The following is a 115,343-nucleotide window of genomic DNA, read 5'->3' on the forward strand; positions in this document are numbered from 1 at the left end:
ATGAAATGAAGCAGCGATTTGCTCGTGAACTCATAACGGGTTTTGCGCGAATAGATGGACGAGTTGTAGGGATCATTGCCAATCAATCAAAAGTAAAAGGTGGCGTGTTATTTGTAGATACAGCGGATAAGGCAGCTCGTTTTATTACACTTTGTGATGCTTACCATATTCCTTTATTGTTTTTGGCGGATGTCCCTGGATTTATGATAGGAACTGAGGTGGAACGTGCCGGAATCATACGTCATGGTGCTAAAATGATTTCAGCAATGTCAGAAGCAACGGTTCCTAAAATCTCTATTATTGTGCGCAAGGCTTATGGTGCTGGTTTATACGCGATGGCAGGGCCTGCTTTTGAACCAGATTGTTGCCTCGCTTTACCCACTGCACAAATTGCTGTGATGGGGCCTGAAGCTGCTGTAAATGCGGTCTACCATAATAAGATTATGGCGCTTCCTGAAAATGAACGGCCATCATTTATTGAAGAGAAGCGTGCAGAGTATCGAGATAATATTGATATATACAGGTTGGCAAGTGAGATGATTATTGATGGAATCATTGAACCGGATCAGTTGCGATTGGAACTTATAAAACGGTACAGAAGTTATGAAACAAAAGAAGTTCACTTTAGTAAACGCAAACATCCAGTATATCCAGTATGAAAGGAGACGGGACAAGGTACAATCTTGTCCCGTTTTATTATGGATCGATTCCGTGTATACTTTCAAGGAAATACCCGTAGGTTAAAGGAAGGATGTTGCATGATGAAGATTGGGGTTTTAGGCTGTGGTTCCATTGGACTCTTATGGAGTAGTAGAGTGGTGCAGATGGATCATCAAGTGATTCTCATACCTCGAACAAGCGAGCAAAAGAAAGTACTCCATGCATTCGGATTATTTTCTTATGATCTTTCGCAGCAAGTCACCCATTATCCCATATGTGCCCAATCAGTTGCAGACATAGAGCCAGGGTCAATCGATATCTTGTTTGTAACGGTAAAAAATACGCAGCTTTCATCGATCATCTCCCATATACAACAACTGACAAATCCCCAAACCCAAATTTTATTTTTCCAAAACGGACTCGGACAAGAAAAAGTCGCAGGAGCTTTACACGATCGTCCTTGGACTTACTTAGTGGTTACTTCAGAAGGAGCGTTACGTAAGGAAGTGAACCATATTTATCATACAGGGCGTGGAGAGGTATGGATTGGACTATATTCTGACAGAGAACAAGAGATACACCAAACGATGTCTCATTTTTTAAAAGATTCTTTCTGGGAAGCAGTAGAAGTCAATTGGCAATCTGATGTGAATATCATGCATAGAATATGGGAGAAACTTTTGATAAATAGTGTGATCAATCCGTTGACTGCAATCCATCACATCACAAATGGTCAGCTACTCGAATCAACATATGATGAGAAACGAGAGCAATTAATACGAGAAAGCATTGCGGTCGCACATGTAGAAGGATATGCCTTTTCCTATGAGCAAGTGAAAGAAAAAGTAGAGTCAATCTGTAGACATACCGCTGAAAATCATTCATCGATGTTACAAGATTTACAACGAGGGAATAAAACGGAGATAGAATCGATAAATGGAGCGATTATTCGGCTAGCAAATCAGCATCATATTTTTGTTCCAACGCATGAGGAAATGCGTCAGCTAGTTAAAGAAAAGGAAGCGTTAAATAGGTGTTAAGTGGCTCATGATAAGTGAAGGGAGAGATGTGTCATACATGAATCGATTTAAGGTAGATGGGTATTTGTTTTCATTTATGTTGGGAACATTGGATTTAGCTATTTTTACCCCTGTGATTCCCAATATGATGCAATCTTTTTCCTACCCGATTCATTGGTTTATATGGATCCTTGCTGTGCAACTGGTGTTTTTTCCACTCAGTCTTTCCCTTTATGAAACCTGGGTTGGGCTTTTATCGTATCAAGTGGTCATGACACTTTCTTTTTGTTCATTTGTAGTAGGTTCTTTAACCATGGCCTTATCCTCTGGTTGGATAGAATTAATTGGGGGCAGAGTTTTACAGGCGATCGGTGCTGGAGGCATTTTTCCTTTTTTGTACGAAGATATGCGCATGCTGGTCCAAAGACGAAAGCATAAAGAGAATCGTTTATTGATAGGGGCAGTGGGAGCGTGTATGGTACTTACACCGATCGTAGCAACAACCGTCACCCATTTTTTGGGATGGAGAATGCTTTTTTTACTAGGTATATCAGTAGCTTCTCTTTATTTTATAATGGCAATCCGTATCCATCGTAAAAGCGAAGAAAGTAGTCGTATAAAACGAAGTGCAACTCCCGTTTATTTATATGGTGTGATCGTCGCTTTTCTTATGTTTACGATAAGTCAGGTTGATTTTTTTCTAGATGGCATGGGGTGGTTTGCGCCCAATGTCATGCCATTTTGGATTATGGCTGTTGGGCTTACTGTACCTGTAATTATGATTGAAAGACAAGCTGAGCACCCTTTTTTTGAACCGCATTTGATTGCCAATTGGCGCCTATGGTTGTTATATGGATATGCTGGTTTAAGTGGTTTGATCTGGATTGGCTTAATTCTGTTGCCAGGGTTTGTCGTCTGGCAATTACAATTGTCGTTGCAATTACAATCGCTCTTTTTTTCGATGTTATTAATGGTTGTGTTGGTCACCTTACCTTTTGTGTACAAATTATCGAAAAGCAGAAGTTACCGCCTGATTACAGCTTTTGGATTTTTGCTGGGAGGAATCGCTTATGCGTTATTTGCCTTTGCAACTTTATCATGGCAGTATGTGCTCTTGTTCTTATTATTAGGATGTGCACTTAGTTTCACTTTGCTCGTTCCGATTCATGATGTTTTACGAAACATAACCTCATCCGATCAGATGCAGACAAGTGGTTTAACGCTCAGTTTATTGCGAGGAGGAGGAGCAGGGATCGGCTTGATTCTGTTCACACAATTACTTAGTTCATATGGCTTACATCAATGGATGCAATCACGCGTACCTAGCTACTTGTTTGTACAGGCACAACAACATGTTCTGCTCCTTGCAGCGGCCGTTTCTTTCTGTGGGGTGTTACTTAGTCTGCTTTTACCTACGGAGGACACTAGTGTAAGGTCTAACCTATCTAATTAGGCGTATCGATTACCTCAAATACAAGACGATCAGATGGAAAAATCATACGAATCGTCACACTTGATTTCTAATGCGCTTTTGATCTGATATAATTTATTTAGGGTGCCGAAATAATAAGATGGAGAGAACATGATGATAAAAAAGATAGTGATGAATCGGGCATGGAAAGACGAATGGATGGATTCATATGAGAAAGATGACGCCCCGATTCACTCGTTCTACACGTATTCTCCTTATCAAGCAGATCACTTTGTTGAACGAGCTATGCAAGTTGATAAAATGAATCGTTCGATTTCGAGAGAACAGATTGCAGATGTGATTGCAAACTATATGCGAGTGGATCTATGGAATGGCGCAGTTCAAGATAATATTGCTAAATTACAAGATGATCGTAGTCTTGTTGTCATCGCGGGTCAACAAGCAGGGCTGCTCGGAGGGCCACTTTATACAATATATAAAGCGATTACGGCTATTCAATTAGCGAAGCGAGAAGAAGAGAGATTAAATCGTCCGGTTGTTCCCGTGTTTTGGATAGCAGGTGAAGATCATGATCTAGAAGAGGTGGATCATGTCCATGTCATCTCTGATCAGAATAACGTGCAAAAAAAGCGTTTTCACCTAAAAGAAGATCGAAAGCGATACATATCGGCCTACCAGATTGAAACGAATAAGATACATAATTGGTTAGATGAGTTGGCATTCCTTTTACCAGATACAATATTTAAACAAGATTGGTTAAAACAAGTCAAATCTTGGACGACAGAACCATTGTCATGGAGTCGATTCTTTGCAAGATTGATGCATGATTTATTTGCAGAGGAAGGTCTCCTTATCATTGATGCGGCTGATCCCGGTCTCAGAAAATTAGAGGCACCATTTTTTCAATCCTTAATTCAGAAGCATGATGCGATTGATCGTGTGGTTCGGTCCACAAGTTATCAGATTGAGCAGCTTGGTTATAAGCGTCCAGTTGAATTTCAATCTGATCAAGGGCACTTATTTTTTATTCAAGAAAATGAACGACTTCCTTTAAGCGTAAAAGGCGACATGTGGGAAACGCGCAATGGTGCGTTTAGAAAAACACAAGATGAACTTGTCTTGCTTGCGGGCACAAATCCACATTTGTTTTCCAATAATGTGATTACACGACCGCTGATGCAGGAATTTTTGTTTCCTACATTAGCTTTTGTGGGAGGACCCGGTGAAGTTAAATACTGGGGTTTATTAAAAGAGGCATTTACTGAAATGAACTTAGAGATGCCCATTGTTTATCCCCGTATGCATGGGCAATTAATCGGTCGTAAAATCCAAAAGCGTTTACGCGAGTTTGGATTGACTGGTGGAGAATCGATCTTGGATTTACACAGGCAAAAAACAGCATGGTTGCAAAGGCAGGTTCCTATCGATGTAGATAAACAATTTAGCTTATTTCAATCTCAAATTGAGATGCTTTATGAACCACTTATGCACACGTTGCAAGAACATATTGGTCATGATGTGGTAGCGCTTGGTGCGAAAAACAAGCAAAAAGTAATGGCTCAAGCTTCCTATTATCGGATGCATGTGCATAAGTTGATTCAGGAAAAACATCAGACTGGTTTAAACCATTGGGTAGAAATTGAATCCCATTTATGGCCCAATGAGCAGTTGCAAGAACGCATGTTAGGGATTATTCCGATTTGGAATGGGTGTGGATTAGATTGGCTTCGTGAATTAAAGCAAGATTTATCTTTGTTGGAGCAGGACAAAGGGACACAGTTCGTCTTTTATCTTTAGGATAGGTTTATGGGGCTTTAATCAGGTGGAGTAGAGTCTCCACCTGATGCGTTCACTTATTGTGTCGGTCTTTCGCCGCTTGTTGGGACGTTGCATGAGAAATGATCAATTTAAAAGATCTGATTTGATATCGAATCAGATCTTTTAGGCTGAAAACGATTCATCCTCTTTGGATGATGCATTCGTATCTTCTTGCTTCATTACCATGTCATGAGGCAAGGCTGAAGAAGTAAATGGCATATAGTTTGTGGAATCATGGACAACATCATCATCGTTCTTACAAGGTTCACAATTCATAAGAGCAACCTCCCCTTTCCTGATTTGTCGCGTGTCACAGTCGTTTATTTTTCATCATCATCACAACAACCATATCTCTTCGCATCTAGGGATGTTTTAGAAAAGAAAACATCTGGATTATCTCGTCCCATGAGTACATCGCGATTATCTCCCCAAGAATGAAGTAGACAATTTCTTGGACCTACGATCATTTGATTGTAATCCCCCATGTAACAACTAGCAGTGTCGACACCAGGGTTTGTGACGGGGACTGGAGAAAATATCGTACTTACCATCTGCTCCTTCCCAAAACCGCTACAAAGAGAAAAGCTTTTCAGAAAAACAGCAAATGTTCCATCACCTATACCAGATAGTGTGCCTCCTCTATCATTGAAACGGTTATACTGAATATGAGCTTGATTTTTAGTAGCTGCTACTGTTGGAAAAAATGGAAAAGTCGAAAGGTTTGAGGTGATACAAACCCGATTCCAGGTGGCTCCTCGATCTGTACTATAAGCTAAGAATACATCAATAAAAGTTGTTCCTCCGGTCACTCTCCCAGCGTTCCACACGACATATATCGTACCATCAGGTCCGATCGTGGCACTTGGAAACTCATTCATTCTTATCCTTCTACTATTATCAACTCCGATAGATGGACGACTACAAATGGACGTATCTGTTGCAGCTGCTGCAAAAGGATTGGAAACAGCCACATTAATTGGGAAAGTACTGCCACCGTCAGTCGATTTCACCATCCGTATCACTCGGTTGGGTTGTCCTAGGGTATTGAATCCGGATATTTCTTCATAAAAGACGTAGATTCCTCCGAGGTCATCAACAATGACAAAAGACCCTTGTACAAAAGTCGTACCACCAGTAACAGTAACAATCACTTGGTCGGTAATGATTGGACTAAGGTTGACACCCGTCGTATATTTTGAAAAGCGGATATTAGGGGGACTAACTGTGAAATCAGTCCATGTAACATAGAGCGCTTCGTTACCTGGATTACTAGCATCGGGACCTACAGCAATCCATTCTTTATCCTGATTGACGGCTGCCGAAGGGTTTTGGCCACGTCCAACTACTTGCGGAGCATTCATGGTGATCGTTTCATTGGGTGTAATAGTTCCTGTGGAAACACTGATAACGCCTTGAGAAACACCAGATACGTTTTCAATCCCGATTTGACCATAATAGAAGACACCATTTTGATCTACAGCTATGACGGGGTCGCCAGAATTTTGTCCTGATGAATTTACAGGAATAGATCCACCATCCGTCCAGGTGTTTCCTAAATCATTGGAATAAGCAAAACCGGAAAAACTAGACGTTCCTAGCACGCCTGTACTATCATTTGAATCATTAAATCCGTAGAGGATAAAATTTTTAAAATAGGCAATGCTCGTTTCACTTTGCGTGATTCGAGGAAAATTAGCGACATCATTTGCGGGGTTATTTACTTGTCGCTCGCTTATACAGCAGTCATCTGAATGTTTTTTTTTAAGATGATCATGTTTTGCCATCTTCTTTTCATCTACACCACAATCGATACTCAGGTTAAGTGTGGTGTTACCTACATGTTCAATTGTATTTTTATCGTGTTGTTGCTGTTGTTGCTGTTGTTGCTGAGATGGATATTCTTGGGGTTTTTTATAAGTTTTTCCATCATACATGGCTTCCCAACCTTTGAAGAGATTCATCGGCTTGGTACATCTGCGTTTGGGAGGGTAGAATCTTTGAAATAGCCAATGTACTTTTATGTATATGGTAATTTTAAAGAAAGGGAGGGGCTGCTAGACATGTTCAGAAACATATTTTTAAAGCCAATCCAATGGAAAGGGTGCTTGTAGCCCTTATATTCGATGAGAAACGGCATGGTGTCAACAATGGATGCAGTACGAATAAAATACATGCCCTAAATTCAATTTAAAAAATGTACGTTGATTTTACTTTCTGGTAAAAAGATGAAAATCGACACCATTGCTAAAATCAGGTATAATGAACGTCGTGTTTGATTGTAAATGGAGATTATCAGCCAGTTACAGGCTTAGGTTTGTAATAGGGATATAAATGGATTGAATTGAGGGAGGATATTATGAGTACAGCTGAAAAAAGTATTGTAGCAGATTTGAACTTAGCGGCATCCGGTCGCTTAAAATTAGACTGGGCACGGGATCACATGCCTGTATTGAACCGCTTACGTGAAAAGTTTATTGCTGAAAAACCACTTGCAGGGCAAAAAGTAGCCATATCTTTACATTTAGAAGCTAAAACAGGCTATTTAGCAGAAGTGATCCGTGATGCGGGTGCTGAAGTTGTGATTACAGGTAGTAATCCACTTTCTACACAAGACGATATCGCGGCAGCACTTGCTGTTTCGAATATTACGGTATTTAGTAAATATAATCCAAGTCCGGAAGAGTATAAAGATCATTTAATTAAAACATTGGAAACAAAACCAGATCTCATTATTGATGATGGTGGAGATTTGGTTACCATTTTACATGCTGAGCGACCAGAATTAATGGAAAATATACGTGGTGGATGTGAAGAAACCACAACCGGTATTCTTCGTCTGCGTGCACTTGAAAAATCAGGAGAACTAAAATTCCCTATGGTAGCTGTGAATGACGCTTATTCTAAATTCTTATTTGATAATCGTTACGGTACAGGGCAATCAGTTTGGGATGGTATCAACCGTACAACAAATCTAGTAGTGGCTGGAAAAACAGTTGTGGTAATCGGATATGGCTGGTGCGGTCGTGGGGTTGCGATGCGTGCCAAAGGACTAGGCGCTAATGTCATAGTGACCGAAATCGATGCGATTAAAGCGACTGAAGCCCATATGGATGGCTTTACTGTGATGCCGATGGTAGAAGCGGCTAAACGAGGGGACTTCGTCGTGACCACCACGGGAAATAAGGGTGTGGTTGCCAAAGAACACTTTGAAGTGATGAAAGATGGTGCTATTCTTTCCAATGCAGGTCACTTCAACGTGGAAATCGATTTAGAATCGCTAGAGCGTATGACTGAAAAGAAAAGAACGGTTCGAAAAGATATTGAAGAATACACTTTTGCAGATGGTCGTAAGGTGTTTGTACTAGCAGAAGGACGCTTAGTGAACTTATCTGCTGGAGATGGTCATCCAGTCGAGATCATGGATATGACATTTGCGCTTCAGGCTTTATGCCTCTTACATGTCCATGAAAAACATGCTGATCTTGGAAATCGGGTATTAGATGTGCCGTATAGCATTGATGAGCAAGTTTCACGCTTCTTCTTAGAAGCAAACGATATTCAAATTGATGAGATTAGTGAAGCGCAAGAAGCATACTTAGCAAGCTGGGAATTGTAAGAGATTCCAGTATCTGTTTTTTTGGTTAAATCCTGCACTTAGCGTGCAGGATTTTTTATTATGCGTGTGGTATACTTAACAATGTGGTAGAGAGTGGTGGGAAGTGGAAGAGAGGGGAGTGAGAGAGGGGGAGTAGTGGAATGTTCATGGGAGAGTATCGTCATTCCATTGACGATAAAGGTCGTTTAATCGTTCCGGCTAAATTTCGGGATGGCTTAGGCGAATCATTTGTTATCACTCGTGGACTGGATCACTGCTTGTTTGTATACCCTCGCTCGGAATGGACCATACTTGAACAAAAGCTTAAAGCGCTACCCTTTACCAAAGCGGATGCTCGCAAGTTTACGCGTTTCTTTTTCTCTGGAGCGAGTGAAGCGGATATTGATAAGCAAGGTAGAGCTTTAATTCCGAATCCACTTCGAGAATTTGCCACACTCAAAAAAGAGTGCGTCATTATCGGAGTCTCTACCCGGATTGAAATATGGTGTAAGGAAAGATGGGACACTTACTATGCTAGCTCTGAAGATTCATTTAATGAGATAGCGGAAAGTATTGTTGATTTTGATTTGTAGACAAAGGATGGAAAGATGTTGTGTTTGTACATGAAACCGTACTAAAAGAAGAAGCAGTAGCGGGTCTGAACATCGATGCTGATGGGACATACGTAGACTGTACGTTAGGTGGAGCTGGCCATAGTAGGCTAATTGCTTCTAAGCTATCAACTAAAGGTCGACTAATTGGGATTGATCAAGATGATTTTGCATTAAGGCATGCAGCAGAAGCGTTGCGTGAGGTGGATTGTAAGCTCGATCTGATTAGAACCAATTTTAGAGATATAGAAAAAGCAATACATGAACTTGATATCGAGCACGTAAACGGTGTTTTATTTGATCTAGGTGTGTCTTCTCCACAACTTGATCAAGGCGAGAGAGGTTTTAGTTACCATGTGGATGCACCACTTGATATGCGTATGGATCAGACACAGACCATAAGTGCGTATCATGTGGTAAATGAGTGGACAGAACAAGAACTCATTCGTATTTTGTTTTCGTATGGAGAAGAAAAATTTTCGCGCAGGATCGCTGCTGAAATTGTAAAGCGTCGAACGCACGGTCCACTGGAAACGACATTTGAGCTAGTAGATGTGATTAAAAAGGCCATACCTGCTCCTGCTCGAAGAACAGGGCCTCATCCAGCAAGAAGGACGTTTCAAGCGATACGAATTGCGGTAAATGATGAATTATACGTATTCGAGCAAGCATTAGCTGCAACGGTTGGACTCCTAAAGCCGGGTGGAAGAATTAGTGTTATCACTTTTCATTCGCTTGAAGATCGTATTTGTAAAAAGTTTTTTCAAACGATGAGTAAAGGGTGTACCTGTCCGCCTGACTTTCCAATTTGTACTTGTAATGAAAAACCGATATTAAAAGTGATGACCAGAAAACCGGTCATACCAACAGAAAAAGAAATAGAAAAAAATCAGAGGGCAAGATCAGCAAAACTGAGGGTGGCTGAAAAGATATAAAGGAGTAAAAGAGGCTAGTGGCGTAAGGAGGATAACATAGATGAGAGAGAATCGATGGAATGAATCAGTCGCAAGGCCATTGGTTGACTCTAAGAAATATGTACAGAGAAAAAAGAAGAAAAAAGCTTTACTACTGCGGTTACCAGTAGGGGAGAAAATTTTATATTTAGCTAGTATTATAGTTTGTGTTTTCTTAGCCCTATGCGTAACTTCGTGGAAAGCAGAAGTAACAGAGCTAAAGGTAGCGATTAGTCAGACAGAAACGGCGATTCAAGAAGGAGAAAAGGTCAACCTTCAATTGAACGCTGAAAAACAAGAACTTACGAGTGTAGAGAGAATTAGGCAGTTTGCTGAGCGGAACAATCTCAAATTAAGTGCCCCCCAAATTTTGCCCTCAGTTCAGCCTTAATAGATAGAGAGGGTGAGGGCAAAAATGAGTGGGAGAGTAAGAAAGAGCAAAATGCGGTCATTAGTTGTGGGGAGTATCTGGACCTTGTGCTTAAGTATATTAACATTGCGGCTCTTCTGGATTCAGACAGTCGAATCTAATTCGTTGACCACGATGGCCATGAATAATTGGATGGAAAATGAGACCATATATCCAACGCGAGGAACCATATATGATCGTACCGGTGACCATTCAATGGCATGGGATGTAAATGCCTACTATATTGTGGCGAATAAAAAGAAGATGAAAGATATAAGCCAAGTCGCTCGTTTACTTGCTCCTTTGTTAGAATTAGAACCTACTGATCTAGAGGAGCAATTATCGAAAGAAAAAGATGATATACAATTGAGGGGAAATGGAAAAGATCGTTTTCCGGAAGAAGCGATAAAAAAAATCTATCAATTGAAGGAAAAAGGGCAACTAGAAGAAATCTATGCTTTTCCCTACAAACCTCTACGGCAGTATAACGGAACGGAAGCTGCTCATGTCCTTGGATTTGTGAATCAAGAGATGAAGCCAGTCGAAGGTGTGGAAAAAAGTTATCATTCCTTTTTACAAGGTGAAATGGGTCGTAAGAAGTACCTTAAATCGAAAAATGGGATTATGATGTCCAAAGACCCAGATGAGTATCAGCCTGCTAAAAATGGGAATGACTTATACTTAACCATTGATGCGCGCATACAAAAACAAGTCGAAATTGAGTTGGCAGAAGCAGTCAAAAATTACGATGCCAAAGGTGGAACCGCTATCGTAGCAGATCCACGTAATGGTGAAATTTTGGCAATGGCTAATCTACCTGTATATAACCCTAATCAGATTGGTACTTATAATCCACAAGAGAACAGAACAAACCAAGCGATTGAAAATCAATTTGAACCTGGTTCCACTTTTAAAATTGTTACCTTAGCAGCAGCAATTGAGGAAGGTGTTTTTAATGCCAGTGATACTTTTGAATCAGGTGCAATCCAGGTAGAAGACCGAACAATCCGAGACTGGAATGACCGCGGATGGGGAACAATCACATATCGTGAAGGTGTACAAAAATCGAGTAATGTCGCTTTTGTAAAGCTGGGTCAGAAGTTAGGTGCCACAAAACTAAATGAATATATTAAACGCTTTGGTTTCGGTGATATTACGAAGCGTCAAGGAAAGCCGACTGGTATTGACTTACCAGCAGAAGGAAAAGGATATTATTTTAATGGACCGCTATATCCGTCTGAGTTAGCAACCACTTCGTTTGGGCAAGGGATTTCCGTCACTCCAGTGCAACAAATCTCTGCCATTTCTGCTATTGCAAATGGGGGGACTTGGTATACACCGCATGTGATGAAAGAAATTCATAAAGCGAATTCGGATGAAATCGTGAAAACATATCCTGTGCAAGGTAAGCGGATCGTAAGCGAAGATACGGCTAAACAAGTCCGCCAATTATTACGAGATGTGGTTGAAGGGGGTACGGGTTCTGAGGCAGATGTCGTAGGCTATCCTGTTGGAGGGAAGACGGGAACCGCCCAGAAACCGAAGAAACAGGGTGGATATGAAGAAGACAAGTATATCGTTTCTTTTATTGGGCTTGCTCCTTATGATAATCCAGACGTGGTGGTTTATGTAGCAATCGATGAGCCGGCTTCGATAAACGGTAGTTCCTCAGGTGGGAAGATAGCAGCACCCGTAGCCAGTCAAATTATTAGAAAGACACTACAAATTAGACAGATACAGCCGAATAAAGAGTTAAAATAATAAATACAACAAAAGGCGCCCGCTTTGCGAGGTGTTTTTTTATTTGGTGAACTTGTCATGAATATTTCTTGTTAGGAATAAGCTTGTCATAAGAATTGCTAAAAAGGGAGTAGAGTAAAGTGATCCCCGTTTCAAACATTGTAAAAAAGAGGCTTTTCGCAATTTTAATGACCGCTTTGCTCGTTTTAACCGCTTTACTCGGTCGGCTTTTTTATGTTCAAATCTTACAAGGAAACTGGTTAACGGATAAAGCAGAAAATTTATGGAGCCGTAATATTACCTATGAGGCAAAGCGGGGCCAAATTTTAGATCGAAATGGAGAGCGTTTAGCTTATAATATTAGTGCCCCTACGGTGATTGCGATTCCAGCTCAGGTAAAGAATGCTGCTGAAACAGCAAAACAGTTGGCCAAAATATTGGAAGGGCAAGAAGAGGAAATTTATAAACAAATTACCAAAAAACAAATAACGGTTTATATCAGACCATGGGGACGAAAGATAACAGATGAGCAAGCAAAGCAAATTCAAGGGATGCGTTTACCTGGTATTGTGATTACTGAAGATAGTAAACGTTACTATCCGTATGAAAACTTAGCATCCCATATTCTAGGCTTTACTGGGGGCGAAAATCAAGGACTTGCCGGTCTTGAATACGTCTATGAAGAACAGTTAAAGGGAGTCAAAGGGTATGTTTCCTTTAGTTCAGATGCCCGTGGAGAAAAGCTTCCAGGTGGTACAGATAAATATACACCTCCACAAGATGGCTTAGATTTAATCACCACGATCGATTACCAAATTCAATCGATCTTGGAACGCGAATTGGATCAAGCAGTTGCACAGTATCAACCAGAAAATGTGTTAGGAATTGCTATGAATCCTAAAACGGGTGAAATCTTAGGTATGGGGAGTCGTCCTACTTTTAGGCCGGATGAATATCAAACAACAGACCCGCTTATTTACAATCGCAACCTACCGATCTGGAGAACGTATGAACCGGGTTCAACTTTTAAAATCATAACATTAGCTGCAGCGATTGAAGAGAACAAAGTGAACTTAAAAGAACCTTTTCACGACCCGGGTTATATAAATGTAAGCGGTGCGCACTTACGTTGTTGGAAAAAAGGAGGTCATGGACATCAAACTTTCCTAGAGGTGGTTCAAAATTCATGTAACCCGGGGTTTGTCACCTTGGGCCAAAGACTAGGGAAAGGAAAGTTATTTTCCTATATTAAACAATTTGGATTTGGCCAAACAACAGGCATCGATCTAAACGGTGAAGCAAAGGGAATTCTCTTTCCAGAGAGTAGAGTAGGGCCAGTAGAATTAGCAACCACTGCATTCGGACAAGGTGTTTCCGTCACACCTATTCAACAAGTAGCAGCTGTATCTGCAGCAATTAATGGTGGTAAGCTGATGGAACCACATTTAGCAAAAGGGTGGCGTGATCCTAAGTCAGGTAAAATGATTGAAACGATCGCTCCTCAAGTAAAAAGGGAAGTGATCTCGCCTCAGACTTCTAAGGCTGTACGTGAATCACTTGAGTATGTTGTGGCACAGGGTACAGGACGTAAGGCTTTTGTAGATGGATACCGAGTAGGAGGAAAAACAGGTACCGCACAAAAAGTAGGACCAGATGGACGTTATTTACAAAACAATCACATTGTTTCCTTCGTGGGATTTGCTCCGGCAGATGATCCTGAAATCGTCGTTTATATTGCGGTGGATAACCCGCAGGGAATACAATTTGGTGGTGTCGTAGCTGCGCCGATTGTTGGTAATATCATTGATGATAGTTTGAGATACTTAAATATAGATAAAAGAAAAAATCAAGTACCTGCCAAAGAGACACCACTTACAACGCCCATAATATCTGCGCCAGATTTGATCGGACAAGAAGTTTCAGATATTCGAAACCGGCTTGATGACTTTTCCATTCAAGTACATGGAAAAGGAGATCGCGTCATTAATCAAATTCCTAAGCCCGGACAACGTGTTAAAAAGGGCTCACAAATCAAAATCTATTTGGGTGACAAAATCGGTAAAGCAGATTAAAATAGGTATGTATGTCAAGTGCCAGGATCTGTTACCTGGCTTTTTGTTTGTGAATAAAAACTTGACTAAACGACGATCGGCTCGTTTTCTTGATGAGTGTAAGATTTGGATGAAGGAGGAAATCAATTGTATTTGAGCCAACTGATACAACCACTCGCTGTTTTTCGTGCAGAGGGCGATCTAAACGTAAATGTTACAGATATTGTAATCGATTCACGTCAAATCAAGCCAGGAGATCTTTTTGTAGCCATTCGTGGTCATCAATCGGATGGTCATCGTTATATTTCTAAGGCGATAGAGAATGGCGCAGTAGCTGTCGTGGCGGAGGAATCACTTCTGCTTGACGTTCCCTTGCTCATTGTACCGGATAGTCGTAGGGCGATGGCGCATTTAGCTGCTACTTTTTATGGTCATCCCTCACGTGAACTGAAACTAATCGGCGTGACGGGTACAAATGGTAAAACAACTACAACACACCTCATTGAACACTTGTTGCATACGGCGCACAAAGAAGTTGGGTTAATTGGAACCATCGGTATGCGATTTGGTGGTCAGACACAACCAGTGAGAAACACAACCCCCGACGCACAAGATTTGCAAAAAGGGTTTCGCATGATGAAAGAAGCAGGTTGTGAGTATGCGGTAATGGAAGTCTCTTCTCATGCACTTGACATGGGGCGTACACGGGGCAGTTTTTTTCAATATGCCATCTTTACGAATTTGACACAAGATCATCTCGATTATCACAAAACGATGGGCGCTTATCGAGAGGCAAAGGGTTTATTATTTAGCCAACTCAACATGAATAATGTGGCGATTTTAAACCAAGATGATGTAGCCTCAGACTATTTTGCGCATATCACTTCAGCACAAGTGATCACTTATGGAATTGAGAAAAAGGCAGATGTACGTGCAGAAAACATTCGAGTTTCCGCGTCAGGTACACATTTCACCCTGAAAACATTTCGTGGAGATATTTCAGTATCTATGAAGATGATTGGTAAATTTAATGTGTATAATGTACTAGCCGCCACTTGTGTTGCACTAGCTGAAGGGTTGTCACTCGAACAGATTCGTGATGGGTTAGCAAGCCTATCAGGCGTGCCGGGGCGGTTTGAATTGGTGGAAACAGGACAAAACTTTGCAACAATCGTAGACTATGCACATACACCAGACAGCTTAAAAAATGCGCTTGAGACGATATTAGAATTTTCCACTGGAAAGGTTTTTACCGTGGTAGGATGCGGTGGAGATCGTGACAGAGAAAAACGCCCTCTTATGGCAAAAATGGCCCTAGCGTACAGTGATCTAACCATCTTCACAACGGATAATCCGCGCTCTGAAGATCCTAAACAAATTCTTGCTGATATGACCGAGGGCTTGACCGATGAGGAATTCAAAATGATAGAGGATCGTAAACAAGCTATTCAGACGGCTATGCAAAGCGCTAGTGATGGCGATATTGTTTTCATTGCAGGAAAGGGACATGAGACGTATCAAGAGGTAAATGGTGTACGCTATCATTTTGATGATCGCGAAGTAGCTAAATTGGCACGTTCATAATGAAAAGAGGCGAATAGGTGATGATTGAACGAACAGCTAGATGGTTGGCCAGAGAGTCAAACGGAGAATTAATTGCTGATCCGGCAGATCGGTATCGGATGGTACGTGGTGTATCTACAGATACAAGAACACTTCAAATAAATAATGTATATGTGCCGTTAGTAGGTGAGCATTTTGACGGTCATGACTTTGTGGAGCAGGCGATTGAAAAGGGAGCGGCGGCTATTTTGTGGCAAGAACATTATCCACTTCCTTCTACTTGTGAATTGCCTATCATCCGTGTGCAGGATACCTTACGTGCCTTACAAATGATAGCTACCTCATATCGTCAAGAATTAGATGCTTCAATTGTCGCGATTACCGGGAGTAATGGAAAAACCACGACCAAAGATCTAACCGCATCTATTTTAGAGCGTCAGTATCGTGTACATAAAACGGCAGGAAACTTAAATAATCATATTGGTGTGCCGCTCACTCTGTTGTCCATGCCAGAGGATACTGAGATTGGCATCATTGAAATGGGAATGAATCATGCGGGTGAAATTGGATTATTATCGAAAATGGCTCATCCTAACATTGCGGTCATTACCAATATTGGTGAATCTCATATTGAATTTTTAGGGAGTAGAGAAGGAATCGCAAAAGCCAAATTGGAGATCTTAGAAGGTTTAGCAGAAGACGGGGTATTCATTTGTGACGGAGATGAACCCTTATTAACACCTGCAAAACCCCACATACGCGTAGGCTATCAAGCCGAATGTGAAGATTCACCTTTGCATATTGAAAGTAAAGGAAGTGAAGGATTTACATTTCAATCTAAGCAAACGGGTACACACTTCGTTTTACCCTTGTTAGGAAGGCATAATCTAAAAAATGCACTTCTAGCGATTGCAGTGGGACGCCAATATCAGATAACCGAAGCAGAATTGAGAGATCGTTTAATGCGGGTGCAACTGTCAGGTATGAGGCTAGAATTAAAGACAGCACGTAATGGCATGGCCATAATTAATGATGCCTATAATGCAAGTCCGACTTCCATGCGAGCAGCACTTGACCTATTGGCTGAGATACACCCGAATAAAGAGAAATGGGCTTTGCTGGGAGATATCAATGAGATTGGAGATCAATCTGAGTACTATCACCGTGAAATAGGAGAGTATGTCGTCGGTAAAGGAATTAATAAGCTTTATACGATTGGGCCAATGGGTGAGTGGATTCATGCAGGTGCAGAAGAGGCTGGGATATCGCCTTTACATTTTGCATCGAAGGAAGAAGCAATTTCAATACTGGATCGCGATGGCGATGCAAATGTGGTATTATTGGTCAAGGCTTCAAGATCACTATCTTTAGAAATCATAGTTAAAAGATTAGTAGAAGGAGAGCAGGGGAAAAACAATGGATAATATTGATATTCGCTTAATTTTGGTACCGCTAGCGGTCGCTTTTGGAATAAGCGTCCTACTTGGTCCAATTATAATACCGATGCTACGTCGCTTAAAATTTGGTCAAAGTATTCGAGAGGAAGGACCTCAAAATCACTTAAAAAAAGCTGGAACACCGACTATGGGTGGAGTGATTATATTAACGGCTTTGGTTTTAACCACTTTACCATTCATTAGTTTAACTTTATTAGATAGCCATCGTCCATCAATGAATCCGGACTTATTCTTTTTGTTATTTGCTACACTCGGCTATGGTATTTTAGGTTTTTTGGACGACTATATCAAAGTGGTTATGAAGCGAAGCTTAGGACTCACAGCTAATCAAAAACTACTCGGGCAATTATTTATTGGACTGGTTTTATTTTGGGTATTGCTAAAGGTTCGTGCCCTCAATTCAGGCATCGCTATTTTTAGTGTTAGTATCCCTGGGACTGATATTAATATTGAACTGGTATGGATGTATTTGCCGTTGCTTTTGTTGATGTTAATTGGATCTTCTAATGCTGTAAACTTAACAGATGGACTCGATGGATTATTAGCAGGAACAGCTACTTGTGCATATGGTGCGTATGCAGTTATTGGTGTTTTACAAGGAAATCAAACGGTTATTATCTTTTCTATTGCTGTTGTAGGTACCCTTCTCGGTTTTCTTGTCTTTAATGCCCATCCTGCCAAGGTGTTTATGGGGGATACCGGTTCACTGGCGTTAGGTGGTGGGATCGCTGCATTGGCGATCATTACGAGAACTGAATTGTTGCTACCGATTATTGGTGGAGTTTTCGTAATGGAAGCCTTATCCGTAATGATTCAAGTTACCTCTTTTAAAACCAGAGGGAAACGTGTATTTCGCATGAGCCCTTTACATCACCATTTTGAACTGGTTGGCTGGTCGGAGTGGCGTGTTGTTACCACTTTCTGGTTTGCAGGGTTCTTACTAGCAGCACTTGGCGTATATATTGTAACGCTTAGTTAGTATCGTCTTTCATATTTTGTACAGGAGGTGGAATAAAAATGTATCGCGATAAAAATATCATTGTAATCGGCATGGCTCGTAGCGGTGTAGCCATTGCAAAGTTATTACATCGCTTAGGCGCTCACGTTATTGTTAATGATAGAAAGCCACGAGAAGAATGTTCTGAAGCGGCTGAATTAGAAGAGTTGGGAATTGCAGTCATCTGTGGAGGGCATCCTGAAGATTTAATCCATGATCAGGTCGATTTATTAGTGAAAAATCCAGGTATTCCATATCATATAAAGCCGATAGAAGATGCTATAGCACTAGGAATATCTGTAGTGACTGAAGTGGAGATAGCAGGGGCAATTTCGCAAGCCCCCATTATAGGGATTACGGGATCGAATGGAAAGACGACAACTACGACTTTAGTTGGAGAAATATTAAAAGAAGATGAGCAAAATGTGGTGGTTGCAGGTAATATTGGACAGGCTGTGGCAGATGTGGTAGCGGATTTAACGGCTGATCAATGGCTAGTAACTGAATTAAGTAGTTTTCAATTAAAGGGAACGGAAACATTTAGACCACAGATTGGTGCACTGTTAAATATATATCCAGCTCATCTAGACTATCATCAGACAATAGCGGATTATAGAGAATCAAAGTTAAAATTATTTGCAAATCAAACCGCAGAAGACATCGCGATTTTAAATGCAGATCACGAAGTTTGTGTAGAGATCGGGCCACAAATATCTAGTCGCATCTATTGGTTTAGCCGTCAAAAAGAAGTCCCACAAGGTGTGTTTGTACACGAGGGTTGGATCATTTTTCGAAATGATGGTGTAGATAAAAAAATCGCTCCGATCGCATGCATTGCACTACAAGGAGATTGTAATTTAGAAAATGCCTTAGCGGCTGTCTTAATCGCTTTACAAGCAGGCTGTAAGACAGAAAGTATCATCCGTGTGTTAAAGCGTTTTACTGGTGTAGAACACCGTCTAGAATTTGTAAAAGAAATTAACGGCGTCAAGTATATTAATGATTCTAAAGCTACGAATGCCCAAGCCGCTCGTACGGGTCTCACTTCATTTGATGCTCGTATCGTTTGGATTGCAGGTGGTCTCGATCGTGGTGTGACATTTGATGAGTTAATTCCGGTCGTACACTCTCGTGTTCGAGCAGTGATTGCATATGGAGAAGCCAAAAAGCGGTTTTCATTCTGTGCGAAACAAGCAGAAGTTGAAGTGATTACAGAAGTAAAAGATGTAGTAGAAGCCGTTCAAAAGGCCTATGAAATTGCACATCATGGTGAAATTGTACTCCTATCACCTGCTTGTGCGAGTTGGGATATGTATCAAACCTTTGAAGAACGAGGTAGCATATTTAAACAAGCTGTGCATACGCTTGAGTAATAAGACGTGCTTTAAGTGTATGAGGTGACTTGTTTATGAAGAAGTCAAACCCGGATTTTATCATTGTGATTGCCATATTTCTACTCTTAGTGATAGGAATTGTCATGGTATATAGTTCAAGTGCTGCATTTGCCTATCATAAATATGACGATGCTTTCTTTTTTGCGAAGCGACAGCTTTTATTTGCAGCACTTGGACTGATTGCGATGTTTTTTATTGCATATGTGAATCCAGATCGATTTCGTGATTGGGCTTTACCGGCATTACTTATTTGCTTTGGTCTGCTGATTATCGTCCTCATTCCTGGTGTAGGTATTTTTCGAAATGGTGCTCGAAGTTGGCTTGGTATCGGGGCTTTTAGTATTCAACCTTCTGAGTTTATGAAATTAGCCATGATTACCTTTCTAGCTAAACTGTTCTCCAATCATCAATTTGACATCACTAATCTCAAAAAAGGTTTATTACCCGCCTTGTTGATTTTAGGAACGGCTTTTGGCCTTATCATGCTTCAACCTGATTTAGGGACAGGTACGGTAATGATGGGGACAGGAATGGCACTCATTTTTGTAGCAGGTGCTCGGATGAAACACTTGCTTACGCTAGTTGGTGTAGGAGGGATTGGCTTTATTGGATTGGTGTTGGCCGCTCCCTATCGTATTCAACGAATTACCGCTTTTCTAAACCCTTGGGAAGATCCATTAGGTGCAGGGTATCAATTGATTCAGTCTTTATATGCGATAGGGCCTGGTGGAATCCTCGGTTTAGGTCTAGGTATGAGCCGACAAAAGCATTTATATTTGCCAGAACCACATACCGATTTTATTTTTTCGATTTTAGCGGAAGAGTTAGGCTTTTTAGGTGCAGGAACGGTTCTACTCCTTTTTGCTATTATTGTTTGGCGCGGTATACGGGTTGCGATTAGTAGTCCTAATCTATTTTATGGACTACTTGCAACTGGAATTACCAGTATGCTTATGATACAAGCTGGAATTAATATCGGTGTGGTATCTGGTGCTTTTCCAGTCACTGGAATTACACTTCCCTTTCTAAGTTATGGTGGTTCATCACTGACTCTAACGCTAGCGGCCGTAGGAATATTACTTAATTTATCTCGTTTCTCAAGATGATCGACTAGGATATTTGGGTCTGCGTCACACAAATGAACCGGTCACATAGACTATAGAAAGATATTTCGAATGGATTTCACACATGAATTTGTGAGGAGGGGCGAACACCATGTTAAATATAGCAGATGCGTTACAAAAAGCTGATGTAAATCATGTAAGAATGAATGAACCTATGTCCCGTCACACTACGTGGAAAGTGGGAGGTCCAGCCGACTTATTAATTTACCCGCAAAGCAAAAAAGAATTGTCCAATGCGATGCGAGTTGTAAATCAATTTCAATTACCTTGGAGAGCAATTGGTAGAGGATCAAACTTACTTGTTCGCGATGGTGGTATTCGAGGCGTAGTATTTAAATTAGATGAGGGATTTAACCATTTTCATGTAGAGGGCTCCAAAGTCGTTGTGGGTGGAGGTTATTCTACCATTCTGTGTGCTTCAATGGTCTCTAAACAGGGCCTAACAGGACTTGAATTTGCAGGAGGTATACCGGGTAATATCGGTGGAGCAGTTTATATGAATGCAGGTGCACACGGATCAGATATATCCCGTGTGCTTACTTCGGCTGAAGTCTTATTGGAAAATGGAGAATGGAAAATTTTATCGAACGAAGCACTTTGTTTTAAGTATCGTACTTCCATTTTGCAAAATGAATTACGAGGAATCGTGACGGAAGCAACTTTTGAATTAGAGTGGGGCGATCCGGATTTAATTACGGCTTCTTTGCAAAAGTTTAAAGATCGTCGCAGACAAACTCAACCACTTCAATTTCCATGTGCTGGGAGTGTCTTTCGTAATCCTGAAGGTGATTATGCTGGACGTCTTATACAAGCTGCCGGCTTAAGTGGCTTTCGGGTGGGAGATGCAGAAGTTTCAACATTACACGCAAATTTCATTATTAATCGCGGTCAAGCTACAGCATCGGATGTCCTCAATCTGATCTCGCATGTGATTAGCGTAATTGAAACGAAATTTGGTGTGACGTTAAAACCAGAGGTTCAGGTGATAGGAGAAGAGTAATCGTTAAACGGAGGTGGCACTTTGGAGAAATTTGTCATCGAAGGTGGTAAACCTCTGTCCGGTTCTATTCGTGTTCAGGGTGCAAAAAATGCGGCATTACCCATTCTAGCTGCTACTGTATTATCTGAAGGTGTACACCGTATATATGATGTTCCAGATTTAACCGATGTCAGAGCGATGTGTCAGATATTAGTCGCACTTGGAGCGAAGGTCATTCGGTTTCCTGATCATATTGAAGTCGATACAACGTATATCGTTCATTCACATATTCCTGATGATTTAATGCGAAAAATCAGGTCATCTATCTTTTTGCTTGGCCCTATGCTTGCTCGTCTACATCAAGTCAGTGTGAGTAAGCCAGGTGGCTGTGCTATTGGGCAACGTCCAATCGATATTCATTTAAAAGGGTTAGAAGCATTAGGTGCCCAAATTGAAGAACAAAGCGAGATGATTCATTGTCATGTTGATCGATTAATTGGGACAAAAATAAAACTCGAATTCCCTAGTGTTGGCGCTACTGAAAATGTGATGATGGCTGCTGTGTTAGCCGAAGGAACAACGGTGATCCATAACAGTGCACGTGAGCCTGAAATCATGGATCTCCAAGCAGTGTTGAATAAAATGGGGGCAAGGATACACGGTGCAGGTACCTCAACCATCTATGTAGAGGGCGTAGATCAATTAAATCCAGTAGAACATTGTATCATACCGGACCGAATTGTAGCGGGAACGTTAATGGCTGCTGTGGGTGCCACACAAGGTGAGGTTACTTTAGAAAACGTTAATCGATACCATCTAGCTAGCGTGATTGATATTCTGACAGATATGGGTGTGAAATTGGATTGGGAAGAAGATCGTGTGCGGGTTTGGACGGAACAAAAGCTGAGGCCGATACACATGATTGCGACAGAGCCTTTCCCAGGATTTCCAACAGATATGCAGCCGCAAATGCTCGTATTACTTACACTTGCAGATGGAACGAGTCAATTAGCGGAGAAAATTTTTGAATCTCGATTAAAGCATGTAGATGAATTGATTAAAATGGGGGCTAAAATAAAAGTAGATGGATGTAAAGCCTGTATTGATGGGCCTTCAGAATTAACTGGAGCCCACGTAGCAGCTACCGATTTACGAGCAGGAGCAGCCCTTGTTATCGCGGGATTATGTGCGAAGGGTACCACGGTAGTGGAAGGTGTTCCGTACATTGATCGCGGTTATGATTGTTTTGATGAAGTGATCAAAAGTTTAGGTGGTCAAATTTATCGAAAACAAACTTCCCCATCGTTTATCTCCAACAGTAGCACGGTTTAGTGCTACTGTTTTTTTCGATTTTTGAGTAATCGTGGAAACGTGTTGACTCTCTTATTTTGTTTTATGATAATATAAAAGGAAGATTAATAGCTATTAAATGGAAATTGTAGTTTCACCATCAGATAGGATATGGAGAGGAGAAAAGATTTGTGGATGAACGCATACCACCTTTTCGTACTGGAATAAAAAAGAAGCGTTCCTCTTCCCCTATCATCTTTGTTTTTGTTCTACTCTTTTTCATGGGGATTTTACTCGTCTTATTTTTAAAGTCGCCCCTCAGTCAAATTGAATCGATTGAAATTCAGGGTAATAAGTTGGTTTCAGAATCAGAATTACGTCAAGTGATTCAAGTAAATGTAGGAGATTCCTACTTTTTTGTTGACGAAGATCAAATTGAAAGTGCATTGGAACAACGCAATGTCGTTCATGAGGCTGAAGTGAAGAAATCGTTTCCTCATGAATTAAAGATTCGTATAACCGAAAAGCCGGTTATTGGTGTATATCTTGATAAAGATCAACAATTTCTATTATTTTCAGATGGTACCAGAATGAGCAATTATAAAAAGATACAAGAAATGGATGAACACACAATTTTTGAAGGGTGGAAATCGAAAGATCCACTGCTAAAGCAAGTCGTCACTGAATGGGTAAAGCTACCTTCTGAAATTAAGAATCAGGTTTTACGCGTTAAACCACGGACCAATCAAGAAGATCAAGTGGAAATCAAGACCAAAAAAAATCATACGATCTATGTCAGGGCAAATGATTTAAGCCATAAGATGCGGCTGTATCCTTCTTTTTATGAACACGATGAAGGTACAGTGAACTTACTTGAAAGTATTTGGTTTACACCTGCAGAATGAAAAGGTTAAAGCAAACTTGCCGATTGGTAAGCCTATGAGATAGCGACAGGGGAAGATTCCACTAAAGAAATTAATCATTATTAAAGGGTTCATCCTTGTAGTTGTTGAATATGGAGTATAAGCAACACTCCCTTTCCCTTCTCGGGATTTTTTGATCGACTACGAAATCTATTCTCGGGCAAGGAGGTGCCCAGCAGTGAGCACCGAAGAATTAGTTATCAGTTTAGATATAGGATCTTCACAAGTAAGAGCTATCGTTGCGGAATTAAATACAGATGGAACAACTCAAGTGGTAGGCGTAGGAACTGCTGAGTCAAAAGGGATGAAAAAGGGAGCGATCATCAACATTGACGAAGCTGTACAGTCCATTCGAGAGGCAGTAGATCATGCAGAACGAATGGTAGGCATAGAAATTTCTGAAGTCTATGTAGGCGTTTCCGGCAATCATATCTCACTACAACCTAGTCATGGTGTCGTAGCTGTATCGAGCGAAGATCGTGAAATCGGGTTTCAAGATATTGACCGAGTGCTTCAAGCAGCTAAAGTCATCGCTTTACCACCTGAACGAATTATCATTGAAGTTGTTCCAAAACAGTATATTGTAGATGGATTGGATGATATTCGTGATCCACATGGGATGATGGGAGTACGGCTTGAAGTAGATGCCATTATAATTACAGGTACCAAGACCATTGTACATAATTTGCTGAGATGTGTACAAAAAGCAAATTTAAATATAGCTGGAATGGTGTTTTTGCCACTCGCTGTGAGTGAGCTCTGTTTATCGACTGATGAGAAAAATTTGGGTGTTGTGATGGTCGATATCGGTGGTGGGACAACGACGCTAACGGCTTTTAAGCAAGGACACTTAGCAAGTACGGCTAGTATTCCCATCGGTGGTGAATACATAACCAACGATATTGCAATTGGTCTACGTACCCACACACATTCTGCAGAAGAAGTGAAATGTGAGTATGGTGTTGCCAGTCACGAACATGCGGAGATTAAAGAGACTTTTCAGGTTCAGACGATTGGTACGAGTCGTGAACGAATGGTTACACAACTAGAGCTCGCACAAATCATGGAACCTAGAATCGAAGAGATCTTTTACATGATAAAAAACCAAGTCAAAGAGATGGGCTTCACAGAAGAGCCAAGTGGTGGCTATGTGCTAACGGGCGGAGTGATGACAACAAGAGAGATTATACATGTTGCGCGTAATCAACTCGGATCGTCTGTACGGGTGACAGGACCTGATAATATTGGCGTCAAAGAACCGTCATATACTGGAGGAATAGCACTTATTCATTACTTACAAAAAAGAGGCGTGCTTCAGGCTGCAAAATCAACTCGAACAGAACAAAGCACGCGCCCTAAAAAGCAGAAAGGTCCTTCTACTTTTGATCGTATAAAAAACTGGTTAGATGAGTTGATCTAATTTAAAGAACAATGGGTTTGACTTGAAACATACCAAATTATAGATGTATAGAATGAAGTGACGGAGGGACATGTATGTTGGATATTGATCTAGAAATCGAGCAAATCGCACAGATTAAGGTGATTGGTGTTGGTGGTGGCGGTAGCAATGCGGTCAATCGAATGATCGAAGGTGGAGTACAAGGCGTTGAATTTATTGCGGTTAACACAGATGCCCAGGCCCTAAACCGGTCAAAAGCCCAAAATCGGTTACAAATTGGAGAGAAACTAACAAGAGGATTAGGTGCAGGTGCAAAGCCTGAAGTAGGAAAAAAAGCAGCAGAAGAGAGTAGAGAACAGCTTGAAAATGTGCTGAAAGGTGCCGATATGGTATTTGTAACGGCAGGTATGGGAGGCGGAACGGGAACGGGAGCAGCTCCAGAAATTGCGATGATCGCACGTGAACTTGGGGCACTTACTGTTGGTGTGGTGACCAAGCCGTTTTCGTTTGAAGGGAAAAGAAGGACCAGTCAAGCAGAAGAAGGGGTCGCTGCCTTAAAGGAAAACGTAGACACATTGATTGTAATCCCAAACGATCGTCTGCTTGATTTAGTAGATAAGAGTACACCAATGCTTGAAGCATTTAAAGAGGCTGATAATGTCTTACGACAAGGTGTTCAAGGGATTTCAGACTTGATAGCTGTCCCTGGATTAATTAACCTCGATTTCGCTGATGTACGTACCATTATGACTGAACGAGGATCTGCATTAATGGGAATCGGTGCAGCTAATGGAGAAAATCGTGCGGCCATAGCTGCTCAAGAAGCCATTTGCAGTCCTCTTTTAGAAACCTCTATTGAAGGTGCCAGAGGCGTATTGATGAATATAACGGGTGGTTCTAACCTCAGTTTATATGAAGTATACGAAGCAGCTGAGATTGTGACACAAGCCTCCCATCCCGAAGTAAACATGATATTTGGATCGGTGATTAACGAAGACTTAAAAGATGAAATCATGGTAACGGTTATCGCTACTGGATTTGATCAAGACCAGACTCATCAGCAGATTAATGTTGAAAAGCACAAACCGACCGGCAATAGTAAACCGATCTTCGGTTCATCGGGTGGAAATCGTAGTGCTGAAGAAAGTGATTCTGGCTTACGTACTTTTGGTGGTCTCAGAGGATCGGAAGAAGCAAATAAAAGTAGAGTAGAAGAACCTGTAATGAATGTTGGAGAGAAGTTTGGTCATGTAGATTATTTAGAAGTTCCAGCCTTCCTTCGTAATAAACTGGGTAAAAATAAACGTTCATAAGCAGACTTATCAAAAAGATCCTGAGCATATGCTCAGGATCTTTTTATTCGACGAAACAAGTCAATTAAAAGAGACAGGAAATGACAGACTTTGAAGCATTTCTTAGGTATACTGAAGGCACTTTATACAGTTGGAGAGATTAATGTGGTTGTTTATGCAGATGTCGTATTTCTACTAAACAGTTGTATCGATTTTTTGTTACTTTGGTTGACCGCAGGAATCCGGAAACAACCGCTACATATTTGGAGAATGGGGTGCGCTGCGATAATAGGAGGGATCTATTCGATGTTGTCTCTCTGGCCACCATTTTCATTCCTTTTCTCATTACCCATTAAAATCTTGGTATCAATGGTAATGGTAGTGGTAGGGCTTGGTTATTTCTCTATATATGCTTATTTGCGTAATTTAGCTACTTTTTATTTAACTTGCTTTGTTGCAGGTGGAGCTATGATCGCTCTACATTTTGTGTTAACGGGTAATGGAAATGTAAGTGGAGGTATCCTCTTCACTTCATCATCGAATGGTTGGGGTTCTCCAGTTTCTTGGATCTTTATATGGATCGGCTTTCCACTTGTCTGGCTGTATACAAAATTTTCATTAGGCTCTTTAAAGGAGCGACAAGAAATGAATCAGTTTGTAACCGCTTTTAAAATGGTGATCATGGACCAAATTGTAACTTGTAATGGTTTGATAGACACTGGAAATCAGTTGCGAGACCCTATCTCGCGTCAACCGGTCATTTTGGTAGAGCTTAAGTTGATCGAAGCCCTATTACCCCCAGTCTTAATCGAATGGATAAGAAAGGATGATTTTCAAGCGGACTTGTCACGGTTACCTCTAGAATGGATGTCTAAAGTTCGTATCATCCCTTATCGCGCTGCCGGTCGAGGTCATAGTATGATGATCGCATTTAAACCCGATTGGATTGAAGTGAAAAAAGATCATCACTGGTATAAATTTGAGAAGATTCTCATAGGAATAGATGTCGGGAATCTTTCGACAGATAGGACATACCAAGCGATTATTCATCCTTCTTGTTATCCGTTTACAGACACGATGTACGAGAATCAAAAAAATGTTGAGGAGGCACATGTATGATCGTGAAATGGAAACTAGCGCTTCAACTTTTATGGTATCGCATGATGTTACAAGTAGGATTTAAAGGAGAAGAAATTTATTATATTGGCGGTAGTGAAGCGCTTCCTCCTCCACTAACGCGGGAAGAAGAAGAGCATTTACTAGAACGATTGCCAAGTGGTGATACAGCTGTTCGTGCGATGCTGATCGAACGTAATTTACGTTTAGTGGTTTATATTGCACGCAAATTTGAAAATACGGGCATTAATATCGAAGATTTAGTATCTATTGGTGCAATTGGTCTGATCAAAGCAGTAAACACCTTTGATCCCAGTAAGAAAATTAAACTGGCCACTTATGCCTCTCGTTGCATTGAAAACGAAATTCTCATGTTTTTGAGAAGAAATAATAAAATTCGTTCAGAGGTTTCCTTTGATGAACCGCTAAATACAGACTGGGATGGTAATGAACTTTTACTTTCGGATGTGATGGGAACGGATAACGATACAATTTATCGGGATATTGAAGATGAAGTAGATAAAGATATTTTACGTTCAGCTCTATCAAATCTATCAGATCGGGAAAGAAAAATTATGGAACTCCGATTTGGATTAGATGGGGGAGAAGAGAAGACGCAGAAAGATGTAGCGGATATGATGGGTATATCGCAATCTTATATTTCAAGACTAGAAAAGCGGATTATCAAGAGATTGCGTAAAGAATTCAATAAAATGGTTTAATTTGCTTCCGATTATAATTTTCCCTCCACAGGAGATACTTAACAATATTCCAGCCTGAGGAGGGAAAATATGGCACGAAATAAAGTGGAAATTTGCGGTGTGGACACATCTAAACTCCCTGTACTTAAAAACCAAGAAATGCGCTTACTTTTTCAGGAGTATCAGGCAGGAGATCGCTCAGCACGTGAGAAATTGGTGAATGGGAATTTACGATTGGTATTAAGTGTCATACAACGATTTAATAATCGAGGGGAATGTGTTGATGATTTATTTCAAGTAGGTTGTATTGGCTTAATGAAAGCAATCGATAACTTTGATTTAAGTCAAAATGTGAAGTTCTCCACTTATGCAGTGCCAATGATAATCGGTGAAATACGTCGCTACTTACGAGATAACAACCCGATACGTGTTTCACGGTCACTACGTGATATCGCATATAAGGCTTTACAAGTTCGAGATACGCTGACAAATAAGCATTCACGAGAACCTACTGTAAATGAAATCTCTAAGGTGCTAAATGTACCGAAAGAAGATGTGGTATTTGCACTAGATGCCATTCAAGACCCAGTCTCTTTATTTGAGCCTGTTTATCAAGATGGGGGTGATCCAATTTTTGTCATGGATCAACTAAGTGATGATAATACGAAAGATATACAGTGGGTAGAAGAAATTGCTTTAAAAGAAGCGATGGGGCATCTGAACGGACGAGAGAAGATGATATTATCAATGCGTTTTTTTGAAGGAAAGACACAAATGGAAGTAGCCGATGAGATTGGTATATCGCAGGCTCAAGTATCACGGCTTGAAAAAGCAGCGATTAATCAAATGCATAAATTTGTACATTAAGCATACAAAAACCCCCAGTAGGGGGTTTTAACGTACACGGCTTAAAAATTCTTTTGTGCGCGCTTCTTGGGGATCTTCAAATATTTGTTGTGGAGGTCCAATTTCAATAATCTTACCTTGATCCATAAAGGCGACCCAATCTGCAACTTCGCGAGCGAAGCTCATTTCGTGTGTAACGACGATCATGGTCATTCCTTCTTGTGCTAAAGTTTTCATCACAGTTAATACTTCACCTACTAATTCTGGATCAAGTGCCGAAGTGGGCTCATCAAATAACATCACTTTAGGATGCATGGCTAAAGATCTGGCAATGGCGGCTCGTTGCTTTTGACCACCTGATAAAGAATAGGGATATACGTTTGCTTTTTCAGCTAATCCCACTTTTTTTAGTAATGCTAGTGCTTCTGTTTCTGCTTGCTTTTTTGGGATTTTTTTTACTTTTACAGGTGCTTCAATGATATTTTCAAGTACAGTTTTATGAGGAAATAAATGAAAGTGTTGGAAGACCATGCCCACTTTTTCTCGAACTTTATTTAAAGGTGTACTTTTAGGTTGGATAAGTTGATCTTCAATATAGATCTCGCCTTCATCTTCAATTTCGAGGAAGTTTAAACAACGAAGGAAAGTACTTTTTCCAGAACCGCTTGCGCCGATTAAGACGACAACATCACTTTCATGAACTTCTAGATCAATACCTTTTAACACTTCATTACTTCCAAAAGATTTATGCAAGTTTTTTACGCGAATCAAGTGGCTTCACCTCGTTGTTCAACATCTAGTTTCTTTTCCAAAATTTTAAGCAGATAGGTGAAAATAATGACGAGCACCAAGTAGTATAATCCATTGATAAAAAACGTTTCAAATTGACGGAAGTTATCAGCCGCAGTCGTCATCGCGGTAGCCCATAATTCTTTTCCGCCAATGAATGCCACTAGGGAAGAATCTTTTAAACCGATAATAAATTGATTGCCTAAAGCGGGGATTGAGCGGCGAAAAGCTTGCGGTAAAATGATTCGTCGCATAGCAAGTGGATAGGTCATACCTAATGACTGCGCAGCTTCCATCTGTCCTTTATCAATTGATTGAATGGATCCACGGAATATTTCAGCAATATAAGCACCAGCATGTATGGCTAACGCGAGGACACCGGCTGTAAAATCCTCGAGTGTCACAATGTTCATTTGAGCTAAGCCAAAATAAATAATGAAGATCTGTACAATGAGAGGTGTTCCTCGAATAAACGTAATATAGATATCCGCAATGATATGCAGTACTTTATATTTGGAGATTTTAAAGAATGCAAATATAATACCAATGCCGATTCCGAGTAGTAATGACCAAAAAGTAAGTTGAATGGTTTGCCAAGCAGCTTTGGAAAAACCGACAAAGGTTGTTTGGAAAATTTCAAGTAAAACATCCATTTTTCTTTTCATCACTCCTTATAAGGTTACACTCATCTTCTCCAAGGAACAGATGAGTGTAACAAGTAGATTTATTGTTCTTCCCCTAAAATATTTCGATTGAAATACTTTTGGCTGATTTGATCATATGTGCCATCTTCTATAATCGCCTGTAATGCCACATTAATTTTTTCTTTTAACTTTTCATTTCCTTCTGGAATGGCAATCGCCATTTCATCAAGATTGAGCGGTTTACCCACTTCCTTAAGTGGGAAATTTTCTTCTTGAATCGCGTGAAAACCAACCGCTTGATCTGTAATAACTGCATCGATTCGACCGGTAGGTAGATCTTGTAGTGCCGTCACATCGCTGGTATATTCCGTTACTTCACTGGTATATTCTTTGGCGATGGTTGAAAAAGTAGATGCTTTTACGACACCAATCTTTTTTCCTTTTAAATCTTCAGGAGATTTGATGGAAGTGTTCTTATCTTGTACAAAAACTTGTGCACCTGAGCGGTAATAAGGATTAGTAAAATCGACTGCTTTATCCCGTTCAGGGGTGATGGCCATACTACCGATGATGGCGTCATATTTATTTGCTTGTAAACCTGCAATGATCGATTCCCATGGATTAGTGACAGGGTTGGGTTTCATGCCCATTTCTTTGGCTAAAGCTTCTCCAATTTCAACGTCAAAACCAGCTAAGTTTCCGCTTTTTGAATCCGTATAATTAAATGGCTTATATAGGCCGCTCATAGCGTAGCTAAACACGCCTTCTTCCAATGTGAGTTGGTTATCTGACTGACTTTGATTCGAGCATGCTACAATCCATAACAATGAACTTAAAAGTAGACTGATCAATGCAAAACGTAAGTAACGAATGGTTAAAACCTCCTGTGTGTAAGTGTAAATAAAATTGACTGAATAATGATATACCCTAAATAAATGTTCATGAAACAATTAATTTATGTTGGTTGAATATTTTAATGGTACTAATAATTACTTTATGACAAGAAAAAGGGGATAATCTATATCTATTCACTCATATAAATAGTGGAGAAAGTAAATGGTGCGGTGAGAGCAAAATATAAGAAGATTAAATAGAAAAATCATGCAAATGGGTTATCAGGAATATAAACAAGTGAAAGTCTAGGTGTTTGAAACGTAATGACAATTCTATTCAGAGGAGAAGATAAGAATGAAAATTTCTGAATTGCAGTTAAAAGAAGTGGTATCTGTTTCGGATGGTAGAAAGTTAGGAAAAATACATGACTTAGGCATCGACTTGGATAAAGGATTTATTCGAGAAATCATTATCCCAAGTGAGACGAGATTATTTGGTTTTATTTCGAGTGGGCATGAATGGGTCATCCCATGGCGTAATATTGAAAGAATTGGCTCGGATGTTATTTTAGTACGGATTGATACGCTTTCTTCCAAACACGGACAACCATCAACAGATGAATCTGATATATCCCAGTAGTGTGACTACAAATTGGAAAAATCATGCCAATCCATATCGTTTAATATGTAACTTTTTTCACATCATGAAAGTTATGGTAATATGAGTGAGGGAGGTGGGCTATACGTGGATCCATTTGTCTTTCAAGAAACTGCAGATATTCCTATTTTTATTATAAAAGAATGGGAAGAACGGTTTCCCAGCCTTCGTGTAGGTTTTAGTGCAAGAAAAAAGGGAGAAGACGCCGATTGTCGTAACTATGCACTCCATGTGGGTAATAATGGGGCGAAGGTGATTGAAAATAGAAGAAAGCTAGCCGAGTTTGTCGACTTTTCACTATCCGATTGGACTTGTGCCGAACAGGTTCACCATACCCGAATCGCATTTGCTCAAGATCATGATCGGGGTCGGGGAAAAAAAGATCGTAAAACAGCTTTTCAAAATACGGATGGGTTATTCTCCTACCGTTCAAATATGCTACTCGCTTCCTATTATGCGGATTGTGTCCCCCTGTATTTTTATGCTTCTGATATTGGGCACTATGGTGTGGCACATGCGGGTTGGAAGGGAACCGTACAACAAATCGGTCCTAAAATGATTCAGAAGTTACAAGAACGAGGGGCCAGGATTGAACATATTTTTGTCGCTGTCGGTCCTTCAATTGGCCCTTGTTGTTATGAAGTTGATCATCATGTGATCCATCCATTAAAAAGAGTGTTAAATAATCAAATGCAACTTGATCGAGTAGCCATGAGTCATACCCCAGCAAAATGGCATTTAGACTTAAAGGAAGCAAATGCGTCATTGCTAAAAAACATAGGTGTAAAAGAGCAAAACGTCTTACAGAGTAACTGGTGTACAAGCTGTGACGTGAATTACTTTTATTCACACCGTAGAGACGGTGGAAATACGGGGAGAATGGTCGCTTGGATTGGAAAGAAAGGTGATTGACATGGATAGCAAAAAACATCGTTGGGGAAGTATTCAAGAAAAAATAAAAGCGGCTTGTAAGCGAGCAAATCGCGATGTGAGCGAGGTAAATGTGCTCGCTGTGACGAAATATATTGATGAGGTTGCAACAAGGGAAGTATTAGATTTAGGCATCAATCACATTGGTGAGTCACGTATACAAGATGCGGTTAAGAAATGGGAGCAGATACAGAGGGATGCAACTTGGCATTTCATTGGACATTTGCAACGTAATAAGGTAAAAGAAGTGATTGCTAGATTTCATTATTTACACGCACTTGATCGCTTTACTTTAGCGCAAGAAATCAATCGTAGAACACAGGAAGCGGCTGTCGAACCATTAAAATGCTTTATTCAAGTGAATGTCTCCGGGGAAGAATCGAAATATGGTATTACTCCGCAAGAATTAGAAGAGTTTGCTAGAGAAGTGGCGAATTTATCTCATATAGAGATAATAGGTTTGATGACAATGGCTCCTATTGTACCAGATGCAGAGGAAGTTCGGCCCCTATTTCGAGAACTGAGGCGCTTAAAGGAACATTTGCAAAATCTGAATCAACCTCGCTTAAATGTGTCGCATCTCTCGATGGGAATGTCACAAGATTATGGAGTGGCCATTGAAGAGGGTGCTACATGGATTCGGCTAGGAACTGAGTTGGTCGGACCAGGAAGGCGAGGAAGTTAGCCTTTCAAGGAGGTTCTATGATGACAATCAAAGACCGCATCTTAAGTTTTTTTGCAATTCCTGATGAAGATGAAGATGAGGAATTTTATGAGGAGCATGAAGAGGAAGCTGCATCTGAATCATCTTCCTTAACAAAGGGAAGAAGTAATATTGTCTCATTACACACACAAAAAAATGTTAAACTAGTTTTATATGAACCGAGAACTTATGAAGAAGCTACTGAAATAGCAGATCAATTAAAAAGTCACCGACCCGTAGTTGTTAATCTACAGATGGTAAGGCGAGAAACAGCGTCGCGGATCATTGATTTTTTGAGTGGAACGGTTTACGCTTTAGGTGGTAATATACAGAAGTTGGGAACCAGCATTTTTATCTTTACCCCTGCTAATGTAGATGTTCAGGGAACAATCACAGATTTATTAAAAGATGAACGTAATTGAATTTGAGGTGAAGAAGACTACATGAATATTTTATTTTCCGTGTTAGATTGGGCTTTTATGATTTACTATGTCATGATCATTGTCTATATACTCATGTCATGGTTACCGAATGTACAAAGTTCTCCTATTGGTCAAGTGATTGGACGTCTTGTCGAACCCTATTTAGCCGTGTTTCGTCGCTTTATTCCACCGCTTGGGATGATTGACTTGTCTCCAATCGTAGCGATTATTGCGTTGCGCTTTATACAATCCGGTTTATTTACTGTGATTGCGTGGATTGTAGCGATGGTTGCATGAGTATAAATCAAACGGAAATATATATGCATTTTCGTAAGGATGAACGGGAGTTTGTGAAACGCAGCTTAGATTGGGTAAAACGTGCTTCTGAGCGACATCAAAGTATCGTTACCCCTTTTCTAGATCCGAGACAACAAAGTATTGTGCAATCCGTCTGTAGTCGTGATCCGGATGTGGTTGTTTTTAAAAATGGTGGTTATCATAATGCAGAACGTTCTCGATTGCATATTGGACCATCTTATTTAATCTATGATGAGATCGCTTTCGATATCGCCTATATGCGTCTGCTTCCAGTCAATGGAAAAAGGTTAGAACATAGAAATGTTTTGGGTACACTTCTGGGGCTGGGATTAAATCGGGATAAAATGGGGGATATTATTCCTCATGATGTAGGCTGTGACATTGTATTAGATCAAACACTACTTGAATATATCCAAATTCATATTGGACAAGTTGGTCGGGTACGTGTTAACATAGTTGAGGTTCAAAAACAAGAACTTAACATCCCTACGGTAGATATGAAAGAATTTGTCGTTACAGTTTCTTCTATGCGTATAGATGCCGTTATAGCAGCTGGATATCGTATGTCACGAACAAAAGCTGGGGATTTGATTCGATCCGAGAAGTGTAAAGTGAATTGGAAACTTATAGAAAATCCACATTATACACTTCAACCTGGTGATTTAGTTTCTCTAAAAGGATTTGGTAGACTACGTGTAGAAAACATACAAGGCGTAACAAAAAAAGAAAAGTTTATTGTAGCCTTGGCAGTTTTTGGATAGAAAAAAGCACGATTTTTGTTATAGAATTAGAGAAGGATATTTGATACTATTGTCGAATAGAAGAGAATGCAATTTTTACAGGAGGTGCGGATTATGCCGCTAAGTCCTTATGATATACATGATAAAGAATTTAAACGTTCTATACGTGGATATGATGTGGATGAAGTTAACGAGTTCCTTGATCAAATCATAGCCGAATTTAGCGAACACGCAAAGGAAAAAATGGAACTTGAGCAACGGAATTTAGAGTTAGAACAACAAGTTGAAGAGTTACAATACGAATTAGAACGAGTACTGGAAAGTCAAGAAATGCAAACCGAGCAGCAACCTGTACCTGACCCAGTACCTCAGCCTCAATCGAGATTTGGTGTGCAAACAACGGATGTGAATGCATTACAACCTACAGGGCCTTCACAAGCCTCTCTTTCATCAATGGAGCAAAGTATTCATAAGTCCATTCGAGTAGCACAAGAAGTGGCTGAAGAAGTGCGCTTAAATGCGAAGAAAGAAGCACAACTGATTGTACAAGAAGCAGAAAAAAATGCAGATCGCATTATTAATGAAGCATTACAAAAAGCACGTGCCATTCATAGTGAGTTACTTGACTTGAAGCAAAAGTCAACGGTGTACAGAGCACGCTTCCGTACTTTGGTACAGTCACATTTAGATATTCTTGAGAACTCTGATTGGGAATCTTTAGAAGAATTGGAAACAAACCTAGAAGAACAAGGCAAGCAATTAGAGCAATTTGCAGAAGAAACACCAACAATGGATATGTTACCAGAAGAACCAACTCGTGAGTACCAAGATTTTAACCCAATGGAAGAAATAGAACCCGTTGATGAAGTTGCTGCTTCGTATATCGAAGAAGAGGAAGAGCCTAGACGTGAACTAAGACGGACTACACGTAAATTAAAGAAAAAAGCGATGTTTTAACGTGGGAAACCATAACTCGTGTAGCAGCGAATTAGGGATGGTGTAAGCCTAATCCGAGTCATTATCACATACGGTCATGAACGAGAGTAAGGTAGACCGCGCCGTTCACTTAATGACTGAAAGCATAATACGTTTTTGAGCTTAAGTGTTTGAGAAATGCTTGAGAATACCGCGGGAAGCCTTCTCGTCCTTACTGGATGATGAAGGTTTTTATTTTTTACATGGGTACACCTCTTCCTACTTAAAAAGCCAGATGAGGCTATGCTGATAGCTTCACCTGGCGCATATAAAAGTTATCTCTTTCGATGCTTCATCTGATTGCGATAAGTTTTGGTTCGTTTTTTCCAAGTCTCTCGTTCGCGTGACTGGAGTTGTTTATTTTCTCTTCTGGCTAGATAGGCGAGCTCTCGCTGTAGCTTTAGATAGCTTGCTAAGCGTTCCGGTTGTAAAGTATTTTCTGCAATCGCTGTTTGAATTGCACAACCTGGCTCCTGCACGTGTCTACAATCTGTAAACTGACAATTTGAAGCGAGACGCTCAATATCTTCAAACGTTTCTTGTATACCGCTACTTCCATCCCATAACTGGAGTTCGCGCATACCAGGCGTATCAATCAAACAGGATCCTTGTGGAAGCGGAATAAGCTCACGATGTGTTGTCGTATGCTTTCCTTTCCCATCCTGCTCACGAATGGCCTGAGTTTGTTGATGATCGCGCTCTAGTAATGCGTTTGTGAGTGTAGATTTCCCTACACCAGATGATCCAAGTAACGCGACGGTGGCACCTGGTTTTAGATAAGCGCTTAGTTCCGAAAGTCCTGTATGATCTGCTGCACTTACGAAATGAATCGGTACACCTAATGCAACTGACTCCACTTCGCTCTTTTTTTGCTCGATATCTGAGCACAAGTCGCTTTTATTTAGGATGACAACTGGAGTGGCTCCGCTTTCCCAAGTGATAACTAGATACCGCTCTAAACGCTTTAGATTAAAGTCTTGGTTAAGAGCGAGGACAAGAAAAATGGTGTCCACATTTGCTGCTACCACCTGCATCTCATGTCTGGAACCTGGCGTTTTGCGTGTAAACTGACTGGTGCGTGGTAATACAAATTGGATGACACCTTTTGCCTCTGTTTCTTGTATGCTTAACGCTACCCAATCCCCCACAGCGGGATATTGCTCGCGCGCTTCGATTTCATAGCGAAATTTACCAGATAAATGTGCAAGGATTTCACCTGATTCTGTGGCTACTCGATAGGTATGTTTATGTTCAATGAGTACGCGACCCATTTCGTATCCTTGAGTTTGTAATGCTTGCAATTCGCTTGTTTTTGTTTCATCAAAACCATAATGAATTAAATTCAACTAGTATTCCTCCTGTGATAGGTCAATCGTGCCACAGGGGTCTAGTATTTACCCTAGTGGCCATTTAAGTGGCTAAGCCCTCTGCTACAATAAATACATTTTTTGTCATAAAACAACACTCCTTTCAAAAATAAGGAAAAACTTATTATTCTCATTATGATAGGTCAGGTTGATAAAAGCAAGTGAAGTTTTTCATCACATGAAATAAGTATCGCAGGAGAAAATAATGTGTGTAGTCATTTCAGGAGGTGCTTATGTGAATGCAGAAACTTTAGAACGTATATATCAGGAGCTATGGTTTCAAAAAAAGGAAATAGAAGCGAGAATAAATCAAAACGAACATTATGGGTTAGATCAAGGTATGAATAGCGCAATTGGCGAATTATCTGGGTATGACAATCACCCGGCTGACATTGGAACCGAAATGTTTGAACGAGAAAAAGATATCGCATTGCAAGGTGTCGATAAACAACATCTAAACGATATTAACCGTGCCCTAGAACGAATTGAAGCAGGAGAGTACGGGAGCTGTAAAATTTGTGAAAAATCGATTGCAACAGAGCGACTAGAAGCCTTTCCAACTGCAGTTTATTGTATGGATCACCAGCCTACGATGCATGCATCTCAAAAGAGCAGACCGATAGAAGAAGAGGTCATGGATGGCAATATGCGTAATCGAGACCAGAGCAGTTACAATGGTTATGATGGAGAAGATGCGTGGCAGGAGGTTTCACAATATGGTACATCAACACCTTTAGATCATTACGTGGAAGTGTACATTGAGCATGAGCATAGAGGTTATGTCGATATTGTCGAAGGGTTTTCCATAACGGATGCAAGCGGATCAAGTAGCGGGATCACACAGATTACCCATAATGAAGCATATCGACTAAAAGACCGTGAAGAACGGATACAAGATGGAGAAGACACATTGCTTTGACACTCACTACGGCCCCCTTAGTGTGGAGTTGCAATCCATTTCGGCTTGGTGTCACTCCCAAGCTAAGGGGTGTCTCATGTCCCCCTCCCTAAAGAAGTGAGGCTTTTCCGCTCGCAAAATCTGTAACCACGTGTCTAGCTTGTTAGAATAAAAGCGGCTGTGCTACAATCAGAGAGAAAAAGCGTGCGTTTAAAGAGGAAGAGGAGGAAGACATGGTTAGAAATGTTATGATTGCTGTAGTTGTTTTAATTTTAGATCAGTGGAGCAAATGGTGGATTGTGAAAGATATGGAGCTTAGTCAATCCATTCCTGTGATAGATGGATTTTTCTATATTACCTCTCACCGGAATCGCGGAGCGGCATTTGGGATTCTACAAAATCAACAATGGTTTTTTATATTGATTACTTGTATCGTGTTAGCGGTTATCGTGGTGTATTTGTGGAAACTAAAGAACGATCAGAAATGGCTATCCTTCGCCTTTTCTTTAGTACTTGGAGGAGCTATTGGCAATTTGATAGATCGCATTCGAACTGGGGAAGTTGTAGACTTTTTACATTTTCAATTTGGAACGTATCACTTTCCAATCTTCAATATTGCGGACTCAGCAATTGTAGTTGGCGTCTCCATTTTGATTGTGATCACCTTATTTTTTCCGGTACAAGAACAGATGGAGGACGTATAATGGAGAAGCATGAAACGTATGAATGGGAAATTGCAGAGAGTGGAGAGCGACTTGATAAAGAAATTGCACAATTTGATCCGTCATGGTCTCGCGCTCAAATACAAGATTGGATAAAAACAGACTTTGTGACGGTAAATGGAGATAGGAAAAAGGCAAACTATCGCTTAAAAGCAGGAGATCATATCTCAGTTGAAGTTCCACCGATAGTAGACTTAGAGGTGCAAGCAGAAGCGATCCCGCTTGATATTCGTTATGAAGATGATGACGTAATCGTCATTAATAAGCCCAGAGGTATGGTGGTGCATCCTGGATCGGGTAATGAAAATGGTACACTTGTCAATGCGCTTCTAGCCTATTGTAAAGAAGATTTATCTGGCATCGGTGGCGTAGCGCGACCCGGTATTGTACATAGAATTGATAAAGATACATCGGGCTTAATTATGGTTGCCAAAAATGACTTTGCGCATCAATCATTGGTTGAGCAATTACGACAACATACGGTGGAGCGCGCTTATACTGCTGTTGTAATGGGAGCGATTACGCACGAACATGGTACAATTGATGCACCAATCGGCCGTGACCCATCTCACCGTCAACGGATGACCGTCATCGAAGAAAATAGTAAGCATGCGGTGACTCACTTCACGGTTTTAGAACGCTTAGGCAATTTTACAGTAGTAGAGTGTCGCTTGGAAACAGGACGCACGCATCAAATTCGTGTCCACATGAAATATATTGGCTTTCCACTTGTAGGTGATCCTGTGTATGGAGCTAAGAAAAATAAACTCCCAATAGAGGGACAAGCGCTCCATGCGCGTATACTGGGATTTGAACATCCCCGCACAGGTGAAAAAATTCGGATTGAAGCCGAATTGCCATCAGATATGGAAGCCTTACTAACCAAACTCCGGCATAAGCATATGTAATCAACATCTCCTTGCTAGTTGCGTTCTAGTTAGGAGATGCTTTAGTTCATGATACTAAATACAAGCAAGAGGTAGAAAAAATGGAAGCATTCGAAGTTTTTACGCTTATCGTTGCGGTGATGTTTATCTTAGGTGCTGTTTTTTATCGGGATGAAGATAAGGATGAAGCGTTATGCGAAGAAGAGAAAAAAGCATTAAAAAAAACAGACTATTTCTTGTCCTTTTTCTTTCAAGAATATTCATCATTACTTCCAGCTTTTTTGGTCAAGTTTTTCTTTTTTTCAATCGGAATAAGCCTTATGATATTCGTTTTTTTCGACTTCCTATAGAGTTGGAATCTGGATGAAAAAAGCGATGACACGAACGCTTTCACGAAGTTTTTACGTATATTGCTGGAGTTTGCTAGGTATGTATTTAGGGTTAGTGAAAACTGATTTTCTAGGTGTTTGTGTGGTAACACTTGCTCTATTTATCCTCCATTTGTGTTGGGAAGCAGTAAAATATGTAAGCGACACGTTACACAAAAATAAAACTTTGACATTTAAGTCATGGTTAGGCATAATAGACATTAGTAAATGATGAACCTTTAAAAACAGTCCAGAGAGGCTGGCAAGGGAACGGTATATGTAAATTGTAGAGAAGGGATATCTTCTTGCTACAATTGTTCTCCTTGTCCACTTTGGATAAGGATTTTTTTATGTATAAAAAGAGGTGTTTGAGATGCCATCACAAAGCAAAGTACTATTGGATGAAGCTGCAATTCGTCGTGCCCTAACAAGAATTGCTCACGAAATCTTAGAGCGAAATAAAGGGGTAGAAAACTGTATATTAGTAGGCATACGTACCAGAGGTGTTTATTTAGCGGAACGCTTACGGGACAAGATTAAGCAAATCGAAGGGTTAGAAATTCCATTTGGTGAAATCGATATTACACTATATCGGGACGATTTGACAGAAAAACAAAATCAACCAGAAGTGAAAAGCTCTAGCTTACCCCCGATTGATGGAAAAAAAATCATCTTGATTGATGATGTGTTATATACAGGCAGAACGGTAAGGGCCGCGATGGATGCTTTAATCGATTTAGGAAGACCGCAGATGATTCAGTTAGCCGTATTAGTCGATCGTGGTCATCGTGAATTGCCGATACGACCTGATTTTGTTGGTAAAAATGTACCGACTTCTAAAACAGAAGTGGTTGCTGTAGCGCTCAGTGAAGTAGACCAGACAGCAGATTGTGTTCAAATTATAACGAAATAGTTCCCTTTTAAGACAAGCCCCGTGAGGCTGGCAAAGGGATGATAAGGAGTCGTGTGGCTGTGGAGGCCATATGTCTACTTACATCAAAATCTCTTTGCCAAATGCGCAAAGAGATTTTTTTGGTATAAGGAGGAGTAACCATGCGACATTTTATCCATACTGATACACTCGATATCACGACCATTCATGCTTTGCTCACAAGTGCTAAGCAACATGAAGCGCAAATGGTTCAAGCAGATCAACCCTATCGAAATCGGTTTACGGCTAATCTATTCTTTGAGCCCAGCACAAGGACTCGTTGCTCCTTTGAAGTAGCACAAAAACGATTAGGGATGGAAGTGATTCACCTAGATACAGATACATCAAGTGCGGTAAAAGGTGAATCCCTCTATGATACGATTCAGACATTATCGGCCTTGGGTGTTGAAATCGTGGTGATGCGCCATACGCATTTAAGCGTATATGAAGCGCTGATGAAACAAAATGTGAACTGTGCGCTTATCAATGCTGGAGCGGGGAAACAAGCCCATCCTACACAAGCTTTGCTCGATCTATATACCATTCAAAATCATTTTGGTGAGCTAGATGGATTAGTTGTGGCGATGATAGGAGATATTACTCATAGTCGTGTGGTACGTTCTAACTTGGATCTCATGCAACGGTTGGGTATCCAAGTCATTCTAAGTGGTCCTGAAAATATGCGTGACCCCGAGTTGGAAAGAAGAGCGCCTTATGTATCATTTTCTGAAGCGATACAGAAAGCGGATGTGGTGATGATGCTACGTGTGCAATTAGAGAGACATCAGGGGGAGATATTCTCGGATGCCTCTAAGTATTGTGAGCATTACGGGCTTACACAAGCCAGGATGGAAAACATGAAAGCGAATGCTATCATCCTACATCCAGCTCCGATGAATCGAGGAGTAGAAATTGAGGATGCCTGTGTGGAACATGAGCGGAGTCGTATTTTTGCACAGATGCGCAATGGTGTCTATGTGCGCATGGCAGTACTTGATTATGTACTAGGAGGAATAAAAACATGCTAATCATGATTAAGGGTGGGCAAGTGTATGATCGGGAAACAGGTGAATTTGTGAAGCAAGATCTATTGATAGAAGATCATCAGATTGTCCGGATCGCAAAAGATATACAAGCGACAGACATTGTAGATCAGATCATCGATGCTGAAAATCGCATTATTGTGCCCGGATTGATCGATCTTCATGTTCATTTTCGGGAGCCTGGATTTGAGCAGAAAGAAACCATCATGACAGGATCAATGGCCGCTGCAAGGGGAGGCTATACCACAGTAGCCTGTATGCCAAATACCAGACCTGTCATCGACACCGTTGAAACAGTACAAAGCATTAAAAAACGTGCGGAAGAAGCAGCTACGCGGGTGCTCATGTATGGTGCGATTACTGTCCGAGAATTGGGTGAAAACCTTACCGATATGCATGAGCTGGCGGAAGCAGGTGTCATCGGGTTTACTGATGATGGAGTAGGTGTACAAACAAGCGCGAAGATGAAAGAAGCAATGAAAAAGGCAAAATCCCTAAATTTACCGATTGTAGCCCACTGTGAAGATAATAGTTTGGCAAAAGGTGGATGTGTGCATGAAGGCGTCTTTGCGAAGCAACATGATTTACCGGGTATACCCAATGAAGCCGAAGCCATTCATGTCGGGCGAGATATCTTGCTAGCGGAAAGCACAGGCGCTCACTATCACGTTTGTCATATTAGTGCAAAGGAATCGGTGCGACTGGTAAGAGAGGCGAAGTCGCGAGGACAAAAAGTAACCGCAGAAGTGACGCCGCACCACTTACTGCTGTGTGATGAAGATATCCCTGCACCTGATGCGATGTGGAAAATGAATCCACCCCTACGTGGAAAGGCTGATCGCGAGGCACTGATCGAAGGGTTACAAGATGGAACGATTGACTTTATTGCGACTGACCACGCTCCACATACAACAGCAGAGAAAGCAGTGGGCATGAAGCAAGCTCCATTTGGAATAGTAGGGTTAGAAACCGCATTTCCATTACTTTATACGCACTTGGTATGTACGGGGATTTTAACACTTCCACAATTGATTGATAAGATGACCTACATCCCTGCGACTACTTTTGGCCTACCATTTGGTGAGTTAGCAGAAGGTAAAACGGCAGATCTTACAATGATTGATTTGCATCACGAACAAGTGATTGATCCCGAAAGATTTCATTCGAAAGGACGAAATACACCCTTTAAGGACTGGAAAGTGAAAGGGTGGCCAGTGCTCACGATGTTGAATGGAAAAATAACTTGGTCAGAATCGAAAAAAACAATCAAAGGGTGAATCATATGAAGGCACACTTGTTACTTGAAGATGGGACATTATTTACAGGGGAGTCATTTGGTAGCGAAGGAGAGGCTATGGGTGAGGTCGTCTTCAACACAAGTATGACAGGGTATCAAGAAGTATTAACAGATCCTTCATACGCGAACCAATTCATTACCATGACTTATCCCCTGATCGGTAATTATGGCATTTCACGCGATGATCATGAAGCATTGATGCCCTACGCAAAAGGATTGATTGTGCGTGAACATGCCACTAATCCGAGTAATTGGCGGAATGAAAATACGATTAGCCATTTCTTAAAAGAGCATCAAATACTTGGTATTTCAGGTATTGATACCCGGATGTTAACACGTCGTATCCGTCAGAACGGTACGATGAAAGGAATCATTGCCACTGGCTCACCCACTATAGCTGAATTAACAGAACGATTAGCTCAACCATTACTTACCAATCAAGTGGAAATGGTAAGCACCAAAAGCATTCATATTGCACCTAGTTTTGGTAAACGTGTGGTGTTAGTTGATTATGGTAGCAAATACAATATCCAACGCGAACTAGTAGAACGCCATTGTGAAGTGATTACAGTGCCCTACGATACCTCTGCTACCGATATCCTCAAGTTTAAGCCAGATGGCATTTTATTATCTAATGGACCTGGTAATCCCAAAAGTGTACCTGTCTCCATTGCTACCATTCAAGCTTTACTCGGAAAAGTTCCGATCTTTGGAATATGTTTGGGACATCAACTATTAGCGCTTGCCTGTGGAGCGGATACACGCAAAATGAAGTTTGGACATCGTGGTGGCAATCATCCTGTGAAGGAATTACGAACAGGACGTACCGTGATTACATCACAAAACCATGGCTATACCGTAGATGAAACCTCCTTGATAGGAACACAGCTCGAAGTAAGTCATCGGGCCTTAAATGATGAGACGGTTGAAGGACTTGTACATCAGACGTTACCCGCTTTTTCGGTTCAATATCACCCTGAGTCTTCCCCAGGGCCACTTGACTCCAGCTACTTGTTTGATCAGTTTATCGACTTGATGGAAGCATTTAATCAGAAGGGAGTGGCTGTATATGCCAAAGGATAACAGCTTACAAAAAGTGTTAGTGATTGGATCAGGTCCGATTGTTATCGGACAAGCAGCTGAATTTGATTATGCAGGAACACAAGCATGTGAGGCTTTAAAAGAGGAAGGCATCGAAGTGATTCTGGTCAATAGTAATCCAGCCACGATTATGACGGATACCAACATGGCAGATAAAGTATATATTGAACCACTCACAGCGGAATTTATTACCCAAATCATTCGTAAAGAAAGACCAGATGGATTGCTCCCCACCCTGGGAGGACAAACGGGATTAAATCTAGCGGTTGAGCTAGCGGAACAAGGCGTACTGGATCGAGAAGGGGTACGGTTGCTTGGGACTGATCTACGGGCGATTACTTGTGCCGAGGATCGGGATCAGTTTAGAAACTTAATGAGAGAGATTGGAGAACCCGTTCCCAGTAGTGCGATCGTGAATACAGTAACAGAGGCACTCCAATTTGCAGAAGAGATTGGTTACCCAGTAATTGTACGGCCAGCATACACCCTGGGGGGATCTGGGGGAGGAATTGCGGATCACAAAGAGGCATTAGCGGAAATTGTCGAAAATGGATTACGCTACAGTCCGATTAATCAATGCTTGATTGAACAAAGTATTGCCGGTTACAAAGAAGTCGAATATGAAGTTATGCGTGATGCAGATGACAATTGTATTATCGTCTGCAACATGGAAAACTTTGATCCTGTAGGCGTGCATACTGGCGATAGCATCGTATTTGCACCTAGCCAAACCTTATCTGACCGTGAATATCAAATGTTACGCACAGCTTCATTGAAAATGATTCGGGCTTTAAATATCAAAGGCGGATGTAATGTCCAATTTGCCCTTGATCCAGACAGCTTTTCCTACTATGTCATTGAAGTGAACCCGCGGGTGAGTCGATCTAGTGCTTTAGCTTCAAAAGCGACGGGGTATCCTATTGCGCGTATTGCTGCTAAAATTGCGATTGGCTACACTTTGGACGAGCTGAAAAATCCTGTAACAGGTCAAACATATGCTTGCTTTGAACCTGCATTAGATTACGTGGTAAGTAAAATTCCGCGCTGGCCTTTTGATAAATTCGTGGCCGCCAATCGCGAGTTGGGAACCCAGATGAAGGCAACGGGTGAAGTGATGGCGATTGGACGTACGCTGGAGGAGTCCCTACTTAAAGCAGTCCGTTCGCTGGAAATCGGTGCTGACCATATTGAGATGGCGGAAGCGACCAGGTACTCTTATGAAGATCTCATCCGGCGAATATCGACACCAGACGATGAACGGCTGTTCTTACTCGGTGAATGGTTCAGACGCGGGTATTCAGTCACAGAAGCACATGAATTAAGCAAAATCGATCGCTTTTTCTTAGATAAGCTACAACTTATGGTTCAAATCGAACAAGAGATTCAACAAGCGGAAAATTTGGATATCGACTTGCTACGGCGTGTCAAACGAATGGGCTTCACAGATCGCAAAATTGGAGAATTACACGGTAAATCAGAAAAAGAGATACGTACGTTGCGCCAAGCGTACGATTTAAAACCAGTATATAAAATTGTAGATACGTGTGCAGCGGAATTTACAGCTGAAACACCCTATTATTACTCGACCTATGAACAAGAGGATGAGGCAACTGTTTCTAAGAAACCATCTGTTGTCGTATTAGGCTCAGGTCCAATCCGGATTGGTCAAGGTGTTGAATTTGATTACGCAACGGTACATGCCATCTGGGCCATACGAGAAGCAGGCTATGAAGCGATTATTATCAATAATAACCCCGAAACAGTATCGACGGACTTTAATACCTCGGATCGCCTTTACTTTGAACCTTTATTTAAGGAAGATGTGTTAAATATCATCGAGAAGGAAAAGCCTGTCGGCGTGATTGTGCAATTTGGTGGACAAACTGCACTTAATCTGGCCCATGCACTAAGAAATGAAGGAATTAAGATCTTAGGGACCTCCTTAAATGAAATTGATCGGGCAGAGGATCGGAAAAAATTTGAGCAACTCTTACAAGAAATTGGTGTGGCACAACCACCAGGTGCAGCGGTTACTTCCATAGATGAAGCGGTAGCAGTTGCTTCAGAGTTAGGTTTTCCATCATTAGTGCGTCCCTCTTATGTGATTGGCGGACGGGCGATGGAAATTGTGGATAGTGAACAAGATCTCCGCTCTTATATGGAAGCGGCAGTACAGGTGAATCCTGAACATCCAGTTTTGATTGACCGCTATCTGATGGGAAAAGAAATTGAAGTGGATGCCATATGTGATGGAGAAGTGGTGCTTATTCCTGGCATTATGGAACATATTGAACGGGCAGGTGTTCATTCAGGTGATTCGATCGCTGTATACCCACCACAATCCCTTACGAAAGCGCATGTCGATCGCCTGATTGAAATGACGACGCAAATTGCATGTAACTTAAATACGAAGGGATTAATCAATATTCAGTTTGTACTTCATCGAAATCAATTATATGTACTCGAAGTAAATCCACGTGCCTCACGCACCGTTCCATTTTTGAGTAAGGTGACAGGCATTCCGATGGCGCAAGTAGCGACCAATATTATGCTGGGGGCGTCCTTAAAGGAACTTGGTTTTGAAGGTGGCCTATGGCCAGAAAGTAGTGAGATAGCAGTGAAAGTACCGGTCTTCTCTTTTGCTAAGCTTCGTCGCGTTGATATTACATTGGGTCCAGAAATGAAGTCGACGGGAGAAGTGATGGGACGAGATCGGGATTATGCGCGAGCGGTATATAAAGGATTGTTGGCAGCCGGAATCTCGTTGCCACGCTTTGGTACGGTTATTGCGACAATCGGAGATAAAGAAAAAGAAGAAGCACTTCCACTCCTATATCGGTTTCATAAACTGGGCTATCAGATTGTCTCCACAAGTGGAACAGCTGAGTTTATAGAAGAGGCGGGGTTACCCGTAAATCGTGTCAATAAATTATCGGATGGCTCTCCTCACATATTAGATCGCATTCGTGCAGGTGAAGTAGATTTGGTCGTCAACACATGGACACGCGGTAAAACGCCGGCACGTGATGGATTCCGAATACGCCGCGAAGCAGTGGAAAACGGCATCGCTTGTTTAACATCACTCGATACGGTAGAAGCTTTGCTTACCACATTGGAAACCATCTATTTAAGTGCAGAACCACTTGAACCCGCATATACATCACAGCGACCGAATTTTATTCAGGCATAGGAGGCAATCGTGATGGTGGATCCACGTGTATTTATTGCATTAGACTACCCCTCTATTCATGAAGTAGAACAGTTACTGGCTCATTGGCAACATCAACAGAAGCCAGCTATAAAAATAGGTTATCAACTCTTTTATCAACTAGGTCCTGACTGGGTAAAGCAAAAGAAAAAGGAAGGCTACACGATTTTCTTAGATTTAAAACTACATGATATCCCTAATACGGTTGCCAATGGGGTGAAGTCGCTTTTGCAATTAGGTGTTGACTTCTTAACCTTACATGCGAGTGGAGGAGCAGCGATGATTGAAGCTGCTCGTTCCACGGTTGAAAAACACCAAACAAAGGGTAATCAAATGAAGTTACTCGCCGTGACACACTTAACTAGCATGTCAGATCAAATGTTGCACACTGAACTGGGAGTCACAGAAAGCCTTACCGAAAATGTAGTACGTCTGGCACAGCTAGCACATCAATCTGGTACTGATGGCGTAATCTGCTCGGGACAAGAGGTGATTGAGATTAAGCATGCGACTCATCCGGATTTTCTCGCAGTTACACCTGGAATAAGACCACACGGCGTGGATGCATCTGATCAACAACGTGTCGTAACACCAGCAACAGCGATACAAAATGGTGCGGATTATATTGTCGTAGGTAGGGCGATCACGCACACGAAACAACCCATAGAAGCTTACCAACAAATTTGTGCAGAAATACAGTCATAGGAGGAGATCAAGTGTCACAATTATGGCATGTTCAAGATGCGATTACACGAACCAAAGTATTAACAGAAGGACATTTTGTCCTGTCATCAGGCAAACATAGTAAACATTATATGCAGTGCGCCCAGTTATTTCAGTATCCAAAAGAGGCAGAAGCAGCGGGAAAAGCAATCGCTGACTTGTTTCGTGATGAGCGAATCGATTTGGTGGTTGGACCTGCCCTAGGTGGTGTCATCGTTGCACACGAGGTAGCGCGAGCACTAAACGTGCGTTGTATTTTTACAGAACGAAAAGAAGGTAGCATGCAAATGAGAAGGGGATTTACAATTAAACCAAATGAGCGCATCTTAGTGGTGGAAGATGTTGTCACAACTGGAGGATCCGTAAAAGAAGTACTTGCTTTACTTGAAGCGGAATCGAGTCAAATTGTAGGGATTGGTGCTTTAGTAAATCGAAATGGAAATCAAAATCCATTCGCCTATCCCTTTAAAAGTTTAACGGCTATTGAGATCGAAAGTTATGAAGCCACTGATTGTCCCTTATGCAAAATGGGCATTCCTGCCATAAAACCGGGAAGTCGTATGAATCAAGAATCCAAGTAAATGGATGAAACATTTAGCCAGAGTGAGCAGGATACTCTGGCTTTTTTGTGTGCTGGACTCAATTCACGACACGCTGTATGAACAAAATCATGCCTATTGACGCGCTAGATCGTTGCTTATGATCCATTATCGGGATGGTCGTTTTAGTATGGAGGTTGCAATTCAGTCTTAACTTGTGTTTAATCAATATAATAAGTTTTTCTTGCGGATCGGAATTTTAAGAAATGGGTGGTTGTATGTATCTTGATTTGCAATTGGAGATCAGTGATATTCAAAGTCAGAGTGCTAGTCTAAGAACATATGAGCGTGGAGAATACTATTATCGGGATGGTCGAGTTGATCGCATAGAATACAACTCGACCTATGCCTACTATCGTAGCTTAGTGGAAGGACAACAAGCTTATGAAGTGATGATATATATGGAATCAAATGGAGTCGATGTTTGTGAGTGCTCATGTCCTGCTTTTAATTCGTATGAAGGTTACTGTAAACATATTGTAGCTACTTTATTAGCGATCCTATATGGAAATAAACAGAAAGCGGTGGAGGAATCGCTTTCGATTGAAGAAACACGTCAGCGGAGTCGCTATGTGGTAACCGATTTAATAAATTTATTTCAAACCGATTTACAGAAGACCGAATCAGCAGCTGTTCAGACCCCCCTTATCGTCCAGTATTTTTTAGAATTGGTGCCTTCACATGAAGAGGAAAGTGAGCTGGCTTTTACAGTTGAACTAAAAGTAGGTCATGAGCGTTTATATGTGGTAAAACGTATTGGAGAATTTTTAAACGCATATAAACAAAGAGAAGAGCTATATTTCACGAAAAAATTCACCTATGACCCCAAAAAAGAAATTCCTGATAAACATGATCAAGCCATGCTTGAATTTTTGGTTGAGCTACACGATCATGAAATGCGTTATCGACAAATACTCAATCCATGGTCCTATGAGGGGACTTCTAAAGAGCGAACCCTTACAATCCCTTCACATCAATTGGAAAGATTTTTACACTTATTACCACCGGAACGCTTTAATTTAGAGCACCTTGGAAGTCATTATGCTGAGCTTCCGATTGTGGAAGGCCAGTTTCCAATCTCATTCTCACTACATGAGGGTGAAGGAGAGCTTATTTTACAATCTAAGATTACCAACGCTACGGAACAAAATATAAATGAACGTGTGCAACGAGAAGAACCAGCGTTACTATCGGAAAAAGGACACTGCTTCTATCAAGGCCGTATTTTTAGACTAACGGATAAGCAACAAAAGCTATTGCTACCCTTACATCGACAAATCCAAGAAGTTCCCAAAAGACAACTGGTGATCCCAGCAAGTCAAGTGGAAGAAGCGATTTCGATATTAGTACCTCCGATCAAAAAAGAGGCTAATCTGATCATCGATCAAGAGATATCAGATAAAATTGTGCAACAACCATTAGGTGTTGAAATTTATTTGGATCGTAGCTCCCAAGGAAATAAGGAGTGTTTGACGGCACAAATTACTTACTTGTATGGGAATGAGAGGCTTGATCCATTCCATTCGTCTGAGACTGAGCGTACGGATGAAAAGATCTTAATTCGAGATACCGAAAAAGAGCAACAAGTAATGGGGATTTTTGAAAGTGTAGATTTCAAATATAATGGTGAAACCTTGTACTTAGAAGATGAAGATGCACAGTTTCATTTTTTATATGATCATTTGCCGCAGCTACGAACACTTGCTGATCTCTATATGACGGAATCTTTTCAGCGGGTGATGATTGAAAATAAGCACATCCCTACACCTAGAGTAAACATGAATGAAACCATGGACTGGCTCGAAATTCAATTTGAAGTCCCAGAGGTAAATGAAGAAGAATTAAATGAAATGCTAAAAGCATTTGTGGAGAAAAAAACTTATTATCGCTTGAAAGATGGCGGGTATGTTCCGCTGCAGACAGAGTTGACAGCCAGCATACAAGACTTATTTTCTGACGAAAATCATCGTCAGGCTTTGTTAGAAGGCCATAAATTGAAACTACCTGCCTATCGGGCGATGCAACTGGAAGAGACTTTGTCGACTGAAGTGGGTGCCCAAGTAAAAAAAGGTCAGCTTTTTCGTCGGCTCATTCGAAATATGAAAGATCCTGAGAGTGCAGAGTATCAACCGCCTACGCAGATGGCTTCTATTTTACGAGATTACCAACTCATCGGTTATCAGTGGATGAAAATGTTAAATGGCTATCGCTTTGGAGGGATTTTGGCTGACGAAATGGGGCTAGGAAAAACCATCCAAGCTTTGGCTTTTATAACCTCAGAACTTGAAAGTAATGCTGAATATCCCGTTCTTGTTGTGGCGCCAGCTTCTTTAGTGTACAACTGGGAGCATGAGTCTAATCGTTTTGCCCCACACCTAAAGACACTTGTACTTGCTGGAAATAAAGATGAGCGGGAAAGACGAATACAAGAGCTGTCAGAATACGATCTAATTATAACCTCATATCCCCTGTTGCGACGGGATATTGATCAGTTGGAATCGATCTTTTTTCGATCGCTCATATTAGATGAGGCACAAAATTTTAAAAATCAACAATCGCAAACAGCACAAGCAGTGAAAAGAGTTAAAGCAGGTACGCGTTTTGCATTAAGCGGGACACCAATTGAAAATAAGGTAGATGAACTATGGTCTATTTTTGACGTGATTTTACCAGGATTGTTCCCCAATCAAACTGTTTTTCGCCGTTTATCCAAAGAGAGGATTGCAAAACGTGTCCGTCCTTTTGTGTTGCGGAGAATGAAACGGGATGTCCTAACTGAGCTTCCTCCCAAAATTGAATCCATTCGCTATTCGGAGTTAACAACGGAACAGAAAAAAGTGTATCTAGCAACACTGGAAAAAATCCGGCAAGATACAAAAGCATCGATTCAATCAGAAGGGTTTCATAAAAGTAGGATGAAAATTTTAGCGGGCTTAACCAGATTACGGCAAATTTGTTGTCATCCCTCGCTATATTTAGAAAATTACCAAGCTGAGTCGGGAAAAATGCATCAACTATTTGAGTTGCTGGAGGAACTCTTTGAAAATGGGCATCGTGTTCTTCTTTTCTCACAATACACCAGTATGCTAGGTTTGATTCGAACAGAATTTAAAGAACGTCAGCTAGATTATCACTACATAGATGGCCAAACACCATCTAAAGAAAGACTTGAGTTGGTAAGACGATTTAATCAAGGAGAAAAAGAGATCTTTTTGATTTCCTTACGCGCGGGCGGGACTGGATTAAATCTTACAGGGGCCGATACCGTGATCTTATACGATTTATGGTGGAATCCTGCTGTTGAGCAACAAGCAGCTGATCGTGCACATCGCATGGGACAAAACAAAAATGTGCAAGTGCTAAAATTAATTACACGAGGAACCATCGAAGAAAAAATATATGAACTCCAACAACAAAAACAAGCCTTGTTTGAACAAGTGATTCAACCAGGAGAGGAGATGTTAAATACACTAAGTGAAGAAAACATCAAAGAAATTTTAGACATTAAGTAAAGAGAGGGCCGTTTCGGCCCTCTCTTTACTGATTGATTAGTAGACTTAACTTGATATCCTTGATCTGTTCGAGATGACGTTGTTCATGTAAGCGGATAAATTGAAGCCATTGTTCGATATGTAGTAGGCCATATGCTGGATGAGTGAAACCTTGGGTGTGTAATTTCTCTTTATCGTATCTTTCATAAGTTTCAAGCAGCTTAGCCCGTGTTTTACTCAGTTTTTCTATTAATTCTGGTAAGTGAAAGTGACTATTTTTGGGCTCGAAATCTGGTGTAGGCACTTTCACTTTAACGGTTCGGTCTAGTGTCAATAATATCGGCTTCTCAGGTATAGGTTCATCTTTTTCAACTGGTACGCTACTCAATTGAAAGGTGACTGCTTTTTCGACGAGCGCAAGATGAAATAACACTTGAGCGATGCTCCAGTTCTCTTTATGGGGTTTGTAATTAATCTCTTCTTCATTTAGTGAAGAAACGAGATTAACGAGATCGGCTCGGATTTTTGTTAAGGCTTCCATCTGGTATCCTCCTCACACATCAGAAATGAAAGCGGTTCATGAAAATTATACCATAAGTGGCGTCTACTTGTAGGAAGATTTCTTAACGATCGAACCGAAAAAGCTGAAGGTCAGATGGTGCTTTACCTTGAAGTTGTTGTGCTAAAAGCTTTGCTCCGATAACGGCATATAATATCCCGTTCCCACCCAAGCCTAGATTAAATAAGCAATGGGGCAGTGCTTCATACGAACCGATATAGGGGAGTGAATCTTTGGTATCAGCAAAAAGACCGCTAAATTGAAACTGAATGAGGTCATCAGAATCCAAGAGGTCTGGAAAATGGTAAAAAAGTTCTTTTTTTAATGCATCATACTGTTTAGCAGACAGCGGATCATCCTGTGTAAGAGTAGCTACTTTACTTGTTTGACCTCCAAGATCTAAGTCTTTACCGCCCACAATGATACGATGATCTGGCGTTGTCCGAATATAAGTATAGGCTTGTTTTGTATCACGGATGGTAGATCGTTTATACCATTTCAGAGGATTCTGTTGTGGTTTTGTTACGATAACAAAGCTGCGTGTCATAGAGGCGATTTTTTGTTTAATCAGTTTCTTAGCTTCATATCCCGTTGTGATGATTGCTTGCTTTGCTAGAATTGTAAATTGATTGGGTGTTGTAATTTGTATGCCTTCACCTACGCTTTCCAGTTGTGTAGCTTCAGTATGTTCATAAATGGTTAGCCCTTGCTTCTGTCCCAGTTGTAGCATAGCATGCGAGAGCTGATACGGGTCAATATATCCGGATCCTGCGTGACTTAGAATTGCGGCCTGGATCGGAAACGAGAATTTGTCGTGGGCCGATTGCTTGTCCAAAAATGAAACATTAAAACCCGCTTTTTGACGTAATTGAAACTCTTCGTGAAGCCATTTTTTATCATTTTTACGGCTTGAATAGTATAAACATGGAACTTTGCCAAAACCACAATCATGGTCAAGTTTTTGTACCCAATTTTCTATGGCTTCAACCGCATCAGCACATAATGAAAAAGCACGAATGGCTTGCTCTGAACCATAAAGAGCGGCTAGTCGTTTCAAATTAGAGTCAATCTCATATTGTAAAATTGAAGTAGAAGCAGATGTGCTACCATATCCAATCATATTTTTTTCAATAAGGACAACTTTTGCTCCAGCCGCGGCAAGGGCATAGGCTGTGATGGTACCCGTGATTCCTCCACCAACTACCACAAATTCAGTGGAGATATCTTCGGTGAGGTAAGGATATGTCGTGATGACTGGGTTCACCTTCGTCCAGATTTTCTGTCCCGTTGTGAGTTGCATAATAAAACCCTCCCTATGTCCTACTATTTTGTACCAATTATTTTTTCACATACCTTTGTATAGAGAAATTTACGCTTGTTTGTCCTATTCGCAAGGCATGCATAACCATCGAGCCTCGATCAAATCGTTATGTACTTTATTAAGATAAAAAGCTTTATTAATTCAAAAGGAAAAAGCCAGCTCTCCATAAATGAGCTGGCTTTTTCCTTTTGAATTATGTGTTTTTGAGCAATTGTAACACGTGCTCTTCATTTGGAGTCACATATACGGTTTGTTGATTTTCATAGATGACAAAACCGGGTCTTGCTCCAGAGGGCTTTTTGACGTGTTTAACCAAAGTGAAATCAACTGGAACTTGGCTAGATTGCCGCGCTTTGCTAAAATAAGCCGCTAACATGGCTGCTTCCTGTAGCGTTGTTTCATCGACTTCTTTAGAACGAATAACCACATGTGAGCCGGGAATATCCTTGGTATGTAGCCACATGTCTGCGGAAGAAGCCAGTTGATGGGTCACATAATCATTTTGTTTATTATTTCGTCCTACAAAAATAGGAATACCAGTGGAAGTGATCACTTTTGTAGGCTGAGGGATATCTTTTTTATTTCGCTTTTTGGGCAATCGTGATCGTTTAAGCCAACCTTCTTCTTGTAATTCCTCACGAATTTGCTCAATATCTTTTACAGAAGCGTTTTCTAGTTGGACCCATACAGACTCCAAATATTGAATATCTGATGCTGCTTTTTCGATTTGCTCTTCATTCCATTTCTTAGAAGCTTTTAGTTTATTATATTTTTTAAAGTAGCGCTGCGCATTATCAGCAGGAGATCTGGCTGGATCTAAATGAATCTTAACTTCAGGTGTATTTTCTTCATAAAAATTAGGTAGTGTGATCTCAGCTTGACCACGTGATATTTGATAGATGTGAGCAGTAATCAATTCACCTTTGATCCGATAAGCCTCAGCCTTATCTACATTTTTCAACTCTGCTTGCAAAATTTTAATTTTTTTGCGGTTTTTATCCAGTTCATTTTTTAATTTGCGAATTAAGTCCTGGGTCTGTTGCTTAATGCGATCACGATCCGCTTTTCCCTGATAAAACACTTCCAGGCATTGGCTGATTGAAGGATACTGCCGAGTTGTTTGTTCACTGATACGTAGCGGCCAAGCAGCGAAAATTTGCTTTCCTTGGGATATGAGAATGGTCGGTTCGTATTCGTTTTGTGATACACGACTCATTATATTTGTAAATGACGTCCAGAGTGCGTCTCGATCACTGAGGGCCGCCTGCTCTGTTATTTCACGGGCAATTAATGGACTGATTCCCATAAAACGACTTACGATTTGTTGTTCAAGACGACCGCCATTATAATCAAAACCACTGATGAAAGCTTCTTTGGAGATGGAGAGTGGATTTAGCTTGTTCTGATTAGGCGGCGCTTTATACGTTGCACCGGGCAAGACTTGACGGTATTGACTGATTGCGGGACTTACACGCTTGATCGCGTCTCTAATCTGTAAAGAATCGCGTTCTAGTAAAATAATATTACTATGGCGACCCATAATTTCAATGACCAATCTCCTAACTACTTCATAGCCTAATTCATCTCGTGCACGAAAATCAATGTGAATAATCCGCTCTAGTTCAACTTGCGCGATGGCTTCGATGATAGCCCCTTCAGCCAATTTACGTAATAACATACAGAACATGGGTGGTTCTTGCGGGTTATCCGAAGGTGCTTCTGATAAGTGTACGCGTGCATAAGCGGAATGAGCGGAAAGTAAAAGACGGTAATTTTGTCCTTTGGCACGAATGACGAATAGGATGTCTGAATCACTCGGTTGATAAATTTTACTAATACGGCCGCCCAGTAGTTTATGTTGACATTCATGTACAACCGCACGGGTAATGATTCCATCAAAAGCCATTGTATTCATCCTTTGTATACATTTTCATCACTATACCCTTCATCTTACAGGAATTAAAGACAAGAAGGAATCACAATTTTACTGGTATGTTTGTTTGCTTGTCTGAATAGATTGAATCAAGATGTTGGGACAAAGGGGGAAACAATTTGGCAAATACAGCACGCTGGGTAGATTGGGAAGCGGAAAAGGTAGCCGCTCATTTTCGTGTGAATCCGTCTACAGGCTTAGATGATGAAGATGTACGCATACGTGCAAAACAAGCGGGTCCCAATCAAATTGTAGAGGGTCAAAAAAAATCGATGGTGGGCATTTTTGTCGATCAATTTAAAGATTTCATGGTACTTATACTCATGGTTGCCACACTGATATCTGGGATATTGGGTGAATATACAGATGCGATCGCCATTATCGCGATCGTGATATTAAATGCCATCCTTGGTTTTGCACAGGAGATAAAGGCAGAGCGGTCTTTATCGGCACTGAAAAAATTGTCTGCACCTACAGCCAAAGTATTTCGATCCGGAAAATGGGAGCGATGTGATGCGGCTAGTTTGGTGCCGGGTGATGTGATTTATCTGGAAAGTGGTATGCGCATTCCAGCAGATGTCCGTTTGATACAAACAGAAAATTGTTATGTAGAAGAATCAGCACTCACGGGTGAATCGGTACCGGTAAATAAAACAGACGAGGTGATCATACAATCCCATGTCGCACTTGGGGATCAAAAAAATATGGGCTTTATGGGGACAAGTGTAATACAAGGAACGGCAGTTGCCATCGTGGTGCAAACAGGTATGGCTACAGAAATGGGAAAAATTGCTCATCTCATTGAAACGACAGAGCAAATGGAGACACCTTTACAGAGGCGCTTAGCACAATTAGGGAAAGTATTAATTGGTGTTTCACTGATTTTGACAGCCTTAGTTGTTGTAACCGGCATTCTACATGGTCACGATGCTTATAAGATGTTTTTAGCTGGAGTCAGTTTGGCAGTTGCCGCTATCCCAGAGGGATTACCAGCGATTGTAACCGTGGCACTTGCCATGGGTGTACAACGTATGATTCGTAGACGAGCCATTGTGCGTAAATTGCCATCGGTTGAAACCTTGGGTTGTGCTACAGTCGTTTGTTCCGATAAAACAGGAACCTTAACTCAAAATAAAATGACCGTCACGCATATCTGGTCGGATGGTCATCGCTATGAAGTTACGGGTAGCGGATTTGAACCAAAAGGAAGTTTTCTTTGTGATCAGCAGGCGATTCAGGTACAAAATCATTTTTCATTGGCTCGACTTCTTGAAGTTGCAGGGAATTGCAACAATGCAAGCTTACATGCAGGTGGGCGAGTAGATGGCGATCCAACAGAAGGTGCACTCTTAGTTGCTGCAGCAAAAGCTGGGCTTAAACAAAAATATCAGCGTATGAAAGAGATACCCTTTGATTCAACGCGAAAACGAATGTCTGTAGTAGTAGAGAATAACGAGGGGAAACGATATGTCTATTGTAAGGGTGCCCCAGATATCTTATTAAGTCGTTGTACGCATGTGTCGTATAAAGGAAAAATCACACCTCTTACCACCAATTTGAAAGAACAAATTATGGCTGAAAATGAGCAAATGGCTGAAAATGCACTGCGAAATCTGGGCTTCGCTTACCGCGAATTGGAAAGTTATGAAAAAATGGATCGTGATACCGCTTTGGAGCGGAAGCTGATCTTTGTGGGGCTAGCGGGTATGATAGACCCACCGCGTGATGAAGTAAGGGAAGCGATTCAAACTTGCCATCAAGCAGGTATCAAAACCGTAATGATTACAGGTGATCATCAAACAACGGCGTTAGCGATTGCCAAGCAGTTAGGTATGTTGCAGTCAAAAGGAAAAACGATCACCGGCAGAGACTTAGATGATATGACGGATGAGGAGCTTGCCTCACACATTTCGCAAATCGATGTATTTGCGCGTGTCACACCTGAGCATAAGCTACGCATTGTGAAAGCATTCCAACACGCAGGCCATGTTGTGGCCATGACGGGTGATGGTGTGAATGATGCACCTGCAATCAAAGCGGCTGATATTGGTGTAGCTATGGGGATTGCGGGAACAGATGTATCGAAAGAAGCGGCCTCGCTCATTTTGGTAGATGATAATTTTTCGACTATTGTTTCTGCGATTGAAGAAGGACGTAGTATATACGATAATATACGTAAGTTTATTAGTTACCTGTTGGCAAGCAACGTCGGTGAAATATTAATTATGTTTTTTGCGATGTTAGCAGGCTTGCCCTTACCGCTCGTGCCGATTCAAATTTTGTGGGTTAATCTCGTGACGGATGGATTGCCAGCAATGGCACTAGGCGTTGATCCAGCCGAAGAGAAAACAATGAATCGACTTCCTCGAAATAGTAAGGAGAGTATATTTGCTCGTGGCATAGGGTGGAAAATTGTAACACGCGGAATCTTGATCGGGGTGTGTTCACTCGCTGCGTTTTGGATTACTTATTCGGAAGCACCCCATGATTTGGTACGCGCACAAACGGTTGCTTTTGCGACTCTAGTATTTGCGCAACTTATTTATGTTTTCGATTGTAGATCAGTTGGCACGATCTTTCATCGGAATCCGTTTAGTAATGTTCCACTCGTACTGGCGGTGATCTCATCAGCGGCTTTATTGATTGGAGTTATGTATTATGAACCCTTACAGCCTTTGTTCCATACGGTTGCATTAGGAGTAAGGGAATGGATTCTGGTTGGTGTTACTTCTTTCTTACCCGTTCTTGTCGCTGGTTTAATCGATCAACTCCGTCCAAAAAACCGTATACAATTGACAAAACAAAACAAAGAGGCGCCCATTTCTTAGTTTAAAGTGGTGATGATAGGATATGAAATTTACAAAAATGCATGGCTTAGGCAACGATTTTATCTTAATTGATTTACCCGAGCTTCCACAATTGGAAGCTTGGGAAGAGACAGCCATACAAATGTGCGATCGGCATTTTGGCATAGGTGCAGATGGTCTGGTTCTGCTTTTTCCAGTAGACGATGCTGACTTCGGTATGCGCATTTTGAATCGAGATGGAAGTGTAACAGAACAGTGCGGCAATGCAATCCGCTGTGCCGGTAGATATTACTATGAAAAAAATTCGTCAGCAAAGCAAACATTAGTGATTCAAACCCGAATCGGTAATCAGACGGTATCGCTGACGGAAGATGAAGTTTGTGTCAATATGGGAGAACCGATTTTACAAGGGCTCGAAATTCCAGTGGATTTAGACTTAGAGCGTGTCGTAAAGCAATCTATAGACGTAAATGGCGAAAGGTTTTGGTTTACAGCGGTGTCCATGGGGAATCCGCATATCGTCATCGAAGTAGAAGATGCAGCGACATTTCCCATCGAAATTTGGGGGCCATTACTGGAGACCCATGCTTTATTTCCTAACCGAGCCAATATTGAATTTATCACAGTTCGATCGGCTACTGATATACAAATGCGGGTCTGGGAACGCGGAGTAGGGCAAACACTTGCCTGCGGCTCAGGAGCATGTGCCGTCCTCGTCGCATCCGTATTAAATGGTCAAACAGAAACCAAAGCTCAAATTGAACTGCTTGGAGGAGAGCTTACGATAGAATGGAACCAAGAGAATCAACAAGTTTACATGACTGGTCCTGCTACTTTTGTTTTTGAAGGGGAATGGGTAAGTTCATAAAGAAAAAAAGTTAGTGTGGAAGAATACTATCCCACACTAACTTTTTTATTTGCGATATTTTACCAATCAACTTGCATAAAGTCTTTGAAATAGACACCAGTAGCGGGTTTGTCATCATCTTTTCCTACATAGATCGGATCGCAAATTCGAGCAGCTGCATCCATAAAATCAAGCGGAAGTTGTACCGTGTTTTTTCCTTTTAGTTTTTCTGGGAAAAGGCTGGATACCCATCCTGGATCTACACTGGAAATATAAATGCGGTGTTTCTTATATTCTTTTGCCATGGTAAGTGTCATCATATTTAGGGAAGCTTTTGTCATATTCGTGTGTACATGGTTTTTACCTTTTCGTTTTACATTAAACTTTCCTTCTACCGAAGTCACATTAATAATAAACCGATTTTTATGCGGACTTCTCAACATGGAAGGTTTGAGGCGACTATTTAATAAAAAAGGTGCGGTTACATTGATTAACTGAACTTCTAGCATTTCAGTTAAAGAAATTTGATCAGATAAAGCAATCCAAGAGTGATGCTCAGTCGTCATTTTAGAGGTGACTTCAGTTTCATTTGCTAGAATTTCTAAAGGCAAGAATGATTCTGAGATCGGGTTTATACCACTTTTTTCAAGCTTGGGAAGTTGAGGAATGGACTGTCCACTCAGCTGATTCTTAATCACAGATTCATTCTCAAGTAATGTACGATACGCTTCTTCGGGCATTCGGACGGTTTGTGCAGCATTATTTATAATGATGTCAATATGTGAAAACGCTTGCTCTAAAAAATAAGCGAATTCTTCGACCTGGTTCACATAGCGAAAGTCGAGCCCGTAGATATGAATACGATCTTGCCAAATATCAAAGTCATGTTCATTCATATATTGTTTCATAGCATCATAGGGGAAGCGAGATGTAGCGATTACCCGTGCACCATCGCGCAGTAAACGTAATGCGGTATGGTATCCAATTTTAGTTCGTCCGCCTGTAACCAAAGCGGTGTAACCGTTTAAATCGTGCGAAGCGTTTCTCTTCTCTTTATTCAAATCCCCACATGAAATACAAAGCTTCATGTAATCGGAATGGGGCTGATGCAAGGGTTGTTTACATACATAGCATGGAAATACTTTATTTGTTGTTGTCATCATACTCACCTTGTATAATAAATAAATTAGATTATTCAAACTTAAAATATATTTATTTACTTTAATAGTATCATGAGTTACAATAGTTGTACAGAGTAGCTCAAGTAGTAGAGCGCTTGCCTTGCAAGCAAGAGGTTGAAGGTGAAAGGCCTTCCTCTGCGGTGCGGTAGTTTAATTGTAAAATACCAGCCTTTCAAGCTGAAGATGGAGGCCTATGCCTCCCCGTATCTAGCCATTCCTAGCATAAAAAATGCTGGGAATGGCTTTTTCTTTTGTCTTGATTGTGAGCGAGTGCGGGTTAGCAGAGTCTGAAACATTACTTCATCAGGTTAAGCAAGGACTATGTCCCGATTAAAATGGCTTGAATCAGCAAGTATACATGGCCAGTTCAGTATCCTTTGCCTGCTTTATTTATTTTCCCTTACTCTTCTACCTCTACCTCTATCTCTTTCCATTCTGCTACTTTTAGCGCACTGATTTTTGCATCTTTAAAATTGACCTTAGGATAATTATCTAGTGGAATATCACCCGCGTAGATCCACTTATTGCCTCTTTGCTCAACAGCTACGCCTTTCATGATTTCACTTGTCGTCATCTCCGGTGAGAAATAAATATAAACCGCCCGCTTTGTTTTCTCAGGTAGTGGTGATGAACCAACCCAAACTTCTCCTGTGTATGATAAGAAAGGCTCAATATGTGTAATTCCTTCTTTCGATTTATTGCGCCCTGTTAATTGAGATAAGACGAAAGGGTCCGTTTTGATGAAGTATAGATCTCAATTACGTGGAGAAAAAACCGCTGATCTAATTAACAAAGTGAGTAGAGGCACGTAAAAAGAAATCGTTTAATCGTATAAGTAGACGAACTTAAAAGCTCCTACCTATACATCTTTGACATTACGGATCTTATTACTGAGAGGAGAACGCATATGAGTAAACATGTACCACAAGAGCTAGGAGAATGGTTGGAATACTATATCAAAAAGCAGATCGTTCGATTACATCCTGAGCGGGATGAATTGTTCATTGCGCATGAGAGTGGTCAATTGGATCGTTACTGCTATCTACCTACTCCACAACTTAAAATGAAGATACAAATTTCTGAAATCAGCGATGTATCTATTGCTCCTGACGGGAAATCGCTTGTTCTATTTAATCCAGTTGACAAACAGATAGAAATTCGATGTGTAGAAAATCTAAGCTTGCTTCGTACAATCAAAAATAAATACTTAAATGGTGATTTTTTAAGCCCAGTTGGCATTAGTCACGATGGAAAGTGGATTTTTGTAGAAAGTTATATGAATCCAGGAGGTATTGATGAACAAGAAGGCTTAGTATGGATCAATATGGAAACAGAGCAAATTCACACACAAACATGGAAAGAGTTAGGTTATAACAAATATGACATGTTAGGATATGAATTTGGATATGTCGAACAAATGGTGATTTCGCCCGATCAACAACAATTGGCTGTGAATGAATGGTTAGATGGCTATGCATTTCTCCATCTTTACTCAAACTGGTTGGCGGGTAGTGAGAAAACTTCACAGACGGTTGAAGAAAGCCCATTGAGTCAATTTGCATGGTCAGCAAACTTTTCCTATATTACAGATCTAGGGTATCATCCTAGCTCTAACTATTTGATTTTGTTTAGTACACTAGAGAAAGGGAGAGTTTGGATAGATAATCCAACGCAAGATACATCAGTGGGTTGCGTTGGGGAACTTATTGCGGTTTCTGCGCAAGAGCGTAAAGAATTATGGAGAGTTCCAATAGATTCAAGATTTACAGAGTCAAAAGAAGGAGTAGTGGAGGGCCGTTTTCACAATGGATATGCAGGAAAGCTTTTAGTAGGGGAGACGGAAGTGGTCATCACAGCTCCGAATGGACAACTTCTCTTCTTTGACTCTGAAACAGGAAACTTTAAACGGAAAATGAAAGTAAATGGGGACTATATCTTCGCACTTGGTTGGCATCGAGATGGAGATAAGATCCGTGTTGCTACAGATCAAGAAATTCAAGTGATTGAATGGCAATAACAAATGGAGTCGCCTTTCACATAGGACCAGAACCAAAGTTTTTGTAATATGATATAAATAAAGAAAAGGGGGATATCTATGAAAACCGAATCTATTCAAATGAAACCAATCGGAATCGTACATAGTCCGCGCACAGAGATGGTGGATGACTTGTGGGGATCTGTTGTTTCTACAATTGAACTTGATTCTGTTCAATTCACGGCAGAAGCACTGTACGGCTTGGAGCAATTTTCACATATAGAAGTGATTTTTTATATGGATCAAGTCAAATTAGATCAGATCCAAACGGGCGCTCGACATCCTCGTAATCGTACAGATTGGCCGATGGTGGGGATTTTTGGTCAACGGGCTAAGGCGAGACCTAATCGCTTAGGGGTGTCACGATGTCGGTTATTAAAGGTGGAGGCGCTCACGATAACGGTTCAAGCATTAGATGCGATTGATCAGACGCCTGTGCTAGATATTAAGCCCTATCTAAAAGAATTTGGCCCCAAAGGAGAAATTGTGCAACCGGAGTGGTCTAAAGCGTTGATGGATCGCTATTACGTATGAACGAGGAGGCTTGTCCAGAAGTGGACAAGCTTTTTTACTTCAATTTTTCTTTCACCGATTTGGTGAAATAACGGCGAAGTCCCCATACACTGACGATTGAGAGGAGGAGAAAGACGCAAAAACCTGCCCAATGCACGCCTAACCAATCAGGGCTAGGTACGTTTTCAAATACAAATCCAAATAAACCACCAAATAAGGCGAGTGGAAAACCAAAGATGGTGATCATGTTAATCATTCGATTGGTTTTTGCTTCAGAGTATCCGCGGATGATCGTCTCCAATTCTGAGACGGTGTCATATAGTTCTTGAAGCTGTGTATTTAAGCCCCACCGCTTTTCCACCGTTTGACGAAAGAGCTGTACATTATAATCGAGTGACTGGGACATGGTGCCCAAAATCGTTCGTCGCAAAACTAACTTTTGTTCCGCGATCCAGTGGTGTAGGGAGATGAGATAGCTTCCTGCTAGCTCTCTTTTCTGCACCAATTTAGCACGTGCATCATCTAGTTTCTGATTGATTTCACTGGTGATGCGATAGATGGCTTCTAAGCGAGCGAGAACATGCTCGATTTCTTGTTTATAGGTAGAGATGTCAAGTTGCTCATTATTCCAATCATCAAGGATATAAATACCTTGTGTATGAATGATAGCAAATCCACAAGATAGTTCTACGAAATCAAATTGACCTTCCGTTGGCAAAGGGTGAATGGGGGGGACCTTTCCTTCGTATAAGCCCGAAGCACATAAAGCTAGATAGCGCTTCATACTCGGTGTAGTCACGAGCATCTGTTGTCTACTGATCGAGTCCCAGCGAACAGCTACCAGACGTTTTTTTAAAATAGCATGGGAGATAACAGGAGGACAAGCATAGATCGCACACGTTTCTCCAATATCTCCTGATTGCAGATAAGGTCGTACTTGAATCGATTTGGCTGGGGTGTAGAGTTCCCAAATCGTTGATACCACTTGGCGCCATGTTAATTTTGATCCATATGTGGTGGCATTTATTTTTTTAGGCGCATGTAATTTGTCATATTGATCAGAGGAGTATTGCCAAGATTGACAGGGACTATTATCTTCTAGACAAGGACGGCTAACACTCCAAGTTTCTTCTTCCAATGCTTCGAGCTTATGCCATAAATCTTTTAAATGGATATTTAAATGTGGCTCTACTGAAATTTCAATATCTTTTCCCGTTCCTTTTAATTGGGGGCGGTGAATCGCCATAAAACTAAACCCGTAATGTAGCCAAGTACGTTCGTGATCATTACTTAAAAAAGAGCGAAGCAGACCCATATGTATATTATTGGTGGCGAGAAAAGCATCTACCATTAAGGTGCGATTGGAATCGATCAGAGGTAACTCCAATTGTACAATCGTAGCCTTTTGCACAGTTTGTATATACTTCTGATATTCAAACTTGAGAAAGGCAAGTGCACTGTTATACTCGACGATATGATCGAGTACAGGAACTTCATAGGGAGTAGCTTTCTCGATTAATAATTGAATGGTTAGTTTTAAGCAGTCATAGAAACCATGTAAGTATTGGGATTGGTCCATATGTGTAATGAGGTTGCCATAAGAATCGATCTCTTCGTCTGTGTTGATGTAAGCTTGTGCCAATGCATGATATAAACAACCCCATGAAGAGAACGGTTCACCAGTAGATTTGTTATCTCCACATTCCCACCTGTTCATGTAGTCCACCCATTCCTCAGGGATTTGACGGGTGGATACGCCCATTATTTTACAACAGAGAAATATGAGTGCGAGACAGCTATCTGCTGAAGCGTCTTCTATATAGAAATGCATTTGCTTGAAATCGATTTGTGGAGGGAATTTCTTTCGATCAGCCTCATAAACCAGTTGTGTGACCGATGGCGTGGAGGTTGTTTTGTGATTGAAAATCATGCCCCCTTCAGACGTTTTACCATATCCGATCAAAATTTCATTTTCATAAGCTGTATTTTTAGAGGATGCAAACTGTATCTTAATCTGCTCACATTGTTCTAGTAATTGTTCGAGTGCGACTGAAAAACGCATAGCAAACCTCCCTTTCTACAGAAGTAAACGACTGATATGAATCAGTCGTTTAATCCCAATTAAATTCATCATTTTGTTTAGATGAGGGATTTGGTGACGGTTTTGAATCCTTTTTTTTCCGTCTGCGTAAAACGAGGTATACAATTAAGGCCACAATCATGATGAAAACAACCAATAGGATAATGCCCCATGTGAGGATGTTTGGTATGTCTAAAGTGACTTGTATGGGGTTTATTTCACCTGGCTTTAATTCCCATGTGAGCGTTCTACCATCTTCACTTACCTTGGTGGCATTGTGATCATCTGCAGCTAGTGGTAGCGTTAATATAAAATCTAAATTGACTTGATTAAAGACGAGATCACCTAAGCCACCTAGTTCTCCTTCTGTATCACTTAAAGACGTAAGATCCACTTGGTCATCAAATGTGATTGATGTGGTGAAAAGATTGTTTTCCATTTTCACACCTTCACCAAGGTCAGTGAATGAAGGATCTTCAGTGGCGTATTGTTGACTGCTTGTTGATGCCGTTCGCTTCTGGAAGAAGTGCAAAGCAGATCCTGCTTCCTCTCCTAAATCGATCATTGGAGGTTCGTCTGCGACACTATCCACTTCTTTCGTGGCAATCCAACCTTTTTCCTCACCTTCTGTCACTTCTTTTACCGTATAACCTTGTTGTTCTAGGCGATCAATAATATCGTAAAATTGATTAGCAATTAGTTCATTGGCGGTGATCTTTACCTCATAGGAACCAGATCCATCCCAGTTCACGGTGACATGCATGGATGCATTGACACATCCAGTTAGCATAACCACAAATATGAGTGCAGTGATGACCCGCAACCATTTACGTTGACTAAACATCTAAAAACTCCCTTATTAAGTAGTTACAACATTCCTAGTTCATTATATCGGAATATTGTACATTCGATAAGAGTGGAATGGAAAATATGCGGTTTTAAACCGTGATGACTTCTTTTTGTTCTAATTCATGCGCATGTGGTTTATACATAAACTGACAGTCGTGTTGATGAACCCAAATAAGGGTGTGATGTTTCGGGCCGCTTAACGGAGTCCAAAACCTGAAGGAAGAAAGGGACGACACGTTTGACCGTAAGGTTTAGATGAAGCGGACTTGCGAAGGGGCATGATCTCGAATTAAATATCACATAAATCAAGACGCCTGATGTCTGCTGGAGAGGTGGGGTTAATGACTACTGACATACAGTTTGACTATGCGAATGCCATGCTTGATGCGCAAGAATTGGAACAACTAGAGCCTCAGGTTTTATTGGCACATCAACAGTTACATCAACATACTGGAGCGGGAGCAAATTTTCTAGGTTGGGTAGATTGGCCTTTTAATTACGATCGGGAAGAGTTTCATCGCGTCAAGCAAGCAGCTGAGACGATTGCGCAACAGGCTAATATTTTGGTGGTGATCGGAGTAGGCGGTTCTTACTTAGGATCACGCGCAGTGATTGAGATGCTTACAAACCTGTTTTATGCGCATCTTCCAACCCAAAAGCGCAAGTTTCCCGTTGTATACTACCTGGGTCATCATCTCAGCAGTAACTATATGGCAGATTTATTGGAGCTAATCGAAGATCATGAAGTAGCCATAAATGTGGTATCAAAATCTGGAACAACCGCAGAGCCAGCCCTAGCTTTTCGCGTGTTGCGTGCATATATGGAAAAGCGTTATGGTGTGGAAGGAGCACGCAGACGAATCTATGTGACAACAGATGCCGAAAAAGGTGCACTCAAACAATTAGCTGATGAAAAAAAATATGAAACATTTACAATACCAGATGATGTTGGAGGGCGATTTTCCGTACTTACAACGGTAGGATTACTTCCAATAGCGGTAGCAGGTATTGATATTGAGGAGTTGATGGCAGGAGCGCAAGCCGGTGTGAATGCCTATCGAAATCCTGCGATTAGCAGAAATATATGTTATCAATACGCTGCGATACGTAATTTATTATATAAAAAAGGAAAAAATAATGAATTATTAGTTAATTATCATCCGCAAATGACTTTTTTTTGTGAATGGTGGAAACAACTATTTGGTGAAAGTGAAGGGAAAGATCAGAAAGGGATACTCCCATCTTCTGTCAATTTCACTACAGATTTGCATGCGATGGGCCAGTATATTCAAGAGGGACGTCGACATTTATTTGAAACCGTCATCTTTGTGAACCGTTCTTCTAAGCCCGTCATGATTCCCGAAGATCAACAAAATAGGGATGGGATGAATCAACTAGCTGGAAAAGATTATGACTTTGTAAATCGGAAAGCATATGAAGGGACGCTGCTTGCTCATGTTGATGGAGGCGTCCCCAATTTAGCCATTACACTTGAACAGCTTACCGCTTACGCTGTAGGAGAGCTGATCTATTTTTTTGAAAAAGCATGTGGTTTAAGCGGGTATCTATTAGGTGTTAATCCATTTAATCAACCGGGAGTAGAAGCGTATAAAAAGAATATGTATGCATTGCTGGGACTACCAGGCTATGAGCGTTTGAAGGATCAGCTGGAGAACCGTTTATAAATAAGCAAGCAGACGAGAATCGTTCGTCTGCTTGCTTATCATATTTACTTTTCTGCGCCGATCCTATCTTGTATAAATTGGCGCATCGAAGTAATTTTGTCTCGCGATGTTTTCATCGTAGGTGCTACTGTAGCGATATAAAATTTGATTTTGGGTTCCGTTCCCGATGGTCGAATCGCTATCCAACTTCCATCTTCTAGATATGCTTTCAGCACATTTGCTGTAGGAAGATCATGTAAGCCAGCTTGGTAATCTTCGATCTGTGTCACTTTCATCGCTGCAATCTGCTTTGGAGGGTGCTCTCTCAGCTGGATCATGATTTGATTGATTCTCTCCAAGCCTTCTTTCCCTTTAAACGTATAAGAGATTAACGTTTCTTGATAGTAACCAAATTGTTGATACAAATGTTCCAGTACATCGATTAAGGTTTGAGATTGGTACTGATAATAGGCGGCCATTTCACAAATAAGCATAGCGGCTTGCACAGCGTCTTTATCACGAACGAAGTCACCCAAGAGATAGCCATAGCTTTCTTCAAATCCCATTAAAAAGGTTTCTGCATCACTTTTTTCAAAATGTGCGATCCGTTCAGCAATATATTTAAAGCCAGTGAGCAGATTAACGGTTTTGGCGCCATAATGGGATGCTATCTTCTCTGTGAAATCGGTCGTAACGATCGATTTCAAGATTGTGGCATTTTGGGATAATGTTTTTTGTTGTTGTTTTTGCTCTAATATATAGTAGAGGAGTAATACACCGATTTGATTTCCAGTTAACGGAATGTATTGGTTTTGATGTCGAATGAGCGCACCTAGACGATCGGCATCAGGATCCGTACTGATAACGATATCCGCTTTTTGTTTTTGTGCCAACTGGAGTGCGTGCGCAAATGCAGCCGGATCTTCTGGATTAGGTGTTTTCACAGTTGGAAAATCAGGATCGGGGTGTGCTTGCTCTTCTACCACGTACACATGTTGAAAACCGATTCGTGAAAGGATTTTCTGTACAGGTTTGTTTCCTGTTCCATGTAAAGGGGTAAAGACGATTTTGAATGTGTTTCGCATCGCATAGATACGGTCTTTTCGCAAGGATAAGTTTTCTAATTGCTTCATATACTGTTCTTCGATTGTAGGGGATATAAATTGAATCAATCCTTGCTCTAAGCCTTCTGTGAAGGGAAGAACAGGGAGAGAAATCATATCTTCAATTAAATTGATTTCGCTTAAAATGGCTTGAGCTGAAGCGGGCAGTAGTTGTGCACCGTCTGGTCCATACACTTTAAAACCGTTATACTCGGGTGGATTATGGCTTGCTGTGATGACGATTCCACCAGCGGCATTTAATTGACGTACTGCATAAGAAAGGAGTGGGGTAGGTTGTAACTCAGAAAATAAAAAAACACGAATCCCATGATAAGCAAGCACTTCGGCAGCCGTATGGGCGAAAAATGGAGATTGATGGCGAGAATCATAAGCAATCGCAATCCCTTTTGTCTTTACGTTAGGATCCATTTTTTGTAAGTATTGTGCAAAACCGGTTGTAGTACGGCGAATTGTGTATTTATTCATTCGATTTGTCCCCGCTCCGAGCATACCTCGAATACCAGCAGTTCCAAAGGAAAGATGACAATAAAAACGGTCTTCAATCTCCTGTTTGTCTATTAGTGACTTCAGTTCGTCACGTGTTTCAGTATCTAACAAGGGATGCTGTAGCCACTCCAAATAACTGGTATGCATATCAGGATTCCTCCAAGTTGAATTTGAAAAGATAGGAAAATGAATCATGTTGACACATATGAAATGGGACTCTATCATTAAAATAATTATTTCTCCAATGCTTTTCTTTAAACAATTGTTTGTTTTTTGTGAACGACTTAAGTGATATGATTATAAATGTTATGCAGGAAAGTTGTATAGCTTTACATTCTCTTGAATGAGGGAGAGCGCATATGAAAACGGGTAGCTTTCAATGGATGAAGTCATTAAATAAATCAACGATATTAAATATGATTCGTTTGCATGGTCCGATCTCACGTGCAGAAATTGCAAAAATAACCAAATTAACACCACCAACAGTGACTAATATTGTAAATGAATTATTAGATGACCATCTTGTCGTAGAAAGTGATTTAGGTACATCTACAGGTGGTAGAAAACCGATTATGCTTGAAGTGAACAATAGACACTTTAGTGTGATCGGTATTTATATCAGAGAACGTGGAATAGATGTTGCTGTGGCCAATTTAGATGGTACAATTAATCATAAGTTAGAATTGGAAATTTCAGAACATCCAACAAAAGAAGAATTTCTTAAAGAGCTCACAAATGCAGTTAGTTTAGCACTTGAGAAGTCTAAGGCAGATGAAAAACCAACTTTAGGTGTTGGAATAGGCATACAAGGACAAGTGAATCCCTTAAAAGGTGAAGCCAAATGGGTACCAAACTTAAAACTTGAAAATATTCCGATTAAAACGCATTTAGAGTCTCGTTTTCATATTCCGATTGAAGTGGATCACGATGTGCGTGCCATTGCATTAGCTGAAAATTGGTTTGGCCAAGGTCGTGATCTGAATAACTTTATTTGTGTGAAAGTTGGAACCAGAATCGGTGCTGGGATCATGCTCAATCAGGAGCTTTACTACGGTGCGCATTATAGTGCTGGTGAGATTGAGCACACCCCGATTGATTTAGATGGACCAGCATGTAGTTGTGGAAAAAGAGGCTGTCTAGCTGCTTTCGTAGGAGCACCAGGTATTGTCAGACGGGCGAAACAAGCACTTGCAGACGGTGAATCTTCTATTTTGCATCAAAGCGTACAGAAACAGTCAGGAGCAGATCTAACCAGTAAAGATGTTTATACAGCTGCGATGGAAGGTGATGTACTAGCGATTCGATTACTTGGTGAAGCAGGTCAATATCTGGGAATGGAAATCACCAACTTAATCCATGTGCTAGATCCTGATTGTGTTATCTTGCATGGTGGTGTATCACGTGCAGAGCCCTTACAAGAGGCTGTCCACGCTTATTTGCTTGCACATGTGAGTAGTCAAGTTTCGATTGTGCAAACAAAACTTGGAAAAGTAGCGCCAGTGATGGGCGCATTTACACTTGCCTTAAAAAAAATATTTGATCCTCATATTGATGAAATTGATCATAGTACGCTTAGAAAAGGCGAACAGTGGTGAACCTTTCTTTTGCGAAGTAAACCGATTTAGCAAATCTGTTCATGAGTGAATGGTTTCGTTTTTTTGAAAAGGGAGGGGATGAAATTTGGAAGATCAATATAGCCTAGTGAGCATGACTGGTTATGGAAGAGCAACAGCGGAAACAGATGAATTAAGCATTGTGGTGGAATTGCGCTCAGTAAATCATCGCTTCTTAGAAGTCGTCTCTAAACTCCCTCATGGGTTAATGGGATTAGAAGAGGAGATTAAGAAAAAAGTAGGACAATGGGTGAAGCGGGGTCGTGTCGATACTTTTGTGCAATTGGAGTGGAAAAAAACACCACAGCGCAAAGTTGAAGTGGATTGGGATCTCGTACATGGATTTATGGAACATAGCAAACAGCTGGAATCTAAGTTAGGGATTAAAGCTGAATTTACGGTTTCAGACTTTATACATAAACCAGAGTTTTGGATTATTCATGAACACAAGTGGGATACCGATCATATTTCGATTCCCTTAAGCCAAGCATTAGAAGGAGCATGTGAAACATTAAATCGCATGCGCAAACAGGAAGGTAGCTATTTAGCACAAGATCTAGAACAGCGACTAAAAAATATGGAAGATATTATCCAACAAATGGAAAAGAAGGTACCGCTCGCTAGAAAACAGCTAGAACAACGCTTTCGTCTACGTATAGAACAGTTACTAGATGACGTAAACTATGAGCAAGAGAAATTATTAACAGAAGTAGCAATACTTGCAGAAAAAGCAGATATTAGCGAAGAGTTGATTCGTATCCGTAGCCATCTTATCCAATTTAAGAAAAGCATGGGAATGCAGGAACCGATGGGACGGAAATTAGATTTTTTATTGCAAGAATTTCATCGCGAACTAAATACAATTGGTGCAAAATCACATTTTACTGAACTGAATACGTTAGTTGTAGAAGCAAAGAGTGAAATTGAGAAAATGAAAGAACAAGTGCAAAATATAGAGTAATTAGATTGAATATTGATTCTGTGTTGCTTCCATGTAAAAAAGCGTCTAAAATAGCGTAGTAGGATCACATAAGTAGATGTAGGATGTTTAAATCGTCTCGAAAGAGCATTGATTGATCCTAACAAACTGGAAAATCGTTTAATCAGACAAGAATTATTTGAGGTGGGGGAGGTCTTTAAGTTTGGGAATCAAATTAATAAATATTGGGTTTGGTAATATTGTGTCAGCCAATCGGATTGTGTCGATTGTAAGTCCAGATTCCGCACCGATTAAGAGAATCATACAGGAAGCACGAGATCGAGGCGTTCTGGTTGATGCTACATATGGGCGGCGGACACGTGCAGTCATTATTACCGATAGCGATCATGTCATCTTATCTGCTGTACAACCTGAAACGGTTGCACATCGTCTAGCAAGTAAAGAACAAACTGATGATCTTGTAGAGTAGGAAGGACAAGTTATGAAGGCTAATTATCAAAATGATGGCTTACTTATTGTTGTATCTGGACCGTCAGGTGTAGGCAAAGGTACAGTCTGCGCGGCACTGCGCGAGAAAAAGACAGACTTAACCTATTCAGTCTCCGCTACCACACGTCAACCACGTGAGGGCGAAGAACATGGTGTAAATTACTTTTTTGAGACAGAGACTTCATTTAAGAAGATGATACAAAATGAAGAGCTCATTGAGTGGGCACAGTACGTGGGTAATTACTATGGAACACCCCGAAGATTTGTTGAGGATACGTTGCGTTCAGGAAAAGATGTTTTACTGGAGATTGATGTGCAAGGTGCCCAACAAGTAAAACAACGTTTCTCTAATGGCATATTTATATTCTTACTACCGCCAAGTATAGACGATTTAAGAGAACGAATTGTGGGACGTGGTAGTGAAACGGAGGCTTCTATTCATAATCGCCTAGGTGCTGCAACTGACGAATTTAAACATGTTCAGTACTATGATTATGTGGTGATCAACGATCGTGTTGAAGCAGCTTGTGAACGCATAGATGCTATTATTACAGCCGAGCATTGTAAGAAAGATCGAATTGTAATGATGAATGGATAGGAGGCGATAATATGTTGTATCCATCAATTGATGAATTGATGAATAAAGCGGACAGCAAATACTCACTAGTGGTATTAGCTGCTAAGCGTGCCCGCAAACTTTTAGAAGGACAAGATGCACAATTAATTCCTTTTTCAAGTAAAAATGTAGGCGTGGCATTAGAAGAAATTTCAAATGATCTCTTAAATTCTCCTGAGCGCGTAGGCAAGAAATAAGTCGAAATATAACCAAACAACCTGTATGAAGTTGCGACGGATGAAGTGACAGATGTCTGTGCAACTCCATTTAGGTTGTTATTTTTATATGGGGTATTTCATAGGAAAGGCGGATGCAATCATGCGCGGGAAGCGAATTGTATTAGGAATTTCTGGGGGGATTGCCGCTTATAAAGCAGCGACACTCGCGAGCCAACTGACACAAGCTGGAGCAGATGTACGCGTTATTATGACTCAGTCAGCGACTAAGTTTATTACACCTTTAACCTTGCAGATCTTATCGAAACATGAAGTAGCCATAGATACATTTGATGAAAAAGATCCAGAAGTGGTATCTCATATCGATATTGCGGATCATGCGGATCTTGTTGTTATTGCACCTGCAACCGCCAATGTAATAGCTAAACTAGCACATGGCATTGCGGATGATATGTTGTCTACCACTTGTTTAGCGACCACAGCTCCAGTTATGATAGCGCCTGCTATGAACGTGCATATGTATGATCATCCGACTGTGCGTCAGAATATGGATCAGTTGCAGGGATTAGGTATTCATTTTATTGAACCGGGGAGCGGACCATTAGCATGTGGCTATGTGGGGAAAGGTCGTATGGCTGAGCCTGAGGAGATTATGGCATATATCGCCTCTTTTTTTATGAAAAAACAACCACTTCGCGGTAAAAAGGTTTTAATTACAGCAGGACCGACGATAGAACCAGTTGATCCAGTACGTTTCTTCTCAAATCACTCGTCGGGGAAGATGGGATATGCGATTGCTGAAGTAGCAGCTGAAGCTGGAGCAGAAGTTACGATTATTAGTGGTCCTGTACCACTTCAAACACCAGCGGGTGTAGAGCGTTTTTCAATTCAAACTGCTGAAGAGATGAAAGAAGAAGTGTTAAAAAGATTAGCGGATTCGGATATCATTATTAAAGCGGCGGCTGTTGCAGATTATAGACCGAAGGTCGTTCAAACACAAAAAATCAAGAAAAATGATCATGAACTGACGTTAACATTGGAGAAAACGACTGATATTGCGGCAGAAGTGGGGAAAAGAAAAAAAGCGAATCAAATCTTTGTAGGGTTTGCAGCTGAGACAAACGATGTAGAGAAACATGCTATAGACAAATTGAAGCGTAAAGGGATGGATTTGATTGTGGCCAATGATGTCACACTTGAAGGTGCTGGCTTTGGTACAGATACAAATATTGTCACCCTATACGATGCAAATGGATGTGTGAAGCAGTTACCACAGATGACGAAGCAAAAAGTAGCAACCGAATTGATTGCCGTTATAGGGGAACGCTTACATGATTGACGTTATGCATCAATATGCAGAGATTTACGTTGATGTACCCGTTAAAAATACAGATCGTGCTTTTGATTATGCGATACCGGAGTCCTTTCGTGCAGATATACGCGTAGGTAGTCGCGTGCTTGTACCGTTTGGACCGCGTAAGTTGATTGGTTATGTAACGCGCTGTAAAACAACGACTGACACGAAGCGCGTAAAGGCCATTCTAGATGTTTTAGATGTAACGCCTCCTCTTACAACTGAATTGATCCAATTGGGATTTTATATGGCTGATACCTATCTCTGTCACACCATCACAGCCTTTCAATCTATGATCCCGGCTGTTTTGAAGGGGAAGTATCGCAAAGTGGTTACTTTAGGTGATCAGACAGATCCAATCATCAAGGGCGAGAAATCGCGTGTAGTTGATCAATTAATACAAGCCTTACAAGAAAAAGGCCTGCTTATGTTAGAGCAAGCTTTACAGGTTGTTGAACAGGATCGAATTCTGATCAGAAAGCTGATGGAGAATGGCTTAATTCGTGTTGAAGAGCAGGTCGGTGATCGCGTAACGAAACAAAAAGTAGGCTGGCTACTACCCGCAGAAAAAGGGGTATTGCAGGAAGCGCTCATCCAATTACCCAAGCAAGCAAAAAAACAACGGGAATTGGTTTCGTATTTTATCGAAAATCATCATGAAATTCCTTTACAATCTCTATTAACCGAAATGAAAACAACGCGACCCACCGTTCGGAAATTAATGGATCATGGTATCATAAAAATGGAAGAGCGCGAGCGTTTCCGCGATCCCTATCAAAATCGCACCTATCAACGCACTACCCCCCTTCCTTTAACAACTGAGCAACAACAAGCTTATCACCAAATGGTGGTTGCGATCGAGAATGGGCATTATGCTTCAGTACTCCTACATGGTGTGACAGGAAGTGGTAAGACAGAGGTTTACTTGCAGTTAATTGAGGTCGCTTTGAAAAAAGGAAAAGAATGTATCGTACTCGTTCCCGAAATTTCTCTCACACCCCAGATGGTGGAGCGATTTAAAGGGCGATTTGGGGAATTAGTGGCTGTATTACATAGTGGGTTATCAGCTGGTGAACGCTTTGATGAATGGCGTAAAATACGCTCGGGACAAGTTAAGATAGCCATTGGTGCTCGCTCTGCTATCTTTGCTCCTTTTGCTCATATTGGGTTAATCATCATTGATGAAGAGCATGAGACAACATATAAACAAGAAGAGCATCCGAAGTATCACGCCCGGGAAGTCGCAAACTGGCGCGCACAACATCATCAAGCTTTACTAGTCCTCGGCACTGCCACCCCTGCTGTAGAAACTTATTATGCTGCACGTACGGGTGAATTAACATGGGTGCAAATGCGTGAGCGGGTACAGGGGAGAGCACTACCTACGATTGAAGTTGTCGATATGCGTGAAGAACTTAAAATCGGAAATCGAAGTATGTTTAGTAGAGCCTTGCACTCCGCCATTGTAGCCTGTATAGAAAAAGGTGAACAAGCTGTTCTTTTTCTTAATCGGCGTGGGTTTTCTACGTTTGTCCTATGTAGAGAATGTGGTGAAACGGTAGCATGTCCACATTGTGAAATCGCGCTTACGTATCATCAGACCAATCAATCTGTACGTTGCCATTATTGTGGGTATGCTACGGGCCTCCCTACGGAATGTCCCTCGTGTCAGAGTCGACATATTCGCCATTTTGGAACGGGTACACAAAAGGTAGAGGAAGAGTTAAAACGTACATTAGAAAATATTCGAGTGATTCGTATGGATGTGGATACCACGGGAAAAAAAGGGGCACATGAACGACTCTTACGACAATTTGGCGAAGGGAAGGCTGATGTACTGGTTGGGACACAGATGATTGCGAAAGGACTCGATTTTCCTAAAGTGACAGTAGTAGGCGTAATTGCAGCTGATACCACTTTGCATTTACCGCATTACAAAGCAGGCGAACGTACCTTTCAGTTACTCACGCAAGTGAGTGGGCGTGCAGGCCGACATGAACGTCCAGGGCGTGTTTTCATACAATCCTATAACGGTGATCATTATAGTATTGATTACGCGGCCCATTATCAAATGGAATCGTTTTACCGTACAGAATGTCAAATGCGTCGCAATTTGCACTATCCACCTTATTATGGTTTATTTACATTAATACTAAGTCATCCAGATCGTCTAAAGTTGATGCATGCTTCTCAGCAGATGGCCAGTCAATTACAGCTCGGCTTACAAGATATTGCTCAATTACTAGGCCCAGTACCTGCATCGATGCCTAAATTAAAAGATCGTTATCGTATGCAAATGATGATTAAATATCAGCTTATTCCAGAACATAATCATCTTGTTAAAGAAGTCGTACGTAATGCGATTCAAACAGATGATGCTGCGCTTCGCATCCACGTTGATCGTGAAGGTCGCTGGACACAAGATTGGAAAAAAGATTAGGAGGTTTTAAGATGGCTATTCGAAGTATTGTACAATATCCCGATCCAGTATTAAAACAAAAGGCAAAAGCGGTAACGAAATTTCACGCGCGTTTACACAAATTGATTGATGACATGGTAGAAACGATGTATGATGCACCAGGTGTAGGTCTTGCGGCACCACAAGTGGGGATTTTGAAGCGAGTTATCGTTGTAGATATCGGTGTTGAATTATACGAAGTTGTAAATCCGGAGGTGGTTGAAAGACGAGGAGAACAAAATGCTGTGGCCGAAGGGTGTTTAAGTATCCCCAATTTACTAGGTCACGTCAGACGTGCTGAATATGTGAAGATAAAAGGCCAAAATCGCTTTGGTGAAGAGATTGAAATCGAAGCAGATGGGTATCTTGCAGTCGCGTTTCAACATGAAATAGATCATTTAAATGGGGTCTTGTTTATCGATGTAGCCGAAAAAACATTTCGACCGCAAGAAAGGGAGTGAGCTTGATGCCGGGAGAACGTCCACTTCGTATCGTATTTATGGGAACACCAGATTTTGCAGTGCCAGCTTTGGAGATGCTGATAGAGTCCCAAGAAGAGGTAGTGGCAGTTGTGACTCAGCCTGATCGACCTAAGGGTCGTAAAAAAGAACGAATCCCTTCACCTGTCAAAAGGGTAGCAGTAGAAAATGGTATCCCTGTGTTACAACCAGAAAAAGTTCGTGATCCGGAAGCACTGGCAGAGCTTTTCCAATATGAACCTGATTTAATTATAACGGCTGCCTATGGACAAATTTTGCCAGAATCATTATTACAAACCCCACCACATGGATGTATGAATATTCATGCCTCGCTACTGCCCAAGTATAGAGGGGGGGCTCCGATTCATCAAGCCATTATAAATGGTGAAAAAGAAACAGGCGTAACCATTATGTACATGGTAAAAGCTTTAGATGCGGGGGATATGATCGTGCAACGTGCGATCCCCATCGAAAAAGATGATCATGTGGGGACGATGCATGATAAATTAAGTCAACTCGGCTCAACGTTATTGGCTGAAGTGATTGCTAAACTTAAACGTGGTGACATAAAAGCGATTCCACAGGATGAGCGTCAAGTAACCTATTCACCTAATATTAAAAGAGAAGACGAAAAGTTGGATTGGACGCGCGCTGCTTCTGCACTGGCCGATCAAGTTCGCGGATTACATCCATGGCCGGTTGCGTATACTTTATGGCAAGGAGAGCCACTTAAAATTTGGTGGGCGGAAGCGGTCGATGATGAGGTCAAAGCAGAGCCAGGTACCATACAACAGATCGACTCGAATGGGATTGTTGTGGCTACAGGTGAAGGCTGTTTGTCTATTATGGAACTTCAACCTGCGGGCAAGAAAAGAATGGATGTCGAACAATTTTTGCGTGGACGCCAACTCGATATGGGTGAGAAGTTAGGGGAGTAATCATGGAAAAAGATTCAGCCCGCTCATTAGCCGTCGATCTCTTGACGGAATGGGAGGAAAAGCAAGCATATAGTAATTTATTACTTAACCAAGCGCTTCGTCATGCTAAGTTATCACCACGTGATAAAGGCTTGGTCACTGAACTATTTTATGGAACGATTCAACGATTAAATACGATTGATTGGGTCCTCAATCAATTGGTGAAAAAAGGTGTACACACATTAGAAGCATGGGTGCGGCAGGTATTGCGAATTAGTATATATCAGTTATTATTTTTAGATAAAATACCTGAGCGAGCGGTCGTACACGAAGCGGTTCAATATAGTAAAAACCGGAGCCATAAAGGGATAGCTGGACTGGTAAATGGTGTGCTTCGTGGTTTTTTACGTCGAAGTGAAGCACTAACACCGCCTGCACAACCCCAAACACATGCTGAGCAATCGTTGACCTATTCTTTTCCTAAATGGATGATCCAGCATATGGAAGATGCTTATGGTGTTACTGAGACACAGCAATGGCTTGCAGATAGTTTACTTCCACCGCAACTAAGTGTACGAATAAATACGAGCAAAATAAGCAGACAAGCGTTTATTGAATTGTGGAATCAGAGTGAGAAGGGTGTAGCGCGAGCTTCTACTGTAACACAAGACGGTGTTATTTTATCTGGAAGTGGAAACCCAGCATACAGCGAGTTATTTGAAATCGGATACTTCACGATACAAGATGAAAGTTCAATGTTAGTAGGAGAGATCCTTGCGCCTACCCCTGACATGACAGTATTAGATATGTGCGCTGCTCCAGGCGGTAAAGCAACGCATATCGCCCAAATCATGGAGAACCAAGGAAAGGTTGTTGCTTGTGATCTTCATCCGCATAAGCTTGCTTTGATAGAAGCACACATAAAACGGTTAGGCTTTACAAATGTAAGGGTATTGAGTGGAGATAGTCGCTATATTTCCCGGAAAATACCGAATGAGAAGTTCGATGCTATATTATTAGATGCGCCCTGTTCTGGATTAGGTGTAATTCGGAGAAAGCCAGAGATTAAATGGACAAAAAAACCGCAGCATATTGAGGGACTGGTACGTATTCAAGCCGAGTTATTAGAAGAAGCAGCTCAACTTTTAAATCCGGGAGGTACACTCGTTTACAGTACGTGTACTTTTGAAAAAGCTGAAAATCAGGATCAAGTAGCAGCATTTCTTAAACGACATCCGGAGTTTGAAGTGGCATTAGAACCGCAGTTATTACCTTCAGAAGTGGAGGCAAAAGCCATATTTGGCCCTGGTTGGTTACAAATCCTTCCACATCATTTTCATAGTGATGGTTTCTTTATCGCCAGATTACACAAGCGAAATGACATTTGAACACAAATGTCATTTCGCTATTTTTTTTCGCAGAGCGGTGTATGGAAAGCAAAATACACGACATTTCATATGGGAAAATCATGCAAATCAACAAGGTTGGTTTTTTTTGTATGTTTTAAGGGGGAATGTGGAAGGTTAAAACTGGTGATGCAGATATGGCTAATGATGGAAAAAATTTTCGAATCTTAAAGACGAAAAATAAGTTACGAAAACAGCAATTACTAGAGAAACACTATCAACAGCAACTAGAAGAACACGTAGAAGATGTTAAGCTTTCCACGGATCTTAAAGTAGAAATGGAGGCTTTAAAAAAATCATTTGGCGAAAGTGGGGATTTGATTGCACGTACGATGGACTGGGGAGGGACGCTCCAACAAGAAATCGGCATTGTCTATCTGGATGAATTAGCCAACAAGGATCTCGTTCAAAACTTTGTGATCCGGCCGTTGCTTCAAAATGAGAGTGAACCCCAAAATAAGGGAGACATTTGGGAAGAAATCACAAAAAATATTGTTGAAGCTGGCGAGATCAAAGAAATTACACATTTTAAGGAAGCGGTAGACGCGATTTTGATGGGTGATACCGTCTTACTAATGGATGGGTTTGACAAAGGTCTGGTGATTGGGAGCAAAGGTTGGGTAGCAAAAGGCATTTCCAATACCAGAGCAGAGTCTGTAATTCGGGGCTCGCAGGAAGCGTTAAATGAAACCATATGCATCAGTCTATCTATGATTCGCAGACGGTTAAAAGATCCGCAACTAAGAATAAAAAGTTTTACAGTTGGGGAGCGGACCAAAACAGGAGTGATGGTACTACATATTGAAGGCGTCGCAGATGATGAGATGGTAAATGAAGTAAATAAGCGAATCGAAGCTATTAAAATTGATGGGATTTTAGAATCAGGATATATTGAGGAACTGATTCAAGATCAGATATGGACACCTTTTCCTTTAATGCAAAATACAGAAAGACCTGATGCTGTTGTTGCACACTTATTGGAAGGAAAAGTAGCGATTTTAGTTGATGGGACGCCACATGCATTAATTGCGCCTAGTATTTTCACTCAATTTTACAATAGCCCCGAAGATTATTATGAACGATACTTGATCGCTACCTTTTTACGCATCATTCGCTTGATTAGCTTATTTATTGCCTTGCTCTTACCTTCTCTCTATATTGCATTTGCCACTTTTCATCCTGAGATGTTGCCCTCTAAATTTGCGATTGCAATGGCCGCAGCCCGAGCAATTGTACCCTTTAGTCCGTTTTTTGAAGCGATTGCCATGGAAGTGAGTGTCGAAATTTTACGAGAAGCAAGCATTCGTTTACCAGGACCAATGGGACCCACTATCGGTATTGTGGGGGGGCTCGTCATTGGAAATGCTGCTGTGAGTGCGGGGCTCGTTTCTCCAGCAGTGGTGATTGTGGTTGGGCTAACCACCATTAGCTCCTATGCGAACCCCAATTTCAATGCGGCCATCTCAGTCCGTTTATTACGCTTTATTGTGATGGCATCAGCAGCCACCTATGGTTTATATGGCATTATGCTTTCGATCATGCTGATTTTATTACATATGGTACAGTTGCGCTCATTCAATGTTCCGTATATGGCACCATACGCACCGCTTGATTTACAAGATCTGAAAGACTCAATCATTCGAGTACCGTGGAAATGGATGAAAACACGCCCAGTATTATACTCTCCAGATGATGTAGAGCGAGAGAGGGGAGAAAATTCCTAGTGGGTCAAAATACGCGTGAATCTCAGAAGTATTCAATTTCATCGTATCAATCGTTTGTGCTTTTATTCTCCACTATATTTGGGGCAGGTGTACTCGATTTACCACGTAATATTACAGACGATGTCGGAAATGACACCATATGGGTATTAATCATTGCGGGTCTGCTTGTATGGTGTATTCTGATGCTGATTACCGTGCTGATACAACGATTTCCACAGGAATCGATTGCTGAATATCTGATAAAAATTTTAGGAAGTAAACGATTTGTATGGATAGGACGGATTTTATCTGTCCTCCTTCTCATTCCTATAGCTGGAGCGTGGTTAGCAGGTTCAGCTATGATTACGCGAACTTTTGGTGAAACCGTACACATCATGATATTAACTGAGACGCCACTTCTTGCCATTATGGTTCCATTTGTCCTCCTCGTTTGTTTAGCAGGTTGTAGTCAAATTAGCGTACTGGCAAAGTTTAGTGAGCTCTTATTTCCACTCTCGCTTATCCCCATAGGTATGATTATATTTTCAACCCTCATCCATGGACGTTTGCTGAATGTACTCCCCTTAATGGGTGTATCATGGGAACAATTAATAAGTGGGGTTTTAACATCGGCCTACGCTTTTACGGGATATACCGTTGTGCTTGTATTTAGCGGGTTTTATCAACAGCCTAAGAAAGCACTTAAAGTACATTCACTTGCCTTCGGATTTACCTTTTTGCTGTACTGGGGATTATGCGTTAATACATTAGCTGTTTTTGGTCCAGAAGAGGTCACCAAGATGATGTGGCCTGTTCTTGAAGCTGCTAAAATTTTACAAATACCAGTGCTGATTGAAAGGATGGAATCGATTATTCTACTTTTATGGGTTTCTACAGCCTTTACTTCTGCGGCTAATTTATATGTTGCATTTGTAGAAATGGTTTGTGGATCGTTGAAGTGGACTGAGCGGTGGCGGAAAGGGGTAGCCATTTTGTTTTCCTTTGTCATTCTGGGTATCGCATTATACCCAGACCGTATTCAGGAGATTTGGGCGTTTCAAAAATGGTATGGTGCAATCGCTTTAGGAATTGCAATATGTATACCTTTGCTCCTGTTAATGATCGCACTTATACGTAAACAAAAAGGGGAGATTAAATATGCGAAAAAAACTTCTTCCCATTAGTATCGTTGGTTTAATATTTTGCTTGATGAGTACAGGCTGTTGGGGACAGCAAGAAATTGATAAGCGGACGATGATTGTTGCGTTAGCAATAGATAAAAACCCAGAAGAAGAAGATGGCATTGAACTTACGATGCAAGTGGCGATCCCACAGAAAATCGTTGGAGGGGGTGGAGAGTCAGGCGGAGGAGGTGGAGGTGATGGTGTTACAGAAATCTTCTCTGGTAGAGGGACACATCTTAGTGAAGCAGTTGAAGAAATTCAAAAGCAGACGAACTACCCGCTTTTTTTTGGACACACACAAACCTTATTAGTAGGAGAGGAAGTGGCTCGGTCGCTTCCAGCAGAGTTTTATGATTATTTACGGCGTAATCCTGAACTTCGTAGAAGATTATGGCCGATTGTTGTACAAGGAAAAGCGAAAAATGCCATTCAAGTGAAAACACAATTGGAACAGATTCCAACCCTTTATTTAAGAGATATGATTGATACCAATGTGAAACGAGGGCGACTGCCCGATATTTCATTGGGGGACATTTATGTTCGCAGGGGAAATGTACCGTATCAAGTACCTGCCTTACATTATATTGGAGCCAAAGATAAAACATTTGAAGTAATGGGCTTAGCCATATATAAAGGAGAAAATATGGTAGGTTCTTTGGGGCAAGAATTGAGCTCCATCTTGCTTAATGTGGTTGATGAAAAACCAGGCTGGGCCATATCTACAGATTGTCCAGATGGAGCCAAAGGAGAGGTTTCCTTATGGCCGATGAAAGTGAAGCGCGAGATTGAAATTTCTGATGATCCAGCTGTAGACATGCGTCTACATATAAAAGGAAGATTAATTGAAAGAGGTTGTAAGCTTGATTTAAGTGAACTTGCGGTTACGAATCAGGTAGAAAAAGCATTCATTGAAAAATATGAGAAACTTGCTCAAACATTGGTCAAGAAAGCACAGACTGAATTTCATTCCGACGTATTTGATCTTCGACAGCGCATCTATGCTTATCAACACGATTTATATGAGAAATATGACTGGAATGAAAAAATAAATGAGATCCCCATTCGCATTCAATATGATGTCACAATTGAACGCATGGGCCTAGAAGCGAAGTGACGCACTCTTTTCATTCAAGATTTTAACTGATATAATGAATAAAGTTTTGACACATACATGAGAGAATTTGGTGAAATAGAGATGAAACGTTTTATTTATGATTTTACATTTGAAGATTGGAAACAGTGGATGCTTGATCATGGTGAACAATCATGGAGAGCTTCACAGATGATGGACTGGCTGTATGTAAAACGTGTCCATGCAATTGATGAGATGACCAATTTGTCCAAGGGTTTACGTCAATTGCTGGAGCAAGAATTTGCTTTTACCACGTTAAACATTTTAGCAAAACAACAATCCGGTGACGGAACCGTCAAATTTTTATTTGGGTTACATGATGGACATGCGATTGAAACGGTCATTATGCGTCATAACTATGGCAATAGTGTTTGTGTGACGACGCAAGTAGGATGCCGGATTGGGTGTACATTTTGTGCTTCCACACTTGGCGGGTTAAAGCGTAACCTCACCACAGGGGAAATTGTCGCGCAAGTTTTGATGGCGCAACAATTTCTTGATGAAACAGAAGAAAGAGTAAAGTCAGTTGTTATTATGGGATCAGGAGAACCTTTTGAAAATTATGATGCAACGATGCAATTTATTCGTGTTCTCTTAGATGAACGCGGTTTAAATATTGGGCAACGTCATATTACGGTATCAACCAGTGGCGTGGTTCCTAATGTTTATAAGTTTGCGGATGAAAAATGGCAAGTTGGCTTGGCGATTTCGTTACATGCTCCTAATGATGCCTTGCGATCTAGTTTGATGCCCATAAATCGGAGACATACATTAGCAGAATTATTGGATGCTTGTTGGTACTATTTGCGTACAACTGGACGTAGACTTACATTTGAATATGCACTGATTGGTGGGCAAAACGACAAGCTAGAACATGCACATGAACTGGGCAAATTACTTAAGGGGATGAATTGTTTAGTAAACCTGATTCCTGTCAATTATGTTCCTGAACGCAACTATGTTCGAACGCCTCGTAACCACATTTTTGAGTTTAAAAAAGTGCTCGAATCTTATCGTGTCAACACCACGATTAGGCGAGAACAAGGACATGATATTGATGCAGCTTGTGGTCAACTACGAGCCAAACATAATCAATCGAAGGAATCGAAATAAAGACTTAGGTCAATCCCCTCTCAAGGATTGGATACAGGAGATGAGACAGAGAAAGGGGTAACCGGTTATGGAAATCGCAAAACGTACAGATGTGGGACGCGTGCGTGAAATTAATGAAGATAGTCTGGGATTAGAACAACTCCGCTCTGGTCACAGCTTGGCAATTGTTGCAGATGGGATGGGGGGGCACTTGGCAGGTGATGTGGCTAGCCAGACCGTCGTGAAAATGATTATGGAGGGCTTGCTCGAACAAAAATTAAATACCTCAACGGATAAAAAGAGTAACTATTTGCTGCAAGCGATTGGAACGGCAAATGACGCTGTGTTTGCGATGTCCCAGAAAAAAGAAGAATTTAAAGGGATGGGAACGACAGCGGTAGCAGCGATCGTAGACACTGAGGATATTGTGCTAGGCCATGTAGGTGATTCTCGCGCCTACTTACTACATAATGGTGGACTGTATCAACTTACAGAAGATCATTCCTACGTCAACCTGTTAAAAAAACACGGACAAATTACAGAAGAAGAGGCAAAAAATCATCCACAGCGCAATATGATAGTACGGGCAGTAGGTAGTAGCGAGGAAGTCGAGGTTGACCTCGTTCATACCCCATGGAAAGATGAGGATATCTTGTTGCTATGTACGGATGGGTTAACGACGATGGTTGAAGATCGTGAAATTGGGATTATCCTTTCTTCAACGACCCTCAATATGGAAGAAAAAGCCGATCATCTCATTCAGTTGGCATTAGATGCTGGTGGAACTGATAATATATCGCTAATACTTCTAAAAAATAAAAAAAGGTCAGCTACGTCTTAATCGGATTTAAGGAGGAGTGAGGTGACCATGCAGATGGAAGGGAAGAAACTGGGCGGACGTTATGAAGTGCTAAATCGCGTAGGTGGCGGTGGCATGGCGGTAGTGTATCGTGCCAAAGATATTTTATTAAATCGACATGTTGCAATTAAAGTATTAAATGAATCACTAAGTAACGATTCTGAATTTATCAGACGTTTTAGTCGTGAAGCGCAAGCGGCAGCGAGTTTATCACACCACAATATTGTTAATGTTTATGATGTAGGTAAAGACGGCTATACCCATTATATTGTGATGGAGTTAGTAACGGGTCCTACCTTAAAAGAACATATTCAAAAAAATGGCCCTTTACCTGTTAAGGAAGCGGCTCAAATCGCGATCCAAATTTGCGATGGGCTTGCTCATGCGCATGATGCACAAATTGTTCACCGGGATATCAAACCACATAATATATTGCTGGGAACCAATGGACAAGTAAAAGTGACAGACTTTGGAATTGCACGTGCTGCCAGTTCCTCTACGATTACGCAAACAGGTTCGGTGATGGGATCTGTGCATTATTTTTCACCTGAACAAGCACGCGGTGGTGTCATTGGTGCGAAATCGGATATCTACTCACTCGGTGTTGTCTTCTATGAAATGCTTACCGGTCAGCTTCCTTATGATGGTGATTCGGCGATCAGTATTGCACTCAAGCACTTACAGGAAACACCGATTGATCCACGTGAAGTTAATCCGCAAATTCCAGAAAGCATGATTAACATCGTGATGCGTGCTTTGGAGAAAGACCCGAGTATGCGCTACACATCGGCACGAGCGATGATGCAAGATATTCAGTATGCCGTTCAGAATGATCTGGGTGTAGAGCCAAGTTGGCCTGGCTATCGCTCTGGCGAGCAAAAAGAATTATTTCAAACCATCCCCCTATCGATGGAGGAAACCGCGAAGCATACGGCAGTCTCCTCTATCAATGGAAGCGATTATCAATCCCCCACACAACGTCCAGAAGTACGTGGCACAGGACCGGCGACTGCAGGACAGCGTTCATCACATGATCGTACGGTAAGTGAAGAAACGATGATGAATTTAGAACGCCTTCGCGGTGTGGGTGGCAATGACGGTCAAACGATTTTCCAACGAACAGCAGTCTGGCTCGATGATGTACAACAAAAAATGTCTTGGTGGCAGAAATTACTTTTTGGTATGTTTACCTTCTTAGTGATCATCGTCCTAGCCGCGTGGGGTGTGTTTTCCATCTGGGGATTGATTTCAGCTGGAGAAGATAGTCCTACTGGTGGAGAACCACCAACAGCGAACGGAGGCGGACAAGAGCTGGTGATGCCAGCTTTTGAAAACCTCGACGAGGCAAAAGCATTTGCGAAAAAGAACGGAATGCCTGAGCCTGAGGTGAGCTATGTCGAAGGCGAATCGGGTGAAGTGATTGACCAAACCCCAGCAGAAGATGCAGAGCTGACCCCATCGACAAAAATTGTGCTTAAAGTGGGGGCTGGTGAAGAGGCTAAAGGGGATGTCAATTATATTGGTCTAAAAGAAAGTAATTTAAAATATGGAGACATAGCGAGCGGAAAAAAAGTGCGATTACTGTGGTGTAATGATCCGAACGCTGGTGTTGCGGCCCATGTCGTTTATGATCAAAGACTAACAGAAGAGGGTATCATTGAAGTGAAGTCTTATACTCCTAGCATCACACAGGGACAGTGCTCCCCTGCTAAATATAACCAATATTAAAAGGAGGTCACCTATGCCAATTGGGCAGATTGTAAAAGCGATTAGTGGTTTTTATTATGTATGTAATGAAGAACGGAATCAAATCCAATGCCGGGCACGTGGGGTTTTTAAGTTTGAAAAGAAAAAACTGACACCACTTGTTGGCGATTGGGTTGCATATGAAGAGACGGGGTTGGATGAAGGTGTAATTACCTCTGTTCAGCCCCGTTCTTCTGAATTAAAGCGTCCGCCTATTGCCAATGTGGAGCAGGCGATTGTGGTTTGTGCTTTACGGGAACCCCAATTTCAGCAAATGCCTGTCGATCGATTTTTGGTGCATGGAGAGCGCGTCGGTTTGTCGATGGTGATTTGTTTGACGAAGCGTGACCTAGTAGAAGATGAAGAAGAATTGAAGTCGATTTGGAAGATCTATGAGGGAGCCGGTTACCCGATATTGACGACTAGTGTTAAAAATGAAGACGGATTACGGGAACTAGAAGAATTTCTATTGGGAAAAACTTCAGTGTTTGCCGGTCAGTCTGGGGTAGGTAAATCTTCATTGCTAAATCGCATTTTACCAGATCGTGAGCTAGAAACAGGAAAAGTGAGTGATAAACTGGGACGAGGGCGTCACACGACACGGCAAGTCGAGCTGATCACACTACAGCATGGTGGGCAAGTTGCCGATACACCTGGTTTCAGTCAGCTCACCTTTCAAGAATTCGAACCAACTGAGCTAGGGGATTATTTTCCAGAAATGCGAGAGCGTGCGGGGAATTGTCGTTTCCGTGGTTGTATACATGAAAATGAACCCAATTGTGCCATCAAAGAAGCGGTTGAAGCTGGAGATATCCACCTGGAACGATACCGGAATTACTTACATTTTTTAGGAGAGATTAAAGAGTTGCAGCAACGGAGGTACTAAACATATGATCCAGATTGCCCCTTCTATTTTAGCAGCGGATTTCACCAAGTTAGGGGAGGAAATTCAAGATGTCGCAGCGGCAGGAGCTGACTTGATTCATATCGATGTCATGGAGGGTCACTTTGTCCCTAATATGACGCTCGGACCGATCATTGTAGCGTCTATCAGACCTTATACGACGCTTCCGCTTGATGTTCATCTCATGATCAAACAGCCGGAGCGTTACATCGATGCGTTTATCAAAGCGGGTGCGGATATCATTACGGTACATCAAGAGGCTTGTCCACATTTACATCGTACCATCTATCAGATCAAGGAACAGGGGATTAAGGCGGGTGTGGTCTTAAATCCAACGACCCCCATTTCCACGCTGGAGCATATCTTACCTGATTTGGATATGGTTTTAATCATGACGATTAACCCCGGATTTGGTGGACAAACCTTAATCCCATCCGTTCTACCAAAGATTAGACAACTACGTGAGCTGATCGATTTATTGGGGTTAGAGATAGATATTCAGGTAGATGGCGGGGTAAATAAGAACACGATCGGCGAAGTGGTTGCAGCAGGTGCCAATGTGCTGGTGGCGGGATCAGCCATCTTCGGCACAGAAAACCGCACAGAAGCCATTGCAAAACTGAAAAAGTATGCCATGGCAAAAGGCTTAAGTGATTCGATCAAACAAAATGTTACATAATCTCATGCAAATCGAGACACCTGACATGGAATCATTAAAACAAGGAGGTTTTATATCATGATTAAAATAGCCCCCTCTATTTTATCCGCAGACTTTGCAAATTTGGGTGCTGAAATCAAAGAGGTAGAGGAAGCGGGTGCCGACTGGATTCACGTGGATGTGATGGATGGTCATTTTGTGCCCAACATTACCATTGGACCGCTGATTGTGGAGGCCATACGTCCGCATACGACCTTACCGCTTGACGTCCATCTGATGATCGAACAGCCGGAGCGCTATATTAACCAGTTTGCTAGAAATGGTGCAGACTACATTACGGTGCATCAGGAGGCTTGTCCACATCTCCATCGTACGATTTATCAAATCAAGGAACAAGGCGTTAAGGCGGGTGTGGTCTTAAATCCGGCGACGCCTATTTCCGCAATCGAATCGATTTTGCCTGATTTAGATTTGGTCTTATTGATGACCGTAAATCCTGGTTTTGGTGGACAATCTTTTATCACATCTGTGTTAACAAAGATTCAACAATTACGCATGCAAATCGAGGCGATGGGATTAGAGATCGACATTGAAGTAGATGGTGGTATCAATCAGAAAACGGCTGCTGACGTAGTTGCAGCAGGTGCCAATGTATTAGTAGCAGGCTCTGCCATTTTTGGAGAAGCAGATCGTAAACGAGCACTACAAGCGATTAAGGCAGTAAATGCCAAATGAAGCATGAGCGCGTCATTGTCGTTACTGGAGGAGAAGTAACGCCTGCTTGTATACAGGAAATTACGACTACGGATTTTGTTATCGGTGTCGATGGAGGCGCTCAAACCTGTTTAGACTTTGGCATCATCCCCCATTTGGCAGTGGGCGATTTTGACACGGCAGGTGAAGCATCTCTAAAAGAATTAAAACGACATAAGTGTGTGATTGAATCGCTTAATCAAGCCAAAAATGTAACGGATACCCATTATGCACTAACAAAAGTAGTCGAGATGCACCCTTCTTCCTGCTTGTTACTAGGTGCTTTAGGTGGGACGCGTTATGATCATTTACTGGCGAATCTCGGTTTATTAGAAGGGATGGAGGAAGCAGGGATAGCGACGACTATCCTTCACCCTAACAACCGAATTAGACTCCTTTCAGGCCCAGGTGCGTTCACGTTTACACGTAGCAAGTATGTTTACTTCTCCATTCAGCCGATTACGCCTAAAGTGGAGGGATTGACTACGAAGGGGCTACGCTATCCACTTATAGATGAATGTTTATACCGTGGCGAGACGCGTGGGGTCAGTAACGAGTGGTTATCGGATGTCGCTCAGGTCATCCTTAAAAGTGGAAAGTGTTTCATTATCGAAAGCAAAGATGAATAAATTTAAATAGCTTGTTCGCGCATAGAGGGGTTGGTATGTACAACCTCATGTCAGATGTAGAAAACTTTCTCTTTGTTCTAGGTACATTATTGCCTTTATAGAATATATATAAGTGAAGGCACCGTGTGTGTCCAGCGCGTGAGTACACGGTAAGGGGTGAAGAGGGTGAAGTTTTATACCATTAAGCTTCCGAAATTTCTCGGAGGTGTCGTAAAAGCAATCATTGGGGCTTTTAAAAAAGATTAATGCACCATTTTCAACATAAGAAAAAAAGCACCCCTACATGGTGCTTTTTTCTGTATCCAGCTTAAACGCGGGTTACTTTCCCCGATTTTAAAGCACGGGTGCTTACATATACACGTTTTGGTTTTCCATCAACAAGGATACGAACTTTTTGTACATTCGCTCCCCACTTCTTTCTCGTTTTACGATTGGAGTGAGAAACCTTGTTTCCTTTATGTCCTTGTTTTCCGGTCACATAACAACGACGAGCCATTTCTAGCACCTCCTCACCTAAACCACTTTTGTATTATGTGTGAGCTGCTTTCTGTCAATAAAGTAACGGAATCAGCGATTAATACCCTGCACATTGTAGCACACCTATTGACTGCTTGCAAGCTGAATTCAAGCTCTGGTATGATGGTAGTTGAAATGCTTTTAATCTCATTCTTAATATTGTACAATTACGGTAGTAAAAAGTAAAAAAAAGAACCTCTACTAGGAGGAATTATCATGAGTCTAGAAGTATCTACAGACCTTGGACATATTGAAGTTTCAAACGAAGTGATTGCAACTGTTGCAGGGGTTTCCGCGATGGATTGCTATGGATTAGTAGGTATGGCCTCACGTAGTCAGTTAAAAGATGGCATAACGGAATTACTTAGACGTGAAAATCTAAGTAAAGGTATTCAAGTCAAATCGGATGACGGTATGATTACCATTGATATGCATATTATCGTTGGGTATGGAACGAAAATTTCGGAAGTTGCACACAATGTTCAATCAAAAGTTAGGTATACACTTGATCAAATGCTTAACTTAAAAGTGAAACAAGTGAACATCTATGTTCAGGGTGTTCGGCTAGTGAATGAAGATTAAGGAGGAACACTTTTGACACAGCAACATATTCATGCAGCAGCGTTTTTACAGATGATGCGTGCGGGTGCAAAAAGCTTAAACAAACATGTAGAGCGTGTGAATGCGCTAAATGTATTCCCGGTGCCGGATGGCGATACAGGTACCAATATGAATTTGACACTTACTTCAGGTGTAAAGGAAATGGAAAAATACGCCCATGCTGAGACGGTTGGAAAGCTGGCAGAGGCACTTTCAAAAGGACTATTGATGGGTGCCCGGGGAAATTCTGGGGTCATTTTATCACAACTATTCCGTGGTTTTGCGAAAGCGGTTTCTGACAAAGAAATCATCAATGCAAGACAATTAGCGGATGCTTTTCAACGTGGTGTAGAAACAGCGTACAAAGCGGTGATTAAACCAGTAGAAGGCACGATTTTGACGGTGTCACGAGAAGCAGCAGAAGCCGGTATGAAACGCTCCTGGCAGACAAATGATCCAATTGCCATATTAGAGACGGTGTTGCAAGAAGCTAAAGCGACACTTGCACGCACACCGGACATGCTCCCTGTGTTAAAAGAGACAGGGGTAGTGGATGCAGGTGGGCAAGGACTTGTTTTTATTTATGAAGGGATGCTGGCGGTATTAAAAGGAGAAGTGGTAGAAGAACTGGCTTCACCAGAATTGCCAGATTTAGAGTCGATTTCAAGCCTTGCGCATGAACAAAATGCACAAGCTCAAATTGACCCTGCATCTATCGAACATGGATATTGTACAGAATTTATTGTGATGCGTGGGATTGATCGCAGGGAGTTAGCACCTTTTCAGGAAGCACAGTTCCGCCAAGAAATGGAAACCTATGGAGATTCATTACTGGTTGTGGCAGATGAGGACTTGGTGAAAGTACATATTCATGCTGAACATCCTGGTGATGCGTTAAATCATGCCATGAAATATGGAGATTTAACACGAATCAAAATTGATAACATGCGTGAACAGCATAGTTCCGTGACTGAAGGAACTGCGAAGCCGTCCGTTGCGACAAAAACCGTAGAGATGAAAAAATATGGGCTAGTTGCAGTTACAGCGGGTAAAGGAATTGCTGATATCTTCACAAGCTTAGGTGTAGACGTTGTGATCGAAGGAGGTCAAACGATGAACCCGAGCACAGAAGATATTGCAAAAGCGATTGAACAAATTTCGGCCGAACATATCTTCATATTACCCAATAACAAAAATATCATATTAACAGCAGAGCAAGTTGGTGAAGTGATTGAAACACCTGTAACGGTTCTGCCAACGAAAACAGTTCCGCAAGGTTTATCCGCTCTATTAGCGTTTAATCCAGAGATATCTTCTGCGGAAAATAAAGAAAATATGATGGATGCCTATTCGCATATCCAATCTGGCGAATTAACTTATGCGATTCGTGACACACAAATGAACGACATGACCATTAAAGAAGGCGATTTTTTAGGGATAAAAGAAGGAAAAATCGAAGCATCTGGTTCTGACATGAATGAGACGATTTATAATCTGCTGCATAAAATGGTAGATGCTGAGACGGATGTTTTAACAATCATATATGGTCAAGACGTAAGCGACGAACAACTAGAAACTTTAACTTCCTATGTGGAAGAAACGTACCCAGATATTGAATGCGAAGTGTACGATGGTGGGCAACCTTTATATTTCTACTTGTTTTCGGTGGAATAGATAGAGAGATTGGTTGGAAGAAGGAGTGTTATGACGAAATGGCACAAGTAAAAATTTTTGCTGACAGTACGGCAGATCTTTCTGAACAACTCATTACTCAACTTGGCATAACCATTATTCCTTTAAAAGTGCATATAAATGGGGAAACTTATCTAGATGGACAAACGATTCATGCCGCTATGTTCTATGAAAAATTAAAAGCGGCATCAGAATTACCTACAACGTCACAACCATCACCCTTAGATTTTGCTGAGGCTTTCAAAAAAGCGATTCATGAAGGAACAAAAGAAATTTTTTCCATCCATATTTCTTCTGTTATGAGTGGCACATACCAATCAGCCGTGTTAGCTAAAGGGATGATAGAAGAAGAATATCCAGAAGTGAAAATTGAAGTGATGGATTCGAAAACCGTGAGTAGTCCATTAGGTTGGATTGTCACAATGGTTGGCCGCGCTGCACGAGACGGTGCTTCTCTCGCAGAAATTCACGCACTGGCGAAACGTGTACGTGAACATCAAAGAATCGCATTAGCGATCGATACATTAGTATATTTACAAAAAGGTGGAAGAATCGGTAAGGCCGCTTCTCTAGTTGGTTCACTGCTGAATATTAAACCTGTTATTTCGGTGAGTGATGAGGGTGAAGTGACACCGATTGATAAGGCTAGAGGGAAAAATAAAGCCAAAAATAAAGTGTTTGAATTACTACAGGCAGATATTCCTGCTGGTCCAGTAAACGCTTCCATCTTTCATTCTGATCAGGCCGATGAAGTGGATGCAATGATCGAAAAGTTAAAAATGATTTATGAAATCCAAGATTTGCAAGTGACGAATATCGGTCCGATCGTTGGAACACACCTGGGTCCCGGTGCAATTGGATGTGTTGTTGTACCACTGGAAAAGGTGTTTGCTTAGGATGTGTTAACTCAGGAGGGTATTATGAAATACCGTACGATTTTTGATATTATTGGACCTGTTATGATCGGTCCTTCTAGTTCACACACGGCTGGAGCGGCTAGAATAGGGCGAGCTGCACGAACCATTTTTGGAAGAGTGCCCAAACGGGTCATTATTACCTTATATGGTTCTTTTGCAAAAACCTATCGTGGCCATGGTACCGATGTTGCGCTAGCAGGAGGAATTCTGGGGTTTGATACTTTTGATAAGCGAATTGTAAACGCTTTAGAGATTGCGAAACAGCAAGGTGTCGAAATTGTTTTTCGTGAGTCCGATGAGCTTACCACTCACCCGAATACAGCACGTATGTATTTAGAAGATGCAAATGGTAACATGGAAGTAGTGGGGATCTCAATCGGCGGTGGTAAGATGGAAATCGTGGAGCTAAACGGCTTTGCATTAAATTTATCTGGCAATGATCCTGTATTATTAGTCCTTCATCAAGATCAATATGGAGCTGTTGCCCGCGTAGCTACCGTCCTTGCTAACCACGAGATCAATATTGGATATATGCAAGTTTCGCGGAAAGAAAAAGGTTCAGAAGCATTAATGTCGATCGAAACAGATCAAAAAGTAGAATCGATCGTGCAAAATGAAATTTCCGATTTAATGGGCATTGTATCCGTTACGGTTTTATGATTCAATCAATATGGGAAAGCCGCCGTTTGCAAAAAAAACGGCGGCTTTCTATGAAAAAGGGGCAGATAAACATGCGTTTTCGAACAGTAGCGGAATTGGTAGAAGTTGCTGAAACAGAAGGAAATAAAATTTCAGATGTCATGTTGGCGCATGAATCCGATGTCATGGGACGCAGTGAAGAAGAGATATTCACGGAAATGAGTCGTCATTTGGATGTCATGGAAGAGGCCATTCAGCGCGGTCTTACAGAAGATATCAAGTCACATAGCGGTTTAACTGGTGGAGATGCGAAAAAAATTCAAGCCTATAAAAAAAATGCCAAAGTGCTGTTATCGGGACCGACACTCTTAGATGCAGTGTCGCGTGCGACAGCGACGTCAGAAGTAAATGCAGCGATGGGGACGATTGTAGCAACACCAACTGCGGGTGCCTGCGGTATTTTACCGGGAACGATCTTTACCGCGGCAGAAAAATTAAACGCTTCTCGTGAAACCATGGTCAGGGGCTTGTTTGTTTCAGGTGCGATTGGGCTTACGATTGCCAATAACGCCTCTATTTCAGGTGCTGCCGGGGGTTGTCAAGCTGAGGTGGGATCGGCTACGGCAATGGCCGCAGCAGCGGTAGTGGAAATGGCAGGCGGATCGCCCTCCCAATCTGCGGAAGCCGTTGCGATTGCTTTAAAAAATATGTTGGGCCTTGTTTGTGATCCTGTTGCTGGATTGGTGGAAGCACCATGTGTGAAACGTAATGCGATGGGAGCTGCGATTGCGATGGTGGCTGCTGATATGGCCTTAGCTGGGGTGAAAAGTGTCATTCCGACTGATGAGGTAATTGATGCCATGTATCAAATTGGGCAATCGATGCCCGTTGCGCTAAAGGAAACCGCTTTAGGGGGATTAGCTGCTACTCCTACAGGAAGAGCATTGGAGCGTCAAATTTTTAAAACGGTAGATGAATCATTATGATCATAGATTTAAAAAAAGTAAGCATCACAGATTTAAAGGGAGTAGGAGATAGTCGCAAGGAAGCATTAAATGAATTGGGGATTGAATCGGTTTATGATTTAATCACCTATTTTCCTTTTCGTTATGATGATTATCGGCTAACGGATTTACAGGAAGCGGAACATGAAGAGAAAGTGACCGTTCAAGGTGTACTCTTCAGTGAACCAAGTGTACGTTGGTTTGGTAAGAAAAAATCTAAAATGACGGTACGTCTTGATATAGAAGGAGTAGCGATCAGTGCTTCTTGGTTTAATCAAGCTTATCTGAAAAGTAAAATGCAGCAAGGTCAGACGATTGTCGTTTCTGGGAAATGGGATCGTCATAAATTACACATCACAGTGGATCGAACCTTTATGTCACCGCAAGAACAGCAAACGCAAGTCGGGCGTCTGGAACCCGTGTATTCCATCTCTAGTCGAGTGAAGATGAATTATTTACGTAAGTTGATTCATGAGGCTTTTATGCAGTACAAAGACGAAATCGTGGAAGTGCTTCCAGGATATATATGTGAACAGTATCGATTACGGCCACGTGCTCAGGCCATGTATGATTTACACTTCCCACAGGATCAAAAGCATCTATATCAAGCGCGGCGTCGCATGATTTATGAAGAACTTTTGTTATATGAACTTAAAATCATGTGGCTCAAAAAAATAAATCGTACTGAGTATCAAGGACTCTCCCATACCTTTTCGCGTACACAATTGGACGAATTTATTCAAAAACTTACTTTTCCATTAACTGGCGCACAGCAACGTGTCGTAGAAGAGATTCTAACGGATTTACAATCTCCTACACAGATGAATCGTCTGCTCCAAGGGGATGTAGGTTCGGGTAAAACGGTTGTCGCTGGTATTGCTTTATATGCTAATTTTTTAAGTGGTTATCAAGGTGCGATGATGGTTCCGACAGAAATATTGGCGGATCAGCATTATGCTTCGTTGTGCGCTTTACTAGAGCCATACGGTTTACAGATTGTAAAATTGACCGGGAATATGAAAGTGAAAGAAAAAAGAGAGGTTTTAGGGAAAATTCAGATGGGCATGGCGGATATCATTGTCGGAACGCATGCCTTAATCCAGGAAAAAGTCATTTATCGTCAGTTAGGCCTTGTGATTACTGATGAACAACATCGCTTTGGTGTGAAGCAACGTGCACAATTAAGAGAGAAAGGTGAGTTGCCAGATGTATTGTTTATGACAGCTACACCGATCCCCCGTACGCTTGCGATAACTGTTTTTGGTGAAATGGATGTTTCGACAATTGATGAGATGCCAGCTGGGCGAGAGCCGATTGATACCTACTGGGTAAAAAAAGATATGTGGTCACGCATCGTTTCCTTTATCGCAAAAGAGTGTGAAAAAGGACGGCAAGCTTATGTGATTTGTCCACTCATTGAGGAATCAGAGAAACTGGACTTGCAAAATGCACATGACGTATTTGAGCAGCTAACCACTTCCCTAGCACCGATTCGAGTCGGTTTATTACATGGTCGTATGACAGCGATCGAAAAAGAAGAAGTAATGGGTTGTTTCGAACAAAATGAAGTACAAGTGCTTGTTTCTACGACAGTGGTTGAGGTAGGTGTTAATGTACCTAACGCGACGGTAATGGTCATATATGATGCGGACCGGTTTGGGTTAGCTCAATTGCACCAACTACGAGGACGTGTCGGGCGCGGTGGTGGTACATCAACCTGTGTCTTAGTGGCAGATCCCAAGTCAGAGTCTGGCAATGAACGGATGCGTGTGATGACGGAAACCACAGATGGATTTGAAATTTCTCGGCGCGATCTGGAATTTCGGGGACCAGGGGATTTCTTAGGTGTCCAACAAAGTGGACTACCGCAGTTTAAGGTAGCTGATCTTACGCGTGACTTTAAGATATTAGAGATTGCCCGAACTGATGCATCTACTATTGTAGCGGATGATCGCTTTTCGGAGTCCAAAGAAATGAAACGATTATGGGAATATTTGCATGCCGAAAATTTAATCGAGAAGAATTTTGATTAATGGGTCCTGAAGCTAATACATTAGCTTCAGGTTTGTTTTTGTGGAGAGCGATGTGTCGGTGCTCGTTCTTCAGTTAAGGCTTCAATATACCTCGTTGCGGAGCGCTGGATTACTTCGTACGCTTGCTTTTTAATATTGCGCTTGAAAGCATGATAAAGCGTTTCAAAAGTGAGAGATCCTACTCGATCAGCCATCTCTCTTACTTTGATAGCAGGTAAAGGAATGAGATTGGGGTAACTATACATAAAGCTCACCCAGTTCAGGTCTGGTAGAGATTGAATAATGTCACCAGTAAAGAGAGCACCTAGTCCACCCTCGTTACCTGCCCAATGTAATACAGAACCACCTAAAAAATGTCCGCCTAAGCGGTGTAAGGTTAAGCCCGGAGCTAATTCAATCTGTTCACCTGACCAGAATTGGATGTGGCTACTTGGTCTCATCACCCACGCTTTGTCATCTTCATGGATATAAATTGGGCAGTCAAACCTTTCAGCCCATTCTACTTGAGATGAATAGTAGTGAGGATGTGACAAAGCGATCGCTTGAATGCCTCCTTTTTCTGTTAAGGTATGAATGGTATCTGGATCTAAGTATGTAATACAATCCCATAGTACATTCATTTGCGGGTGTTGTATCAAATAAGCGGATTGTCCAATTGCAAAAGCAGGCTGTGTTGTAATGCTATAAAGACAAGCTTCTTCCTTTGTGATGACATTATGGAAGTTTTGTTGGTGCATTGCTGCTAAAGTCGTCCATTCTTGTCCAGCAGGTTTTACATATTGACGTTCATCAAGACATATGTCACATTTCGAGGGTGGATGTTCTTGTTGAGCGTATTGTGTACCGCAAGTTTGACAGATGTAATGCGTCATGGGAAACCTCTTTCATATGTTGTTTTTATATATTTTTCTAGAAATGTGGTAGTGAGACGAATCATAGGGCTAAGAAGTGTTGCACAAAATGTCCGATAGCGACAGCTAAAGGATTCTCTATACCCTTATAATTTACACACGATTTTTGTAAAAGTCAAACGATTACCCTGTATATGGGAAATAACCAAGAATCAAAACTTTCTTATACGTGAATGAATCGGATCGTTGGTCAGTCAGCCCCCGTTTCGTTAAGTGGAGGCTGAAACGTGTTTACATTTGCATCTTAATACTTTGGCAGCAATACCATACGTAAAACTTTTTCTAGGCGCTTAACGATGGAAGTCCACGAAATCCTGCATCTTATTTTTAGAGCTTAGTGATAGCTTTTCAATCTGTGTTTCTAAATTCGTTTTGCAATAGGCATATAACGCACAGTCTATAGCATTTTTTTGTTTAATTATGTTGATCAAATTTTTAGTAATTGGTGTTGTGCTTTTATTTTTGTTTACATTCATTTTTGTATAGGCGTAGAGCGGCCATCCTAGTTTTTGATTTAATAAAAAGATGGACTCTGCGTACAATTCGGTCGTTCCCACAAAAAGATAATGATTATGAATATTTTTTTTCGCGATAGCTAAGCTTGGTGTGTTCGTTCCTTTCATTCCTGATATATATTGTGTTTGCATATTATTTACAGGGTGAACTAATTGCGCTGGTGATTTGATATGAATAAATTCCTCAAAAGACATTGATTTTACTTTATGGAACCACCTATGTGTATGTGTGTTCCGAATGTAGTGATAGTAGGAAATAATAAGGTCAACTGGATGACGTAACATCGTGATATAAGTATAAGGTCGTCTGATGAGTTGATGAACGCCAAATAGACAGTGCCCATAAATTAATCGAATATTGGATTTTTTATCAGGTGGTAAAAGCATTAATCGCTTTAGATCTCGCATCCGTTGATCACACTCAAATTGATACTGCTTAGGGACGACACGATCCACGATGCGCCGCATTGTTGTTCCGCCTGTTTTGGGAATATGACTAAAAATAAGCAATGGTTTCGCCATTTGTTAAACTCCCTTTAAAAATAGTAAGACTTATCATGCATGCGCTCTATGCTATGTAAAAAAAATTAAAAAGGTGCCTAATCGATAACCAAACTGAGTTGACCGGCGTGTATGTCCATCATTCTGAATCAGTAATCATTAAATCTAAGCAAGGAAAATGATTTAAGTTGCATGATTTCTACGACCGTTTGCATAGAATAAAATATTTGGAACGTTACTGGGAGGGGAAATTAATGCAACAAGATCAATTTATACAGGAAATGGTTGATAAAGTGAATCAGACTTTGGGTCGTTCTGCCATTAAGCGTAGTGATGTGAAGCATGTAATTGTTGAAGCAAAACGCGTTCGCAAGCAGAAAGGTGTATTTGGTTTAATCGGTTATGCCTCCGCCATACCCAAGAATTATTTTAGTGAGCAGGAGAGTGAGAAACTAAAAAACTCGAGACATTGGGAGCCGTTCATGAATGGTGTGCTTAATTTGATGGTTGAAGAAGGTGTGCTCTCAAAAATGGAGTCTAAAATGATGAAAAGCAAAATATGAAATAGGCATGGAGACGTGATAAAGGTACAATCCGAATAGGTAGATGGTTCATAAGGTAAATATATCTATTGGCATATGTATTTGCTTATGAAAAAGGAGAGAAAAGCGATGAATAAAAAAAAGCGTGTAAAATCAAATGGCGCGCCATCTGCCTATTATAAGGATATGAACTGGTTAAAGCAACAGATCAAATCAGCTGTCAAAGAGCAATTAGAAGCGAATCAAAAGGAGTCGGAGGGTAGAGCTGAAGAAAATCCTTTTCCAATGAATGGTTGGGAACAAGTTCCCCCACCTCAAAGACAGAAAACAGAGCAGGAGCGAACCCCTGATGGTATGGTAGAAGAAGATCTTTTTGCTTCGCCATGGGGGCCGATTGATGAACATCCAGGACAAACACCTAAGCCTTCAGTAGAAGAGAATCCTTGGAAAATGGAGCAACAACCATCTACGCAAGAACAAGAGATAGAAGAATGGCCAGATGCATTTGATGAAACGGCGAATTTAAGGTCTGCTAGTCGTTCTAAGCCAAAGAAAATAAAAAAACAGAATCTTAGATAAACATCTCTTTGCAATGAAAAAAGGCTCGCATTTTAAGGCGAGCCAAGGGTATCTTTCACAACTCATATGTGTCAGATACTAAATGGGAGAGGAGAAACCGGAGGAAGAGCTTATGGGGAAACGTAAGTCTTCTCCGCGGTTGACAACATCTCAACTGATGTTGCCACTACTAGTGTAACCTTTCTACTTTCTTTTATACCCTAAAATCCAGGTAATGTTCTATAGACTTTCGCATTCATATGTAACTTGTGGTAGGATAAAAAATGCTAAAGGTATATCATGCATAAACCAATAGACTTAAAAATATCAAATGATGGTAGTGTTGATCACCTCATACACGACGAGTCTAGGGCAAAATGGTGCCAATTGATACGCTGGATGTGACTTCATTTCATGTTGTATTTGCTTATTGGTTTGGAAGGAAGAAAATAGAAAATGCGAATTATAGCTGGAAGTGCAAAGGGAACAAAATTAAAAATGGTTCCAGGAAAACATGTGCGCCCAACTGTGGATCGTGTTAAAGAGACACTTTTTAATGTGATCGGACCTTATTTTGATGAGGGTTGGGCGCTTGATCTATTTGCGGGAACAGGTGGATTAGGGTTGGAGGCATTGAGTAGAGGAATCGCTCATGCTGTTTTTATTGATCAATCGAGGACAAGCATAGAAACGATCAAAGAAAATATTCAGTTAACACATTTTGAGAAGCAAAGTGAATGGTATCGGCAAGATGCACGAGCCGCGATTAAATTTTTAGCTAAACGTGCGGTGAAGTTTAATCTCATTTTTCTAGACCCACCTTACCATGAGAATTGGTTAGAGCCGATTGTATACCAAATATTACAGTTAGATTTGTTAGAGGATCGTGGTGTGCTGGTCTTGGAACACCCTACTCGAGTGAAAATACCTGAATCCTGGTCAGGCCTTTCGAGTGATCGCATACTTACTTTCGGCGACACACAATTGACGATACTCACAAAATAGAAATAGCATAATTGAAAGAGGGGAAGAGAATGGGTATAGCTGTATATCCAGGTAGTTTTGATCCGATTACATTAGGGCATTTAGATTTAATTGAACGCGGTGCAAAAGTTTTTGATCAAGTAATTGTAGCGGTCTTGGTTAACGCGCATAAAAAGCCTTTATTTTCAGTAGAACAAAGAAAAATGATGATTGAAGAAGCCACCATGCACTTAGGAGATCGTGTTCGAGTAGACAGCTTTCATGGCTTACTCATCGATTACGTAAAAGAACAAGATGCTAAAGTGGTCTTAAGAGGATTGCGCGCCATTTCTGATTTTGAATATGAACTTCAAATTGCTTCTGTTAATCGCAAACTAAGCGAAGAAATTGAGACATTCTTTCTGATGAGCAATACGGAACATTCCTTTATTAGCTCACGTATGGTAAAGGAATTGGCTAGTTACGGAGCAGATGTAAAAGATTTGGTTCCGTCACCCGTTTTAAAGGAATTAAAACAAAAGTTCTCAACTGAAATCCGCTGATCATTTAAGATGCTAGCGGATTTTTATGGTTTTAATGGATCGTATTCGTTTTTGATGTCTTGCCTGGATTTGATAGATCATCCACATCAATAAAGTGATATAAGTAAACCATTGCAAGATATCGAAAAGGAAAAGTTGTGAAAGTTGATTGGTTTGATTTTGATAAATGGCCATGGCTGGTGATAGCGTCGTAACCCGATTATCAAATAATGGATAAATAATGATTGTGATTATACCCGCTAAAACACCATGAAACAAACGTGCCAAAAGATAAGGTAAGTAACGAATATCGGTTTTGCTGATCATACTTGCAACTTGTGCATGAATCGAAAAGCCGTTCCAACCGATCAATATGCTAACGATCGTTAGCGCATAAACAATTGGGATCGAAGAAACCGTTGCACTTGCTAATTGTGAGCCCAGTGTGATTTCAAAAATACCTGCCAGAATGGAATCGGTAAGTTCAATGGGAAAATGAATGAAGCTGAGCATACTTGAAATGATATTTTCTAAAATCAAAGTGACACCCACAAAATGAATCAATTGAACGAGAACAGAGAACATCATGATAAAGCCACCGATTAGCAATAAAGTCTGAATGGCTGAAGTGACAGACTGTCCTAAAAGCTGACCGAGTGAGCGACCATCACGTATACGAGCACGATGCATGGCGCTTAAAGCGCGAATCAATAGCCACCCCTCTCTTTTGGGGGGAGAAGGTGATGGCGGAGCGTCTTGACGATAAAAGCGCATAGCCATCCCGACAAGAATACTACTAGAATAATGTGCAATCGCTAAAATAATGCCGATCGATGGTTTTTCAAAAAAACCAACTGAAACAGCTCCAAAGAGAAAAAGAGGACCTGCCGTACTGGTAAAGGATATGAGCCGTTCGCCTTCTTCGCGCGTCACCATTCCTTGTTCGCGCAGTCGAGAAGTTAACTTGGCTCCCATTGGATTACCTGAAATCAAGCCGACAGCCATCACAAATGCACCAGCCCCAGGTACACGAAATATGGGTCGCATTAACGGTTCTAAAAGAACACTTAAAAAGTGAACCGCTCCAAATCCCATCAACATCTCAGCTGTAATAAAAAAAGGAAGTAGTGATGGGAAAACGACATCCCACCAAATGGTGAGCCCACGGAGTGATGATTGAAACGCTTGTTCCGGATACATCAGCAGAATAGTTGCAATGAAAAAAGCGACAAAAGCCAATAAAATTGTTTTTAGTTGGCTACGGAGAAGGGGTTGGATCATAGGCAATCGCTCCTTGTGGACAACTACGTCCCTATATCTTACGCATATCGGTGTGTTTTAGACCGATGATTTTTTTAAAAGCGCAAAACGGTTAAAATAGAGATATTCTTTTTCGTAGTAGGATTGCGATTGGCGATTCATCTACAAAACAGGTAGCGATACGGATGAGGAGGAAAATATCTTGTCTAGACCAAAAATTGGTTTAGCTCTTGGTTCGGGAGGAGCCAGGGGAATAGCGCATTTTGGCGTTGTAAAAGTGTTGCAAGAAGCAGGTATCTCATTTGACTTTATCGCGGGAAGTAGTATGGGTTCTATAGTAGGGGTGTTACTAGCTAATGGAGCAGATATGGATTTGTGCGGGAAATTAATTGGTCAATTGAAGGTGCCAAATTGGATCGATTTATCCATGCCTAAGAAAGGTTTTATACAAGGTGTTCGGATTAAAGAGTTAATTCGACTTCTTACCCATGAGAAAAATCTAGAACAATTAGAGATTCCTACCGCAGTGGTGGCAACTGATCTGCAAAACGGTGAGCGTGTGATTTTTACAGAAGGGCCAATAGACGAAGCAGTTCGCGCGAGTATTTCCATACCAGGTGTATTTGAACCTGTGTACCATCAAGGTCGTATACTAACAGACGGTGGCGTGATCGATCGTGTTCCCATTTCAGTCGTACGGGATATGGGCGCTGATTTTGTCATTGCTGTAGATGTGATTCCACGCGTTCATGAGGCGAAGATCGAGAATATTTTTGATGTGATGACACAAACATTAAGTATTATGCAAAGAGAAATCCTGAGCCAACAAATGTTAACGGCCGATTTTTTATTTCATCCTCACGTGGGTGATTTCAGTGCGACCTCTTTTAGAAAAAGTGAAGTCCTCATTGAAAGAGGGCGAGTCGAAGCGGAAAAACATATTACACAACTAAAAAACTTATTAATGCATTGGCAAGGAGAGCGAATATCTGATGCACTTGAAAAAATGGAATAAATCGATTATTGGCTGGCTATCTTTATCTATTCTACTACTCGGACTGGGTATATTTTCTATTTTTCCAATTCCATACTTTGTTATTCAACCCGGGGAGGCTGTCACTGCAGCTCAAATTGTAGATGTGAAACAATCTAAAACTGCAAGTAGTGGAGAATTCTTATTAACCACGATTTCGATGCGAGAAGCCAAGATGTTTGATTATCTCCATACATATCTTTTTCCTCATACAGAATTGGTGGATCAAACAGAAGTATTAGCGCGTTACGAGTCGGAAGCTGAATATGAAAAAAGACAGGAAACAAACATGAAAAACTCGCAAAACAAAGCGGTTTTAGCGGCTTTTCAGCAAGCGAATCTACCTATCTCCTCAGAAATGACAGGAATAGAAGTAGTGGGGCTCGTAGATGATAGCCAGCGAGGAGATGAATTACGGGTAGGTGACATCTTATTAGCGATCAATGGGGTAAAGTTACAATCTGTTTCACACTTATTGGAGATCCTAAAGCCACTCGCAGTAGGCGAACAAGTGGTAGTCAACTTACAGCGAGGCCAAGAATTGATGAAAGAGCCTGTGAGATTGATTGCACTTCCTACGGATGATGGAAAAGATAAAGCGCGAGCGGGATTAGGTATTTTACCGATGGAAATGCTAACGGTGAAAAGTGAACCACAAGTAGAAATAAATGCCGAAAATATTGGAGGACCGTCTGCGGGGTTGATGTTTGCTTTAGAGATTTTAGATCAGCTTTCACCAGAAGATTTGACACAAGGTATGAAAATTGCTGGGACGGGTACGATTTCAGAAAATGGAGAAGTAGGACAAATAGGTGGGATTGAACACAAAATTATTGCAGCGAATCGGGAAAAAGCGCAAATCTTCTTTTGTCCGAAAGATCGATCTCCAGAGGATTCAAATGAGAAGGTCGTCAAGCAAATCGCGGATGAGTTAAATATTAAAGTGAAAATCGTGCCTGTGCGCACATTATCAGAGGCCATTGCGTATTTACAAGATATAGCAAGTGGTTAAAAATATTGACAGAGACAGCTGATGTATCTTATAATTAGCCTGTTTTTACACAAGGGGTGGAATCATGCAGATTTTCCTGCAGACATTAAATCAGCTTCAGGATAAACCATTTCATGTCCATGAATTGGTTTCATTTGTTTCATTAGAAACAGATATTTCTGAGTTGGTTCGAATGGGACCCGTTGATGTACACGCATCTTTTTATAAATTGGAATCCAACCTTTTTCAGGTAGATGTGACGCAATCGACAAATGTAGTGATGACATGTTCCCGCTGCTTAATGGAAACGGAAACCACCATTTCTACAAATTGGTCGATGCAGTTTACAGACGTATCCAATAAAGCAAAAGAAACGGAAGAGCATGTAGTTATTTTTATAGATGGGAACGCAATTGATTTACTTCCGTACATTCGTGAAGAGTTATTACTTCATATTCCGTATGCCCCTATCTGTAAAGAGGATTGTGCTGGTCTGTGTTTAAAATGTGGCATCAACAAAAATGTAGAAAAGTGCAAGTGTCGAACAGAGCGCATTGATCCGCGTCTGGAGAAATTACAGGAGCTTTTCAATGAAGGATCAAATTGACCCCATGAAAACTGCTCGCACTTATGTTACATTCGATTAGGGGGTGAATTGTCATGGCTGTACCATTTAGACGTACATCTAAAACGCGTAAGCGTAAACGTCGTACTCATTTTAAGTTAACGGTTGCTGGTATGGGTACATGCCCACAATGTGGAGCTGCAAAGCTTTCTCATCGTGTCTGCAAAGAGTGTGGACATTACAAGGGTGCTGAAGTTGAAGGTGTTGTAAACGACTAGTGATGAAGAAAAAGGACAAGTGCTGATGCATTTGTCCTTTTTCTTATGCTTTAGCTTGACTTTTTTTTAGAAAATTGATTATACTTATTTAGTACCTAGTACTAATAGTTAGTCATAAAGGTGGTTAGAACGTGACGCGTGTTTCCAAAAAAGAACGACATAAAAAATTGATGCACGCATTAAACGGAGATCCGTTTTTGACAGATGGGGACTTGGCGAATCGCTGTAATGTGAGTATTCAAACGATCCGTTTGGATAGAATGGAGTTAGGGATTCCAGAGTTGCGTGAACGAATAAAACATATGGCTGAAGAAAAGTTTGACTCTGTACGTTCTTTGGCACCTGAAGAAGTTTATGGAGAAGTGATTGACTTACAGCTAGATCACAGTGGTACTTCCATCATTGAGATCATGGAGGACCATGTGTTTGAAAGAAATCAGATTGCGCGTGGACATTACTTATTTGCACAAGCTAATTCTTTAGCAGTAGCCATTGTAAACTCTGATCTTGCATTAACGAAATCGGCTGATATTCGATTTATAAGACCTGTCAAACTGGGAGAAAAATGTTTGGCCCATGCTCATGTAGTGGCAAAAAAGGGTCAGCATATTCAAATAAATATAGAAACAAAAGTAATGGATGAAACGGTATTTCATGGCGTTTTCGATGTATATTGTTTGGAAGAAGATGTGTTGTCTAAGTAAGGGGGTAAAAAATGCGGATTGCAATTGATGCGCATGGTGGAGATCATGCACCAGCTGAGGTGATTGAAGCTGTGAAACGAGCCGAGAGAGCGTGGCCGGAATATGAATTTGTTGTAGTGGGACAAGTGGATAAAATGAGCGCTCCAGACTATGAAAATATTCAATTCCACCACACAACAGAAAAGATTGAACCAGATGATGAACCTGTTCGTTCAGTCCGCCGGAAAAAAGACGCTTCTATGGTAGTGGGATGCGCACAGGTAAAGAATAAAACTTTTGATGCCTTTATAAGTGGTGGAAACACAGGTGCTTTGATGGCGGCGGGTCTTTTCTATACGGGCCGGTTGCCAGGTGTAGATCGTCCAGCATTAGCAGCTATTTTTCCATCTGTTGTGGGACAAGGCACGTTGGTGCTTGATGTAGGTGCCAATCCTGAAGCGAAACCTGAGCACCTAAGGCAATATGCATTGATGGGAAGTATCTATGCGACTCATGTATTAGGAATTGAAAAGCCTCGTGTGGGATTACTTAATATTGGAACTGAGGCAGGTAAAGGAACCTCTCTCACTAAGGAAGCATTTCGCATGATGCATACTGAAGCCGCTATTCATTTTGTTGGTAATGTAGAAGCTAGAGATATCCTAACAGGGGTATGTGATGTCCTGATTTGTGATGGGTTTAGTGGGAATGTTCTCCTAAAAAATACTGAAGGTGTAGCAAAAGAGATTTTTTCAAGGCTGAAACAGGAATTTATGCGTACACCATTGACTAAATTAGCCGCACTTGCACTAAAGCCAGGGTTACAATCATTTAAAGGAGATATGGATTATAAGGAACACGGAGGTGCCCCCTTACTGGGATTAGCAGGTCCCATTATTAAGGCGCATGGCTCATCCGATGCACGTGCTTTTTTTAATGCGATTCGACAAGCGATTCAGTTTCATGAAAAAGGCGTTATTGACTTAATTACCACACATTTAGCCTCTGAAGGAGCGGATTAATGGTGAGAGCGGTTGGGATTTTAGGTACTGGATCATATTTGCCGGAAAAAATTTTGACCAATCAAGATTTAGAAAAAATGGTCGATACAAGCGATGAATGGATTGTTTCGCGTACGGGTATCAGAGAGCGGAGAGTCGCATCACCAAATGAGTCTTCGTCAGATCTTGCTTTACGGGCTGCACAAAATGCTTTGGACCACGCACAAATTAAAGCGGAAGAAATCGATCTTATCATTGTAGCTACTGTTACACCGGATATGTCATTCCCTGCGACCGCATGTTTAATTCAAGATGCATTAGGCGCTCATCAAGCGGCCACTTTTGATTTATCTGCCGCGTGTACCGGTTTTCTGTACGGTGTAGCAACTGCAACTCAGTTTATTCAAACGGGTATGTATCAGCATGCGCTAGTGGTTGGAGTAGAATGTTTAACTAAAATTGTAGATTGGACAGATCGAAATACCTGTGTATTATTTGGTGATGGAGCGGGGGCTGCAGTGCTTGGGCCTGTGGAGGATGGATATGGCTTTTTATCTTTCGATCTAGGTGGAGATGGGGCCAAAGGAGAGCTCCTCTCTTTGCCAGCAGGTGGATCACGCTTACCAACCTCAATGGATACGATTCAGCAACGTTTACATTATATATCTATGTCGGGACAAGAAGTATTTCGATTTGCTGTGCGTGTGATTAACTCATCGACAGAAAAAGCATTAAGTAAAGCGGGAATAACGAAGGAAGAAATTGACTATCTGATCCCACATCAAGCAAATATGCGCATTATCGAATCGGCAATGAAGCGATTCGGTCTAACTGAAAATAAAGTCGTGGTCAATTTAGATCGATATGGCAATATGTCTGCTGCTTCTATTCCTGTGGCCTTGGACGAAGTAGTCAGAGCAAAACAAATTAAAAGAGGGGACATGGTTGTCTTATGTGGTTTTGGCGGAGGATTAACTTGGGGTGCCTCTGTCTTGAAGTGGACATGACATAACATTGGAGGGAAACATGAATAAAATCGCATTTATTTTTCCGGGACAAGGTTCACAACAAGTAGGAATGGGCGCATCGCTTGTAAAAGAAAATGAAAGTGCTGCTAAGTTTTATCGAGAAGCGGATGAAAAGCTAGGCTTTTCGCTATCGCAAATCTGTTTTAAAGGTCCAGATGAAAAACTACAATATACGGCGATTACCCAACCTGCCATTTTAACAACAAGCGTAGCTTTGTATCAAGCCTTTATGGAAAAAGCAAGTATTGCACCTGCTTTTGTAGCTGGACATAGCTTAGGCGAGTATACAGCACTGGTGGCAGCTGGAGTCATTTCCTTTCCAGATGCGGTTCTAACCGTTCATAAAAGGGGTAAATGGATGGATGAAGCGGTTCCAGCTGGAAAAGGAGCAATGGCTGCGGTATTAAAACTAGAAAAAGAAAAACTTGAACTTATTTGCGAAGCGGTGTCACAGGAAATCGGTATCGTTGAAATTGCGAACTATAATAGTGTAGACCAGATTGTTATTTCTGGTGAGCGTGATGCAGTCGTGGAAGCAAGTAAAAGAGCGGAAGACGCGGGGGCGCGTAAAGTAATTCCACTTGCAGTAAGCGGTCCTTTCCATTCTTCACTGATGCAACCTGCTGCTCAACATTTAACAGCCGAGCTTGAGCAGGTTCATTTGGCGGATGGTCGTGTTCCACTCGTTAGCAATGTGACAGCGCGTGCTGTGAATAAACGTGATGAGATCATCCGTTTGTTGGTCGATCAGGTGACATCACCCGTGCGTTTTGAAGAGTCGATACAGTTCATGATTGACCAAGGTGTAACCGTATTCATTGAATTTGGTGCAGGCAGAGTTTTAACCGGTCTTATCAAAAAAATAGATCGTAAAGTGAAAACGCTGGCAGTCTATGATGCAGAATCTATCGATTCGGTCATTGCAGAAATAGGATGTTAAATATCAATTGTGTAGATCGACACGCCTGGTTATATATATTTCCTGAGAGGAGAAGTGGATATGCTGACAGATCAAGTTGCCTTAGTAACGGGTGGTTCAAGAGGAATTGGACGAGCTATAGCCTTATCACTAGCATCTGTGGGAGCGAATATCGTCATATTTTATGCAGGAAATAAAGAAGCAGCTGAGCAAACTGTTCAATCTATTTTAGAATTTGGGGTAAAAGCAACGTCTTACCAAGTAGATGTTTCTAAAAAAGAAGAAGTAGATAGCGCAATAAAAGAGATTATCGCCAGTTGGGGACATATCGACATATTAGTCAATAATGCCGGAATAACACGCGACAATTTGTTGATGAGGATGAAGGAAGACGAGTGGGACGAAGTAATCAATACGAACTTAAAGGGATATTTCTTGTGTACAAAAGCTGTCGCTAGACCGATGTTGAAGCAACGAAGCGGGCGTATCATTAATATTGGTTCAGTTGTTGGGATAACGGGCAATACTGGACAAGCTAATTATGCTGCTGCGAAAGCGGGTGTAATCGGACTTACAAAAACGACGGCACGGGAATTAGCTAGTCGTGGAATAACGGTTAATTGCATCGCACCAGGATTTATAAAAACGGAAATGACTGATCAGCTAGATCAAGAGTTACATGAAGAATGGATGAAACAAATTCCATTAAAACATTTTGGAGAATCAACGGATGTGGCAGAAGCCGTGAAGTTCGTAGCAAGTAGTAGCGCTCGTTATATTACAGGACAAACGATCCATGTAGATGGTGGGTTGTTAATGGGCTAATCTTTTGACCATTCATTGCGTGTCAGGGTAACATTCCGTATAATACGAAAGGAGGTGATCAGAATGGCAGACGTTTTAGATCGAGTCAAAAAGATTATCGTGGAGCATTTAGATGCTAATGAAGCAGAAGTGACGATGCAAACGAACATTAAAGATGACTTAGGTGCAGATTCTCTTGATATTGTCGATTTAATTATGGAATTAGAAGATGAGTTTGACATGGAAATCGCCGAAGATAAAACGGAAGAGATCGCAACTGTTGGTGATATCGTCAATTACATTAATCAACATAAATCATAATCACATACTTAAGTGAAAGTCCCGCTTGTGCGGGGCTTTCTATGAATGACTCAACGTGCCTTTAAAAGACTGAAAGGTTGTGTCAAAATGAATAATCGTGTTGTGGTTACAGGAATTGGAATGATTTCTCCACTAGGAAATGATCGCCAAACTTTTTGGGACAATTTAGTAGCAGGTAAATCGGGTGTAGATCATGTTACTTTATTTGATACGGCTGACTATACCGTTAAAATCGCCGCAGAAGTAAAAGGCTTTGACCCAACAGATTACATGGAAAAAAAAGAAGCGCGCCGTATGGACAGGTTTACTCAGTTTGCGGTGGCGGCTGCTAAAAGTGGATTAAAAGATGCCAATTTAGATATGGAACGTGTTCAACGTGATCGTGTTGGGGTGAGTGTTGGATCCGGTATAGGGGGTCTAAATACATTAGAAAAGCAGCACCAAGTATTGTTAGAGAAAGGCCCAAAACGCGTTAGCCCATTTTTTGTTCCGATGATGATCGCAAATATGGCTGCTGGACAGATTTCGATACATACAGGTGCACAAGGCCCCAACAATGCTTCTGTAACAGCATGTGCGACAGGAACGCACAATATAGGAGAAGCATTTAAAGTGATCCAACGCGGACAAGCAGATGTCATGATTGCGGGTGGAACTGAGGCAACCATTAGCCCAATGGCAATGGCAGGCTTTTCTTCTATGGGTGCTTTGTCTACTAAAAACGATGACCCACAAAAAGCAAGCCGTCCTTTTGACCTCGACCGAACGGGTTTTGTGATGGGCGAAGGAGCAGGCATTCTCATTTTGGAAAATCTAGCGCATGCTAGAAAGCGTGGAGCTAAGATTATTGCAGAAGTGGTTGGATATGGTTCGACAGCTGACGCTTATCATATTACAAGTCCCTCCCCAGATGGAGAAGGAGCAGCGCGTAGTATGAAAATGGCGTTAGAAGATGCTGGGTTTATGGTATCTGATATCGATTACATCAATGCACACGGTACCTCTACGGAGCTCAATGATAAATTTGAAACGATGGCAATAAAGCGTTTATTTCAAGATCATGCAAAAAAACTGGCCATAAGCTCAAATAAATCGATGATTGGTCATTTGTTAGGGGCTGCCGGAGGCGTAGAAGCTGCCGCTACCGCGTTAACCTTGCAATCACAATTGATTCCACCAACCATCAATTATGAAACGCCTGATCCAGAGTGTGATCTGGACTATGTGCCCAATGAAGCACGCTCTATGCGTGTGCGAACTGCTTTGTCCAATTCGCTAGGATTCGGTGGTCATAACGCAACTCTGGCCTTTAAAGCGTATATAGAAGAATAATGAAATAGGAATTGGAGGTGGAGCATAGGATGAACTTTACTGTACTGGAACAAATGACAGAGATGAAAATGAAAAATAAAAAGTTGTTCCAACAGGCTTTTACGCACACCTCTTTCGCTCATGAACGTAAAAATAATGGTTACTATCCGGATAATGAACGACTTGAATTTTTGGGAGATGCGGTTTTAGAGTTGGCTGTATCAGAATATTTATTTGAACGGTACCCTAAAATGAGTGAAGGTGAATTAACGCGTATGCGTGCGCGGATGGTATGTGAACCATCGCTTGCTTCATTTGCGAAGGAGCTCGGTTTTGGAAAACACATACGTCTGGGAAAAGGGGAAGAAATGACAGGTGGACGTACACGCCCTTCACTACTCGCAGATGTATTTGAAGCTTTTATCGGTGCTTTATATCTGGACCAAGGACTAGAACAAGTGAAACGCTTTCTAGGTGATTTTGTTTTTCCGAAGATTAATGAAGAGTGGCTTGCAAGTATGACAGACGCCAAAAGTCAATTACAGGAATTGGTGCAACAAGAGCGACTGGGGCCGCTAGAATATAAGATCATTGACATGCAGGGTCCAGCACACGATCGTTATTTTGTTGCAGCGGTCTATCTGGATACGCGTATGCTTGGCGAGGGCTCAGGACGTTCTAAAAAGGAAGCTGAACAACAAGCTGCCACACAAGCTTTGAAAAATTGGTTGTCAGAATAAGATAAAGCCACCGCTTCCTCATTTTTGAACGGTGGTTTTTCTATTAGATTCGGGGGAGGATTACTTTCTTATGGACTCTATTGCTTACTTTTCTTTTCAAGCTCTCTCTATCTTAGCCATTTTGTTACCCATTTTAGGAGGGGGGGCTGCCATTTATCTGCTATGGCGAGGCGTAAAGGCTTTAGAAGGTGTGAATCAACAACTGGCAGATTTAAAGAAGGATAAAAAGCGTGCTTAAATCACCTGATTTAAGTACGCTTTTTATTTTCGACTTTTAAAGTGTAACGTTTCGTGGTATAATTGAGAATAAATATCATTCTCTGTTGAGGTAGGAGTGTTTAAAGTTGAAGCTTGTGGAATCGGAGCGGAATTTCTTAGAGGAGCATTTTAACATTTCGTTTTCTCATAATCGTGAAGAAACGATAAAAATCCCGACCAAACATCTTCTGAATGAATCGAATTTATTAGCTCAATTTCAACGATTGAGTCTTTATATGAATACAAATACCAAACAAGTTATCGCTTCACAGTTTTCTAAGCGGTACGCTTATACGATTGTGAGCCCGGTACTATTTGCCATGAGTATACTAAATAAACAATTAAACACCGACCTTTCTTCTTCTACATTAGGGCTATCATTGGATGAAGAAAAATGGAAAACCACAATTTATCTTTCAGATCTGGAGATGCATGTAAACACAAATGATCGGGAAGCTTTTCGCTCTGCTGTTTGGCAAAGCTTATTTCGTGACCATCTCACACCGATTTGGCATGCTTTAGCAACCTATTGTCATGTTTCACCTACGCTTTTATGGGAAAACACAGCAGCCTATATCTTTTGGTTATATGAACAAAAAATCTCATCTATGTTTGAGTTATCACCGTGTGTAGTTGAGCAAGCTATGGATGATTTTCATTTTATGATGGATCACGCCGCTCCATCTGATTTTGGC

The 115,343-nt window shown here is 41.2% G+C and carries 110 protein-coding genes and 2 tRNA genes (2 of these 112 running past the window's edge); 94 read left to right on the plus strand and 18 right to left on the minus strand.

Translation table 11 applies throughout. The features are described from left to right. The 4 genes from IC619_RS07190 to bshC form a co-directional block, all read left to right on the plus strand. Positions 1-659 carry the end of an acyl-CoA carboxylase subunit beta gene (locus tag IC619_RS07190; protein ID WP_191140018.1) on the plus strand. Its footprint begins 877 nt before the window's first position, so 659 of the gene's 1,536 nt are visible here — the last part of the coding sequence; its start codon lies beyond the left edge, outside the window; it ends in the stop codon at positions 657-659. Between the two features lie 99 nt (positions 660-758). Beyond that, positions 759-1,700: a ketopantoate reductase family protein gene (locus tag IC619_RS07195; protein ID WP_213260840.1), complete on the plus strand. Its 942-nt coding sequence runs from the start codon at positions 759-761 to the stop codon at positions 1,698-1,700. A 37-nt stretch (positions 1,701-1,737) separates the two neighbouring features. Further along, positions 1,738-3,132, plus strand: a complete 1,395-nt coding sequence (locus IC619_RS07200; RefSeq protein ID WP_191140020.1) for an MFS transporter — start codon at positions 1,738-1,740, stop codon at positions 3,130-3,132. Between the two features lie 132 nt (positions 3,133-3,264). Next, positions 3,265-4,908 carry a bacillithiol biosynthesis cysteine-adding enzyme BshC gene (gene bshC / locus IC619_RS07205; RefSeq protein ID WP_191140021.1) on the plus strand — a complete coding sequence of 548 codons (1,644 nt, stop codon included), beginning with the start codon at positions 3,265-3,267 and terminating at the stop codon, positions 4,906-4,908. 144 nt (positions 4,909-5,052) lie between these two features. Here the strand turns inward: bshC and IC619_RS07210 are convergent, their stop codons facing one another. Then, a complete protein-coding gene (locus tag IC619_RS07210) occupies positions 5,053-5,205 on the minus strand; it encodes a hypothetical protein (RefSeq protein ID WP_191140022.1) in 153 nt (50 codons plus the stop codon). A 44-nt stretch (positions 5,206-5,249) separates the two neighbouring features. Further along, positions 5,250-6,713, minus strand: a complete 1,464-nt coding sequence (locus tag IC619_RS07215; RefSeq protein ID WP_191140189.1) for an exo-alpha-sialidase — start codon at positions 6,711-6,713, stop codon at positions 5,250-5,252. 572 nt (positions 6,714-7,285) lie between these two features. On the opposite strand from IC619_RS07215, the gene IC619_RS07220 reads away from it, so the two are divergent. The 19 genes from IC619_RS07220 to sigG all read left to right on the plus strand — a co-directional run bounded on the left by IC619_RS07220 (position 7,286) and on the right by sigG (position 29,390). Then, positions 7,286-8,545 (plus strand): adenosylhomocysteinase, encoded by a 1,260-nt coding sequence (locus tag IC619_RS07220; protein ID WP_191140023.1) that lies wholly within the window; start codon positions 7,286-7,288, stop codon positions 8,543-8,545. 140 nt (positions 8,546-8,685) lie between these two features. Then, on the plus strand, positions 8,686-9,117 hold the full coding sequence (gene mraZ / locus IC619_RS07225; RefSeq protein ID WP_191140024.1) for a division/cell wall cluster transcriptional repressor MraZ: 432 nt from the start codon (positions 8,686-8,688) through the stop codon (positions 9,115-9,117). 20 nt (positions 9,118-9,137) lie between these two features. Next, positions 9,138-10,070: a 16S rRNA (cytosine(1402)-N(4))-methyltransferase RsmH gene (gene rsmH / locus IC619_RS07230; RefSeq protein ID WP_191140025.1), complete on the plus strand. Its 933-nt coding sequence runs from the start codon at positions 9,138-9,140 to the stop codon at positions 10,068-10,070. Positions 10,071-10,110: 40 nt separating this feature from the next. After that, positions 10,111-10,479 carry a hypothetical protein gene (locus IC619_RS07235; RefSeq protein WP_191140026.1) on the plus strand — a complete coding sequence of 123 codons (369 nt, stop codon included), beginning with the start codon at positions 10,111-10,113 and terminating at the stop codon, positions 10,477-10,479. A gap of 24 nt (positions 10,480-10,503) precedes the next feature. Then, positions 10,504-12,258, plus strand: a complete 1,755-nt coding sequence (locus IC619_RS07240) for a peptidoglycan D,D-transpeptidase FtsI family protein (protein ID WP_191140027.1) — start codon at positions 10,504-10,506, stop codon at positions 12,256-12,258. Positions 12,259-12,380: 122 nt separating this feature from the next. Continuing rightward, entirely contained in the window at positions 12,381-14,309 is a 1,929-nt protein-coding gene (locus tag IC619_RS07245) for a stage V sporulation protein D (protein WP_191140190.1), read from the plus strand. Between the two features lie 126 nt (positions 14,310-14,435). Continuing rightward, positions 14,436-15,872 (plus strand): UDP-N-acetylmuramoyl-L-alanyl-D-glutamate--2,6-diaminopimelate ligase, encoded by a 1,437-nt coding sequence (locus IC619_RS07250; protein WP_191140028.1) that lies wholly within the window; start codon positions 14,436-14,438, stop codon positions 15,870-15,872. 20 nt (positions 15,873-15,892) lie between these two features. After that, a complete protein-coding gene (locus tag IC619_RS07255; protein WP_249669779.1) occupies positions 15,893-17,275 on the plus strand; it encodes a UDP-N-acetylmuramoyl-tripeptide--D-alanyl-D-alanine ligase in 1,383 nt (460 codons plus the stop codon). Beyond that, positions 17,268-18,287 (plus strand): phospho-N-acetylmuramoyl-pentapeptide-transferase, encoded by a 1,020-nt coding sequence (mraY, locus tag IC619_RS07260; RefSeq protein ID WP_224749525.1) that lies wholly within the window; start codon positions 17,268-17,270, stop codon positions 18,285-18,287. The genes IC619_RS07255 and mraY overlap by 8 nt, the downstream gene beginning before the upstream one ends. Before the next feature lie 32 nt (positions 18,288-18,319). Then, positions 18,320-19,678, plus strand: a complete 1,359-nt coding sequence (gene murD / locus IC619_RS07265) for a UDP-N-acetylmuramoyl-L-alanine--D-glutamate ligase (RefSeq protein WP_347239771.1) — start codon at positions 18,320-18,322, stop codon at positions 19,676-19,678. Between the two features lie 29 nt (positions 19,679-19,707). Beyond that, a complete protein-coding gene (spoVE, locus tag IC619_RS07270) occupies positions 19,708-20,805 on the plus strand; it encodes a stage V sporulation protein E (protein WP_191140031.1) in 1,098 nt (365 codons plus the stop codon). Between the two features lie 109 nt (positions 20,806-20,914). Continuing rightward, complete coding sequence (murB, locus tag IC619_RS07275; protein ID WP_191140032.1) at positions 20,915-21,823, plus strand: UDP-N-acetylmuramate dehydrogenase; 909 nt, start codon at positions 20,915-20,917, stop codon at positions 21,821-21,823. A 21-nt stretch (positions 21,824-21,844) separates the two neighbouring features. Continuing rightward, entirely contained in the window at positions 21,845-23,134 is a 1,290-nt protein-coding gene (gene murA / locus IC619_RS07280) for a UDP-N-acetylglucosamine 1-carboxyvinyltransferase (RefSeq protein WP_191140033.1), read from the plus strand. A gap of 149 nt (positions 23,135-23,283) precedes the next feature. Beyond that, positions 23,284-23,997 carry an FtsQ-type POTRA domain-containing protein gene (locus IC619_RS07285; RefSeq protein WP_191140034.1) on the plus strand — a complete coding sequence of 238 codons (714 nt, stop codon included), beginning with the start codon at positions 23,284-23,286 and terminating at the stop codon, positions 23,995-23,997. A 196-nt stretch (positions 23,998-24,193) separates the two neighbouring features. Next, positions 24,194-25,435 carry a cell division protein FtsA gene (gene ftsA / locus IC619_RS07290; protein WP_191140035.1) on the plus strand — a complete coding sequence of 414 codons (1,242 nt, stop codon included), beginning with the start codon at positions 24,194-24,196 and terminating at the stop codon, positions 25,433-25,435. A gap of 74 nt (positions 25,436-25,509) precedes the next feature. After that, positions 25,510-26,727 carry a cell division protein FtsZ gene (ftsZ, locus tag IC619_RS07295; protein WP_191140036.1) on the plus strand — a complete coding sequence of 406 codons (1,218 nt, stop codon included), beginning with the start codon at positions 25,510-25,512 and terminating at the stop codon, positions 26,725-26,727. A 90-nt stretch (positions 26,728-26,817) separates the two neighbouring features. Beyond that, positions 26,818-27,825 carry a sigma-E processing peptidase SpoIIGA gene (spoIIGA, locus tag IC619_RS07300; RefSeq protein ID WP_191140037.1) on the plus strand — a complete coding sequence of 336 codons (1,008 nt, stop codon included), beginning with the start codon at positions 26,818-26,820 and terminating at the stop codon, positions 27,823-27,825. Next, positions 27,822-28,544, plus strand: a complete 723-nt coding sequence (gene sigE / locus IC619_RS07305) for an RNA polymerase sporulation sigma factor SigE (protein ID WP_191140038.1) — start codon at positions 27,822-27,824, stop codon at positions 28,542-28,544. The genes spoIIGA and sigE overlap by 4 nt, the downstream gene beginning before the upstream one ends. A 69-nt stretch (positions 28,545-28,613) precedes the next feature. Beyond that, complete coding sequence (gene sigG, locus IC619_RS07310; protein WP_191140039.1) at positions 28,614-29,390, plus strand: RNA polymerase sporulation sigma factor SigG; 777 nt, start codon at positions 28,614-28,616, stop codon at positions 29,388-29,390. 27 nt (positions 29,391-29,417) lie between these two features. Here the strand turns inward: sigG and IC619_RS07315 are convergent, their stop codons facing one another. The 3 genes from IC619_RS07315 to IC619_RS07325 are packed head-to-tail and all read right to left on the minus strand — an operon-like array spanning position 29,418 to position 31,674. After that, the gene (locus IC619_RS07315; RefSeq protein WP_191140040.1) at positions 29,418-30,140 is read right to left on the minus strand and encodes an amino acid ABC transporter ATP-binding protein; all 723 of its coding nucleotides are present in this window, start codon (positions 30,138-30,140) and stop codon (positions 29,418-29,420) included. Next, complete coding sequence (locus tag IC619_RS07320; protein ID WP_249669737.1) at positions 30,137-30,823, minus strand: amino acid ABC transporter permease; 687 nt, start codon at positions 30,821-30,823, stop codon at positions 30,137-30,139. The genes IC619_RS07315 and IC619_RS07320 overlap by 4 nt, the downstream gene beginning before the upstream one ends. A 59-nt stretch (positions 30,824-30,882) precedes the next feature. Further along, positions 30,883-31,674 carry an ABC transporter substrate-binding protein gene (locus tag IC619_RS07325; protein WP_430624107.1) on the minus strand — a complete coding sequence of 264 codons (792 nt, stop codon included), beginning with the start codon at positions 31,672-31,674 and terminating at the stop codon, positions 30,883-30,885. A 316-nt stretch (positions 31,675-31,990) separates the two neighbouring features. Between IC619_RS07325 and IC619_RS07330 the strand changes: the two genes are divergently transcribed. The 7 genes from IC619_RS07330 (at position 31,991) to IC619_RS07360 (ending at position 36,363) form a co-directional block, all read left to right on the plus strand. After that, positions 31,991-32,275 (plus strand): YlmC/YmxH family sporulation protein, encoded by a 285-nt coding sequence (locus tag IC619_RS07330; RefSeq protein WP_191140041.1) that lies wholly within the window; start codon positions 31,991-31,993, stop codon positions 32,273-32,275. Between the two features lie 105 nt (positions 32,276-32,380). Continuing rightward, positions 32,381-33,205: a peptidoglycan editing factor PgeF gene (pgeF, locus tag IC619_RS07335; RefSeq protein ID WP_191140042.1), complete on the plus strand. Its 825-nt coding sequence runs from the start codon at positions 32,381-32,383 to the stop codon at positions 33,203-33,205. A 1-nt stretch (position 33,206) separates the two neighbouring features. Further along, on the plus strand, positions 33,207-33,908 hold the full coding sequence (locus tag IC619_RS07340; RefSeq protein WP_191140043.1) for a YggS family pyridoxal phosphate-dependent enzyme: 702 nt from the start codon (positions 33,207-33,209) through the stop codon (positions 33,906-33,908). A 20-nt stretch (positions 33,909-33,928) separates the two neighbouring features. Then, positions 33,929-34,348 (plus strand): cell division protein SepF, encoded by a 420-nt coding sequence (locus tag IC619_RS07345; RefSeq protein ID WP_191140044.1) that lies wholly within the window; start codon positions 33,929-33,931, stop codon positions 34,346-34,348. Positions 34,349-34,369: 21 nt separating this feature from the next. Beyond that, a complete protein-coding gene (locus IC619_RS07350; protein WP_191140045.1) occupies positions 34,370-34,645 on the plus strand; it encodes a YggT family protein in 276 nt (91 codons plus the stop codon). Between the two features lie 53 nt (positions 34,646-34,698). Then, positions 34,699-35,427, plus strand: coding sequence for a YlmH/Sll1252 family protein (locus IC619_RS07355; protein WP_191140046.1), 729 nt, complete (start codon positions 34,699-34,701; stop codon positions 35,425-35,427). Between the two features lie 93 nt (positions 35,428-35,520). Beyond that, positions 35,521-36,363: a DivIVA domain-containing protein gene (locus tag IC619_RS07360; RefSeq protein WP_191140047.1), complete on the plus strand. Its 843-nt coding sequence runs from the start codon at positions 35,521-35,523 to the stop codon at positions 36,361-36,363. A gap of 293 nt (positions 36,364-36,656) precedes the next feature. Here the strand turns inward: IC619_RS07360 and rsgA (IC619_RS07365) are convergent, their stop codons facing one another. Then, entirely contained in the window at positions 36,657-37,727 is a 1,071-nt protein-coding gene (rsgA, locus tag IC619_RS07365; protein ID WP_249669739.1) for a ribosome small subunit-dependent GTPase A, read from the minus strand. A 256-nt stretch (positions 37,728-37,983) separates the two neighbouring features. Between rsgA (IC619_RS07365) and IC619_RS07370 the strand changes: the two genes are divergently transcribed. From IC619_RS07370 to IC619_RS07425, 12 genes are all read left to right on the plus strand, one after another. Further along, positions 37,984-38,667: a TraR/DksA C4-type zinc finger protein gene (locus IC619_RS07370; RefSeq protein WP_191140048.1), complete on the plus strand. Its 684-nt coding sequence runs from the start codon at positions 37,984-37,986 to the stop codon at positions 38,665-38,667. Between the two features lie 212 nt (positions 38,668-38,879). Then, positions 38,880-39,350, plus strand: coding sequence for a signal peptidase II (gene lspA / locus IC619_RS07375; protein ID WP_191140049.1), 471 nt, complete (start codon positions 38,880-38,882; stop codon positions 39,348-39,350). Next, positions 39,350-40,276 carry an RluA family pseudouridine synthase gene (locus IC619_RS07380; protein WP_191140050.1) on the plus strand — a complete coding sequence of 309 codons (927 nt, stop codon included), beginning with the start codon at positions 39,350-39,352 and terminating at the stop codon, positions 40,274-40,276. The genes lspA and IC619_RS07380 overlap by 1 nt, the downstream gene beginning before the upstream one ends. A gap of 80 nt (positions 40,277-40,356) precedes the next feature. After that, positions 40,357-40,605, plus strand: a complete 249-nt coding sequence (locus IC619_RS07385; protein ID WP_191140051.1) for a hypothetical protein — start codon at positions 40,357-40,359, stop codon at positions 40,603-40,605. A gap of 391 nt (positions 40,606-40,996) precedes the next feature. Beyond that, positions 40,997-41,536, plus strand: a complete 540-nt coding sequence (gene pyrR, locus IC619_RS07390) for a bifunctional pyr operon transcriptional regulator/uracil phosphoribosyltransferase PyrR (RefSeq protein WP_191140052.1) — start codon at positions 40,997-40,999, stop codon at positions 41,534-41,536. Between the two features lie 140 nt (positions 41,537-41,676). Further along, positions 41,677-42,582 (plus strand): aspartate carbamoyltransferase catalytic subunit, encoded by a 906-nt coding sequence (locus IC619_RS07395; RefSeq protein WP_191140053.1) that lies wholly within the window; start codon positions 41,677-41,679, stop codon positions 42,580-42,582. Further along, positions 42,576-43,874, plus strand: coding sequence for a dihydroorotase (locus IC619_RS07400; protein WP_191140054.1), 1,299 nt, complete (start codon positions 42,576-42,578; stop codon positions 43,872-43,874). Before IC619_RS07395 ends, IC619_RS07400 begins: the two co-directional genes overlap by 7 nt. Before the next feature lie 5 nt (positions 43,875-43,879). Further along, the gene (gene carA / locus IC619_RS07405; protein ID WP_191140055.1) at positions 43,880-44,977 is read left to right on the plus strand and encodes a glutamine-hydrolyzing carbamoyl-phosphate synthase small subunit; all 1,098 of its coding nucleotides are present in this window, start codon (positions 43,880-43,882) and stop codon (positions 44,975-44,977) included. Beyond that, positions 44,964-48,185, plus strand: coding sequence for a carbamoyl-phosphate synthase large subunit (gene carB / locus IC619_RS07410; protein WP_191140056.1), 3,222 nt, complete (start codon positions 44,964-44,966; stop codon positions 48,183-48,185). Before carA ends, carB begins: the two co-directional genes overlap by 14 nt. Before the next feature lie 12 nt (positions 48,186-48,197). Next, a complete protein-coding gene (gene pyrF, locus IC619_RS07415; RefSeq protein ID WP_191140057.1) occupies positions 48,198-48,908 on the plus strand; it encodes an orotidine-5'-phosphate decarboxylase in 711 nt (236 codons plus the stop codon). A gap of 11 nt (positions 48,909-48,919) precedes the next feature. Further along, a complete protein-coding gene (pyrE, locus tag IC619_RS07420; RefSeq protein ID WP_213260841.1) occupies positions 48,920-49,507 on the plus strand; it encodes an orotate phosphoribosyltransferase in 588 nt (195 codons plus the stop codon). 236 nt (positions 49,508-49,743) lie between these two features. Continuing rightward, a complete protein-coding gene (locus IC619_RS07425) occupies positions 49,744-53,037 on the plus strand; it encodes a DEAD/DEAH box helicase (protein WP_191140058.1) in 3,294 nt (1,097 codons plus the stop codon). Positions 53,038-53,062: 25 nt separating this feature from the next. Here IC619_RS07425 and IC619_RS07430 read toward each other — a convergent pair whose 3' ends face one another. The 3 genes from IC619_RS07430 to IC619_RS07440 form a co-directional block, all read right to left on the minus strand. Then, a complete protein-coding gene (locus IC619_RS07430; RefSeq protein ID WP_191140059.1) occupies positions 53,063-53,557 on the minus strand; it encodes a DinB family protein in 495 nt (164 codons plus the stop codon). Positions 53,558-53,639: 82 nt separating this feature from the next. Beyond that, positions 53,640-54,875, minus strand: a complete 1,236-nt coding sequence (locus IC619_RS07435; RefSeq protein WP_191140060.1) for an NAD(P)/FAD-dependent oxidoreductase — start codon at positions 54,873-54,875, stop codon at positions 53,640-53,642. A gap of 214 nt (positions 54,876-55,089) precedes the next feature. Then, positions 55,090-56,802 carry an Rqc2 family fibronectin-binding protein gene (locus IC619_RS07440; protein WP_191140061.1) on the minus strand — a complete coding sequence of 571 codons (1,713 nt, stop codon included), beginning with the start codon at positions 56,800-56,802 and terminating at the stop codon, positions 55,090-55,092. Positions 56,803-56,948: 146 nt separating this feature from the next. Here IC619_RS07440 and IC619_RS07445 point away from each other — a divergent pair, with 146 nt between their 5' ends. Further along, entirely contained in the window at positions 56,949-59,657 is a 2,709-nt protein-coding gene (locus IC619_RS07445) for a calcium-translocating P-type ATPase, SERCA-type (RefSeq protein ID WP_191140062.1), read from the plus strand. Between the two features lie 22 nt (positions 59,658-59,679). Next, complete coding sequence (gene dapF, locus IC619_RS07450) at positions 59,680-60,504, plus strand: diaminopimelate epimerase (protein WP_191140063.1); 825 nt, start codon at positions 59,680-59,682, stop codon at positions 60,502-60,504. Positions 60,505-60,563: 59 nt separating this feature from the next. On the opposite strand, the gene IC619_RS07455 is transcribed toward dapF, so the two are convergent. Beyond that, positions 60,564-61,643 carry an SDR family NAD(P)-dependent oxidoreductase gene (locus IC619_RS07455; protein WP_249669741.1) on the minus strand — a complete coding sequence of 360 codons (1,080 nt, stop codon included), beginning with the start codon at positions 61,641-61,643 and terminating at the stop codon, positions 60,564-60,566. 89 nt (positions 61,644-61,732) lie between these two features. Here IC619_RS07455 and IC619_RS07460 point away from each other — a divergent pair. Both IC619_RS07460 and IC619_RS07465 read left to right on the plus strand, forming a co-directional pair. Then, positions 61,733-61,805 (plus strand) — tRNA-Ala (locus IC619_RS07460). Then, a tRNA-Glu gene (locus IC619_RS07465) sits at positions 61,804-61,873 on the plus strand. The genes IC619_RS07460 and IC619_RS07465 overlap by 2 nt, the downstream gene beginning before the upstream one ends. A gap of 191 nt (positions 61,874-62,064) precedes the next feature. Here the strand turns inward: IC619_RS07465 and IC619_RS07470 are convergent. Further along, complete coding sequence (locus IC619_RS07470; protein WP_191140065.1) at positions 62,065-62,220, minus strand: hypothetical protein; 156 nt, start codon at positions 62,218-62,220, stop codon at positions 62,065-62,067. 351 nt (positions 62,221-62,571) lie between these two features. On the opposite strand from IC619_RS07470, the gene IC619_RS07475 reads away from it, so the two are divergent. Together IC619_RS07475 and tsaA are read left to right on the plus strand one after the other, a co-directional pair. Next, positions 62,572-63,681 carry a PQQ-binding-like beta-propeller repeat protein gene (locus IC619_RS07475; protein WP_191140066.1) on the plus strand — a complete coding sequence of 370 codons (1,110 nt, stop codon included), beginning with the start codon at positions 62,572-62,574 and terminating at the stop codon, positions 63,679-63,681. 78 nt (positions 63,682-63,759) lie between these two features. Further along, a complete protein-coding gene (tsaA, locus tag IC619_RS07480; protein WP_213260842.1) occupies positions 63,760-64,233 on the plus strand; it encodes a tRNA (N6-threonylcarbamoyladenosine(37)-N6)-methyltransferase TrmO in 474 nt (157 codons plus the stop codon). A gap of 34 nt (positions 64,234-64,267) precedes the next feature. Here tsaA and IC619_RS07485 read toward each other — a convergent pair whose 3' ends face one another. Beyond that, positions 64,268-66,274: a CorA family divalent cation transporter gene (locus tag IC619_RS07485; protein ID WP_191140067.1), complete on the minus strand. Its 2,007-nt coding sequence runs from the start codon at positions 66,272-66,274 to the stop codon at positions 64,268-64,270. Between the two features lie 49 nt (positions 66,275-66,323). Beyond that, a complete protein-coding gene (locus IC619_RS07490) occupies positions 66,324-67,136 on the minus strand; it encodes a DUF3153 domain-containing protein (RefSeq protein WP_191140068.1) in 813 nt (270 codons plus the stop codon). A 346-nt stretch (positions 67,137-67,482) separates the two neighbouring features. Between IC619_RS07490 and IC619_RS07495 the strand changes: the two genes are divergently transcribed. Then, positions 67,483-68,826 (plus strand): glucose-6-phosphate isomerase, encoded by a 1,344-nt coding sequence (locus tag IC619_RS07495; protein ID WP_191140069.1) that lies wholly within the window; start codon positions 67,483-67,485, stop codon positions 68,824-68,826. A 44-nt stretch (positions 68,827-68,870) separates the two neighbouring features. On the opposite strand, the gene IC619_RS07500 is transcribed toward IC619_RS07495, so the two are convergent. Further along, on the minus strand, positions 68,871-70,562 hold the full coding sequence (locus IC619_RS07500; protein ID WP_191140070.1) for a phospho-sugar mutase: 1,692 nt from the start codon (positions 70,560-70,562) through the stop codon (positions 68,871-68,873). 212 nt (positions 70,563-70,774) lie between these two features. Here IC619_RS07500 and IC619_RS07505 point away from each other — a divergent pair, with 212 nt between their 5' ends. From IC619_RS07505 to spoVM, 21 genes are all read left to right on the plus strand, one after another. Continuing rightward, positions 70,775-72,010 carry an ROK family transcriptional regulator gene (locus IC619_RS07505; RefSeq protein WP_191140071.1) on the plus strand — a complete coding sequence of 412 codons (1,236 nt, stop codon included), beginning with the start codon at positions 70,775-70,777 and terminating at the stop codon, positions 72,008-72,010. 85 nt (positions 72,011-72,095) lie between these two features. Next, the gene (locus IC619_RS07510) at positions 72,096-72,989 is read left to right on the plus strand and encodes a YicC/YloC family endoribonuclease (RefSeq protein WP_191140072.1); all 894 of its coding nucleotides are present in this window, start codon (positions 72,096-72,098) and stop codon (positions 72,987-72,989) included. A 181-nt stretch (positions 72,990-73,170) separates the two neighbouring features. Next, positions 73,171-73,437 carry an extracellular matrix/biofilm regulator RemA gene (gene remA, locus IC619_RS07515; protein WP_191140073.1) on the plus strand — a complete coding sequence of 89 codons (267 nt, stop codon included), beginning with the start codon at positions 73,171-73,173 and terminating at the stop codon, positions 73,435-73,437. A gap of 12 nt (positions 73,438-73,449) precedes the next feature. After that, positions 73,450-74,055: a guanylate kinase gene (gene gmk / locus IC619_RS07520; protein ID WP_191140074.1), complete on the plus strand. Its 606-nt coding sequence runs from the start codon at positions 73,450-73,452 to the stop codon at positions 74,053-74,055. 11 nt (positions 74,056-74,066) lie between these two features. Next, on the plus strand, positions 74,067-74,270 hold the full coding sequence (gene rpoZ / locus IC619_RS07525) for a DNA-directed RNA polymerase subunit omega (RefSeq protein WP_191140075.1): 204 nt from the start codon (positions 74,067-74,069) through the stop codon (positions 74,268-74,270). Between the two features lie 118 nt (positions 74,271-74,388). Further along, complete coding sequence (gene coaBC / locus IC619_RS07530) at positions 74,389-75,588, plus strand: bifunctional phosphopantothenoylcysteine decarboxylase/phosphopantothenate--cysteine ligase CoaBC (protein ID WP_191140197.1); 1,200 nt, start codon at positions 74,389-74,391, stop codon at positions 75,586-75,588. Beyond that, the gene (gene priA, locus IC619_RS07535) at positions 75,581-78,043 is read left to right on the plus strand and encodes a primosomal protein N' (protein ID WP_191140076.1); all 2,463 of its coding nucleotides are present in this window, start codon (positions 75,581-75,583) and stop codon (positions 78,041-78,043) included. The genes coaBC and priA overlap by 8 nt, the downstream gene beginning before the upstream one ends. Positions 78,044-78,054: 11 nt before the next feature. Beyond that, complete coding sequence (def, locus tag IC619_RS07540) at positions 78,055-78,522, plus strand: peptide deformylase (protein ID WP_191140077.1); 468 nt, start codon at positions 78,055-78,057, stop codon at positions 78,520-78,522. 5 nt (positions 78,523-78,527) lie between these two features. Beyond that, positions 78,528-79,478, plus strand: a complete 951-nt coding sequence (gene fmt, locus IC619_RS07545) for a methionyl-tRNA formyltransferase (protein ID WP_191140078.1) — start codon at positions 78,528-78,530, stop codon at positions 79,476-79,478. 2 nt (positions 79,479-79,480) lie between these two features. After that, a complete protein-coding gene (gene rsmB, locus IC619_RS07550) occupies positions 79,481-80,845 on the plus strand; it encodes a 16S rRNA (cytosine(967)-C(5))-methyltransferase RsmB (protein ID WP_249669743.1) in 1,365 nt (454 codons plus the stop codon). Between the two features lie 125 nt (positions 80,846-80,970). Beyond that, positions 80,971-82,587 (plus strand): spore germination protein, encoded by a 1,617-nt coding sequence (locus IC619_RS07555; RefSeq protein WP_249669744.1) that lies wholly within the window; start codon positions 80,971-80,973, stop codon positions 82,585-82,587. Beyond that, entirely contained in the window at positions 82,587-83,750 is a 1,164-nt protein-coding gene (locus IC619_RS07560) for an endospore germination permease (protein ID WP_191140079.1), read from the plus strand. The genes IC619_RS07555 and IC619_RS07560 overlap by 1 nt, the downstream gene beginning before the upstream one ends. Then, positions 83,725-84,864, plus strand: a complete 1,140-nt coding sequence (locus tag IC619_RS07565) for a Ger(x)C family spore germination protein (RefSeq protein ID WP_191140080.1) — start codon at positions 83,725-83,727, stop codon at positions 84,862-84,864. Before IC619_RS07560 ends, IC619_RS07565 begins: the two co-directional genes overlap by 26 nt. Positions 84,865-84,945: 81 nt before the next feature. Further along, a complete protein-coding gene (rlmN, locus tag IC619_RS07570; RefSeq protein WP_191140081.1) occupies positions 84,946-85,995 on the plus strand; it encodes a dual-specificity RNA methyltransferase RlmN in 1,050 nt (349 codons plus the stop codon). 67 nt (positions 85,996-86,062) lie between these two features. Next, the gene (locus IC619_RS07575) at positions 86,063-86,815 is read left to right on the plus strand and encodes a Stp1/IreP family PP2C-type Ser/Thr phosphatase (RefSeq protein WP_191140082.1); all 753 of its coding nucleotides are present in this window, start codon (positions 86,063-86,065) and stop codon (positions 86,813-86,815) included. Positions 86,816-86,848: 33 nt separating this feature from the next. After that, positions 86,849-88,561, plus strand: a complete 1,713-nt coding sequence (gene pknB, locus IC619_RS07580; RefSeq protein ID WP_249669782.1) for a Stk1 family PASTA domain-containing Ser/Thr kinase — start codon at positions 86,849-86,851, stop codon at positions 88,559-88,561. A 13-nt stretch (positions 88,562-88,574) separates the two neighbouring features. Continuing rightward, a complete protein-coding gene (gene rsgA, locus IC619_RS07585; protein ID WP_191140084.1) occupies positions 88,575-89,465 on the plus strand; it encodes a ribosome small subunit-dependent GTPase A in 891 nt (296 codons plus the stop codon). A gap of 4 nt (positions 89,466-89,469) precedes the next feature. Continuing rightward, positions 89,470-90,162, plus strand: coding sequence for a ribulose-phosphate 3-epimerase (rpe, locus tag IC619_RS07590; RefSeq protein WP_191140085.1), 693 nt, complete (start codon positions 89,470-89,472; stop codon positions 90,160-90,162). Between the two features lie 57 nt (positions 90,163-90,219). Beyond that, complete coding sequence (gene rpe, locus IC619_RS07595) at positions 90,220-90,876, plus strand: ribulose-phosphate 3-epimerase (protein WP_191140086.1); 657 nt, start codon at positions 90,220-90,222, stop codon at positions 90,874-90,876. Beyond that, a complete protein-coding gene (locus IC619_RS07600) occupies positions 90,873-91,523 on the plus strand; it encodes a thiamine diphosphokinase (RefSeq protein WP_191140087.1) in 651 nt (216 codons plus the stop codon). Before rpe (IC619_RS07595) ends, IC619_RS07600 begins: the two co-directional genes overlap by 4 nt. A gap of 165 nt (positions 91,524-91,688) precedes the next feature. Further along, positions 91,689-91,769 (plus strand): stage V sporulation protein SpoVM, encoded by an 81-nt coding sequence (spoVM, locus tag IC619_RS16775; protein ID WP_191140200.1) that lies wholly within the window; start codon positions 91,689-91,691, stop codon positions 91,767-91,769. Between the two features lie 61 nt (positions 91,770-91,830). On the opposite strand, the gene rpmB is transcribed toward spoVM, so the two are convergent. Then, positions 91,831-92,019: a 50S ribosomal protein L28 gene (rpmB, locus tag IC619_RS07610; protein ID WP_191140088.1), complete on the minus strand. Its 189-nt coding sequence runs from the start codon at positions 92,017-92,019 to the stop codon at positions 91,831-91,833. 236 nt (positions 92,020-92,255) lie between these two features. On the opposite strand from rpmB, the gene IC619_RS07615 reads away from it, so the two are divergent. The 6 genes from IC619_RS07615 (at position 92,256) to recG (ending at position 98,924) form a co-directional block, all read left to right on the plus strand. Next, complete coding sequence (locus tag IC619_RS07615) at positions 92,256-92,621, plus strand: Asp23/Gls24 family envelope stress response protein (protein WP_191140089.1); 366 nt, start codon at positions 92,256-92,258, stop codon at positions 92,619-92,621. 12 nt (positions 92,622-92,633) lie between these two features. After that, positions 92,634-94,313 (plus strand): DAK2 domain-containing protein, encoded by a 1,680-nt coding sequence (locus IC619_RS07620; RefSeq protein ID WP_430624096.1) that lies wholly within the window; start codon positions 92,634-92,636, stop codon positions 94,311-94,313. 38 nt (positions 94,314-94,351) lie between these two features. Next, a complete protein-coding gene (locus IC619_RS07625; protein ID WP_191140090.1) occupies positions 94,352-95,227 on the plus strand; it encodes a DegV family protein in 876 nt (291 codons plus the stop codon). A 24-nt stretch (positions 95,228-95,251) separates the two neighbouring features. Further along, positions 95,252-95,908: an L-serine ammonia-lyase, iron-sulfur-dependent subunit beta gene (gene sdaAB / locus IC619_RS07630; protein ID WP_191140091.1), complete on the plus strand. Its 657-nt coding sequence runs from the start codon at positions 95,252-95,254 to the stop codon at positions 95,906-95,908. A 71-nt stretch (positions 95,909-95,979) separates the two neighbouring features. Continuing rightward, positions 95,980-96,873: an L-serine ammonia-lyase, iron-sulfur-dependent, subunit alpha gene (sdaAA, locus tag IC619_RS07635; RefSeq protein WP_191140092.1), complete on the plus strand. Its 894-nt coding sequence runs from the start codon at positions 95,980-95,982 to the stop codon at positions 96,871-96,873. Beyond that, positions 96,873-98,924: an ATP-dependent DNA helicase RecG gene (gene recG / locus IC619_RS07640; protein ID WP_191140202.1), complete on the plus strand. Its 2,052-nt coding sequence runs from the start codon at positions 96,873-96,875 to the stop codon at positions 98,922-98,924. The genes sdaAA and recG overlap by 1 nt, the downstream gene beginning before the upstream one ends. Positions 98,925-98,950: 26 nt before the next feature. Here the strand turns inward: recG and IC619_RS07645 are convergent, their stop codons facing one another. Both IC619_RS07645 and IC619_RS07650 read right to left on the minus strand, forming a co-directional pair. Further along, on the minus strand, positions 98,951-99,796 hold the full coding sequence (locus IC619_RS07645; RefSeq protein WP_191140093.1) for an MBL fold metallo-hydrolase: 846 nt from the start codon (positions 99,794-99,796) through the stop codon (positions 98,951-98,953). Between the two features lie 329 nt (positions 99,797-100,125). Further along, on the minus strand, positions 100,126-100,872 hold the full coding sequence (locus IC619_RS07650) for a sulfotransferase family 2 domain-containing protein (protein WP_191140094.1): 747 nt from the start codon (positions 100,870-100,872) through the stop codon (positions 100,126-100,128). A 233-nt stretch (positions 100,873-101,105) separates the two neighbouring features. Here IC619_RS07650 and IC619_RS07655 point away from each other — a divergent pair, with 233 nt between their 5' ends. The 4 genes from IC619_RS07655 (at position 101,106) to coaD (ending at position 103,477) form a co-directional block, all read left to right on the plus strand. Next, positions 101,106-101,414, plus strand: a complete 309-nt coding sequence (locus IC619_RS07655; RefSeq protein WP_191140095.1) for a hypothetical protein — start codon at positions 101,106-101,108, stop codon at positions 101,412-101,414. Between the two features lie 108 nt (positions 101,415-101,522). Then, the gene (locus IC619_RS07660) at positions 101,523-101,972 is read left to right on the plus strand and encodes a hypothetical protein (RefSeq protein WP_191140096.1); all 450 of its coding nucleotides are present in this window, start codon (positions 101,523-101,525) and stop codon (positions 101,970-101,972) included. Positions 101,973-102,407: 435 nt separating this feature from the next. Continuing rightward, positions 102,408-102,956, plus strand: a complete 549-nt coding sequence (gene rsmD, locus IC619_RS07665; protein ID WP_191140097.1) for a 16S rRNA (guanine(966)-N(2))-methyltransferase RsmD — start codon at positions 102,408-102,410, stop codon at positions 102,954-102,956. Between the two features lie 29 nt (positions 102,957-102,985). Continuing rightward, a complete protein-coding gene (gene coaD, locus IC619_RS07670; RefSeq protein WP_191140098.1) occupies positions 102,986-103,477 on the plus strand; it encodes a pantetheine-phosphate adenylyltransferase in 492 nt (163 codons plus the stop codon). 12 nt (positions 103,478-103,489) lie between these two features. On the opposite strand, the gene ylbJ is transcribed toward coaD, so the two are convergent. Further along, on the minus strand, positions 103,490-104,737 hold the full coding sequence (ylbJ, locus tag IC619_RS07675) for a sporulation integral membrane protein YlbJ (RefSeq protein WP_191140099.1): 1,248 nt from the start codon (positions 104,735-104,737) through the stop codon (positions 103,490-103,492). Positions 104,738-104,918: 181 nt separating this feature from the next. On the opposite strand from ylbJ, the gene IC619_RS07680 reads away from it, so the two are divergent. From IC619_RS07680 to fhuF, 14 genes are all read left to right on the plus strand, one after another. Then, positions 104,919-105,731, plus strand: a complete 813-nt coding sequence (locus tag IC619_RS07680) for a patatin-like phospholipase family protein (RefSeq protein ID WP_191140100.1) — start codon at positions 104,919-104,921, stop codon at positions 105,729-105,731. Then, entirely contained in the window at positions 105,709-106,761 is a 1,053-nt protein-coding gene (locus IC619_RS07685; RefSeq protein WP_191140101.1) for a SepM family pheromone-processing serine protease, read from the plus strand. Before IC619_RS07680 ends, IC619_RS07685 begins: the two co-directional genes overlap by 23 nt. A gap of 64 nt (positions 106,762-106,825) precedes the next feature. Continuing rightward, the gene (locus tag IC619_RS07690) at positions 106,826-107,347 is read left to right on the plus strand and encodes a YceD family protein (RefSeq protein WP_191140102.1); all 522 of its coding nucleotides are present in this window, start codon (positions 106,826-106,828) and stop codon (positions 107,345-107,347) included. A 53-nt stretch (positions 107,348-107,400) separates the two neighbouring features. Beyond that, on the plus strand, positions 107,401-107,583 hold the full coding sequence (rpmF, locus tag IC619_RS07695) for a 50S ribosomal protein L32 (protein ID WP_191140103.1): 183 nt from the start codon (positions 107,401-107,403) through the stop codon (positions 107,581-107,583). Between the two features lie 170 nt (positions 107,584-107,753). Then, on the plus strand, positions 107,754-108,287 hold the full coding sequence (gene fapR / locus IC619_RS07700) for a transcription factor FapR (protein WP_249669783.1): 534 nt from the start codon (positions 107,754-107,756) through the stop codon (positions 108,285-108,287). Between the two features lie 11 nt (positions 108,288-108,298). Continuing rightward, the gene (gene plsX / locus IC619_RS07705; protein ID WP_191140105.1) at positions 108,299-109,288 is read left to right on the plus strand and encodes a phosphate acyltransferase PlsX; all 990 of its coding nucleotides are present in this window, start codon (positions 108,299-108,301) and stop codon (positions 109,286-109,288) included. Next, positions 109,288-110,274: a beta-ketoacyl-ACP synthase III gene (locus tag IC619_RS07710; protein ID WP_191140106.1), complete on the plus strand. Its 987-nt coding sequence runs from the start codon at positions 109,288-109,290 to the stop codon at positions 110,272-110,274. Before plsX ends, IC619_RS07710 begins: the two co-directional genes overlap by 1 nt. A gap of 19 nt (positions 110,275-110,293) precedes the next feature. Beyond that, complete coding sequence (gene fabD, locus IC619_RS07715) at positions 110,294-111,235, plus strand: ACP S-malonyltransferase (RefSeq protein ID WP_191140107.1); 942 nt, start codon at positions 110,294-110,296, stop codon at positions 111,233-111,235. Positions 111,236-111,295: 60 nt separating this feature from the next. Continuing rightward, positions 111,296-112,039: a 3-oxoacyl-[acyl-carrier-protein] reductase gene (gene fabG / locus IC619_RS07720; RefSeq protein ID WP_191140108.1), complete on the plus strand. Its 744-nt coding sequence runs from the start codon at positions 111,296-111,298 to the stop codon at positions 112,037-112,039. Between the two features lie 63 nt (positions 112,040-112,102). Further along, the gene (locus IC619_RS07725) at positions 112,103-112,339 is read left to right on the plus strand and encodes an acyl carrier protein (protein ID WP_191140109.1); all 237 of its coding nucleotides are present in this window, start codon (positions 112,103-112,105) and stop codon (positions 112,337-112,339) included. Between the two features lie 87 nt (positions 112,340-112,426). After that, on the plus strand, positions 112,427-113,671 hold the full coding sequence (fabF, locus tag IC619_RS07730; protein WP_191140110.1) for a beta-ketoacyl-ACP synthase II: 1,245 nt from the start codon (positions 112,427-112,429) through the stop codon (positions 113,669-113,671). 29 nt (positions 113,672-113,700) lie between these two features. Next, positions 113,701-114,390 (plus strand): ribonuclease III, encoded by a 690-nt coding sequence (rnc, locus tag IC619_RS07735; RefSeq protein WP_191140111.1) that lies wholly within the window; start codon positions 113,701-113,703, stop codon positions 114,388-114,390. Between the two features lie 70 nt (positions 114,391-114,460). Beyond that, entirely contained in the window at positions 114,461-114,628 is a 168-nt protein-coding gene (locus IC619_RS07740; RefSeq protein ID WP_191140112.1) for a hypothetical protein, read from the plus strand. Positions 114,629-114,743: 115 nt separating this feature from the next. Continuing rightward, a protein-coding gene (fhuF, locus tag IC619_RS07745) for a siderophore-iron reductase FhuF (protein WP_347239772.1) crosses the window boundary here: on the plus strand, positions 114,744-115,343 show its 5' portion. The gene runs 222 nt beyond the window's last position; only the first 600 of its 822 coding nucleotides appear in the window; its start codon is at positions 114,744-114,746; its stop codon lies off the right edge, out of view.

It is taken from the genome of Polycladospora coralii, from assembly GCF_014773435.2.
Taxonomy (GTDB): domain Bacteria; phylum Bacillota; class Bacilli; order Thermoactinomycetales; family Thermoactinomycetaceae; genus Polycladospora; species Polycladospora coralii.

Coding starts and splice junctions, on each gene's coding strand:
- IC619_RS07430 (WP_191140059.1), bottom strand. CDS start 53,557: ATGGAAGCCTTAACAAAAATCCGAGCCGATCTCGTTAATCTCGTTTCT.
- rsmD (WP_191140097.1), top strand. CDS start 102,408: ATGCGAATTATAGCTGGAAGTGCAAAGGGAACAAAATTAAAAATGGTT.
- pknB (WP_249669782.1), top strand. CDS start 86,849: ATGGAAGGGAAGAAACTGGGCGGACGTTATGAAGTGCTAAATCGCGTA.
- dapF (WP_191140063.1), top strand. CDS start 59,680: ATGAAATTTACAAAAATGCATGGCTTAGGCAACGATTTTATCTTAATT.
- rsmB (WP_249669743.1), top strand. CDS start 79,481: ATGGAAAAAGATTCAGCCCGCTCATTAGCCGTCGATCTCTTGACGGAA.
- IC619_RS07475 (WP_191140066.1), top strand. CDS start 62,572: ATGAGTAAACATGTACCACAAGAGCTAGGAGAATGGTTGGAATACTAT.
- IC619_RS07740 (WP_191140112.1), top strand. CDS start 114,461: ATGGACTCTATTGCTTACTTTTCTTTTCAAGCTCTCTCTATCTTAGCC.
- rnc (WP_191140111.1), top strand. CDS start 113,701: ATGAACTTTACTGTACTGGAACAAATGACAGAGATGAAAATGAAAAAT.
- IC619_RS07195 (WP_213260840.1), top strand. CDS start 759: ATGATGAAGATTGGGGTTTTAGGCTGTGGTTCCATTGGACTCTTATGG.
- IC619_RS07485 (WP_191140067.1), bottom strand. CDS start 66,274: ATGCGTTTTTCAGTCGCACTCGAACAATTACTAGAACAATGTGAGCAG.
- rpe (WP_191140086.1), top strand. CDS start 90,220: ATGATTAAAATAGCCCCCTCTATTTTATCCGCAGACTTTGCAAATTTG.
- IC619_RS07385 (WP_191140051.1), top strand. CDS start 40,357: ATGGAAGCATTCGAAGTTTTTACGCTTATCGTTGCGGTGATGTTTATC.
- sigE (WP_191140038.1), top strand. CDS start 27,822: ATGATCGTGAAATGGAAACTAGCGCTTCAACTTTTATGGTATCGCATG.
- IC619_RS07655 (WP_191140095.1), top strand. CDS start 101,106: ATGCAACAAGATCAATTTATACAGGAAATGGTTGATAAAGTGAATCAG.
- IC619_RS07220 (WP_191140023.1), top strand. CDS start 7,286: ATGAGTACAGCTGAAAAAAGTATTGTAGCAGATTTGAACTTAGCGGCA.
- ftsZ (WP_191140036.1), top strand. CDS start 25,510: ATGTTGGATATTGATCTAGAAATCGAGCAAATCGCACAGATTAAGGTG.
- coaD (WP_191140098.1), top strand. CDS start 102,986: ATGGGTATAGCTGTATATCCAGGTAGTTTTGATCCGATTACATTAGGG.
- mraY (WP_224749525.1), top strand. CDS start 17,268: ATGGATAATATTGATATTCGCTTAATTTTGGTACCGCTAGCGGTCGCT.
- rsgA (WP_191140084.1), top strand. CDS start 88,575: ATGCCAATTGGGCAGATTGTAAAAGCGATTAGTGGTTTTTATTATGTA.
- fabF (WP_191140110.1), top strand. CDS start 112,427: ATGAATAATCGTGTTGTGGTTACAGGAATTGGAATGATTTCTCCACTA.
- IC619_RS07340 (WP_191140043.1), top strand. CDS start 33,207: ATGGATAGCAAAAAACATCGTTGGGGAAGTATTCAAGAAAAAATAAAA.
- IC619_RS07505 (WP_191140071.1), top strand. CDS start 70,775: ATGAAAACGGGTAGCTTTCAATGGATGAAGTCATTAAATAAATCAACG.
- def (WP_191140077.1), top strand. CDS start 78,055: ATGGCTATTCGAAGTATTGTACAATATCCCGATCCAGTATTAAAACAA.
- fabD (WP_191140107.1), top strand. CDS start 110,294: ATGAATAAAATCGCATTTATTTTTCCGGGACAAGGTTCACAACAAGTA.
- IC619_RS07435 (WP_191140060.1), bottom strand. CDS start 54,875: ATGCAACTCACAACGGGACAGAAAATCTGGACGAAGGTGAACCCAGTC.
- IC619_RS07685 (WP_191140101.1), top strand. CDS start 105,709: ATGCACTTGAAAAAATGGAATAAATCGATTATTGGCTGGCTATCTTTA.
- pyrF (WP_191140057.1), top strand. CDS start 48,198: ATGGTGGATCCACGTGTATTTATTGCATTAGACTACCCCTCTATTCAT.
- IC619_RS07660 (WP_191140096.1), top strand. CDS start 101,523: ATGAATAAAAAAAAGCGTGTAAAATCAAATGGCGCGCCATCTGCCTAT.
- murB (WP_191140032.1), top strand. CDS start 20,915: ATGTTAAATATAGCAGATGCGTTACAAAAAGCTGATGTAAATCATGTA.
- IC619_RS07350 (WP_191140045.1), top strand. CDS start 34,370: ATGAATATTTTATTTTCCGTGTTAGATTGGGCTTTTATGATTTACTAT.
- IC619_RS07490 (WP_191140068.1), bottom strand. CDS start 67,136: ATGTTTAGTCAACGTAAATGGTTGCGGGTCATCACTGCACTCATATTT.
- lspA (WP_191140049.1), top strand. CDS start 38,880: ATGGTTAGAAATGTTATGATTGCTGTAGTTGTTTTAATTTTAGATCAG.
- IC619_RS07710 (WP_191140106.1), top strand. CDS start 109,288: ATGGTGAGAGCGGTTGGGATTTTAGGTACTGGATCATATTTGCCGGAA.
- IC619_RS07425 (WP_191140058.1), top strand. CDS start 49,744: ATGTATCTTGATTTGCAATTGGAGATCAGTGATATTCAAAGTCAGAGT.
- carB (WP_191140056.1), top strand. CDS start 44,964: ATGCCAAAGGATAACAGCTTACAAAAAGTGTTAGTGATTGGATCAGGT.
- IC619_RS07330 (WP_191140041.1), top strand. CDS start 31,991: ATGAAAATTTCTGAATTGCAGTTAAAAGAAGTGGTATCTGTTTCGGAT.
- carA (WP_191140055.1), top strand. CDS start 43,880: ATGAAGGCACACTTGTTACTTGAAGATGGGACATTATTTACAGGGGAG.
- IC619_RS07615 (WP_191140089.1), top strand. CDS start 92,256: ATGAGTCTAGAAGTATCTACAGACCTTGGACATATTGAAGTTTCAAAC.
- IC619_RS07395 (WP_191140053.1), top strand. CDS start 41,677: ATGCGACATTTTATCCATACTGATACACTCGATATCACGACCATTCAT.
- IC619_RS07650 (WP_191140094.1), bottom strand. CDS start 100,872: ATGGCGAAACCATTGCTTATTTTTAGTCATATTCCCAAAACAGGCGGA.
- IC619_RS07200 (WP_191140020.1), top strand. CDS start 1,738: ATGAATCGATTTAAGGTAGATGGGTATTTGTTTTCATTTATGTTGGGA.
- IC619_RS07555 (WP_249669744.1), top strand. CDS start 80,971: ATGTGGAAGGTTAAAACTGGTGATGCAGATATGGCTAATGATGGAAAA.
- IC619_RS07320 (WP_249669737.1), bottom strand. CDS start 30,823: ATGAAAAGAAAAATGGATGTTTTACTTGAAATTTTCCAAACAACCTTT.
- IC619_RS07495 (WP_191140069.1), top strand. CDS start 67,483: ATGACTACTGACATACAGTTTGACTATGCGAATGCCATGCTTGATGCG.
- IC619_RS07380 (WP_191140050.1), top strand. CDS start 39,350: ATGGAGAAGCATGAAACGTATGAATGGGAAATTGCAGAGAGTGGAGAG.
- IC619_RS07645 (WP_191140093.1), bottom strand. CDS start 99,796: ATGACGCATTACATCTGTCAAACTTGCGGTACACAATACGCTCAACAA.
- IC619_RS07215 (WP_191140189.1), bottom strand. CDS start 6,713: ATGGCAAAACATGATCATCTTAAAAAAAAACATTCAGATGACTGCTGT.
- priA (WP_191140076.1), top strand. CDS start 75,581: ATGATTGACGTTATGCATCAATATGCAGAGATTTACGTTGATGTACCC.
- IC619_RS07360 (WP_191140047.1), top strand. CDS start 35,521: ATGCCGCTAAGTCCTTATGATATACATGATAAAGAATTTAAACGTTCT.
- rpmF (WP_191140103.1), top strand. CDS start 107,401: ATGGCTGTACCATTTAGACGTACATCTAAAACGCGTAAGCGTAAACGT.
- fapR (WP_249669783.1), top strand. CDS start 107,754: ATGCACGCATTAAACGGAGATCCGTTTTTGACAGATGGGGACTTGGCG.
- IC619_RS07440 (WP_191140061.1), bottom strand. CDS start 56,802: ATGGCTTTTGATGGAATCATTACCCGTGCGGTTGTACATGAATGTCAA.
- fabG (WP_191140108.1), top strand. CDS start 111,296: ATGCTGACAGATCAAGTTGCCTTAGTAACGGGTGGTTCAAGAGGAATT.
- IC619_RS07345 (WP_191140044.1), top strand. CDS start 33,929: ATGACAATCAAAGACCGCATCTTAAGTTTTTTTGCAATTCCTGATGAA.
- tsaA (WP_213260842.1), top strand. CDS start 63,760: ATGAAAACCGAATCTATTCAAATGAAACCAATCGGAATCGTACATAGT.
- IC619_RS07240 (WP_191140027.1), top strand. CDS start 10,504: ATGAGTGGGAGAGTAAGAAAGAGCAAAATGCGGTCATTAGTTGTGGGG.
- IC619_RS07255 (WP_249669779.1), top strand. CDS start 15,893: ATGATTGAACGAACAGCTAGATGGTTGGCCAGAGAGTCAAACGGAGAA.
- pyrR (WP_191140052.1), top strand. CDS start 40,997: ATGCCATCACAAAGCAAAGTACTATTGGATGAAGCTGCAATTCGTCGT.
- rlmN (WP_191140081.1), top strand. CDS start 84,946: ATGAAACGTTTTATTTATGATTTTACATTTGAAGATTGGAAACAGTGG.
- IC619_RS07565 (WP_191140080.1), top strand. CDS start 83,725: ATGCGAAAAAAACTTCTTCCCATTAGTATCGTTGGTTTAATATTTTGC.
- IC619_RS07725 (WP_191140109.1), top strand. CDS start 112,103: ATGGCAGACGTTTTAGATCGAGTCAAAAAGATTATCGTGGAGCATTTA.
- mraZ (WP_191140024.1), top strand. CDS start 8,686: ATGTTCATGGGAGAGTATCGTCATTCCATTGACGATAAAGGTCGTTTA.
- IC619_RS07690 (WP_191140102.1), top strand. CDS start 106,826: ATGCAGATTTTCCTGCAGACATTAAATCAGCTTCAGGATAAACCATTT.
- rpe (WP_191140085.1), top strand. CDS start 89,470: ATGATCCAGATTGCCCCTTCTATTTTAGCAGCGGATTTCACCAAGTTA.
- IC619_RS07600 (WP_191140087.1), top strand. CDS start 90,873: ATGAAGCATGAGCGCGTCATTGTCGTTACTGGAGGAGAAGTAACGCCT.
- sigG (WP_191140039.1), top strand. CDS start 28,614: ATGGCACGAAATAAAGTGGAAATTTGCGGTGTGGACACATCTAAACTC.
- rpoZ (WP_191140075.1), top strand. CDS start 74,067: ATGTTGTATCCATCAATTGATGAATTGATGAATAAAGCGGACAGCAAA.
- IC619_RS07500 (WP_191140070.1), bottom strand. CDS start 70,562: ATGCATACCAGTTATTTGGAGTGGCTACAGCATCCCTTGTTAGATACT.
- rpmB (WP_191140088.1), bottom strand. CDS start 92,019: ATGGCTCGTCGTTGTTATGTGACCGGAAAACAAGGACATAAAGGAAAC.
- plsX (WP_191140105.1), top strand. CDS start 108,299: ATGCGGATTGCAATTGATGCGCATGGTGGAGATCATGCACCAGCTGAG.
- bshC (WP_191140021.1), top strand. CDS start 3,265: ATGATAAAAAAGATAGTGATGAATCGGGCATGGAAAGACGAATGGATG.
- IC619_RS07470 (WP_191140065.1), bottom strand. CDS start 62,220: ATGAAAGGCGTAGCTGTTGAGCAAAGAGGCAATAAGTGGATCTACGCG.
- IC619_RS07625 (WP_191140090.1), top strand. CDS start 94,352: ATGGCACAAGTAAAAATTTTTGCTGACAGTACGGCAGATCTTTCTGAA.
- sdaAB (WP_191140091.1), top strand. CDS start 95,252: ATGAAATACCGTACGATTTTTGATATTATTGGACCTGTTATGATCGGT.
- IC619_RS07400 (WP_191140054.1), top strand. CDS start 42,576: ATGCTAATCATGATTAAGGGTGGGCAAGTGTATGATCGGGAAACAGGT.
- IC619_RS07455 (WP_249669741.1), bottom strand. CDS start 61,643: ATGACAACAACAAATAAAGTATTTCCATGCTATGTATGTAAACAACCC.
- IC619_RS07235 (WP_191140026.1), top strand. CDS start 10,111: ATGAGAGAGAATCGATGGAATGAATCAGTCGCAAGGCCATTGGTTGAC.
- IC619_RS07210 (WP_191140022.1), bottom strand. CDS start 5,205: ATGAATTGTGAACCTTGTAAGAACGATGATGATGTTGTCCATGATTCC.
- ylbJ (WP_191140099.1), bottom strand. CDS start 104,737: ATGATCCAACCCCTTCTCCGTAGCCAACTAAAAACAATTTTATTGGCT.
- gmk (WP_191140074.1), top strand. CDS start 73,450: ATGAAGGCTAATTATCAAAATGATGGCTTACTTATTGTTGTATCTGGA.
- fmt (WP_191140078.1), top strand. CDS start 78,528: ATGCCGGGAGAACGTCCACTTCGTATCGTATTTATGGGAACACCAGAT.
- IC619_RS07575 (WP_191140082.1), top strand. CDS start 86,063: ATGGAAATCGCAAAACGTACAGATGTGGGACGCGTGCGTGAAATTAAT.
- sdaAA (WP_191140092.1), top strand. CDS start 95,980: ATGCGTTTTCGAACAGTAGCGGAATTGGTAGAAGTTGCTGAAACAGAA.